Source organism: Microbacterium sp. NPDC090007 (genome assembly GCF_044748345.1).
Lineage (GTDB): Bacteria > Actinomycetota > Actinomycetes > Actinomycetales > Microbacteriaceae > Microbacterium.
This window is the reverse complement of the sequence record NZ_JBIVFV010000003.1, coordinates 172,309-287,004: the sequence shown is the minus strand read 5'-3', so window position 1 is coordinate 287,004 and position 114,696 is coordinate 172,309. Positions and strand designations below refer to the sequence as shown.

At 70.1% G+C, this 114,696-nt stretch carries 104 protein-coding genes, 5 tRNA genes and 1 other RNA gene (2 of these 110 cut by a window edge); 75 read left to right on the top strand and 35 right to left on the bottom strand.

Annotation, left to right across the window (positions count from 1 at the left end; genetic code table 11):
- The 5 genes from ACIPVB_RS12580 to ACIPVB_RS12560 all read right to left on the bottom strand — a co-directional run.
- Nucleotides 1–213: the 5' portion of a beta-ketoacyl-ACP synthase III gene (locus ACIPVB_RS12580; protein ID WP_400369328.1), read on the bottom strand. It extends 792 nt beyond the left edge of the window; the window shows 213 of its 1,005 coding nt (coding positions 1–213); it begins with the start codon at nt 211–213; the stop codon falls past the left edge of the window.
- Nucleotides 210–1,130 (bottom strand): ACP S-malonyltransferase, encoded by a 921-nt coding sequence (locus tag ACIPVB_RS12575; RefSeq protein WP_400369326.1) that lies wholly within the window; start codon nt 1,128–1,130, stop codon nt 210–212. The genes ACIPVB_RS12580 and ACIPVB_RS12575 overlap by 4 nt, the downstream gene beginning before the upstream one ends.
- Before the next feature lie 182 nt (nt 1,131–1,312).
- Entirely contained in the window at nt 1,313–2,605 is a 1,293-nt protein-coding gene (locus tag ACIPVB_RS12570; RefSeq protein ID WP_400369325.1) for a PucR family transcriptional regulator, read from the bottom strand.
- 4 nt (nt 2,606–2,609) lie between these two features.
- Nucleotides 2,610–5,336, bottom strand: coding sequence for a pyruvate dehydrogenase (acetyl-transferring), homodimeric type (aceE, locus tag ACIPVB_RS12565; protein ID WP_400369324.1), 2,727 nt, complete (start codon nt 5,334–5,336; stop codon nt 2,610–2,612).
- 490 nt (nt 5,337–5,826) lie between these two features.
- Nucleotides 5,827–5,899: transfer RNA gene (locus tag ACIPVB_RS12560), tRNA-Val, on the bottom strand.
- A gap of 101 nt (nt 5,900–6,000) precedes the next feature.
- Here ACIPVB_RS12560 and ACIPVB_RS12555 point away from each other — a divergent pair.
- The 7 genes from ACIPVB_RS12555 (at nt 6,001) to ACIPVB_RS12525 (ending at nt 11,210) form a co-directional block, all read left to right on the top strand.
- Nucleotides 6,001–6,729 carry a zinc ribbon domain-containing protein gene (locus tag ACIPVB_RS12555; protein ID WP_400369323.1) on the top strand — a complete coding sequence of 243 codons (729 nt, stop codon included), beginning with the start codon at nt 6,001–6,003 and terminating at the stop codon, nt 6,727–6,729.
- A 15-nt stretch (nt 6,730–6,744) separates the two neighbouring features.
- Nucleotides 6,745–8,451, top strand: coding sequence for a bifunctional 3'-5' exonuclease/DNA polymerase (locus tag ACIPVB_RS12550; protein ID WP_400369322.1), 1,707 nt, complete (start codon nt 6,745–6,747; stop codon nt 8,449–8,451).
- A 46-nt stretch (nt 8,452–8,497) separates the two neighbouring features.
- An RNA gene (gene rnpB, locus ACIPVB_RS12545) (RNase P RNA component class A) lies at nt 8,498–8,863 on the top strand.
- 508 nt (nt 8,864–9,371) lie between these two features.
- Nucleotides 9,372–9,929 carry a hypothetical protein gene (locus tag ACIPVB_RS12540; protein ID WP_400369320.1) on the top strand — a complete coding sequence of 186 codons (558 nt, stop codon included), beginning with the start codon at nt 9,372–9,374 and terminating at the stop codon, nt 9,927–9,929.
- Complete coding sequence (locus tag ACIPVB_RS12535) at nt 9,926–10,255, top strand: hypothetical protein (RefSeq protein WP_400369319.1); 330 nt, start codon at nt 9,926–9,928, stop codon at nt 10,253–10,255. Before ACIPVB_RS12540 ends, ACIPVB_RS12535 begins: the two co-directional genes overlap by 4 nt.
- Nucleotides 10,256–10,330: 75 nt before the next feature.
- The gene (locus ACIPVB_RS12530) at nt 10,331–10,663 is read left to right on the top strand and encodes a hypothetical protein (protein ID WP_400369318.1); all 333 of its coding nucleotides are present in this window, start codon (nt 10,331–10,333) and stop codon (nt 10,661–10,663) included.
- Nucleotides 10,664–10,919: 256 nt separating this feature from the next.
- Complete coding sequence (locus tag ACIPVB_RS12525; protein ID WP_400369317.1) at nt 10,920–11,210, top strand: hypothetical protein; 291 nt, start codon at nt 10,920–10,922, stop codon at nt 11,208–11,210.
- Between the two features lie 12 nt (nt 11,211–11,222).
- Here the strand turns inward: ACIPVB_RS12525 and ppgK are convergent, their stop codons facing one another.
- The gene (ppgK, locus tag ACIPVB_RS12520) at nt 11,223–12,008 is read right to left on the bottom strand and encodes a polyphosphate--glucose phosphotransferase (protein WP_400369316.1); all 786 of its coding nucleotides are present in this window, start codon (nt 12,006–12,008) and stop codon (nt 11,223–11,225) included.
- Nucleotides 12,009–12,104: 96 nt separating this feature from the next.
- On the opposite strand from ppgK, the gene ACIPVB_RS12515 reads away from it, so the two are divergent.
- Genes ACIPVB_RS12515 through ACIPVB_RS12505 form a run of 3 tightly spaced genes read left to right on the top strand, consistent with a single transcriptional unit; the run spans nt 12,105 to nt 16,672 of the window.
- A complete protein-coding gene (locus ACIPVB_RS12515; RefSeq protein WP_400369315.1) occupies nt 12,105–12,308 on the top strand; it encodes an SPOR domain-containing protein in 204 nt (67 codons plus the stop codon).
- Nucleotides 12,309–12,330: 22 nt separating this feature from the next.
- On the top strand, nt 12,331–13,671 hold the full coding sequence (glnA, locus tag ACIPVB_RS12510; protein WP_108320108.1) for a type I glutamate--ammonia ligase: 1,341 nt from the start codon (nt 12,331–12,333) through the stop codon (nt 13,669–13,671).
- A gap of 10 nt (nt 13,672–13,681) precedes the next feature.
- Entirely contained in the window at nt 13,682–16,672 is a 2,991-nt protein-coding gene (locus ACIPVB_RS12505; protein ID WP_400369313.1) for a bifunctional [glutamine synthetase] adenylyltransferase/[glutamine synthetase]-adenylyl-L-tyrosine phosphorylase, read from the top strand.
- Between the two features lie 37 nt (nt 16,673–16,709).
- On the opposite strand, the gene ACIPVB_RS12500 is transcribed toward ACIPVB_RS12505, so the two are convergent.
- Nucleotides 16,710–18,404 (bottom strand): long-chain-fatty-acid--CoA ligase, encoded by a 1,695-nt coding sequence (locus ACIPVB_RS12500; RefSeq protein WP_400369312.1) that lies wholly within the window; start codon nt 18,402–18,404, stop codon nt 16,710–16,712.
- 105 nt (nt 18,405–18,509) lie between these two features.
- Between ACIPVB_RS12500 and ACIPVB_RS12495 the strand changes: the two genes are divergently transcribed.
- Together ACIPVB_RS12495 and ACIPVB_RS12490 are read left to right on the top strand one after the other, a co-directional pair.
- Nucleotides 18,510–19,352 carry a GNAT family N-acetyltransferase gene (locus ACIPVB_RS12495; protein ID WP_400369311.1) on the top strand — a complete coding sequence of 281 codons (843 nt, stop codon included), beginning with the start codon at nt 18,510–18,512 and terminating at the stop codon, nt 19,350–19,352.
- An 83-nt stretch (nt 19,353–19,435) separates the two neighbouring features.
- On the top strand, nt 19,436–19,750 hold the full coding sequence (locus tag ACIPVB_RS12490; protein WP_400369310.1) for a DUF2277 domain-containing protein: 315 nt from the start codon (nt 19,436–19,438) through the stop codon (nt 19,748–19,750).
- Between the two features lie 93 nt (nt 19,751–19,843).
- On the opposite strand, the gene glnA (ACIPVB_RS12485) is transcribed toward ACIPVB_RS12490, so the two are convergent.
- On the bottom strand, nt 19,844–21,268 hold the full coding sequence (gene glnA / locus ACIPVB_RS12485; RefSeq protein ID WP_400369308.1) for a type I glutamate--ammonia ligase: 1,425 nt from the start codon (nt 21,266–21,268) through the stop codon (nt 19,844–19,846).
- Nucleotides 21,269–21,401: 133 nt separating this feature from the next.
- Between glnA (ACIPVB_RS12485) and ACIPVB_RS12480 the strand changes: the two genes are divergently transcribed.
- The gene (locus tag ACIPVB_RS12480) at nt 21,402–21,830 is read left to right on the top strand and encodes an RDD family protein (protein WP_400369307.1); all 429 of its coding nucleotides are present in this window, start codon (nt 21,402–21,404) and stop codon (nt 21,828–21,830) included.
- A gap of 43 nt (nt 21,831–21,873) precedes the next feature.
- Here the strand turns inward: ACIPVB_RS12480 and ACIPVB_RS12475 are convergent, their stop codons facing one another.
- Nucleotides 21,874–22,584 carry a DUF4191 domain-containing protein gene (locus ACIPVB_RS12475; protein ID WP_400369306.1) on the bottom strand — a complete coding sequence of 237 codons (711 nt, stop codon included), beginning with the start codon at nt 22,582–22,584 and terminating at the stop codon, nt 21,874–21,876.
- Between the two features lie 118 nt (nt 22,585–22,702).
- Between ACIPVB_RS12475 and ACIPVB_RS12470 the strand changes: the two genes are divergently transcribed.
- Nucleotides 22,703–23,728 carry a hypothetical protein gene (locus tag ACIPVB_RS12470; protein ID WP_400369305.1) on the top strand — a complete coding sequence of 342 codons (1,026 nt, stop codon included), beginning with the start codon at nt 22,703–22,705 and terminating at the stop codon, nt 23,726–23,728.
- Nucleotides 23,729–23,745: 17 nt separating this feature from the next.
- Here ACIPVB_RS12470 and sucB read toward each other — a convergent pair whose 3' ends face one another.
- Genes sucB through ACIPVB_RS12455 form a run of 3 tightly spaced genes read right to left on the bottom strand, consistent with a single transcriptional unit; the run spans nt 23,746 to nt 28,373 of the window.
- Complete coding sequence (gene sucB / locus ACIPVB_RS12465; protein WP_400369304.1) at nt 23,746–25,482, bottom strand: 2-oxoglutarate dehydrogenase, E2 component, dihydrolipoamide succinyltransferase; 1,737 nt, start codon at nt 25,480–25,482, stop codon at nt 23,746–23,748.
- Nucleotides 25,483–25,536: 54 nt separating this feature from the next.
- Nucleotides 25,537–26,910 carry a dihydrolipoyl dehydrogenase gene (gene lpdA / locus ACIPVB_RS12460; protein ID WP_400369303.1) on the bottom strand — a complete coding sequence of 458 codons (1,374 nt, stop codon included), beginning with the start codon at nt 26,908–26,910 and terminating at the stop codon, nt 25,537–25,539.
- Nucleotides 26,907–28,373, bottom strand: coding sequence for a leucyl aminopeptidase (locus ACIPVB_RS12455; protein WP_400369301.1), 1,467 nt, complete (start codon nt 28,371–28,373; stop codon nt 26,907–26,909). The genes lpdA and ACIPVB_RS12455 overlap by 4 nt, the downstream gene beginning before the upstream one ends.
- Before the next feature lie 84 nt (nt 28,374–28,457).
- On the opposite strand from ACIPVB_RS12455, the gene ACIPVB_RS12450 reads away from it, so the two are divergent.
- From ACIPVB_RS12450 to ACIPVB_RS12440, 3 genes are all read left to right on the top strand, one after another.
- On the top strand, nt 28,458–29,384 hold the full coding sequence (locus ACIPVB_RS12450; RefSeq protein WP_400369300.1) for a proteasome assembly chaperone family protein: 927 nt from the start codon (nt 28,458–28,460) through the stop codon (nt 29,382–29,384).
- Nucleotides 29,385–29,638: 254 nt separating this feature from the next.
- Nucleotides 29,639–30,967: an RNA polymerase sigma factor gene (locus ACIPVB_RS12445; protein ID WP_400369299.1), complete on the top strand. Its 1,329-nt coding sequence runs from the start codon at nt 29,639–29,641 to the stop codon at nt 30,965–30,967.
- Entirely contained in the window at nt 30,964–31,662 is a 699-nt protein-coding gene (locus ACIPVB_RS12440; protein WP_400369298.1) for a coenzyme F420-0:L-glutamate ligase, read from the top strand. The genes ACIPVB_RS12445 and ACIPVB_RS12440 overlap by 4 nt, the downstream gene beginning before the upstream one ends.
- A 274-nt stretch (nt 31,663–31,936) precedes the next feature.
- On the opposite strand, the gene ACIPVB_RS12435 is transcribed toward ACIPVB_RS12440, so the two are convergent.
- A complete protein-coding gene (locus tag ACIPVB_RS12435) occupies nt 31,937–32,959 on the bottom strand; it encodes a sugar-transfer associated ATP-grasp domain-containing protein (RefSeq protein ID WP_400369297.1) in 1,023 nt (340 codons plus the stop codon).
- Nucleotides 32,960–33,003: 44 nt separating this feature from the next.
- On the opposite strand from ACIPVB_RS12435, the gene ACIPVB_RS12430 reads away from it, so the two are divergent.
- Complete coding sequence (locus ACIPVB_RS12430; RefSeq protein ID WP_400369295.1) at nt 33,004–33,654, top strand: alanine racemase C-terminal domain-containing protein; 651 nt, start codon at nt 33,004–33,006, stop codon at nt 33,652–33,654.
- Nucleotides 33,651–34,694, top strand: coding sequence for an alanine racemase (locus tag ACIPVB_RS12425; RefSeq protein ID WP_400369293.1), 1,044 nt, complete (start codon nt 33,651–33,653; stop codon nt 34,692–34,694). The genes ACIPVB_RS12430 and ACIPVB_RS12425 overlap by 4 nt, the downstream gene beginning before the upstream one ends.
- Nucleotides 34,695–34,753: 59 nt before the next feature.
- Here ACIPVB_RS12425 and ACIPVB_RS12420 read toward each other — a convergent pair whose 3' ends face one another.
- Complete coding sequence (locus ACIPVB_RS12420; RefSeq protein ID WP_400369292.1) at nt 34,754–34,972, bottom strand: hypothetical protein; 219 nt, start codon at nt 34,970–34,972, stop codon at nt 34,754–34,756.
- Between the two features lie 135 nt (nt 34,973–35,107).
- On the opposite strand from ACIPVB_RS12420, the gene ACIPVB_RS12415 reads away from it, so the two are divergent.
- Nucleotides 35,108–37,207, top strand: a complete 2,100-nt coding sequence (locus ACIPVB_RS12415; protein WP_400369291.1) for a type IIA DNA topoisomerase subunit B — start codon at nt 35,108–35,110, stop codon at nt 37,205–37,207.
- Between the two features lie 362 nt (nt 37,208–37,569).
- On the opposite strand, the gene ACIPVB_RS12410 is transcribed toward ACIPVB_RS12415, so the two are convergent.
- Nucleotides 37,570–40,038: a DNA topoisomerase (ATP-hydrolyzing) subunit A gene (locus ACIPVB_RS12410; protein WP_400369289.1), complete on the bottom strand. Its 2,469-nt coding sequence runs from the start codon at nt 40,036–40,038 to the stop codon at nt 37,570–37,572.
- 70 nt (nt 40,039–40,108) lie between these two features.
- On the opposite strand from ACIPVB_RS12410, the gene ACIPVB_RS12405 reads away from it, so the two are divergent.
- Complete coding sequence (locus ACIPVB_RS12405) at nt 40,109–41,236, top strand: alkaline phosphatase family protein (protein WP_400369287.1); 1,128 nt, start codon at nt 40,109–40,111, stop codon at nt 41,234–41,236.
- A gap of 25 nt (nt 41,237–41,261) precedes the next feature.
- On the opposite strand, the gene sepH is transcribed toward ACIPVB_RS12405, so the two are convergent.
- Nucleotides 41,262–42,287, bottom strand: coding sequence for a septation protein SepH (gene sepH / locus ACIPVB_RS12400; protein WP_400369286.1), 1,026 nt, complete (start codon nt 42,285–42,287; stop codon nt 41,262–41,264).
- Nucleotides 42,288–42,506: 219 nt separating this feature from the next.
- On the opposite strand from sepH, the gene ACIPVB_RS12395 reads away from it, so the two are divergent.
- Complete coding sequence (locus ACIPVB_RS12395; RefSeq protein ID WP_058233180.1) at nt 42,507–42,800, top strand: DUF4193 domain-containing protein; 294 nt, start codon at nt 42,507–42,509, stop codon at nt 42,798–42,800.
- On the opposite strand, the gene ACIPVB_RS12390 is transcribed toward ACIPVB_RS12395, so the two are convergent.
- The gene (locus tag ACIPVB_RS12390) at nt 42,775–43,266 is read right to left on the bottom strand and encodes a DUF3093 domain-containing protein (protein WP_400369284.1); all 492 of its coding nucleotides are present in this window, start codon (nt 43,264–43,266) and stop codon (nt 42,775–42,777) included. The two genes, ACIPVB_RS12395 and ACIPVB_RS12390, sit on opposite strands and share 26 nt — an antisense overlap.
- 12 nt (nt 43,267–43,278) lie before the next feature.
- Between ACIPVB_RS12390 and dut the strand changes: the two genes are divergently transcribed.
- The 5 genes from dut to dxs all read left to right on the top strand — a co-directional run bounded on the left by dut (nt 43,279) and on the right by dxs (nt 50,332).
- Nucleotides 43,279–43,734 carry a dUTP diphosphatase gene (gene dut / locus ACIPVB_RS12385; protein WP_400369282.1) on the top strand — a complete coding sequence of 152 codons (456 nt, stop codon included), beginning with the start codon at nt 43,279–43,281 and terminating at the stop codon, nt 43,732–43,734.
- Complete coding sequence (locus tag ACIPVB_RS12380) at nt 43,731–44,363, top strand: DUF3710 domain-containing protein (RefSeq protein WP_400369280.1); 633 nt, start codon at nt 43,731–43,733, stop codon at nt 44,361–44,363. The genes dut and ACIPVB_RS12380 overlap by 4 nt, the downstream gene beginning before the upstream one ends.
- Nucleotides 44,360–45,115, top strand: coding sequence for a DUF3159 domain-containing protein (locus tag ACIPVB_RS12375; protein ID WP_400369279.1), 756 nt, complete (start codon nt 44,360–44,362; stop codon nt 45,113–45,115). The genes ACIPVB_RS12380 and ACIPVB_RS12375 overlap by 4 nt, the downstream gene beginning before the upstream one ends.
- 134 nt (nt 45,116–45,249) lie before the next feature.
- Nucleotides 45,250–48,090 (top strand): aconitate hydratase AcnA, encoded by a 2,841-nt coding sequence (acnA, locus tag ACIPVB_RS12370; RefSeq protein WP_400369278.1) that lies wholly within the window; start codon nt 45,250–45,252, stop codon nt 48,088–48,090.
- Between the two features lie 292 nt (nt 48,091–48,382).
- A complete protein-coding gene (gene dxs, locus ACIPVB_RS12365; protein WP_400369277.1) occupies nt 48,383–50,332 on the top strand; it encodes a 1-deoxy-D-xylulose-5-phosphate synthase in 1,950 nt (649 codons plus the stop codon).
- 739 nt (nt 50,333–51,071) lie between these two features.
- On the opposite strand, the gene ACIPVB_RS12360 is transcribed toward dxs, so the two are convergent.
- The 4 genes from ACIPVB_RS12360 to ACIPVB_RS12345 all read right to left on the bottom strand — a co-directional run bounded on the left by ACIPVB_RS12360 (nt 51,072) and on the right by ACIPVB_RS12345 (nt 56,266).
- A complete protein-coding gene (locus ACIPVB_RS12360) occupies nt 51,072–53,210 on the bottom strand; it encodes a 3-hydroxyacyl-CoA dehydrogenase NAD-binding domain-containing protein (RefSeq protein WP_400369276.1) in 2,139 nt (712 codons plus the stop codon).
- Nucleotides 53,207–54,415: a thiolase family protein gene (locus tag ACIPVB_RS12355; protein ID WP_400369275.1), complete on the bottom strand. Its 1,209-nt coding sequence runs from the start codon at nt 54,413–54,415 to the stop codon at nt 53,207–53,209. Before ACIPVB_RS12355 ends, ACIPVB_RS12360 begins: the two co-directional genes overlap by 4 nt.
- A gap of 71 nt (nt 54,416–54,486) precedes the next feature.
- Nucleotides 54,487–55,683, bottom strand: a complete 1,197-nt coding sequence (locus ACIPVB_RS12350) for a ribonuclease D (RefSeq protein ID WP_400369274.1) — start codon at nt 55,681–55,683, stop codon at nt 54,487–54,489.
- Nucleotides 55,676–56,266, bottom strand: a complete 591-nt coding sequence (locus tag ACIPVB_RS12345) for a DUF3000 domain-containing protein (protein WP_400369273.1) — start codon at nt 56,264–56,266, stop codon at nt 55,676–55,678. Before ACIPVB_RS12345 ends, ACIPVB_RS12350 begins: the two co-directional genes overlap by 8 nt.
- Before the next feature lie 25 nt (nt 56,267–56,291).
- On the opposite strand from ACIPVB_RS12345, the gene ACIPVB_RS12340 reads away from it, so the two are divergent.
- The gene (locus ACIPVB_RS12340; protein ID WP_400369272.1) at nt 56,292–57,497 is read left to right on the top strand and encodes an alpha/beta hydrolase family protein; all 1,206 of its coding nucleotides are present in this window, start codon (nt 56,292–56,294) and stop codon (nt 57,495–57,497) included.
- A gap of 31 nt (nt 57,498–57,528) precedes the next feature.
- Here the strand turns inward: ACIPVB_RS12340 and ACIPVB_RS12335 are convergent, their stop codons facing one another.
- Nucleotides 57,529–57,969, bottom strand: coding sequence for a SufE family protein (locus ACIPVB_RS12335; protein ID WP_400369271.1), 441 nt, complete (start codon nt 57,967–57,969; stop codon nt 57,529–57,531).
- Between the two features lie 34 nt (nt 57,970–58,003).
- Nucleotides 58,004–58,906 carry a sulfurtransferase gene (locus ACIPVB_RS12330; RefSeq protein ID WP_400369270.1) on the bottom strand — a complete coding sequence of 301 codons (903 nt, stop codon included), beginning with the start codon at nt 58,904–58,906 and terminating at the stop codon, nt 58,004–58,006.
- A 119-nt stretch (nt 58,907–59,025) separates the two neighbouring features.
- Between ACIPVB_RS12330 and zapE the strand changes: the two genes are divergently transcribed.
- The 7 genes from zapE (at nt 59,026) to ACIPVB_RS12295 (ending at nt 64,691) form a co-directional block, all read left to right on the top strand.
- Nucleotides 59,026–60,063 carry a cell division protein ZapE gene (zapE, locus tag ACIPVB_RS12325; protein ID WP_400369269.1) on the top strand — a complete coding sequence of 346 codons (1,038 nt, stop codon included), beginning with the start codon at nt 59,026–59,028 and terminating at the stop codon, nt 60,061–60,063.
- Between the two features lie 166 nt (nt 60,064–60,229).
- Nucleotides 60,230–61,504 carry an ammonium transporter gene (locus ACIPVB_RS12320; RefSeq protein ID WP_400369268.1) on the top strand — a complete coding sequence of 425 codons (1,275 nt, stop codon included), beginning with the start codon at nt 60,230–60,232 and terminating at the stop codon, nt 61,502–61,504.
- 79 nt (nt 61,505–61,583) lie between these two features.
- Entirely contained in the window at nt 61,584–62,099 is a 516-nt protein-coding gene (locus ACIPVB_RS12315; protein ID WP_400369267.1) for a type II toxin-antitoxin system PemK/MazF family toxin, read from the top strand.
- A 102-nt stretch (nt 62,100–62,201) separates the two neighbouring features.
- Nucleotides 62,202–62,585 carry a YbaB/EbfC family nucleoid-associated protein gene (locus tag ACIPVB_RS12310; protein WP_400369265.1) on the top strand — a complete coding sequence of 128 codons (384 nt, stop codon included), beginning with the start codon at nt 62,202–62,204 and terminating at the stop codon, nt 62,583–62,585.
- Entirely contained in the window at nt 62,575–62,898 is a 324-nt protein-coding gene (locus ACIPVB_RS12305) for a type VII secretion target (RefSeq protein WP_400369263.1), read from the top strand. Before ACIPVB_RS12310 ends, ACIPVB_RS12305 begins: the two co-directional genes overlap by 11 nt.
- The gene (locus tag ACIPVB_RS12300) at nt 62,895–64,145 is read left to right on the top strand and encodes a hypothetical protein (RefSeq protein WP_400369262.1); all 1,251 of its coding nucleotides are present in this window, start codon (nt 62,895–62,897) and stop codon (nt 64,143–64,145) included. Before ACIPVB_RS12305 ends, ACIPVB_RS12300 begins: the two co-directional genes overlap by 4 nt.
- A gap of 30 nt (nt 64,146–64,175) precedes the next feature.
- On the top strand, nt 64,176–64,691 hold the full coding sequence (locus ACIPVB_RS12295; RefSeq protein WP_400369260.1) for an ASCH domain-containing protein: 516 nt from the start codon (nt 64,176–64,178) through the stop codon (nt 64,689–64,691).
- A gap of 34 nt (nt 64,692–64,725) precedes the next feature.
- Here the strand turns inward: ACIPVB_RS12295 and ACIPVB_RS12290 are convergent.
- Nucleotides 64,726–64,801 (bottom strand) — tRNA-Val (locus tag ACIPVB_RS12290).
- Between the two features lie 152 nt (nt 64,802–64,953).
- Between ACIPVB_RS12290 and ACIPVB_RS12285 the strand changes: the two genes are divergently transcribed.
- The 5 genes from ACIPVB_RS12285 (at nt 64,954) to merB (ending at nt 67,287) form a co-directional block, all read left to right on the top strand.
- Nucleotides 64,954–65,026 (top strand) — tRNA-Gly (locus ACIPVB_RS12285).
- Between the two features lie 65 nt (nt 65,027–65,091).
- Nucleotides 65,092–65,162: transfer RNA gene (locus ACIPVB_RS12280), tRNA-Cys, on the top strand.
- A gap of 27 nt (nt 65,163–65,189) precedes the next feature.
- A tRNA-Val gene (locus tag ACIPVB_RS12275) sits at nt 65,190–65,264 on the top strand.
- 377 nt (nt 65,265–65,641) lie between these two features.
- On the top strand, nt 65,642–66,574 hold the full coding sequence (locus tag ACIPVB_RS12270) for a DNA-3-methyladenine glycosylase family protein (protein WP_400369259.1): 933 nt from the start codon (nt 65,642–65,644) through the stop codon (nt 66,572–66,574).
- 38 nt (nt 66,575–66,612) lie between these two features.
- Nucleotides 66,613–67,287 (top strand): organomercurial lyase, encoded by a 675-nt coding sequence (gene merB, locus ACIPVB_RS12265; RefSeq protein ID WP_400369258.1) that lies wholly within the window; start codon nt 66,613–66,615, stop codon nt 67,285–67,287.
- Between the two features lie 234 nt (nt 67,288–67,521).
- Here merB and ACIPVB_RS12260 read toward each other — a convergent pair whose 3' ends face one another.
- Nucleotides 67,522–67,962, bottom strand: a complete 441-nt coding sequence (locus ACIPVB_RS12260) for an SRPBCC family protein (RefSeq protein WP_400369256.1) — start codon at nt 67,960–67,962, stop codon at nt 67,522–67,524.
- A 211-nt stretch (nt 67,963–68,173) separates the two neighbouring features.
- Here ACIPVB_RS12260 and ACIPVB_RS12255 point away from each other — a divergent pair, with 211 nt between their 5' ends.
- The 4 genes from ACIPVB_RS12255 (at nt 68,174) to ACIPVB_RS12240 (ending at nt 70,100) form a co-directional block, all read left to right on the top strand.
- Nucleotides 68,174–68,386 carry a hypothetical protein gene (locus tag ACIPVB_RS12255; protein WP_400369255.1) on the top strand — a complete coding sequence of 71 codons (213 nt, stop codon included), beginning with the start codon at nt 68,174–68,176 and terminating at the stop codon, nt 68,384–68,386.
- A gap of 312 nt (nt 68,387–68,698) precedes the next feature.
- A complete protein-coding gene (locus ACIPVB_RS12250) occupies nt 68,699–69,112 on the top strand; it encodes a PPOX class F420-dependent oxidoreductase (RefSeq protein ID WP_400369254.1) in 414 nt (137 codons plus the stop codon).
- A gap of 171 nt (nt 69,113–69,283) precedes the next feature.
- On the top strand, nt 69,284–69,667 hold the full coding sequence (locus ACIPVB_RS12245) for an ATP-dependent DNA ligase (RefSeq protein ID WP_400369253.1): 384 nt from the start codon (nt 69,284–69,286) through the stop codon (nt 69,665–69,667).
- A gap of 40 nt (nt 69,668–69,707) precedes the next feature.
- On the top strand, nt 69,708–70,100 hold the full coding sequence (locus ACIPVB_RS12240; protein ID WP_400369252.1) for a PPOX class F420-dependent oxidoreductase: 393 nt from the start codon (nt 69,708–69,710) through the stop codon (nt 70,098–70,100).
- A gap of 3 nt (nt 70,101–70,103) precedes the next feature.
- Here the strand turns inward: ACIPVB_RS12240 and ACIPVB_RS12235 are convergent, their stop codons facing one another.
- The gene (locus ACIPVB_RS12235; protein ID WP_400369251.1) at nt 70,104–71,255 is read right to left on the bottom strand and encodes an SLC13 family permease; all 1,152 of its coding nucleotides are present in this window, start codon (nt 71,253–71,255) and stop codon (nt 70,104–70,106) included.
- Nucleotides 71,256–71,337: 82 nt separating this feature from the next.
- Here ACIPVB_RS12235 and thrS point away from each other — a divergent pair, with 82 nt between their 5' ends.
- The 3 genes from thrS to ACIPVB_RS12220 are packed head-to-tail and all read left to right on the top strand — an operon-like array spanning nt 71,338 to nt 74,566.
- Nucleotides 71,338–73,323, top strand: coding sequence for a threonine--tRNA ligase (gene thrS, locus ACIPVB_RS12230; protein ID WP_400369250.1), 1,986 nt, complete (start codon nt 71,338–71,340; stop codon nt 73,321–73,323).
- Entirely contained in the window at nt 73,320–73,907 is a 588-nt protein-coding gene (locus ACIPVB_RS12225) for an HIT family protein (RefSeq protein WP_400369249.1), read from the top strand. The genes thrS and ACIPVB_RS12225 overlap by 4 nt, the downstream gene beginning before the upstream one ends.
- Before the next feature lie 56 nt (nt 73,908–73,963).
- Nucleotides 73,964–74,566 (top strand): hypothetical protein, encoded by a 603-nt coding sequence (locus tag ACIPVB_RS12220; protein WP_400369247.1) that lies wholly within the window; start codon nt 73,964–73,966, stop codon nt 74,564–74,566.
- Nucleotides 74,567–74,612: 46 nt separating this feature from the next.
- Here the strand turns inward: ACIPVB_RS12220 and pdxY are convergent, their stop codons facing one another.
- Nucleotides 74,613–75,467 carry a pyridoxal kinase PdxY gene (gene pdxY, locus ACIPVB_RS12215; protein WP_400369245.1) on the bottom strand — a complete coding sequence of 285 codons (855 nt, stop codon included), beginning with the start codon at nt 75,465–75,467 and terminating at the stop codon, nt 74,613–74,615.
- Nucleotides 75,464–76,804, bottom strand: coding sequence for an aminotransferase class I/II-fold pyridoxal phosphate-dependent enzyme (locus ACIPVB_RS12210; protein ID WP_400369243.1), 1,341 nt, complete (start codon nt 76,802–76,804; stop codon nt 75,464–75,466). Before ACIPVB_RS12210 ends, pdxY begins: the two co-directional genes overlap by 4 nt.
- Before the next feature lie 101 nt (nt 76,805–76,905).
- Between ACIPVB_RS12210 and pdxS the strand changes: the two genes are divergently transcribed.
- From pdxS to ACIPVB_RS12160, 10 genes are all read left to right on the top strand, one after another.
- Nucleotides 76,906–77,790: a pyridoxal 5'-phosphate synthase lyase subunit PdxS gene (gene pdxS / locus ACIPVB_RS12205; protein WP_400369241.1), complete on the top strand. Its 885-nt coding sequence runs from the start codon at nt 76,906–76,908 to the stop codon at nt 77,788–77,790.
- Nucleotides 77,780–78,400: a pyridoxal 5'-phosphate synthase glutaminase subunit PdxT gene (gene pdxT, locus ACIPVB_RS12200; protein WP_400369239.1), complete on the top strand. Its 621-nt coding sequence runs from the start codon at nt 77,780–77,782 to the stop codon at nt 78,398–78,400. Before pdxS ends, pdxT begins: the two co-directional genes overlap by 11 nt.
- A gap of 10 nt (nt 78,401–78,410) precedes the next feature.
- Nucleotides 78,411–79,169: a YebC/PmpR family DNA-binding transcriptional regulator gene (locus tag ACIPVB_RS12195; protein ID WP_400369237.1), complete on the top strand. Its 759-nt coding sequence runs from the start codon at nt 78,411–78,413 to the stop codon at nt 79,167–79,169.
- A gap of 48 nt (nt 79,170–79,217) precedes the next feature.
- Nucleotides 79,218–79,820, top strand: a complete 603-nt coding sequence (gene ruvC, locus ACIPVB_RS12190) for a crossover junction endodeoxyribonuclease RuvC (protein WP_400369235.1) — start codon at nt 79,218–79,220, stop codon at nt 79,818–79,820.
- A 9-nt stretch (nt 79,821–79,829) separates the two neighbouring features.
- Nucleotides 79,830–80,450, top strand: coding sequence for a Holliday junction branch migration protein RuvA (gene ruvA / locus ACIPVB_RS12185; RefSeq protein WP_400369233.1), 621 nt, complete (start codon nt 79,830–79,832; stop codon nt 80,448–80,450).
- Complete coding sequence (ruvB, locus tag ACIPVB_RS12180; protein WP_400369232.1) at nt 80,443–81,486, top strand: Holliday junction branch migration DNA helicase RuvB; 1,044 nt, start codon at nt 80,443–80,445, stop codon at nt 81,484–81,486. The genes ruvA and ruvB overlap by 8 nt, the downstream gene beginning before the upstream one ends.
- Before the next feature lie 84 nt (nt 81,487–81,570).
- Complete coding sequence (yajC, locus tag ACIPVB_RS12175) at nt 81,571–82,026, top strand: preprotein translocase subunit YajC (RefSeq protein WP_400369230.1); 456 nt, start codon at nt 81,571–81,573, stop codon at nt 82,024–82,026.
- 45 nt (nt 82,027–82,071) lie between these two features.
- Nucleotides 82,072–83,778 carry a protein translocase subunit SecD gene (gene secD / locus ACIPVB_RS12170; protein ID WP_400369228.1) on the top strand — a complete coding sequence of 569 codons (1,707 nt, stop codon included), beginning with the start codon at nt 82,072–82,074 and terminating at the stop codon, nt 83,776–83,778.
- The gene (gene secF, locus ACIPVB_RS12165) at nt 83,778–84,764 is read left to right on the top strand and encodes a protein translocase subunit SecF (protein ID WP_400369225.1); all 987 of its coding nucleotides are present in this window, start codon (nt 83,778–83,780) and stop codon (nt 84,762–84,764) included. Before secD ends, secF begins: the two co-directional genes overlap by 1 nt.
- 108 nt (nt 84,765–84,872) lie before the next feature.
- Nucleotides 84,873–87,122: a RelA/SpoT family protein gene (locus ACIPVB_RS12160; protein WP_400369222.1), complete on the top strand. Its 2,250-nt coding sequence runs from the start codon at nt 84,873–84,875 to the stop codon at nt 87,120–87,122.
- Here ACIPVB_RS12160 and ACIPVB_RS12155 read toward each other — a convergent pair.
- From ACIPVB_RS12155 to ACIPVB_RS12145, 3 genes are all read right to left on the bottom strand, one after another.
- Entirely contained in the window at nt 87,109–87,759 is a 651-nt protein-coding gene (locus ACIPVB_RS12155) for a type IV toxin-antitoxin system AbiEi family antitoxin (RefSeq protein WP_400369219.1), read from the bottom strand. The two genes, ACIPVB_RS12160 and ACIPVB_RS12155, sit on opposite strands and share 14 nt — an antisense overlap.
- A gap of 66 nt (nt 87,760–87,825) precedes the next feature.
- Nucleotides 87,826–89,511 carry a DUF349 domain-containing protein gene (locus tag ACIPVB_RS12150; protein WP_400369218.1) on the bottom strand — a complete coding sequence of 562 codons (1,686 nt, stop codon included), beginning with the start codon at nt 89,509–89,511 and terminating at the stop codon, nt 87,826–87,828.
- A gap of 105 nt (nt 89,512–89,616) precedes the next feature.
- Nucleotides 89,617–89,916 carry a dioxygenase gene (locus ACIPVB_RS12145; RefSeq protein ID WP_400369216.1) on the bottom strand — a complete coding sequence of 100 codons (300 nt, stop codon included), beginning with the start codon at nt 89,914–89,916 and terminating at the stop codon, nt 89,617–89,619.
- Between the two features lie 74 nt (nt 89,917–89,990).
- Between ACIPVB_RS12145 and ACIPVB_RS12140 the strand changes: the two genes are divergently transcribed.
- From ACIPVB_RS12140 to ACIPVB_RS12090, 11 genes are all read left to right on the top strand, one after another.
- Complete coding sequence (locus ACIPVB_RS12140) at nt 89,991–91,388, top strand: replication-associated recombination protein A (protein ID WP_400369215.1); 1,398 nt, start codon at nt 89,991–89,993, stop codon at nt 91,386–91,388.
- 187 nt (nt 91,389–91,575) lie between these two features.
- Nucleotides 91,576–92,205: a 30S ribosomal protein S4 gene (rpsD, locus tag ACIPVB_RS12135; RefSeq protein WP_056231683.1), complete on the top strand. Its 630-nt coding sequence runs from the start codon at nt 91,576–91,578 to the stop codon at nt 92,203–92,205.
- A 234-nt stretch (nt 92,206–92,439) separates the two neighbouring features.
- Nucleotides 92,440–92,742 carry an ATPase gene (locus ACIPVB_RS12130; protein ID WP_400369213.1) on the top strand — a complete coding sequence of 101 codons (303 nt, stop codon included), beginning with the start codon at nt 92,440–92,442 and terminating at the stop codon, nt 92,740–92,742.
- A gap of 66 nt (nt 92,743–92,808) precedes the next feature.
- Entirely contained in the window at nt 92,809–95,478 is a 2,670-nt protein-coding gene (alaS, locus tag ACIPVB_RS12125; protein ID WP_400369212.1) for an alanine--tRNA ligase, read from the top strand.
- Nucleotides 95,475–95,948, top strand: a complete 474-nt coding sequence (gene ruvX / locus ACIPVB_RS12120; protein WP_400369211.1) for a Holliday junction resolvase RuvX — start codon at nt 95,475–95,477, stop codon at nt 95,946–95,948. Before alaS ends, ruvX begins: the two co-directional genes overlap by 4 nt.
- Before the next feature lie 502 nt (nt 95,949–96,450).
- On the top strand, nt 96,451–97,821 hold the full coding sequence (mltG, locus tag ACIPVB_RS12115; protein WP_400369210.1) for an endolytic transglycosylase MltG: 1,371 nt from the start codon (nt 96,451–96,453) through the stop codon (nt 97,819–97,821).
- The gene (locus ACIPVB_RS12110; RefSeq protein WP_400369208.1) at nt 97,815–98,651 is read left to right on the top strand and encodes a shikimate dehydrogenase family protein; all 837 of its coding nucleotides are present in this window, start codon (nt 97,815–97,817) and stop codon (nt 98,649–98,651) included. Before mltG ends, ACIPVB_RS12110 begins: the two co-directional genes overlap by 7 nt.
- A 4-nt stretch (nt 98,652–98,655) precedes the next feature.
- Nucleotides 98,656–99,882 carry a chorismate synthase gene (gene aroC / locus ACIPVB_RS12105; RefSeq protein WP_400369207.1) on the top strand — a complete coding sequence of 409 codons (1,227 nt, stop codon included), beginning with the start codon at nt 98,656–98,658 and terminating at the stop codon, nt 99,880–99,882.
- A 94-nt stretch (nt 99,883–99,976) separates the two neighbouring features.
- Nucleotides 99,977–100,465 (top strand): shikimate kinase, encoded by a 489-nt coding sequence (locus ACIPVB_RS12100; protein ID WP_400369452.1) that lies wholly within the window; start codon nt 99,977–99,979, stop codon nt 100,463–100,465.
- Complete coding sequence (gene aroB, locus ACIPVB_RS12095; protein WP_400369206.1) at nt 100,462–101,538, top strand: 3-dehydroquinate synthase; 1,077 nt, start codon at nt 100,462–100,464, stop codon at nt 101,536–101,538. Before ACIPVB_RS12100 ends, aroB begins: the two co-directional genes overlap by 4 nt.
- Nucleotides 101,539–101,551: 13 nt before the next feature.
- A complete protein-coding gene (locus tag ACIPVB_RS12090; protein WP_400369205.1) occupies nt 101,552–102,106 on the top strand; it encodes a GNAT family N-acetyltransferase in 555 nt (184 codons plus the stop codon).
- A gap of 295 nt (nt 102,107–102,401) precedes the next feature.
- On the opposite strand, the gene ACIPVB_RS12085 is transcribed toward ACIPVB_RS12090, so the two are convergent.
- From ACIPVB_RS12085 to ACIPVB_RS12075, 3 genes are all read right to left on the bottom strand, one after another.
- Nucleotides 102,402–103,721 carry an MFS transporter gene (locus tag ACIPVB_RS12085; protein WP_400369204.1) on the bottom strand — a complete coding sequence of 440 codons (1,320 nt, stop codon included), beginning with the start codon at nt 103,719–103,721 and terminating at the stop codon, nt 102,402–102,404.
- A gap of 14 nt (nt 103,722–103,735) precedes the next feature.
- Entirely contained in the window at nt 103,736–104,641 is a 906-nt protein-coding gene (locus ACIPVB_RS12080; RefSeq protein ID WP_400369202.1) for a shikimate dehydrogenase, read from the bottom strand.
- A gap of 348 nt (nt 104,642–104,989) precedes the next feature.
- The gene (locus tag ACIPVB_RS12075; RefSeq protein ID WP_400369201.1) at nt 104,990–105,622 is read right to left on the bottom strand and encodes a TetR/AcrR family transcriptional regulator; all 633 of its coding nucleotides are present in this window, start codon (nt 105,620–105,622) and stop codon (nt 104,990–104,992) included.
- A 62-nt stretch (nt 105,623–105,684) separates the two neighbouring features.
- Between ACIPVB_RS12075 and ACIPVB_RS12070 the strand changes: the two genes are divergently transcribed.
- The 6 genes from ACIPVB_RS12070 (at nt 105,685) to ACIPVB_RS12045 (ending at nt 112,777) form a co-directional block, all read left to right on the top strand.
- Complete coding sequence (locus tag ACIPVB_RS12070) at nt 105,685–107,496, top strand: TIM barrel protein (RefSeq protein ID WP_400369199.1); 1,812 nt, start codon at nt 105,685–105,687, stop codon at nt 107,494–107,496.
- A gap of 13 nt (nt 107,497–107,509) precedes the next feature.
- A complete protein-coding gene (locus tag ACIPVB_RS12065) occupies nt 107,510–107,968 on the top strand; it encodes a type II 3-dehydroquinate dehydratase (RefSeq protein WP_400369197.1) in 459 nt (152 codons plus the stop codon).
- A gap of 73 nt (nt 107,969–108,041) precedes the next feature.
- Nucleotides 108,042–108,602 (top strand): elongation factor P, encoded by a 561-nt coding sequence (gene efp, locus ACIPVB_RS12060; RefSeq protein ID WP_108318841.1) that lies wholly within the window; start codon nt 108,042–108,044, stop codon nt 108,600–108,602.
- A 2-nt stretch (nt 108,603–108,604) separates the two neighbouring features.
- Nucleotides 108,605–109,015 carry a transcription antitermination factor NusB gene (nusB, locus tag ACIPVB_RS12055; protein ID WP_400369196.1) on the top strand — a complete coding sequence of 137 codons (411 nt, stop codon included), beginning with the start codon at nt 108,605–108,607 and terminating at the stop codon, nt 109,013–109,015.
- A 206-nt stretch (nt 109,016–109,221) separates the two neighbouring features.
- Nucleotides 109,222–112,167 carry a DEAD/DEAH box helicase gene (locus tag ACIPVB_RS12050; RefSeq protein ID WP_400369195.1) on the top strand — a complete coding sequence of 982 codons (2,946 nt, stop codon included), beginning with the start codon at nt 109,222–109,224 and terminating at the stop codon, nt 112,165–112,167.
- Between the two features lie 67 nt (nt 112,168–112,234).
- Nucleotides 112,235–112,777, top strand: a complete 543-nt coding sequence (locus ACIPVB_RS12045; RefSeq protein WP_400369193.1) for a hypothetical protein — start codon at nt 112,235–112,237, stop codon at nt 112,775–112,777.
- A 19-nt stretch (nt 112,778–112,796) separates the two neighbouring features.
- Here the strand turns inward: ACIPVB_RS12045 and ACIPVB_RS12040 are convergent, their stop codons facing one another.
- Nucleotides 112,797–113,798, bottom strand: a complete 1,002-nt coding sequence (locus ACIPVB_RS12040; RefSeq protein ID WP_400369192.1) for a DUF2207 family protein — start codon at nt 113,796–113,798, stop codon at nt 112,797–112,799.
- 113 nt (nt 113,799–113,911) lie between these two features.
- Between ACIPVB_RS12040 and ACIPVB_RS12035 the strand changes: the two genes are divergently transcribed.
- Nucleotides 113,912–114,696 carry the start of a Rieske 2Fe-2S domain-containing protein gene (locus ACIPVB_RS12035; RefSeq protein WP_400369190.1) on the top strand. Its footprint extends 826 nt past the window's final position, so the window shows 785 of its 1,611 coding nt (coding positions 1–785); its start codon is at nt 113,912–113,914; its stop codon lies beyond the right edge, outside the window.

Sequence of the window (114,696 nt, the reverse complement as noted above, 5' to 3'; positions counted from 1 at the left end):
CGCGGCTGCGGAGGCCAGATCGATGGCATCCGTTTCTGCGTTCGCGCGGACGCGCGTGACGATCCCCGTCCGCTGACGGATCCACTCGTCGCTGGAATCGATGGGCCCGACGAGGTCGTCGTTCGGGACGAAGTTCTCGCCGCGAGCGGCACCGTACGCGTAGATGCGGGTGTGCGCCGCGCCCTGGGTCTGGCGGAGGGTGGGGGTGCTCATGCCTGGTCTTCTTTCAGGAGTGAGACGGCCGCGTCGAGGTCGTCGGGGGTCTTGACCGCCACGGTGGGGGTACCGCGCAGGGCCCGCTTGGCGAGCCCCGTCAGGGCGCCCGCGGGCGACAGTTCGATGATGCCGGTCACGCCCTGCTCGGCAAACGAGCTCATGCAGCGGTCCCAGCGGACGGGCGAGGCGACCTGAGCGACGACGAGGTCGAGCGCGCGGCGTCCGTCGGCGACGACGGAGCCGTCGGAGTTGGTCCAGAGCGGGAGGGCGGGATCCGAGACCTCCACCTCGGCGGCGGCCGCGCGCAGCGTGGAGACGGCGGGTTCCATGAACCGGGTGTGGAAGGCGCCGGCGACCTGCAGCGCGATCACGCGGGTGCCGCGCGGGGCCTCGGACGCCAGCTCGGACAGCGCCGGCAGTTCGCCGGCGGCGACGATCTGACCGCCGCCGTTGTAGTTGGCGGGAGTGAGCCCGAGTGTCGAAAGGCGCTCGAGCACAGCCTGCTCGTCGCCGCCCACCACGGCGCTCATGCCCGTCTCGACCGCCGCGGCGGCCTCGGCCATGGCCCGACCGCGCAGGCCCACCAGGCTCAGCGCGTCGTCGTCCCGCAGGACACCGGATGCCGCCAATGCGGCGATCTCGCCGACGGAGTGTCCCGCGACGCCGGCGACGGCGCCGTCGGCCCGGTCGCACAGAGCCGCCCACGACAACAGGCTCGCGGCGACGATGAGCGGCTGAGCGACGGCGGTGTCACGGATGCGATCGGCATCCCACTCGGTTCCGGCGGCGACGAGGTCGACACCCGCCCGCTCCGAGAACACCTCGAGACGCTCGCGCGCCCCGTCGATCTCGAGCCAGGGGGAGAGGAAGCCGGGGGTCTGCGAGCCCTGCCCGGGGAAGACGGCGATGATCACCGTTCCATCCTGTCAAGGATTGCGCGACCGCTTCTGGAGATATCGACACAGATATGCGGCGTGTCTTTGTGCGTGCCGTGCATCTGCGCGGCCTCCCTTCCGTCGAGCGTCCAAGACACGCCGCGTAGCGCGAGCCACTGCCGGTGTGTCGTGGACACTCGACCAGGGGAACCGGCCCGGGGTCAGCGAGAAGCGACCGGGCGCCGACCCGCCAGCCCGCGTCGGCGCGTCGCGTCCGTGCCGATCGAGCCGAGGATCAGCGCCGTCTGCAGGATGAGCGCCTCGCGGGGGCCCGTGGCATCCCATCCGATGACCTCGGACACCCGCTTGAGGCGGTACCGGACCGTGTTCGGGTGCACGTAGAGCTCGCGCGCGGTGGCTTCGAGCGAACGCCCGTTGTCGAGGTAGCTCCAGAGGGTCGTGACGAGGTCGGCGCTATGGGCCTGCAGGGGGCGGTACACCCGGTCGACGAGGGTCTGCTTGGCCACGGCGTCTCCGGCGAGGGCGCGCTCGGGCAGCAGGTCGTCGGCCTGGACGGGTCGTGGTGCGTGCCGCCACGCCCGCGCGACGGCGAAGCCCGCGAGCGCCGCGCGCGCGCTCTGCCCCGCGTCGACGAGCGCCGGGACGGCGGGCCCGAGCACGAGGTGCCCGGAGCCGAAGCTCGGCTCGAGGCGTTTGGCGATCTCGGTGAAGGCCAGCTCGGTGACGTCCTCGCCCCCGCGGGACGGGAGGTCGGCGCGGCCGAGGACGAGGACCAGGCGCGAACCCTGCACTCCGATGAGCACGTCGACGCCGAGCTTGCGCGCGGTACGGCGCACCTGGTCGACGTCGAGCTGCGGGGGAGTGGTGCCCACGAGCACCGACACCTCTCCGTGACCGTGCCAACCGAGGGCGGCGATGCGGCTGGGCAGCTCGTCGTCGGCCTCGCCGGTGAGGATCGAGTCGACCACGAGCGCCTCGAGGCGCGCGTCCCACAGGCCTCGCGCCTCGGCGGCGCGCGCGTAGACGTCGGCCGCCGCGAACGCCACTTCGCGCGAGTACGACAGCATCGCCTCGCGCACGCGTTCGCTGCGCCCGGCGACGCGTTCCTCCATGACCTCGACGGTGACGCGCACCAACTGCAGGGTCTGGGTGAGGCTGACGCTGCGCAGCAGTTCGCGGGGAGCGGCGGCGAAGATGTCGGCGGCGATCGCGGGGGTCGACGCGGGCTCTTCGAACCACTTGAGGAACGAAGTGATGCCGGCCTGCGCCACGAGCCCCACAGCCGATCGTCGCGCCGGCGGCATCTCGGCGTACCAGGGGAGCGTGTCTTCGAGGCGCTGGATGGTCGCGGTGGCCAGGTCGCCCGAGATGCGCCGCAGCCAGACCAGCGTCTCGGCCTTCTCTTGGGCGACGTCGGCGGCGGTCGCCGCAGACCGGTCGGGCCCGGCCCCGCCCGTGGGGGCGGAACCGGGCCCGTCGGTGGAGGACCTCACGTGATCAGGCCTCGCCGCCCGCATTGCCGCTGGTGCCGGCGTTGACGTCGTGCAGGCGGTACTTCTCGATGGCCTGGCCGACGACGGCGCGGTCGACCTTGCCCTCTGCGGCGAGTGCCTGCAGGGCGCGCACCGCGAGCGAGGGACCGTCGATCTTGAAGAAACGACGGGCCGCGGCGCGGGTGTCCGAGAAGCCGAAGCCGTCGGCACCGAGCGTCCAGTAGTTCTGCGGGACCCACTGGCGAATCTGGTCCTGCACCGCGTGCATCCAGTCGCTGACGGCCACGACGGGGCCCTCGGCCTCTTTGAGCTTGTCGGTGAGGTAGGCCACGCGGGGCTCCTCGTCCGGGTGCAGGAAGTTGTGCTCGTCGGCGGCGAGGCCGTCGCGACGCAGCTCGGACCACGACGTGACCGACCAGACGTCGGCCTTCACACCCCAGTCGTCCTTGAGCAGACGCTGGGCTTCGAGGGCCCACGGCACCCCGACGCCCGAGGCGAGCAGCTGCGTGCGGGGGCCGTCGCCCTCACCGGTGGAGATGTGGTGGATGCCGCGGACGATGCCGTCCACGTCGACTCCCTCGGGCTCCGCGGGCTGCACGTAGGGCTCGTTGTAGACGGTCATGTAATACATGACGTTGGGGTCGGAGTGCTCTCCGCCGTACATGCGCTCGATGCCGGAGCGGACGATGTGGGCGATCTCGTACCCGTAGGCCGGGTCGTACGACACGGTCGCGGGGTTGGTCGACGCGAGCAGCTGCGAGTGGCCGTCGGCGTGCTGCAGGCCCTCGCCCGTCAGCGTGGTGCGACCGGCCGTGGCGCCGATGATGAAACCGCGCGCCATCTGGTCGCCGGCGGCCCACTGGGCGTCACCGGTGCGCTGGAAGCCGAACATCGAGTAGAAGACGTACACCGGGATCAGCGGCTCGCCGTGCGTGGCGTAGGCCGTGCCCGCCGCGGTGAACGCCGCGAGGGCGCCCGCCTCGTTGATGCCGACGTGGATGATCTGGCCTTCGGGGCTCTCTTTGTAGGCCAGGAGCAGCTCGCGGTCGACCGAGGTGTAGTGCTGTCCCTTGGGGTTGTAGATCTTCGCCGTCGGGAAGTACGCGTCCATGCCGAAGGTGCGCGCCTCGTCGGGGATGATCGGCACGATGCGGTGGCCGAAGCCCTTGACGCGCAGCAGGTCCTTCAACAGGCGGACGAACGCCATGGTCGTGGCGACGTCCTGCGTGCCCGATCCCTTCTTGGGCAGCGCGTAGGCGGCATCCCCGGGGAGTTCGAGACCCACGTGCGTGGTGCGACGCTCGGGCAGGAAGCCGCCCAGCTCGCGGCGACGCTCGAGCATGTACTTGATCGTCTCGTCCTGCTCGCCGGGGTTGTAGTACGGCGGCTGGTACGGGTTGTCCTCGAGCTGCGCGTCGGTGACGGGGATGTCCATCGCGTCGCGGAACGACTTGAGGTCGTCCAGCGTCAGCTTCTTCATCTGGTGCGTGGCGTTGCGGCCCTCGAAGTGGGGACCGAGGCCGTAGCCCTTGATCGTCTTGGCCAGGATGACGGTCGGCTGGCCCTTGTGCTCTTTGGCGGCCTTGAATGCCGCGAACACCTTGCGGTAGTCGTGGCCACCGCGCTTGAGGCCCCAGACCTGCTCGTCCGTGTAGTCCTTGACGAGTTCGAGGGCGCGGGGGTCGCGGCCGAAGAAGTTCTCGCGGACGTACGCGCCGTTCTCGGCCTTGTACGTCTGGTAGTCGCCGTCGGGCGTGGTGTTCATCAGGTTGAGCAGCGCGCCCTCGGTGTCACGGGCGAGCAGGTCGTCCCACTCGCGACCCCAGACGACCTTGATGACGTTCCAGCCGGCACCGCGGAAGAAGCTCTCGAGCTCCTGGATGATCTTGCCGTTGCCGCGAACCGGACCGTCGAGGCGCTGGAGGTTGCAGTTGATGATGAAGTTGAGGTTGTCGAGGCCCTCATTCGCCGCGACCTGCAGCTGACCACGGCTCTCGACCTCGTCCATTTCGCCGTCGCCCAGGTAGGCCCAGACCTGCGAATCGCCGACGTCCTTGATACCGCGGTTCGCGAGGTACTTGTTGGACATCGCCTGGTAGATGGCGTTGATCGGACCGAGACCCATCGACACCGTCGGGAACTGCCAGAACTCCGGCATGAGACGGGGGTGGGGGTACGAAGGGATGCCGTTGGGGGCGGCCGACTTCTCTTGGCGGAAGCCGTCGAGCTGCGCTTCGGTGAGACGACCCTCGAGGAAGGCGCGGGCGTAAGCGCCGGGCGAGGCGTGGCCCTGGATGAAGATCTGGTCTCCGCCGGACGGGTCGTCGAGGCCGCGGAAGAAGTGGTTGAAGCCCACCTCGTACAGTGCCGCCGACGAGGCGTACGTCGAGATGTGGCCGCCGACGCCGATGCCGGGACGCTGGGCGCGGTGCACGGTGACCGCGGCGTTCCAGCGGATCCACTTGCGGTAACGACGCTCGAGCTCCTCGTCACCGGGGAAGTCGGGCTCGTTCTTCTGCGAGATGGTGTTGATGTAGTCGGTGGTCGGAACCATCGGCACGTTGAGGTGCAGTTCCTTCGAGCCCTTGAGCAGGCTCAGCATGATCTCGCGAGCGCGAGCCGGACCCTTCGCCTGAACCAGCTGGCGGAGGGATTCCTGCCACTCGCCGGTCTCTTCCGGGTCGCTGTCCTGCGGCCCCTGCGAATACGGATCCTGGTCGTGAACAGTCACGGAAGACCTTTCGTCGTCTGGCAGGTCATGCCAGAGAATCGCCATACGAGTGCGGCAACCCTTGTTCGCTCCGCACAATCAACCATCGTCCAGCCTAGCGAGTCGCGACGACATCGGATGCGCGCGGATGCCGCGATGTCGATCGCGTCGCCCGGTCGGTTCGACGTCGAGGAGCCGCCTGCCACCTCCGAACACCCGATGAGGGATCCCCGAGCACCGGTGGCCGGTGCTGATCGCCCCCCGCCCGCCGCTAGCCGGCCCAGATCACGTGACGTGGGCGAGATCACCCGCAAGAACAGGTGCGATGGCCGCGATCACGTGATCTCGGCGCGTTCGGGCGAAAGCCGGGTTGCACGACGAGGCGCGCGGCTCGTGCGCGGAGCGCTGGCGCCGCGGGCACGTGTCGAGGTCGATGGGGGCGGGGGTGGGCAGCTCGGTCGTTCCATGGTGGCAACGGACGCGGAATGCATCTCGAGGTCGCGAGGAGAGGTGGGCCCTGCCGGGATCGAACCGACGACATCCACGGTGTAAACGTGGCGCTCTACCAGCTGAGCTAAAGGCCCGGGATGCCGTCAGTCTAGCGCCGTGACTCGTCCCCTTCGTGCGCGTCGATCGACGAGCGCGCGTGCCCGGGATGTCGGGGGCCCGGGGTAGCGTGGGGGACGTGAATGCCGATCCCGCCGACCAGCGCAGACTGCTCGACCTCGCCGACCTCGACGCCCGCATCCGTCGTGACGAGAAGGTCTCGGCGAACCCGCCGCAGGCCGAGCGCGTGCGCGAACTGCTCGCGCAGCGGACGACGCTCTCCCAAGAACTCAGCACCCGCACCAACGCCCGCGACGACATCACCGCCGAGATCGCCCGCCTCGAATCCGACGTGGCCGTCGTCGACGCCCGCATCGCGCGTGACACCGAGCGTCTCGCGGCCTCGTCCAACCCCAAGCAGGCGCAGGGCTTCGAGAGCGAACTCGTGTCTCTCAAGCGCCGCAAGGGCGACCTCGAAGACCTCGAGATCGCGCTCATGGAGCGCCTCGAGGCGGCGGATGCCGCCGTCGCCGAGCAGCAGGCGCTCATCGCCGACACCAACGCGCAGGGCGCACAGCTGAGCGCCGAGGCCAAGACCACCGTCGCCGACGCCGGCACGCGTCTCGAGGGCGCCCGCCGCGACCGCGACGCCGTCGCCGCGGCCGTCCCCGCCGACCTGCTCGGCCTGTACGAGCGCCTTTCCTCTCGCGGCAACGGTGCGGGGCTGCTGCGGGGCGGCGCCTGCGAGGCCTGCCGCATGGTGCTGCCGCCCAGCGACCTGGCGACCGTCCGCCGCGCCCAGACCGACGAGGTCGTGTTCTGCCCCGAGTGCGGCGCGATCCTGGTCCGCACCGAAGAATCTCGATGACCCCCACCGGCGTCCGTGTCGACTGACGCGGTCGTCGTCGGGCGCACGAGCGGCGATCGGTTCTCGCTCGTCGACACAGATGCCGCGGGCGCAGCGACGCATGCCGTCGAGGTCCCGTCCGCGGGGCTGCCGCGGGCCGTCGCCGCGCGCGAGGCGGCCGGCGAGGTCCGCTGGGTCTGGGCCGACACCGCCCCCATCGCCGCACGGCTGTTGGCCGCCGGTGTCCGCGTCGCCCGAGCCTGGGATCTGCGGCTGGTGCACGGCATCCTGCGCGATGCCCTCGCTGTGACCGACGACCACGGCCTGCGCGCCCACGTCGAGTGGGACGCCACCCCGTCCGTCCCCTCGAGCGGCGAGACGCTCTTCGACCTGGGCGAGACGGCATCCGGGATCCCGGACGCGCTCGACGCGGCCACCGCCGAGTACGGCCGCCAGCTCGCGGCGATCCGGGACTCCACGACGCCGGGCGCCCTGCGGCTGCTGTGTGCGGCGGAGTCTGCGGGGGCGCTCATCGCCGCCGAGTTGCACGCGGCCGGCGTCCCGTACAGCCGCGCCGCGCACGAAGCGCTGCTCGAGCGAGAGCTGGGCGCGCGACGCCCGGGTGGTCCGCCCGCGCGGATCGAAACCGCGGCCGAGGCCGTCCGTGCCGCGCTCGGCGATGCGTCCGTGTCGCTCGATTCGCAGCCGAAACTCCTGCGCGCCCTGCACCGCGCGGGATTGCTCGTGCAGTCGACGTCGCGATGGGAGCTGGCCGAGCACGATCACCCCGCCGTCGCACCCCTGATCGCGTACAAGAAGCTGATGCGCCTGTACACCGCGAACGGCTGGGCGTGGCTCGACGAGTGGGTGCACGACGAGCGGTTCCGGCCGGTCTACGTTCCCGCCGGAGTGGTCACCGGACGATGGGCGTCCTCCGGGGGAGGAGCCCTGCAAATTCCCCGGGCGCTGCGCGCCGCCGTCCACGCCGACCCCGGCTGGACGCTCGTGACCGCCGACGTCGCGCAGCTCGAACCGCGAGTGCTCGCGGCGATGGCACGGGACACCGCCCTCGCCGAGGCCGCCTCCGGCCGCGACCTCTACGCCGGCATCGTCGAACGCGGCGCGGTCGGCAGTCGCGCCGAGGCCAAGCTCGCGATGCTGGGCGCGATGTACGGTGCCACGACCGGCGAGAGCGGCCGACTCCTTCCGCGCCTGCGCCGTACCTTCCCCCGCGCGATGACCCTGGTCGACGAGGCCGCGCGCACCGGAGAGGACGGCGGCGTCGTGCACACGTGGCTCGGACGCACGTCTCCGGCGGCGGGCGAGGCCTGGCGCCTGATGCAGTCGCGGGCGAGCGAGTCGGCGGCATCCGGGGTCGACGAGACGCGCGCCAGGCGATCGGCCCGCGACCGCGGGCGCTTCACCCGCAACTTCGTCGTGCAGGGCACGGCCGCGGAGTGGGCACTGGCGTGGCTGGCCGACCTGCGCACCCGCCTGGCGAGTCTCTCGGTTCCGGATGCCGCCCTCCCGGCCGCGGCCTCGGGTCCGGTGTTCGCGCGGCGACCCCACCTGGCGTTCTTCCTGCACGACGAGATCGTCGTGCACACCCCGCTCGAGCTCGCCGATGCCGTCGCTGAGGCGGTCCGCGACGCCGCGACCGCCGCGGGGCGCCTGCTGTTCGGCACGTTCCCCATCGACTTCCCGCTCGACCTGCGCATCGGCGAGACCGCCGAGAAGGCCTGAGCCGTCGGGTCCGCCCCCGCCGCGCCGGTAGACTCGACCTCGCGAATGGGTCGGCTGGACGGTCGCGTCACGGGTTCGCCCGTGCCGAGGAACGTCCGGGCTCCACAGGGCAGGACGGTGGGTAACGCCCACCCGGAGCAATCCGCGAGACAGTGCCACAGAGAGCAGACCGCCCGCGCTTCACGGCGCGGGTAAGGGTGAAAGGGTGGTGTAAGAGACCACCGGGGGTCGTGGTGACACGACCCGCCAGGTAAACCTCGTCCGGAGCAAGGCCAGACAGGGGATGCAGACGCGGCTCGCCGAGTCCCCGGGTAGGCCGCTGGAGCGGCACGGCAACGTGTCGCCGAGAGAGATGACCGTCCACGGGGCTCAGGCCCCCGGACAGAACCCGGCGTACAGGCCGGCCCATTCGCGCCTCATGCAGCAGTTCGCGGCTCCTTGCGACTCACGGCGCGCCGTCTGGCCGGGCGGCATCCGCTGCGCCAGCCAACGTTCGGCCGTTTATCGGACAAGCGCGCTGGCGCGGGCGCGCCCCCTTGGCCTCCTCCGATCACGAGCCCACTGGGCCGACCGCGCCGAAGTCTCGCTCACCTGCCGTCCCGTCCTATCCGATCCATATGCGGCCGCCGCTGATGCCGCGCCGCTCGGTGTCCCCGGGGGCCTGATACCCGTTTCCGGTGCTTGATTCACCCGCTGAGACCACTCAGGAGAGGGGCTCGGGATCGTCGCTAGCTTCTCGCTAATGCGAGCCCCCTCGGGGCTCGCGGAAGGATTGGTTCGGAGTGTTTCCGCGTAATGTATCTGCAGCCCTCGCCCTCGCCGTCGCCGTTGCCACGTCCCCTGTCGCCGCGTCACCGAGTCACGCCGCCGACTTCAATCCCACTGACGTGGTCGTGGAGGACCCCACCACAGTCACAGTCATGGGATTGGCCGATTCCGAGGTAGGAGACACCGTGCCTGTTGTCGACCTCATCGAAAATGCCGAGGAGGTCGGACAGGACATTCAGGACGAGCTGCTCGGCGCCGAGCCGGAAGAACCAGGTGCACAGAGTGGCGGCGAGTTTGCGTTTCCTGCGATAGCCCGCCGAGCCTCGCTGCCAATCAAAACGGCCGCGGATCCCGCGTACTCGATCTACTCGCAGTGGTGGGACAACAAATACATCAAGGTCGCGGTGCGCAACGGCACCGCGACCTGGGGATGGCAGCACCTGCAGAAACACAACGTCAGTCTCGCGATGCTCCCGAAAACGACGAAGTTCCCTCGCAACCGCTATTTAGAGAACGGAAGTCTGATTTACGTCACTCCTGCTAATCAGTACACCTGCTGGCTGGCGTCCTGCAGAATTGATCGAACTATGGATGTGAAAGTCGTCGTGAACCCCACTCGTCTGAACGACGGCGCACCGCGAGGGGTCATCTCGGCCTACTGTGTAGGACCGACCGTCTGCCCGACCTGGGTGAGGCAGGTCGGCGGGTGACCGAACTCGACTTCGCTGGCCCCATCGCACAGGAGTTCGAAAGCGGCATGCTGAGGTCACTCTCGCTCACCCGGCTGACATTCGCGAGCGGCGGAGTGACGATCGAATTCACGGCACATGAGCTCTTTCCGGGACGTTTCCGCCTACATGTTCCGCTGCCCCTACGCCCGCACGACAGACTGTGGGATCTCTATGATGATCTCGCTACTGACGTCGTCGAATGGACCCGATGGGGAATCGCGGTCCCGCTCCGCGAAGCTCACGAGACGCAAGCACTTTCAGGTCGCAGAGGCGAGGATGGCGTGATGACCCTCCAGATGCCCTGAGCTGTTGGGCCAGTGCCCCACCGCGTACTGCGAAGGGCCAACGGTCTGCCCGGCCTGGGTCCGGGAGGTCGCCGGGTGACGCAACTCGATTTCCTCACGCCCCTCCGAGACAGCTTCGGGCCCGGCCAGTATCTGCGAGCCTTTCACCTGACCGGCCTGACACCGGATTCCAACGGGGTGACGGTCGAGTTCACGGCGGCGCATCCGTACGCGGGCTCCTTCCGTCTCTACGTGCCGCTCCCCGAGAAACGCGGCGATCACCGCTGGAATGACTACGACGATCTCGCGCAGACGGAATCGGAATGGATCCTCATCGGAATCTGCATTCCGCTCGAAGAGGCCTATTACACGCAGGCGCTGTCGACCCCCGCAAACGGCGACGGAGTGAAGACGCTGACGATGCCCTGACGGCATAGCCGCGGCCGCCGCGGCACCGAACTCCGGTGTGAAATCGGGCCGCCGCTGGGGTGAAGTCGCCTCCCGATTTCTGGCCGCACAACGCACCCGTCCAACCCGATCGCCACCGCGCGCCGAATACCCTGCAGACCCTCCTGTGCGCCCCCTGCGCCCAGGGGGGTCGCTTTCACGGCGGGGAGTGCATCCCCCCTGCCGGTGTCGGACATATGTTCTACACTCGGACTCGGCCGGGGAAGGGGTCCGGTGCATGGGGTCGACGAGAGTCAGCGACGAAATGGTCGCGCGGGTTCTGGCATCCATCGCCCCCTGCACGTTGCAGCCCGAGACGTGGGGATCGCGCCCGATCGAGTGGTACCCCGACAAGCGCGCGGTGTGGGCGTGGGTCACCTGGCCCAACCGCGCCGCCACGCGCGAGCCCGCGTGGGCGACGGGCGGCAACGACCGCGTCGTCATGCTCGAAGTGCCCTGCGAGGGTGGGCACTGGGCACCCGTGGTCTGGCGCAACGCCGTCAGCGTACGTCAGGTGGATGCCGGGTGACGGCGGCTCGGACTACTTGACCGCCGGCAGGGCCTCGGGAACGGGCACGGCGAGCGAGGCCGCGCCGATGATGCCCGCGTTGTTGCGGTGCGTGGCCGGGACGATCGGCGCACGCAGGTTCAGCAGCGGCAGGAAGTGCTCGGAGTGCTTCGACACGCCACCTCCGACCACGATCAGGTCGGGGCTTAAGAGGAACTCCACATAGTCGTAGTACCACTGCAGGCGCTTGGCCCATTTGTCCCACGACAGCTCCTCGCGCTCGAGGGCGGAGTAGGCGGCGAAGTGCTCGGCATCCTTCTTGTGCCCGGCGCGCTGCAGGTGACCCAGCTCGCTGTTGGGCACGAGCACGCCGTCGTAGATCATGGCCGAGCCGATGCCCGTTCCGAGCGTGGTGAGGATGACGAGACCGTCGACCCCCTTTGCGGCGCCGTAGCGCACCTCGGCGATGCCGGCGACGTCGGCGTCGTTGGCGAAGTGGATGTCGCGCGACAGGCCCTGCTCGAAGAACTTCTCGGCCTCGAACCCGATCCACGCCTTCGACACGTTCGCGGCGGACAGGGTGCGTCCGCCCTTAACGATCGCGGGGAAGGCGACGCCGAGGGGCAGGTCCGTCGGCGCCTCGAGCGTCTCGAGCACCTGCTTCACGGCGGCCAGCACATCGGCGGGCTCGGCCCCCGCGGGGGTCGACACCTTGATGCGGTCGCTGATGAGCTCTCCGGCATCCAGATCGACGATTCCGGCCTTGATGCCGGTTCCACCGATGTCCACTCCGACCGCACGCGACGCATTCGTTGCCATACTCCTCAGCCTATCCAGCCGCGCGGTCGGCATCAGTAGGATCGGGGGAGCACCGGCGTTCTGCGCCGAGACGCACGACCCAGGTGAGGAGCGATCGTGAGCGACGACAAGAAGTACTGGTACAACCTCGAGACCGGCAAGGTCGAGCAGGGCTTCGAATCGCCCGCGATCGACCGGGCCGGCCCCTTCGACACCGCCGAAGAGGCGGCCGCCGCCCCCGAGCTGATGAAGAAGCGCGCACAGCAGTGGGCCGAAGAAGAAGAGGCACAGGACGACTGGGGCTCGAGCTCGGCTCGCTGACCCACCGAAACGAGGGATGACGATGGACAAACAGCGCGATTTCGTCCTGCGCACGATCGAAGAGCGCGGCGTCAAGTTCGTGCGCCTGTGGTTCACCGACGTGGTCGGCACACTGAAGTCGGTGGCGATCGCCCCGGCCGAGGTCGAGGGGGCGTTCACCGAGGGTCTGGGCTTCGACGGATCGGCGATCGAGGGGCTCACTCGGTCCTACGAGTCCGACCTGTTGGCGCACCCCGACCCCACGACTTTCCAGATCCTGCCCTGGCGGGGCGAGATCGATCCGACCGCGCGCATGTTCTGCGACATCACCACGCCTGACGGGCAGCCCGCCGTGGCCGACCCGCGTCACGTCCTCAAGCGCACGCTCGCCAAGGCCGCCGACGCCGGGTTCACGTTCTACACGCACCCCGAGATCGAGTTCTACCTGCTCAAGTCCTCGCAGCTGGGTGCCGACGGCCGTCCGCAGCCCGTCGACTCGGCGGGGTACTTCGACAACGTTCCCGGCGGTACGGCGCACGACTTCCGTCGCCGCTCGGTGCGGATGCTCGAAGACCTCGGCATCTCGGTGGAGTTCAGCCATCACGAGGGCGGTCCGGGTCAGAACGAGATCGACCTGCGCTACGCCGATGCGCTGACGACGGCCGACAACATCATGACCTTCCGCACGGTGGTCAAAGAGGTCGCGATCGAGCAGGGCGTCTACGCCACCTTCATGCCCAAGCCCATCAGCGGCCAGCCCGGCAGCGGCATGCACACGCACCTGTCGCTGTTCGAGGGCGACATGAACGCCTTCTACGAAGAGGGCGCGCAGTACCAGCTGTCGAAGGTGGGCCGTCACTTCATCGCGGGGCTCCTACGCCACGCGAACGAGATCTCGGCGGTGACCAACCAGTTCGTCAACTCGTACAAGCGGCTGTGGGGCGGCGATGAGGCGCCCAGCTTCATCTGCTGGGGGCACAACAATCGCTCCGCGCTGGTGCGCGTGCCGCTGTACAAGCCCAACAAGGGGCAGTCGACCCGCGTCGAGTACCGCGCCCTCGATTCCGCCGCCAACCCCTACCTGTCGTACGCGCTCATGCTGGCGGCCGGCCTCAAGGGGATCGAAGAGGAGTACGAGCTCCCCGCCGAGGCCGAGGACAACGTCTGGTCGCTTAGCGATTCCGAACGTCGCGCGCTCGGCTACGCGCCCCTGCCCGCGAGCCTCGACCACGCCCTCGAGTACCTCGAGGAATCCGAGCTCGTCGCCGAGACCCTGGGCGAGACGGTCTTCAAGTACGTGCTGCTGAACAAGCGTCGCGAGTGGCAGCAGTACCGCGCTCAGGTGACGCCGTTCGAGCTCGCGAGCAACCTCGAAGCACTCTGACGGTCGCCCCATGACCTCGGGCGACCGCTCCACCGCGCTGACCGCCCTCGCCCGCACCGGCTTCTCGCGGCTCACCGAGGCAGACACCCTGCTCGGTGAGCTGGAGGAGTCGGTCGGCGTCGGTCGGGCGGATGCCATGCAGCTCGCGCAGCGCGTGGCCGACCCCGATCGCGCGTTGCTGTCGATCCTCCAGGTGGCGCGTCGCGATCCCGCCGCCGTGCGCACGGCCGCGGCGGACGCGGGCGCGTGGCGGGCCCTGTGGGATGTCGTCGGCGCGTCCGACGGCTTCGCCGAGTTCTACCTGCGGCATCCCGATGAGCTCGCCCACCTCTCCGGTGCCGGGCTGACCCTGCCGGACGAACCGACCATGCGAGCCGAACTGCTCGCTTCCGTCGGCGACGACGCGGGCTTCGCGACGGACTCCTCGGATGCCGCCTGGGTCGCCCTGCGTGTACGCTACCGCCGTCTGCTGGCCCGCATCGCCGCGTACGACCTCGGGCAGGACGACCCGGCGGCGGCGATCGACGTCGTCTCGGCCTCACTCGCAGATCTGGCCGGAGCGGCCCTCGAGGCCTCGTTGAGCGTCGCGCGCTCGCGCGTGAGCGCTCCGGGGCCGGGGACGTTCCCTCGCGAGCAGGTGGAGGCGACGCGTTTCGCCGTCATCGCGATGGGCAAGACCGGCGCACGGGAACTGAACTACGTCAGCGACGTCGACGTCATCTTCGTGGGCGGTTCGGCCGACGAGGACGTCGTGTCCGAAGCCCGCGCCATCGACATCGGCACGCGCCTGGCGGTGCAGACGATGCGCGGCATCTCGGGGGCCGAGATCGAACCGCCCCTCTGGGAGGTCGACCCCAACCTCCGCCCCGAGGGCAAGCAGGGAGCGCTGGTGCGCAGCCTCGCCTCGCACCGGCAGTACTACGACCGGTGGGCGAAGAGCTGGGAGTTCCAGGCGCTGCTCAAGGCGCGCGCTATCGCCGGCGACGCGACGCTCGGGGCGGAGTACATCGCCGCGGTCCAGCCGCTCGTCTGGCACAGCGCCGCGCGCGAGAACTTCGTCGAGGGCGTGCAGCGCATGCGCGAGCGCGTCACCGACCACATCCCCGCGTCCGAGGTGAACCGTCAGCTCAAGCTCGGTCCCGGCGGCATCCGCGATGTCGAGTTCACCGTGCAGCTGCTGCAGCTCGTGCACGGCCTGAGCGATGAGCGCATCCGGCAGCGGGGCACCCTCGAGGCTCTCGACGCGCTGGTCGCCGAGGGGTACATCGGGCGCTCCGAGGCGGAGGCCTTCGGCCGCGACTACCGGCTGCTGCGCCTGCTCGAGCACCGCCTCCAACTGCGGGGGCTGCGCCGTACGGCCCTACTCCCCGAGAAGGACGACGACCTGCGGGTGCTCGCCCGCGCCTCGCGGCTGTCGGACTCGGCATCCGGAGTCCAGGCGGTGTGGGAGGGCATCAAGCGCGAGGTCCGCGACATCCACGTGCGCCTGTTCTACCGTCCGCTGCTGTCGGCGGTGGCCGCTCTCCCCGAGAGCGAGCGCACCCTGTCGACCGCGCAAGCGCGCGATCGTCTGGCGGCGATCGGCTTCCGCGATCCGGCCGGAGCCCTGCGGCACATCGCCGCCCTCACCAGCGGCTTGAGCCGCAAGGCCTCCATCCAGCGGCACCTCATGCCCGTGATGATCCGGTGGTTCGCCGACGGCGTCGATCCGGATTACGGTCTGCTCGTGTTCCGGCGCATCAGCGAGCGACTGGGCAATACGCCGTGGTTCCTGAGGATGCTCCGCGATTCGGCCGGGGCGGCCGAAAGCCTGACGCGGGTGCTGTCCGGGTCGCGCTACATCGGCGAGCTGATGGAGTGGATCCCCGAGTCCGTCGCGTGGCTCGACGACGACGCCCTGCTGCGTCCGCGTTCCGGCAAAGCCCTCGAGGACGAAGCGCGCGCGATCCAGACCCGCTGGCAGAACATCGACGACGCGATGCGCTCGGTGCGGGCCCTACGCCGCCGCGAGATGCTGCGCGTGGCGATGGCGGCCGTGCTCGGCACCGTCTCGCTCGAAGAGCTGTCCGACGCGCTCACCACGATCACCGAGGTCACGATCCAGGCGACCCTCCGGGCCGTGCGCCGTGTCGTCGTGCCGCCGGAGGACGACGACCTCGACTTCGCGGTCATCGCGATGGGCCGCTTCGGCGGTCGCGAGATCGGTTTCGGTTCGGATGCCGACGTGATGTACGTCTACCGAGCCAACGGAATCGACCCGCAACGTGCGAGCCAGCTGGCGCTGAAGCTCGTCGCCGGGCTGCGGGAGCAGTCGGAGGATCATCGCCTGCCCCTCGATCTCGACGCGGAGCTGCGCCCCGAGGGACGCAGCGGACCGCTCGCGCGTTCCCTCGACGCGTACGCCGAGTACTACCGCCGCTGGTCGTTGTCGTGGGAGGCCCAGGCGCTCTTGCGCGCCCGCGGCGTCGCCGGGAGCGTCAAGCTCATCCGCGCCTTCCTCGAGCTCGCCGACGAGGTGCGCTACCCCGTCGCCGCCGATCAGAACGGCCTTCGCGAGATCCGACGCATCAAGGCCCGCGTCGAGAACGAACGCCTGCCGCAGGGCGCCGACCCCGCCCGGCACCTCAAGCTCGGACCCGGCTCGCTGAGCGACGTCGAATGGCTCGTGCAACTGCTGCAACTCCAGCACGCGCGGGCGGTGCCGGGGATGCGCACGACGTCGACGCTCGGAGCTCTGGATGCCGCGGCCGACGCCGGCCTGATCGACAGAGAAGCCGCAGACAAGCTCGCCGCCGCCTGGCACCTCGCGAGCCGCCTGCGTTCGGCCAACACGCTGCTGTCGGGGCAGACCAGCGACGTCCTTCCGGTCGACCGCGCGCGCCTCGACGGGATCGGCCGCATCCTCGAGTATCCGCCGCGCTCGGCGACCCGGGTCGAAGAGGACTACCTGGGCGCCACCCGGCGTTCGCGTCGGGTCTTCGACAAGCTCTTCTACGGCTGAGGACGAGGTGATGCCGTGAGTCCCGGCATCCCTTCGTTCAGGACATCAGACGCTCGCGCACCTCGCGGCGCAGGACCTTGCCGATCAGGGAGCGGGGGAGGTCGTCGACCACGATGACGCGGCGGGGGACCTTGTAGGCCGCGAGACGGGTCTTGCAGAACTCACGCACGGCCTCGGGCTCGATCGAGGTGCCCTCGCGCAGCACGATGGCGGCAGCGACGTCTTCGCCCCCGCGCGGCTTGGGAAGGGCCACGACCGCCGCTCCGATGATGTCGGGGTGCGAGGCCAGGACGTCTTCGACCTCGCTCGGTGAGACGTTGAAGCCGCCCGTGATGATGATCTCTTTCAAACGGTCCGTGATCGTGACGAACCCGTCGGGCGAGACCGACGCGATGTCGCCGGTGCGCAGCCACTTTCCGTCGAGGAGGGTCTCGGCGGTGTCGGCGGGTCGGTTCCAGTACCCCTGGAACACCTGCGGGCCGCGCAGCAGCAGCTCGCCCGCCTCGCCGAGGGCCAGGTCGTGCGTCGGGTTCTCGGGATCGACGACGCGGATGTCGGTGCTGGGGAAGGGGACTCCGACGGTGCCGGGGCGACGCGACGGTCCGATGGGGTTGCCGAGGGCGACGGGGGAGGACTCGGTCATGCCGTACCCCTCGACGAGGAGGCCCCCGGTCGCCGCCTCCCAGCGGTCGACGGTGGCGACGGGCAGACTCATCGCTCCCGAGATGGCGAAGCGCACGCTCGTGAGGTCGATGGTCCCCCGCGCCGCGGCGCGGGCGAGCTGGTCGTAGATCGGCGGCACCGCTGGCAGGAAGGTGGGGGGACTCTTCTTCGCGGCGGCGGCGACCAGGTCGAGGTCGTATTTGGGGAAGAGCACGAGCCGGGCGCCGATGCTCATCGCGAAGGTGAGGCAGAGGGTGAGCCCGTACGCGTGGAACAGGGGGAGGACGCCGTAGAACGTCTCTTCTCCGTCGCGCAGACCGGGCACCCACGCGCGACCCTGCATCGCGTTCGCGCGCAGATTCGCGTGCGTGAGCACCGCTCCCTTGGGCGAGCCGGTCGTGCCGCTGGTGTACTGCAGCAGCGCGATGTCGCCCAGGGCGGGCCCGGGGTGCCTGCGCGAGAGCGAACCGCGGGTCAGCAGCTTGGCCCACGGCAGCGGACGCTTCGACGTGGGCGTCGCGGTGAGCTGCGCACGCGCCTCGCGCGCCTTCGCGATCGGCAGGCGCAGAGCGAGCCGCTTGGCGACGGGCAGGGCGGCGGTGATGTCGACACTGACGACGTGCTGCAGCGCGAGGTCGGACGGGAACTCGGCCACGGTGTCGGCCAGCTTGTCCCACACGATCGCGAACTTCGCGCCGTGGTCTTCGAACTGGTGCCGCAGTTCGCGCGGCGTGTAGAGCGGGTTGTGCTCGATGACGATGGCACCGAGGCGCAGCGCGGCGTAGAACGCGACGACGTGCTGCGGCGAGTTCGGCAGCACCAGCGCCACGCGATCGCCCGCCCGCACCCCCAGGCGACGCAGTCCCTCGGCGGCGCGCGACACCTGCTCGCCCAGCTCGCGATACGACGTGACCGCCCCGAAGAACTCCAGGGCCGTCTTCTTTCCGTAGCTCGCGACACTCGCGGCCAGCATCTCGGGGAGCGTCTGCGAGGGCGTCTCGATCTCGAGCGGCACGCCCTCGGCGTACGACGACGACCAGGGGCGCGAGGCGTAGGGCGATTCGGGCATGGCTCCATCCTCCCGTGCCCCTCCGACATCGCGGGGGAGGTTGACCTGAGGGGATGCCGGGAAGCGGCGACCGCTCGGCGGCGCCCGACCTGATTCGATGGGGGAGTGCACTTCAGGGCTCTCACCGAAGACGATCTGGACGCGGCCCCCGGCTGGTGGGCGGACCGCACGCTCGCGGCCGACCGGTGGCGCGGCGAAGAGACCCGTTCGGCCGTCGTCGAACAGGCGGGCGAGGTGGTCGCGGCCGGCGCGATGTGGACATCCCGCGTCCATGACACGCATGCCTGGCTCGAGATCGTCGTCCACCCCGATCACCGTCGCCGGGGGATCGGCACCGCTCTCGCCCGACACCTCTCGTCACTTCGCGTCCGCGACATCCCGTTCACGGCGCGCGGATACGTCGACGACCCGGCTCTGCAGTTCGCGGACGCGTTGGGAGCGACGACGATGCAGATCGTGCCGCCCGCACGGGTCGAGCTCGCCCGACGAACGGCCCTCCGTTCGCACGTACGCGTGCAGCCCCTCTCCGGAGTGCCTCGAGAGCGCGTCGAGGCGGCGCACGCGGCGCTCTACAGCTGGACGCACGAAACGTGGAGCCCCACGCGAGAGGACTTCGCCGACGCGTTGAACGAAGATCTGTGGGATGAGGTCGACGTCGACGCCTCCGCCGTCGCGGTCGATGACCGGGGCACCGTACTCGCCCTCGCCCTCGCCTACCTCGACAGCGAACCGCCGCTTATCGTCGCCGAGACCACGGCTCGAGACGTGCCCGAGGGTGAGCGTCTGGTCGAAGGATGCATACGGCGTTCGATGGACGTGCTCGCCCGTCGGGGGCTGTCGACCGTGGACTTCGACGGCCACATCAGCGACACGCATTTTCTCCCCGCGCTCGCCCGTCTCCAGCCCTGCGGCCGCTGGTTCCGTCTCGTCGAGATCCCGGGGCTGTGAGCGCCGGTGGTCACCGGCCCCGCTCGTCGTCTGGGCAATTCCTACCCTCGCGCTCCGGGCGGCGCAGGCCTAGCCTGTCGGGCATGTGCCGCAACATCGTCCCGCTCCACAACTTCACCCCGCCGGCGACGGATGCCGAATGCCATGACGCCGCGCTGCAGTTCGTGCGCAAGGTCGTGGGCACGACGAAACCCTCGCGTGCCAACCAAGAGGTGTTCGACCGTGCCGTGGCCGAGATCTCGGCATCCGTTCGAGGTCTGCTCGACGACCTCGTGACGAACGCCCCACCGAAGGTGCGCGAGGACGAAGCCGCCAAGCGTCGGGCACGGTCGGCCGAACGGTACGAGGCGATCCGGGTGTTCCAGGAGCAGAAACGGGCGGCGCGCGCGGCGGGATGACGCGGCGGGGCCGGCATCCGTCGATCCCCGGAGAACGACCAAGCCCGCCCCCGCGAAACGGCGGGGACGGGCTTCGTCGTAGATGATCGGCGGTCAGACCCCGAAGTACAGCTCGTACTCGAAGGGGTGCGGGCGCTGGGCGATCGGCTGGATCTCGTTCTCGATCTTGTACTCGATCCAGGTGTCGATGAGCTCCTGCGTGAAGACGCCACCGGCGAGCAGGAACTCGTGGTCGGCACGCAGGGCCTCGAGCGAGTCGAGCAGCGAGTTCGGAACCTGCGGAATGTTCTTGGCCTCTTCGGCGGGGAGCTCGTAGAGGTCCTTGTCGACGGGCTCGTGCGGCTCGATACGGTTCTTGATGCCGTCGAGGCCCGCCATGAGCTGCGCCGCGAACGCCAGGTACGGGTTGCCCGAGGCGTCGGGCGCACGGAACTCGATGCGCTTGGCCTTGGGGTTGCTGCCCGTGATCGGGATACGGATGGCCGCGGAGCGGTTACCGGCCGAGTAGACCAGGTTGACCGGAGCCTCGAAGCCCTTCACCAGACGGTGGTAGCTGTTGAGGGTCGGGTTGGTGAAGGCGAGGACCGCGGGGGCGTGGGCCAGCAGACCGCCGATGTACCAGCGCGCGATGTCCGAGAGTCCGCCATACCCGGTCTCGTCGTAGAACAGCGGCTTGCCGTCGTTCCACAGCGACTGGTGGGTGTGCATGCCCGAGCCGTTGTCTCCGAAGAGGGGCTTGGGCATGAAGGTCGCGACCTTGCCCCACTCCTCCGCGGTGTTCTTGACGATGTACTTGAACTTTAGGATGTCGTCGGCCGCGTGCACCATGGTGTCGAAGCGGTAGTTGATCTCCTGCTGGCCACCCGTGCCGACCTCGTGGTGCGAGCGCTCGAGGACGAAACCCGCCTCGATCAGCTTCAGGGTGATGTCATCGCGCAGATCGGCGGTCTTGTCGACCGGCGAGACGGGGAAATAGCCACCCTTGTAGGGGGTCTTGTTGGCGAGGTTTCCGCCCTCCTCCGCGCGGCCCGTGTTCCAGGCTCCTTCTTCGGAGTCGACCGAGTAGAAGCTGGAGTTCTGCTTCACCTCGAAGCGGACGTCGTCGAAGATGTAGAACTCGGCCTCGGGGGCGAAGAACGCCGTGTCGGCGATGCCGGTCGAAGCGAGGTACTTCTCAGCCTTCTTCGCAACCTGACGCGGGTCCTTCGAGTAGATCTCACCGTTGCGCGGGTTGTAGATGTCGAAGATCATCACGAGGGTCTTGGCCTCGCGGAACTGGTCGACATACGCGGTGGTCACGTCGGGGATGAGCTGCATGTCCGACTCGTGGATGTTCGCGAACCCGCGGATCGACGAGCCGTCGAAGAGCTGTCCGACGGTGAAGAACTCCTCGTCGACGGTCGAGGCGGGGATGTTGAAGTGCTGCTGCACACCAGGAAGATCCGTGAAACGGATGTCGAGGAACTTGACGTCCTCGTCCTGGATGAACTTCAGCACCTCGGACGAATCTTTGAACATGAAGACTCCAGAGGTAGAACATTCGGGATCGTGCCGGCCTCGGCCAGCCTCCTCGACCCTACTCAGAACCGGTGTCCCCGTCATATCTCGGATGTTTCCGGGATGTTACGTCGGCCGGATTACGCTGGATGCCGTGAGCGCGACCGCCGAGAACGATTATCCGGGCCAGCGGCTCGGCCTTCCCCGCGAGGGTCGCGGCTCCATCGCCCGACCGGGCCGTCGAATCGCGGCGCTGCTGATCGACCTGGTGAGCGCGGGACTGATCGGCTTCGCGTTCTTCTCGACGCCCGATCCGGTCACGGGTGTGCCCTTCGCCAACCCGATCGCGGCGAACGTCATCTTCTTCGCGGTGCAGATCCTCTTCATCCCCCTCATCGGGGGCAGCCCCGGACACCGCATCCTGGGCATGCGTCTGCAGCGGGAATCGGGGGAGTGGGTCGGTCCGTGGCGCCCCATCGTGCGGACCGTCCTGCTGGGCCTGATCATCCCGGCCGTGGTCTTCGACGCCGACCAGCGCGGTCTGCACGACAAGGCCGTCGGGACCGTCCTCGTCCGCGGCTGACAGGAAGAAGGCCCCCGCCACGCGGGGGCCTTCTGAGTCGGGGTCAGCGCGGACGAGGAGCGCGCATCTTCGTGGGGTCGACGCCCTTCGGGATGGGCAGCGACGACAGCCCCTGCGACACCGAGGACACCCGCTTGATGACGGCGGCCATCGTGGCGCGGTCGACCTTCTTCGGCAGGGACTTGATGGTCGAGGCGAGCTTCGCGATCGTCACCTCGTCCTCACCGTGTCCGACGTACAGCACGGTGACGGGCACACCGGCCGCGACACGCTGCACGCGCGATCGTTCCTCGCCGACCAGGCGTGTCAGGCGGCTGCGGTTGCCCTCGCCGATGAGCACGACGCCACCGCGGCCGATGGCGCGGTAGAGCGCCTCCTGGGTCCGCGGGTTGACCCCGATGGGCGCTTCCGATGCCTGCCAATTGCGGCCGAGCGACGAGGAGAGGACGTGGCCGGTCGCACCGGGCATGCCGTCGATCTTCTTGTACATGGCCGTCGTCGACAGACGCGTCATGGTGATCATCGCGGCCAGGATGCCGGCCAGCAGACCCGTCACACCCCACAGGATGATGCTCCACACCGCCAGAGGCGGGATGAGGAAGCCGACGAGTACGCCGAGGGCGATGCCCACCAGCACGATGCCGGCCAACAGGAACGGCAGCCACCGGTACTCCTTCTGGGTGAAGGTGTAGAGGGTTTTCAGCTGCGAGAAGAAGCCCGGACGCTTCTCGGGCGTGGTGGTGCGAGCGGCCATGACGACGATTCTATCTTCGCGGCCGACTGTTCCTCCCCCGCAGGGCGGCGGGATGATCGATCCACGGATGCCGTCCCCGCAACCACGGCACGTCGGCGGCGGCGGCGACCATCGGGGGATGACCCTTCCCGCAGCCGCCGTCCTCGTCGAGCCCTTCGACCTCTACCTGCGTCGTCGCGCCGTCGGCTCCCGCATGCTGAGCCCCGGCGAGGCGGTCACCGCGGCCGTCGCCCTTCTGCGCGGATGCCGCCGCGCGACCCGGGACTTCGTCGCGGCCCGGTGGTGGTTGCGCGCCGACGGGTGCCCGATCGCGGTCGAAGAGGCCGCCGGCGCCGACCCCGTCGCGGCGACGGCGGACGCTCTCACCCGGGCGGCCGACGCCGCCGGCGACCCGGCCACCCGTGACATCCTCATCCGCGCGCGCGAGAGCGTTCTGACCCGTCCGCCCCGCGAGTGGGATGCGCTCGAGCGACGCCTTCTGTCGCACGCCGCCCCGGCACCTCTCGTCCTCGGGCCCCTCTCGCCCCTCGGGGCAGAACGGGTGGACATCGCCGACGATCGACGGGACGGCGCGTCCTCGCCCCTGCTCGCCCTCGTCGATGCCGATCTGGCCGACGGGGTGCGCGCGGCCGTGCGCGACGTCATCGAACGGTGGCGATCATCGCGTGCGCTGCGCCTGGGAGCGGTGATCGTCGGGGTCGTCGCGACTGTGCTCATCGGGGCTGCGCTGCTGCCGGCAGCGGACGAACCCACCGGGCCCGCATCGACGGCGACCGCGCCGAGCGCCGAAGCCACGCCCGATCTCGGAACCGTCATCCCCGAGACGCGTGCTCCCGCCCCCGCCGATGCGCGGGTACCGCTGTCGGATGACGTCGTCGCCGCGGCGCGTGCGCTGTTCGTCGAGATCTCCGCCTGCGGCGACGACTCGACGTGCGTGGACGCCCACATGGAGCGATCGTCGTTCCCGCGGGAGCCGATTCGCGCTCGACCGGGTGACGCCGACGTCGCGCTCCTCGACGATTTCGGAGGAGTGGCGGTGGTGCGTCTGCAGGGGGACGAAGCGACGCAGTACGTCACCCTCATCCGGCAGAAAGACCGATGGCTGGTCCGCGCCGTCAGAACGGTCGCGGACCAGCCATCATGAGCCGGTTCCCGGCGGGGTCAGATCCCGAGGTCGCCCTCGAACTGCGCGGCTTCGAGACGGACCTTGACCGCGCCGAGGAAGCGCGCGGCGTCGGCACCGTCGATGATGCGGTGATCGTAGGACAGCGCCAGGTACACGTAGGAGCGCACCGAGATGGCATCCTTGCCGTCGACCGAGACGACGCCCGGCTTCTTGACCACGGCGCCGAGGCCGAGGATCGCCGACTGCGGCAGGAACACGATCGGGGTGTCGAACAGCGCGCCGCGCGAGCCGGTGTTGGTCAGCGTGAAGGTGCCACCGGCCAGCTCGTCGGGCTTCAGCTTGTTGTCACGCGTACGGGCGGCCAGGTCGGCGATCTCGCGGGCGAGATGGGCGATGTTCTTGCCGCCGGCATCCTTGATGACGGGGGTCAGGAGGCCGCGCTCGGTATCGACCGCGATCGACACGTTCTCGTGGGCGGGGTAGACGATCTCGTCGCCCTCGACCGTGGAGTTGATGATCGGGTACGCCTGGAGCGCCTCGACGGCCGCGATGGCGAAGAAGGGCAGGAAGGACAGCTTGTCGCCGGTCTTCTGCTGGAACTCGCCCTTGACGCGGTCGCGCAGCGCCGAGAGCTTGGTCACGTCGACCTCGACCACCGTGGTGAGCTGAGCGGTGGCCTGCATCGACGCGACCGCGCGCTCGGCGATGACCTTGCGCAGCCGCGACATCTTCTGGGTCGTTCCGCGCAACGGCGACACCTCGACGGGAGCGGGGGCGGCCGGTGCGGACGCGGCGGCCGGAGCCGCGGCGGCGGCCGGTGCGGCCTTGGCGGCCTCTGCCGCCTTCAAGACGTCTTCCTTGCGGATGCGGCCGCCGACACCGCTGCCCTTGACGGACGTGAGATCGACGCCCTGCTGCTGCGCCAGACGACGCACGAGGGGGGTGACGTAAGTCACTTCGTCGTTCGACGACGCGGCGGGAGCCTGCTCGGCGGCCTTCTCGGCCGGCGCGGACTTCTCTTCGGCCGGCACGGCGGGCTGGGCTGCGGGCTGCTCTTCGGCAGGAGCCGGCGCGGGCTGCTCGGGCTCCGGCTCCGCGGCGGGGGCCTGCGGCTCGGCGGCGGGCGCCTCGGGCTCAGCCGCTGCGGGCGCCGCGCCGCTTCCGATACGGGCGAGCGCCGAACCGACGTTGACCGTCTCGTCCTCCTGGACGAGGATCTCCTGCAGCGTGCCGGCGACCGGCGAGGGGATCTCGGTGTCGACCTTGTCGGTCGAGATCTCGAGAAGGGGCTCGTCGACGGCGACGTCGTCGCCGACGGCCTTGAGCCAACGGGTGACCGTGCCCTCGGTGACGCTCTCGCCCAGCTCGGGCAGCTTCACCTCGGTGGAGTCGTCGCTCGCCGCGGCGGGCTGCGCCGCCGGCGCGGGCTGCTCCGCGGGAGCGGCCTCGGCCGGAGCCGTCTGCTCCTCGGCGGGGGCGGCCTCCTGCTCGGCGGGGACGGCCTGCGGGGCGTCGTCCGACGACGCCGAGCCGGATCCGTCGCCGATCTTGGCGAGGACCGCGCCGACCTCGACGGTCTCGTCCTCTTGGACGAGGATCTCCTCGATGACTCCCGAGACGGGGGAGGGGATCTCGGTGTCGACCTTGTCGGTCGAGATCTCCAACAGACCCTCGTCCTCCTGGACGGTGTCACCGACCTGCTTGAGCCAGCGGGTGACCGTTCCCTCGGTGACGCTCTCGCCGAGAGCGGGGAGGACGACGGAAGTGCTCATGAATATGTCTCCTTCGTACCGGATGCGGTACCTAGCTTAGTGACCGGTTTGTGGTCAGAGTGCGTGCAGGGGCTTGCCGGCGAGGGCCAGGAAGGCCTCGCCGAGCGCCTCGCTCTGAGTGGGGTGTGCGTGGACGAACGGGGCGATGTCCTCGGGGTGCGCCTCCCAGCCCACCGCGAGCTGGGCTTCCGAGATCAGCTCGCCCACCCGGTCGCCCACCAGATGAGCACCGACGACGGGCCCGTCGACACGACGGACGATCTTGACGATGCCCGAGGTGCCGATGATCTCGCTGCGGCCGTTGCCGGCCAGGTTGTACTCGTACGCCGTCACGGCCTCGGATCCATAACGATCCTGCGCCTGCGCCTCGGTGAGCCCGACGGACGCGACCTCGGGGTGCGAATACGCCACCCGGGGCACATCCACGTCGGGGACGAGGACCGGCGACAGCCCGGCGATCTGCTCGGCGACGAAGATCCCCTGCTGGAATCCGCGGTGCGCCAGCTGAAGTCCCGGGACGATGTCACCGACCGCCCAGACGTGCGCCGCGTCGGTGCGCAGTCGGTCGTCTGTCCGGACGAATCCACGCTCGAGCACGACGCCCGCCTCTTCATAGCCGAGGCCCGCCGTCGAGGGACCGCGACCGACCGCGACCAGAACGTAGTCGGCGACCAGCTCGGAGCCGTCGTCCAGCGTCACGGTGGCGGACTCCGCGTCCTGCGCCAGCGAAGCGAAGCGGCGCCCCAGTTGAAACGCGATGCCACGCTTTCGGAACGCGCGTTCCAGGGCTTTGCTGGATGCGACGTCCTCGGCCGGCAAGAGATGGGGGAGCGCCTCGACGATGGTCACGTCGACGCCGAACGAGCGCCACACGCTCGCGAACTCGACGCCGATCACACCGCCGCCCAGCACGACGACCCGCTCGGGGACGACGTCCAGGTCGAGCGCCTGCTCGCTCGTGAGGACACGACCGCCGATGTCGAGACCCGGCAGGCTGCGGCTGTACGAACCCGTCGCCAGGATCACATCACCGCCGCGGTAGACGTCGTCTCCGACGCGGACGGCCGGCCCTGCCTCCAGCGATCCGGATCCGCGCACCACGCGGATCCCGCGAGCGGAGATGAGCCCCTCGAGGCCCTTGAACTTCTTCGCGACAATGCCCTCGCGGTACGCCCGGACGCGCGCCGGGTCGATGCCCGAGAACGTCACGTCCACGCCGATGTCGGCCGCCCCGCGCGCCGCGTCGGCGACCTCTCCGGCGTGCAGCAGCGCCTTGGTGGGGATGCACCCGCGGTGCAGACAGGTGCCGCCGAGCTTGTCCTTCTCGACGAGAACGACGTCCTTGCCCAGCTCGGCGAGACGCAACGCCGCAGCGTAGCCGCCACTGCCGCCGCCCAGGACGACGACGTCGGCCGAGAAGTCGGTCATCGCGCGGCGTCCGTCGCCAGGAGCTCGACGAGCGAGCGCACCGTCGCTCCGGTCACACCCTTGTCGGTGTACCCGAACGGGGCGGACTTGTTCATGCCCACACCGGCGATGTCGAGGTGCACCCATGGGATCCGCGCGGCATCGGCGTCATCCGACACGCGGCCGACGAAATGCCGCAGGAACAGACCCGCGAACAGGGAACCGCCGGCCGGGTCGCCGATCTTGGCGTTCTGCAGATCGGCGATGGGGGAGTCGAGGTCGTCGACCATGTGGTCGGGCAGTGGAAGGGGCCACGCGAGCTCGGCCGTGCGCTCGGCCGCGGCCAGGTACGCGGCCACGGCGTCGTCCTCGCCCATGACGCCCGCGTGGCGGTTGCCCAGGGCGACGGTGATCGCCCCGGTAAGGGTCGCGACGTCGACGATCAGGTCGGGGTTCTCGCGGCTGGCCGCGGCCAGACCGTCGGCGAGCACCAGACGGCCCTCGGCGTCGGTGTTGAGCACCTCGACCGTCGTGCCGTCGAGCGTGCGCAGCACGTCTCCGGGTCGCGTCGCACGACCGGACGGCATGTTGTCGGCGATGCACAGCCAGGCGCTCACCTGGATCGGCAGCCCCATCTCGGCGGCGGCCTTGAGCACGGCGAGCACGGTCGCCGCTCCGCACATGTCGTACTTCATGCCGACCATGGATGTCGGCGGCTTCAGCGACAGTCCACCGGTGTCGAAGGTGATGCCCTTGCCGACGAGCGCGACGTGACGCTCGGCTCCGGCGGGGGAGTAGTCGAGGCGCACCATGCGCGGCGGGCGGTCCGACCCCTGACCGACACCGAGGATGCCGCCGTAGCCGCCCTCGCGCAGGGCGTCCTCATCGAGGATCTCGACGTCGACCGGAAGGTCCTTGACCGCGTCCGCGGCGGCGGCGGCGAAGTCGGCCGGCCCGAGCCATTCGGCCGGGGTGGTGACCAGGTCTTTGACGAGGGCGACGGCGCCCGCGATCGCCGCCACGGCCGCCGTGTCGGCCTCGGACGGAGCCGACGAGGTCGAGACGGTTACCGACGTCGCGCGTGCTTTGGCCGACTTCTTCTTGTAGTCGGCGAAGCGGTAGCCACCGAGCGCCGCCCCCTCGGCCAGCGGCCGCCACGGGGACTCGACCAGAGAGGCGACGGCGACGTGGGCGAATCCGGTCAGCTGGCGAATGCCGGTGCCCGCGGCATCCCGGAGCGCCGCCTCGCCCGGATCGGTGCCCGCACCGGCGACGGCGACGGGGGTCTGGATGCCGGGGACGTGGACCCGCTGGAACGATCCCGCCGCACCCGAGAAGCCGACCGACGCGAGAGCGGAGCCGAGGCCGCTCCATCCGTCGGGGTCCGGTGCCCCCTCGGTCAAGGTCGGGACGATCAGCAGGATCGCGTCGGCGTCGGAGTCGAGGACGGGGGCGTCGGTGTACGCCACAGAAGGGAAGGGCATGGCATCCATCCTAGGTTCGTGCGTGTTCGCTAGCAGCGGGACGCACCGGGACCGGCGCGTCCGGACCGCTCGTAAAGTGGAGGTATGCCGATCTCCGCCCCGCTGTACGACCGCGCCTCCGCGGCGCCGCCCGTGCCGTCGGGTCTTCCGCTCGTGATCGCGCTCACCGGCTTCACCGATGCCGGCGGGGCCGTGTCGCGCCTCGTCGAGTACTTCCGCGACGATCTGCAGCCCAACCCCGTGTTCGTCTTCGACAACGACGTGCTGCTGGACTATCGCGCACGTCGGCCCGTGATCACGTTCATCGAGGACCACCTCACCGACTACCGCCCCGCGCGCCTCGAGCTGTCGCTCGCGCACGACTCGCAGGGACAGCCCTTCCTGCTCCTGGCCGGATACGAGCCCGACTTCCTGTGGGAGGCCTTCGCCGAGACGGTCCTCGAGCTGTCGGCGGGCCTGCAGGTGTCGTCGGTCACGTGGGTGCACGCCATCCCCATGCCCGTCCCTCACACGCGCCCGATCGGTACGACGGTCAGCGGTACGCGCCCCGACCTGGCCGAGGCACATTCGGTCTGGCGTCCGCACACGCAGGTGCCGGCCACCGCGGGCCATCTTCTCGAGTACCGTTTCGCCGAGGCCGGGGCCAAGGTCGCCGGCTTCGCCCTGCTCGTCCCCCATTACCTCGGTGACACCGAGTACCCGGCAGCCGCCCTCGCCGCACTCGACAGCCTGACGGTCGCAACCGGGCTGACGTTCTCGGGCGAGGTGCTGCGCGAAGAGAACCGCGAGTTCATCGCCAAGGTCACCGAGCAGGTCGAGGGCAGCGATGAACTCACCCGCATGCTCGAGAACCTCGAGGAGCGCTACGACGCCTACATGGCGGGTTCCACCCAGGCGACGCCGATCATCCACACCGGTGATCTGCCCAGCGCCGATGAATTGGCCGCCGAACTCGAGCGCTTCCTCGCGTCGCGCCCGGGTGACGACGACCGCCGCGGCCGGATCGGCTGAACCCGCGGCGCGGCCGCGGATCGGATGCCGCGACCCGGCATCCGGGAATGCCCGCGCGTCCGTGGACGTTGTCTACGCATAGATCCCCGGTCCGCGTCAAGTCCCGGTCGGGGAATGTGAGACAATGAAGAACCTGACCCGTTGTCATCCGGTCCGGGAGCCACGCTCCTCGGCTCTGGACTTGACAAGGGTCTTACTAGTGTCCGAGAACGACCGGCGGCCGTGCAACATGCGTTCCCGGTGAAAGGCGAAACGTGGCAGGCACGACAACCAAGACTCGCTCCCGGAGTGCGAAAGACACCGAGCTCGAGACCACCGACGAGACCGTGACGGCGTCGACGACGACGACCGCGAAGAAGGCTCCCGCCAAGAAGGCCCCTGCCAAGGCCAAGGCGACGCCCGCCAAGGCGAAGACCAAGGCGAAGAAGGACGACGACCTCGAAGACGAAGACGAGGTCGACGAAGAAGGCGACGTCGAGATCGACGTCGAGGACACCGACGACGCGGACGACTCCGACGACGCGGCCAAGCCCGAGGCGAAGAAGACCGACGACGACGAAGACGAAGAGACCCCGGCGGCGCCCGCCGAGGCCCTGCCGACCGGCGCGATCGTCATCTCGTCGAGCGACGAGGACGACGTCCCCGTCTATTCCGCGCAGATCACCGGCGCCACCGCCGACCCGGTCAAGGACTACCTGAAGCAGATCGGTAAAGTCCCGCTGCTGAACGCGGCCGAAGAGGTCGAGCTCGCCATGCGCATCGAGGCGGGCCTGTTCGCCGAAGAGAAGTTGTCGAACATGTCGGCCGCCGAGAAGACCGGCCAGCTCGGTCTCGACCTGCAGTGGGTCGCCCGCGACGGTCAGCGCGCCAAGAGCCACCTGCTCGGCGCCAACCTGCGTCTGGTCGTCTCTCTCGCCAAGCGCTACACCGGCCGCGGCATGCAGTTCCTCGACCTCATCCAGGAGGGCAACCTGGGCCTGATCCGTGCGGTCGAGAAGTTCGACTACACCAAGGGCTTCAAGTTCTCGACGTACGCCACCTGGTGGATCCGTCAGGCGATCACCCGCGCGATGGCCGACCAGGCGCGCACCATCCGCATCCCGGTGCACATGGTGGAGGTCATCAACAAGCTCGCGCGCGTGCAGCGCCAGATGCTGCAGGACCTCGGTCGCGAACCCACGCCCGAAGAGCTGAGCCGCGAACTCGACATGACCCCCGAGAAGGTCATCGAGGTGCAGAAGTACGGCCGCGAGCCCATCTCGCTGCACACCCCTCTCGGTGAGGACGGCGACAGCGAGTTCGGCGACCTGATCGAGGACACCGAGGCCGTGGTCCCCGCCGACGCGGTGGGCTTCACGATGCTGCAGCGCCAGCTGGAATCGCTGCTCGACTCCCTGAGCGAGCGCGAGGCGGGCGTCATCCGCATGCGCTTCGGTCTGGGCGACGGCCAGCCGAAGACACTCGACCAGATCGGCGACACCTTCGGCGTCACGCGCGAGCGCATCCGCCAGATCGAGTCGAAGACCATGGCGAAGCTGCGTCACCCCAGCCGCTCGCAGTCGCTCCGGGACTACCTCGAATGAGCGGGGCGGCCAACGCCGGCAAGGCGCTCACCGTCACCGTCGAGGGCACCTCGTACGCCCGTATCCCGATCCGCACGCGGGTCGTCATGCCGGGCGACGACCTCGACGCATTCATCCTCGAGTACGCGAAGGATGCCGTTCAGCCGGGCGATCTGCTGTTCGTCACCGAGAAGATCGTCGCGATCACCCAGGGCCGGTCGTACAAGCTCGACAGCATCGAGCCCCGCAAGCTCGCGCTGTTCCTGTCGAAGTACGTCACCCGGACGCCGTACGGCATCGGGCTCGGCATGCCCGAGACGATGGAGATGGCCCTGCGCGAGTGCGGGACGCCCCGCATCCTGTTCGCTGCGGCCGTCTCGGCGGTCACCAAGGCGATGGGTCGCAAGGGCGACTTCTACCGCATCGCCGGCGACAAGGCCCGCGCGATCGACGGCCCTACCAAGGGGACGATCCCGCCCTACAACCAGGCTGTCGTGCTCGGTCCCGAGCGCCCTCGCGAGGTCGCCGCGCGGCTGCGGTCTCTTCTGGGCGGCGACCTGCAGGTGGCCGTGGTCGACATCAACGACCTGGGTGGCAACATCCTCGGATCCACGATGGACAAGGCCGGCGAGAAGCGTCTCGTCGCGATTCTGAAGGACAACCCGCTCGGACAGGGTCACGAGTCGACGCCGCTCGGCATCGTCCGCCACACCTGACACAGCTCGTCAAGAGGCCCGTCCCGTTCTCGGGGCGGGCCTCTTCGGCGTCCGGTCCCCCTCGCCGACTCCGCCCACGGGCCGTGCGAAACTCCTGAACCGGACGCGGGCACCGGGTCGTGCAGACGACGCACCCGCCCGTCGGCCGGATTTCTCCGGATCTTCGACCACTGTCGACGCCGCGACCGACACCGCTGGTGCTCCTCGACCAGCGTCGACGCCGCTCATGCAGAAAGCCCGCCCCACGGGGGGCGGGCCTCTCGGCATCCGGGAGTCAGAAGCCGATGGCCGCCTGATATCGCGGCTTGTGACCGGTGCGGATCCCCGTCACGCTCGGCTTGTTCTCGTACACGCCCGCACCCCAGTTGCCCTCCACGAGTACGGGGCCGTCGGGGCCGACGACGATGTCCCAACCGACGTACTGCACTTGCGGGACCACACGGGCCACGCGATCGACGAACGCCTTCACCTCGTCGATCATCGGCAGACGGAAGTCCGCGATCCGGACACCCGAGTCGGGGTGCAGCTCGTGCACGTGTCCGTGCGAGTCGTAGCCGGCGCCGAGCGCGCGACCGTCCTCGTCGAGCATCGTGTAGAACCCGCCGAAGGTCATCTGATCGCTGACCGCGCCGCGGCCGAACTTCTGCGCCATCGCCAGGATGTGGGTCTTCTCGCCGTCGAAGAACGCGGTGACGCGCGTGGTGTTGACGGTCCCGGGGCAGACCGCCGCGAGGTCGTCGTGCTGACGGATGACCTCTTCGACGAGGATCTCGCCGCGCGCGAGCAGTCCGCGGTGGAACTCCGACCAGTCCTCGACGTCGGACGCGTGGTAGCGGTGCACGCCGGTTCCGGCCTGACCGACCGGCTCCTTGGTGACGATGGTGCCCAGGCGCTCGGTGAAGGCGCGCAGTTCGTCGGCGTTGTCGGCATCCACCACCATCCAGTCCCGGCGCAGGAACTCGCTGAAGGTGCGGTCGAACTCCACCTTGTCCTGGAACAGACCGCGGTAGTCGGGGTGGTCGTACTTCTGCGAGATCTGATTCGACACCGGGTGGGTCATGTACGTCGCGCGCTCGGCGGGGGTGAGGATGGCGAAGTCGTAGTCGATGTAGTCCTGGAACCCGACGTTCTTGACCCCGGCCTGGAACAGCATGTCGGCGACGACCAGGGGCAGCGCCTTACCGTGCTGGGCGGAGGCCTCTTTGGCCCGCTCGACCACCGATCCCACATCGATGCGACGGGCGCGCCCGGCGAGGTAGCGAAGGCGTGTGACGGGGGAGAAACCCTGTTGAGGCATGAGGCTCCGGGGTCGGGGACGAAGGACCCCGATAGTCTAAAGGGGTGACCTCGACGCTCCCTGCCCGCTCGCCCGCGGCCGGGGGAGTGGCCCCCCTGGCTCTCGTCTCCGAGTCGGCTCTGCGTCGCAATGCACCCCTCGCCCTCGCCGCCGGCACCGCGACCGGCGGCGACGACGTGCTGGCGGCCGACGCGTGGGGCCACGGCGCCGAGTGGGTGGCATCCGTGCTGTCCGTCATGGGAATGGAGGCCGCCCCCCTCGACGCCGCCGCGCTGTTCGGGCTGCCCGGATCGCACGCGCAGCCCGTCCTGTCGCTGCGGGGGCGGGCCCTCGGCACCAAGCCGCTGCTGCGCGGAGAGGGCGTGTCGTACGGCTACACCCATCGCGCCCCCCACGACACCACCGTGGCGCTCGTCACCGGCGGCTACGCCCAGGGCGTCGTGCGCGCGCTCGGCAACACCGCCGCGGTCGCGATCGACGGCCGACGGCACCGCATCGTCGGGCGCGTCGCCATGGACGTCTGCGTGGTCGACGTCGGCGGTGCCGCGGTCGCACGGGGGGCCGAGGTCGTCTTCTTCGGCGACCCGGGCGAGGGTCATCCGTCGCTGTCGGAATGGACGGATGCCACCGGCCTCGGCGCCGCCGAGATCGTCGCCGTCGTGGGCGTCCGCGCCGATCGGCGGGTGACCGCGTGAGTGCGGTGTACCGCGTCGATCTCGACGCCTTCGCGCGCAACCTCCGTCGCGTGCGCGAGGCCGTCGCGCCCGCGACCCCCATGCTGGTGGTCAAGGACGACGCCTACGCGCACGGACTGGAGCCCATCGTGTCGCGCGCCGTCGCGGAGGAAGTGCGCTGGTTCGGCGCGTTCGACGTCGCGACCGGAGCCGCGGTCCGCCGCATCGCCGGGCCCGACGTGCGGATCTTCGTGTGGCTGATCGGCGGGCTCGAGGATCTGGCGGCGGGGATCGCGGCCGACCTCGACCTCGGCATCGGCGACGAGGCCCTGTTGGACGACCTCTCCCGGCTCGGGGCCGATCGGCCCGCCCGCGTGCACCTCAAGATCGACACGGGTCTGCATCGCAACGGCATCCGCCCGGAGAGATGGGACGCGGCGCTGGCGCAGACCTCTGCGCTGGTCGCCGCGGGGAGCGCGGCCTTCGAGGGTGTCTGGTCGCACATCTCCGAGGCCTCGTATGCCGATGACGACGACGCCCGGGCGCTGTTCCTCGCGGCGCGCGAGAGCGCACGCTCCGCCGGACTGCACCCGCGGTTCTCGCACCTCGCCGCAAGCGCCGCCGGGTTCGCGCGCGGGGAGTTCCGCGAGGACCTGGTCCGGGTCGGGGCGTTCTCGTACGGCATCCGTCCGGCCGGCGGGCCCGGGGAGCGAGAACTCGGCATCGCGCCGATCGCGACGCTGTGGGCCACGGTGACGGCGGTCGATCCCGCCGGCGTGCACCTCGACCTGGGGAGCCTGCACGGACTGCCCAGCGCGCTGGGAGGGCGGTTCGACGTGATGACTCCCGCGGGGCCGCGCCGCGTCGAGGCGATCGCCCCGACCGAGACGGTGCTCGCTGCGTGGGCGGGTGCCGAGCCCGGTGACGAGATCGCCGTGTTCGGCGCGGACGCCCTGCACAGCGCGACCGACCTGGCGGAGTTCATCGACACGATCGGGGAAGAGATCGCGCTGCGCGTCTCGCCGACAGTGCCGCGGATCCACGTCGACGCCGACGCCTGATACACGGAACGGGCCCCGAGCACTCCGGTGAGTGCGCGGGGCCCGTTCCGAGGACGGTCTCAGTCGGCGGTGGTGAGTCGCGCCGTCTCGTCGTGCCACGACGTGGCGACGCTGCGGAGCTTCTCTTCGTACTTGCGGCCGTGGTGTGCGCAGAACAGCAGCTCGCTGCCGTTCACCTCGGCGGCGATGTAGGCCTGAGCGCCGCAGGAGTCGCAGCGATCCGCCGCCGTCAGGCGGTGGTCGAGAACAGACGCGTCGGGTGCGGTCGTGGTGGTCATCTCGTTTGCCCTCCTCAGGTGGTCGTGGGGCGAGTCTCCATATACAACCACGTGGATGTTTCCCCTATGCCGCGGCTTGATCACATTTCGCTGTGCGCGTACGGTGACCCGACCACGCTGTGTGTCTGGCAGGGGATGTCGGCGGCCCCGATTACGCTGAAAGCCGTGACGTCCGAGTACTCCGCCCATCATCTGCAGGTCCTCGAGGGCCTCGAAGCCGTGCGCAAGCGCCCGGGCATGTACATCGGCTCGACCGACTCGCGCGGTCTCATGCACTGCCTGTGGGAGATCATCGACAACTCCGTCGACGAGGCCCTGGCCGGGCACGGCACCCGCATCGACATCGTGCTGCACGCCGACGGCAGCGTCGAGGTGCGCGACCGCGCCCGCGGCATCCCCGTCGACGTCGAGCCGCGCACGGGGCTGACGGGCGTCGAGGTCGTCTTCACCAAGCTGCACGCCGGCGGCAAGTTCGGCGGCGGGTCGTACGCGGCATCCGGTGGGCTGCACGGCGTCGGCGCCTCGGTCGTGAACGCCCTGTCGGAGCGACTCGACGTCGAGGTCGACCGCGCCGGCAAGACGTACGCGATGTCGTTCCATCGCGGCGAGCCCGGCCTCTTCGCCGGCGACGGACCCGACTCGGCCTTCACGCCGTTCGAGCGCAGCAGCGAGCTGCGGGTCGTCGGCAAGGCCGCCCGCGGGGTGACCGGCACGCGCATCCGCTACTGGGCCGACCGGCAGATCTTCACGAAGGATGCCGCCTTCGGTCACGACGAGCTCGTCCAGCGCGTGCGGCAGACGGCGTTCCTCGTGCCCGGCCTCGAAATCGTCGTCTTGGACGACCGCGGCGAGGAGCGGATCGAGACGAGCTACCGTTTCGACGGCGGCATCTCGGAGTTCGCGGACTTCCTGGCCCCCGATGCCGGGGTCACCGACACCTGGCGTCTGACCGGCACGGGGACCTTCACCGAGACCGTCCCCGTCCTGCAGCCGGGCGGCTCGATGATCCCCACCGAGGTCGAGCGCTCCTGCGAGGTCGACATCGCCGTGCGATGGGGCACCGGGTACGACACCACGTCACGCTCGTTCGTCAACATCATCGCTACCCCCAAGGGCGGCACCCACCAGCAGGGTTTCGAGCAGGGCCTGATGAAAGTGCTCCGCACGCAGGTCGAGCAGAACGCCCGCAAGCTCAAGGTCGGCAACGACAAGATCGAGAAAGACGATCTGCTCGCCGGTCTCACCGCCGTGTTGACCGTCCGGCTGCCCGAGCCGCAGTTCGAGGGGCAGACCAAAGAGGTGCTCGGCACTCCCGCCGTACGGCAGATCGTGGCATCCGTCGTCCAGAAAGAGATGGCTGCGCGCTTCGCCTCACCCAAGCGGGACGACAAGGCGCAGACGGCGCAGCTGCTCGAGAAGATCGTCTCCGAGATGAAGGCGCGCATCTCGGCGCGCACACACAAAGAGACGCAGCGTCGAAAGAACGCGCTCGAGTCCTCGTCGCTGCCGGCCAAGCTCGTCGACTGCCGGTCGAACGACGTTTCGGACTCCGAGCTGTTCATCGTCGAGGGCGATTCGGCACTGGGCACCGCCAAGCTCGCACGTAACAGCGAGTATCAGGCCCTGCTGCCGATCCGCGGCAAGATCCTCAACACGCAGAAGGCCTCGATCAGCGACATGCTGTCGAACGCCGAATGCGCCTCGATCATCCAGGTGATCGGCGCCGGCTCGGGACGCTCGTTCGATCTCGAAGCCGCCCGCTACGGCAAGATCATCCTCATGAGCGATGCCGATGTCGACGGCGCGCACATCCGCACCCTGCTGCTGACGCTCTTCTTCCGCTACATGCGGCCGCTCGTCGAAGAGGGCCGTGTCTTCGCGGCGGTCCCGCCGCTGCACCGCGTGATCGTGATGAACCCCGGCTCCAAGCCCAACGAGACCATCTACACCTACAGCGAGCAAGAGCTGCATCAGCTGATCACCAAGCTCAAGCGCTCGAACAAGCGGTGGCAAGAACCGGTGCAGCGATACAAGGGGCTGGGCGAGATGGATGCCGATCAGCTCGCCACGACCACCATGGACCGCGCGGGTCGCATGCTGCGCCGGGTGCGTGTGCAGGACATGGAGGCCGCGGCATCCGTCTTCGATCTGCTGATGGGCAGCGACGTCGCCCCGCGCCGCGAGTTCATCATCGACTCGAGCGACCGGCTCGCGCGCGAGCGCATCGACGTCTGACGCAGTCGCGAGCCGCAACCCGTCCCGGCCGGTGCGGGCACAACGACGGGCGCGCGCCACCGCCCACCCGAGCACAACGGCGGGCGCGCGCCACGGCCCACCCGAGCACAACGGCGGGCGCGCGCCACGGCCCACCCGAGCACAACGGCGGGCGCGCGCCACCGCCCACCCGAGCACAACGGCGGGCGCGCGCCACCGCCCACCCGAGCACAACGGCGGGCGCTGCGACCGACGCGCCGCGACACGCCCCGCCAGAGCGGTGTGTCGCCGAAAGATCCCGCCAACAGGCCCGCCAAAAGCCCGCCGCGCCGCACCCCCGGCACGACGTCGCGCCCGCACCGGGGCGCGCACGCCCGCGGGCCTCAGCGGACGACGGTGCCGATCGCGCCGACGACGGCGTCGAGGGGCTGACCCGAGGCATCGCGCTTGGCACCGACGTCCGGAAGAGCTCGCACCGAGCCGTCCGACCCGACCGCACGCGGGTCCGTGCCGACCCAGGCGAGCACGAGGGCGTCCTCTCCGCGCAGCAGACGCTGAGCGCGCACACCCCCGGTGGCACGGCCCTTCGCGGGGAACTCCGTGAAAGCGGACACCTTCGCGCTTCCGGCGTCCGTGCCCGGCAGGGCGGCCGACGAACCGGCGACGGTCACCACCACCGCGTCGAAGGCCGAGGCCCCGACCACGGCGAAGGCGATCACCCGTGCGCCGTCGGAGAGGCGGATGCCGGCCATTCCCCCCGCGGATCGTCCCTGGGGACGCACGGACGAGGCCTCGAACCGCAAGAGCTGCGCATCGCTGGCGACGAAGACGAGCTCGGCGTTGTCGCCCGCGAGGGCCGCGCCCACGACCCGGTCGCCATCGCGGAGCGAGATGATCTCGATCTCGTCCTTCGAGCCCAGCTCGGAAGCCGCGACGCGCTTGACGACGCCCTGCTCGGTGCCCAGCGCGATCGTGGGGGAGTCGACCAGCGGCACGAGCGCCACGACCTTCTCGCCCGTGGCGAGAGCGAGGTACTGCTCGACCTTCGTTCCCGCCGCCACCTGCACCGAGTTCGCGGGAACCGACGGCAGATCCACCGGCGAGAAACGGACGAGGCGCCCCGCGGAGGTGACAGCGCCGATGTCGCCGCGCGTGGTCGTGTCGACCGACGAGCGGATGGCGTCGTGCTTGGACCGGCGCGCGGGAGCGACGACCCCGCCGCCCGGCGCGTCGGCGATCAGCTCGGCACGCACCATGCGCCCCGTCGCCGACAGGTACACCCGGCACGGTGCGTCCGCGATCCGCAGGTCGGCAGCGGCGGCCGCCTTGGCCGAGCGGGGCTGCACGGGACCGCCGTTGAGCAGCAGCGTGCGCCGGGGGGTTCCGTAGGCTTCGGCAGCGGCATCCAATTCGTGGGCGACCTGCCGACGCAGCAGCGTCTCACTGCCCAGCAGCTCGACCAACTCGGCGATCTCCGCGTTCAGCTGGTCGCGCTCGGCCTCGAGCTCGATGCGCGAGAACTTCGTCAGCCGGCGCAGACGCAGCTCGAGGATGTACTCGGCCTGCGGGTGCGAGAGATCGAAGACCTCTTGCAGCTTGGTGCGCGCCTGCTCCCCGTCGTCCGAGGAGCGGATCACCTGGATGACCTCGTCGATGTCGAGGATCGCGATGAGCAGACCCTCGACGAGGTGGAGGCGTTCGCGCTTGCGCGCGAGACGGTATTCGCTGCGACGCGTGACGACGCGCAGGCGGTGGTCGACGTAGACGCGGAGCATGTCGCGCAGTCCCAGCGTCTGCGGCTGTCCGTCGACCAGAGCGACGTTGTTGATGCCGAAGGAGTCCTCGAGCGGCGTGAGACGGTACAGCTGCTCCAGGACCGCCTTGGCGTCGAACCCGGTCTTGATGCCGATCACCAGCCGCAATCCGTTGTTGCGGTCGGTGAGGTCGGTGACGTCGGCGATGCCCGTCAGCTTCTTGGCCTGGACGGCGTCCTTGATCTTCTCGATCACCCGCTCGGGGCCCACGAGGTAGGGCAGCTCGGTGATGACGATGCCCGTTCGGCGCGGACCCAGCGACTCGATGGACGCCTTGGCCCGGGTGCGGAAGGAGCCGCGACCGTTCGTGTAGGCGTCCTTGATGCCGTCCAGGCCCACGATGATGCCCCCCGAGGGCAGGTCGGGGCCGGGAACGAACTCCATGAGCTCGTCGACCGTGGCATCCGGGTGCTGCAGCAGGTGCGTGGCCGCGGCGACGACCTCGACGAGGTTGTGCGGCGCCATGTTGGTGGCCATGCCGACGGCGATGCCGGTCGCGCCGTTGACCAGCAGGTTCGGGAAGGCCGCCGGCAGCACCTCGGGCTGCTGGAACTGCCCGTCGTAGTTGGGGATGAAGTCGACGACGTCCTCGTCGAGGTTCTCGGTCAGCGCGAGCGCCGGCGGCGCCAGACGCGCCTCGGTGTAACGGGGAGCGGCGGGACCGTCGTCGAGCGAGCCGAAGTTGCCGTGGCCGTCGATCAGCGGCACGCGCAACGAGAAGTACTGCGCGAGGCGGACCAGTGCGTCGTAGATCGGGGCGTCGCCGTGCGGGTGGAGCTTTCCCATCACCTCGCCCACGACACGGGCGCTCTTCACGTGGCCGCGGTCAGGACGCAGCCCCATCTCGGCCATCTGGTACAGGATGCGCCGCTGCACGGGCTTGAGCCCGTCGCGGGCGTCGGGAAGAGCCCGCGAATAGATGACGGAGTAGGCGTACTCGAGGAAGGACCCCTGCATCTCGGTCGAGACGTCGACGTCTTCGATGCGTTCGGTCACGGTGGCGCCGGTCGCGGGGGAGGAGGAACGGGAATCGGGCATGGGTGCGGCCTCGGGTCGGGCGGGGGTCCGCAACGGACGTGGTCGGGAGCCGTGTGGAAGACTTGCTCCGATGTCACTCAGCCTACCGGCGGACCCGCCGCGCTCCCGGAGCCTCACCGATGTGCTGGCACAGACCATCGCCGCGCTGACGGGCGCATCCGACTGGTTCGCTCCCGCCGAGAGCGCGATCGTGTTCGTCGTCGACGGGCTCGGTGCGCACAACCTCGCCGCCCGCCGGGGCCACGCGCGTTTCCTGGGGTCGGTCGGGGGTCGCCGCGACGTGGCGCGCACGGTCTTCCCCTCGACGACGGCGGCGGCCCTGACGAGCCTGCTCACCGGCACCGATCCGGGCGCCCACGGGATCGCGGGTTACCGCCTGCGCATCCCCGGCACCGACATCGTCTCGAATCAGCTGCACGGGTGGGAGACCGACGGTCTCGACCCCCGCGCCTGGCAGCGGCGGACCCCCCTGCTCGAGACGCACGCGGCGTCCGGCGGCGACGCCTTCGTCGTCTCGCGTCCCGGCTACACGCGGACCGGGTTCACCGAGGCGACCCTCCGCGGCGCGCGCTTCCACCCCTCGGACGATCTCGACGAGCGCATCTCGCTCGCCGCCGACCTCTCCGCGCGGCATCCCGGGTCGATCACCTACCTCTACGCGCCCGAACTCGACACCGCGGGGCACCGTGACGGGTGGGAGTCGGACCGCTGGACCGACGCGCTCGAACGGGTGGATGCCGCGGCCTCGCGCTTGGCGGGCCTCGTCTCGCCCCGCACCGGTGTCGTCCTGACGGCGGACCACGGCATGGTCGACGTCCCCGCGCACAAGCACGTCCTGCTCCGCGACGGCGACGCCCTGCTCGACGACGTCACGCTGGTCGGTGGCGAGCCCCGCCTGCTGCACCTGTACACGGCCGAGGGACGGATGGATGCCGTGGCCCGTCGCTGGGTCGGGAGCGAAGGCGCGCGGGCCTGGGTCCTGACCCGCGACGAAGCCGTCGCCGCCGGACTGTTCGGCGCGGTCGATGCGGACGTCCTGCCTCGGATCGGCGACGTCGTCGTCGCCGCCCGGGGGCGATTCGCCTATTACGACGACCGCGAACCCGACAAGCGCCCGCAACGCATGATCGGGCAGCACGGTTCGCTCACCGACGAGGAACGCACCGTGCCTCTGCTGCGATGGGGCGCCTTCGCCTGAACCGAAGCGACCGGCCGGGGCCGGTTCAGCTCTCGTCGGAGCGGGCGCCGAAGACGATCTCGTCCCACGACGGCATGGAGGGCCGGCTCTTCGTGCGTCGCGCCTGGTCGGACTGCGGCCTCTCGGGCTCGGCCTCGGGTTCGGCGCGTTCCTCGGAACGCGCCGTTTCGGGGACCGGCTCGAAGAGCGAGACCGGCGCGCTCGCGGGCCGCGGTTCCGGCTCGGGCTCCACCCCGGGCAGGGGCTCGCGCTGCCCGCGTCGGCGGCGCAGGGCCTCGAGCAGGTCGGCGGTCTCGGACGAGGTCACCGTCGCCTCGGGGGCGCGCTTGATCGCGGCGGCCTGGACGGCCGCGGCGACGGGCCCGGTGGCTTCGACGCCCGGCTCGTCGTCGATGTCGAGACGGCGGGGACCGAACGCTCCGCTGTCGAATCGCGAGTCGTCTTTCGAGACGTTGTCGAGGGCGCGCAGCCGCGGGATCAGGCCCTCGGGCAGGGAGCCCTGACGCGACAGTTGGATCGCGTCGGCGTTCTGCGGCGAGAGGGTGCTGCGGCGCGGCTCGAAGCTCCACCGCGCATCGTGGTCGATGCCGTTGGCGGTGAACTCGAGCTTGACCATCCAGCCCGCGCTCTCCTTCCAACTCGTCCAGCGCTCGGCGGACGCCCCGGCCTCGGAGAGCTTCGCCCGCACGGCCGCACCGAAGGTGATGGGCGCGTCGTGCTCGAGCGTGCCGCCCAGCAGGACCGGTACCGCCAGCGCCTGACCGACGACGTGCTCGCGCTCGGCCAGGACGGGGGGCTCGAAGCGCTGCACGTCCTCGACGCGCGCGTTCAGCAGCGCCGCCACCTCTCTGGCCGAGAGTCCGGCGCGGATGTGCGCTTGGATCTCGCGGGGGCTCGGGCGCGGGGCGCGGTCGTCGTCTTCGCGGTCCCGACGGGCGCGACGCGCTTCCGCGCGCAACACCTCGTCGAGCGGAAGGGCGAAGCGTTCGCCCGCCTGAGTCGCCACGACGAGGACGTCATCCTCGGTTCCGATGACTTTGAGCTGTTCCATGCGAAACACCCCTCCGATCTGCGGTCAGCGCCCATGCTGACATGCGCGCCGCCCGGTTCCGGGAATATCGCGGGCGCGCCGCGAGTTTCCCGTCTCGCTCGACACGCACGTGGCAGCACGAGCATTTGCTTATCGCCTACGTGTCATGCAAACTATGCCCGCCCGATCGAGACCCGACCGGCACAGCACCACGAAATCCGGAAGTAGAGACCTGCACGCATGGCAACCGATTACGACGCACCGCGCAAGACCGAGGACGACAGCGAGTCGATCGAGGCCCTCAAGGAGCGCGTGCCCGACAAGGCGTCGGGGTCGATCGACAACGAGGATGCCGACAACCCCTCGGGCTTCGAACTGCCCGGCGCCGACCTGTCCGACATCGAGCTCGATGTCGTCGTCCTCCCCGCCCAGGAGGACGAGTTCACCTGCATGAGCTGCTTCCTCGTGAAGCACCGCTCCCAGATCGCCGAAGAGAGCGGCCCCGGCTTCATCTGCCTGGAGTGCGCAGCCTGACCTGAGCGCGCTGGATCGCCGCGATGAGGCGGTCCGGCGTGCGGGTGGACACCACCCAATACGGGGTCGGGTCGTCGGGATCCGTCACGGGCACCGAGACGATGCCGTCGATCCCACCCCGGATGACATGCCAGGCCCGATGGTCGAGACCACTCCCACGGGCCGTCCGTGCCTCTTCCGCCACGACGCCCGCCGGCACACCCAGCAGATCCACGGGGATGTGTGCGCGCCCGGCACGCAGCTCGCCGTCGCTCACCTCGACGACCGGCGACAGGGCCAGCAGCGCGGCCACGATGCCGACGGACACGACGAGCCCGATGAACAGGGCCAGCGTGGTGTCGAGCGGAGAGAAGACGACGGCGGCCATGGGGCCGCACACGGCGGCGGCGACCAGCGCCCACAGCGACGGGCTGAGACGCTCGCGGTACTCGACTGCGGTGCGGATGCCGCACCCCCTCTTCTGCATTACCCTCGTGGGGTGACCGAAACGGTGGACGTCCTCATTGTCGCATCCGAGCCCCCGGTCTTCGCCCACCCCGGCGACGCCGGAGCCGACCTGACGTCGGCGCAGGCGCTGCGGCTCGAACCCGGGCGTCGCGCGCTGGTGTCCACGGGTGTGCGCATCGCGTTGCCCGAGGGGTATGCGGCCTTCGTCGTCCCGCGCAGCGGCCTCGCGGCCAAGCACGGCATCACGATCGTCAACTCCCCGGGGACCATCGACGCCGGATACCGCGGCGAGATCAAGGTGGCGTTGCTGAACACCGACCTCGACGAGGCCTACGACATCGCGGTCGGAGACCGCATCGCCCAGCTCATCGTGATGCCCGTCCCACCCGTGCGCTTCGTCCCCGTGGACGACCTTCCCGACAGCGCGCGCGGTGACGGCGGCTTCGGATCGAGCGGATACCAGACCCTGCAAGGGAGCACCCGATGACCGACGACGCGTCGCAGACCACGCCCGAGGCCGAACAGACAGCCCTCGAACCCGCACTCCCCGCCAAGAGCGCCCCGGCCGATCGCGACAGCGCCGGCCCGTTCGACGAGGCCGAGGCCAACCCGGTCCGCCCCTACATCGATCTGGGCGGCATCAAGATCCTGCCCCGCGAGGGCCTCAACCTGCGTCTCGAGGTCGAAGAACAGACCAAGCGCATCGTCGCGGTCGGCCTGGACTACGCCGAATCGACGCTGCAGGTGCAGCCCTTCGCCGCCCCGCGTTCGAGCGGCCTGTGGGAAGAGACGCGCGAGCAGATCCGCCAGCAGGTCAAGCAGCAGGGCGGGCGCGTCGAGGAGCGCGAGGGACCCCTCGGGCCGGAGTTGCTCGCGGAGGTCCCCGTGATGGCGGGCGCGGACGGCGCCGGCAAACGCCTCGCCCGGTTCGTGGGGGTGGACGGACCCCGGTGGTTCCTGCGCGGAGTCGTCGGCGGGGCCGCGACGTCCGACATCGAGGCGGCTGCCGCCATCGAGGACCTCTTCCGCTCCATCGTGGTCGTGCGCGGCACCTCGCCCATGCCCCCGCGCGATCTGATCCCGCTCCGGATGCCGTCCACCCCCGGAACGGCATGAGCGACGACGCGCCGGACCGCGCTCGCGACGGCGACCGTGTCCCGCTGGATCCGCCCTCGGCGGCCGACAGTCTCGGTGCCGCCCTCGGCGGGGCCGCGCGGCGCGCAGGCCTCGACCCGGCGGCGCACGCGACGACCGGCGCGGCCGTGTGGTCCGCGATGGGCGGGTGGCGCGGCATCCTGGAATCGGTGCTGCCCTCGCTGGCGTTCGTCGTCCTGTTCACCGTCACGGTCGATCCCGAGACCCGCCAGGGCAACCTGTGGCTGAGCCTCGGGGTGTCCGTCGGGCTGGCCGTCGTCTTCACTCTCGCGCGCCTCATCGCCAAGTCGCCGCCCAGCGCGGCGATCGGCGGCCTTCTCGCCACGGCGGGTGCGGCGGTTCTGGCGCTGGTGACCGGCCGGGGCCAGGACAACTTCGTGCTGGGGTTCTTCACCAACGGCGCCTACGGGACCGCGTTCCTGATCAGCGCGCTCGTCGGCTGGCCGCTCATCGGCCTGGCCGCCGGATATCTGCTGGGCGAGGGCACGCGCTGGCGGGCCGATCGTCGCAAGAAGCGCGCGTACACATGGCTGTCGATCGCCTGGGCCGCGTTGTTCGCCGCGCGGCTGGCCGTGCAAGTGCCGCTGTACTTCGCCGGCGATGTGACCGCCCTCGGCACCCTCAAGATCGTCATGGGGCTTCCGTTGTTCGCGCCCATGCTGGCCGTGACCTGGTTGGTCGTGCGTTCACTCTCACCCCGGCGAGAGTCCTGATATTATCTTGACATCAAGATAAATCCGTCCCTCCGGAACGGTTAGGTCGGCCTTGCTGGTGTCGATCCGACAGCCCGGGGAAGATGGGGAAATGCGGGCCGACGCCTGCGCATTCGCCGACGAAGGAGACGATCGTGTCCACGGTTGACAGCTTCGGTGCAAAGAGCACCCTGACGGTCGGCAGCACCGACTACGAGATCTTCCGGATCGACACGGTCGCCGGTCACGAGAAGCTCCCCTTCAGCTTGAAGGTGCTGCTGGAGAACCTGCTGCGCACGGAGGACGGCGCGAACGTCACCAAGGAGCAGATCCAGGCGCTCGGTTCGTGGGTCCCCACGGCCGACCCCGACACCGAGATCCAGTTCACGCCCGCACGCGTGGTCATGCAGGACTTCACGGGCGTTCCCTGCATCGTCGACCTCGCCACCATGCGCGAGGCCGTCACCGCCCTCGGCGGCGACCCGAACAAGATCAACCCGCTCTCGCCCGCCGAGATGGTCATCGACCACTCGGTCATCGCCGACCTCTTCGGCAGCGAGAAGGCCCTCGAGCGCAACGTCGAGATCGAGTACGAGCGAAACGGTGAGCGGTACCAGTTCCTGCGCTGGGGCCAGACGGCGTTCGACGACTTCAAGGTCGTCCCCCCGGGGACCGGCATCGTGCACCAGGTGAACATCGAGCACCTGGCCAAGGTCGTGTACGACCGCTCGGTCGATGGCGTGCTGCGCGCCTACCCCGACACCTGCGTCGGCACCGACTCGCACACCACGATGGTCAACGGCCTGGGCGTGCTCGGCTGGGGCGTCGGCGGCATCGAGGCCGAGGCCGCGATGCTCGGTCAGCCCGTGTCGATGCTCATCCCGCGCGTCGTCGGCTTCAAGCTCTCGGGTGAGATCCCCGCGGGTGTCACCGCGACCGACGTCGTGCTCACGATCACCGACATGCTGCGCAAGCACGGTGTCGTCGGCAAGTTCGTCGAGTTCTACGGCGAGGGCGTCGCGTCGGTGCCCCTGGCCAACCGCGCCACCATCGGCAACATGAGCCCCGAGTTCGGCTCGACCGCCGCGATGTTCCCCATCGACGACGTGACCCTCGACTACCTGCGCCTCACCGGCCGCGACGAGCAGACCGTCGCCCTCGTCGAGGCCTACGCCAAGGAGCAGAAGCTCTGGCACGACCCGGCCCGCGAGCTCGTCTTCAGCGAGTACATGGAGCTCGACCTCTCCACGGTCGTCCCCTCGATCGCCGGACCCAAGCGCCCCCAGGACCGCATCCTGCTGTCCGAGGCCAAGTCGCAGTTCGAGAAGGACATCCTCAACTACGCGTCCGCGTCGACCACCGATTCGGTCGTCGACCTCGAGGTCGACGGCACCTTCCCGGCATCCGACCCGGGTGCCGTCCCGGGCGAAGAGACCGAAGACGTCACCGACAGCGACGTGCTGATCTCGTCCGGGCACCCGGCGAACGCGTCGAAGCCGGTCAAGGTCACCACGCCCGATGGCCAGTCGTATCTGCTCGACAACGGCGCGGTCACCCTCGCGGCCATCACGTCGTGCACGAACACCTCGAACCCCTCGGTCATGATCGCGGCGGGACTGCTCGCCAAGAACGCGGTCGACAAGGGCCTCAAGCGCAAGCCGTGGGTCAAGACGACGCTCGGACCCGGCTCGAAGGTCGTCACGGACTACTACGAGAAGTCCGGTCTCGACAAGGCGCTCGAGGGCCTCGACTTCTACACCGTCGGCTACGGCTGCACGATCTGCATCGGCAACTCCGGTCCCCTCATCGAGGAGGTCTCCGAGGCGATCAACGAGAACGACCTGGCCGTGTCGGCCGTCCTCTCGGGCAACCGCAACTTCGAGGGACGCATCAGCCCCGATGTCAAGATGAACTACCTGGCGTCCCCGCCGCTGGTGGTCGCCTATGCGCTGGCCGGCTCGATGAACTTCGACTTCGAGACCGACGCCCTGGGCAAGGATCAGAACGGCGACGACGTCTTCCTCAAGGACATCTGGCCCGCCCCCGACCAGGTGCAGACCATCATCGACGCGTCGATCTCGCGCGAGCAGTTCATCCAGCAGTACGCCACCGTCTTCGAGGGCGACGAGCGCTGGAAGAACCTGCCCACCCCGACCGGCCCCGTCTTCGAATGGGATGCCGACTCCACCTACGTCCGCAAGGCGCCCTACTTCGACGGCATGTCGATGCAGCCCTCGCCGGTCACCGACATCAGCGGGGCCCGCGTGATGGCGACGCTCGGAGACTCGGTCACCACCGACCACATCAGCCCGGCCGGCAACATCAAGGCGGGCACGCCCGCCGCGCAGTACCTGACCGAGCACGGCGTCGCACAGAAGGACTTCAACTCCTACGGCTCGCGCCGCGGCAACCACGAAGTCATGATTCGGGGCACCTTCGCCAACATCCGTCTGAAGAACGAACTCACCGCGGCGGTCAACGACGGAACGGTCGTCGAGGGCGGCTTCACGCGCGACTTCACCCAGGAGGGTGGTCCGCAGTCGTACATCTTCGACGCGAGCCAGAACTACCAGGCGCAGGGGACCCCGCTGGTCATCTTTGGCGGCAAGGAGTACGGCTCCGGCTCGTCGCGCGACTGGGCGGCCAAGGGGACCAACCTGCTGGGCGTCAAGGCGGTCATCACCGAGAGCTTCGAGCGCATCCACCGCTCCAACCTGATCGGCATGGGCGTCGTCCCGCTGCAGTTCCCGGCCGGCGAGAGCTGGAAGTCACTGGGTCTGGACGGCACAGAGATCGTCTCGATCGAGGGCCTCGAGCAGCTCAACGAGGGCGTCACGCCCAAGACCGTGAAGGTCACCGCCGAGCCGAGCGAGTTCTCGCCCGAGGGCAAGCAGACCGTCACCTTCGACGCCGTGGTCCGCATCGACACCCCCGGTGAGGCCGACTACTACCGCAACGGCGGCATCCTGCAGTACGTGCTGCGTTCGCTGGTCTGACTCACCGTCCGCTTCGAGCGCCCGTCCCGATCCGTCGGGGCGGGCGCTCGTCGCTGCTGCCCGCTGTCGCGGTCGCGGCATCCCTTTCGATAGACGCTCTTCGTGTCGAGACACGCTCTGTGACCGCGTTTCTCGACACGAAGAGCGTTTATCGCAAAGGACCGGCGATGCGACAGGGCATTCGGACCCCCGATCGCGCCGGACCGCAAGCGATTGCCGGGCCCGGAGGACCCCCGGAGACTAGAATCGACCCGTACGCGCGACACCGCGCGCGCCCCACGAGAGGAGTCGTATGGCTCTCCTGCCCGGCATCCACGGACCCCGTGACCTCGATGCCCTCACGCCCGACGAACTGCGTCAACTGGCCGCCGAAGTCCGGTCGTTCCTCGTCGAGAACGTCGCCCGTACGGGCGGACACCTCGGTCCCAACCTCGGCGTCGTCGAGTTGACCATCGCCCTGCACAAGGTGTTCGACTCCCCGGCCGACCCCATCATCTTCGACACCGGACACCAGTCGTACGTCCACAAGATGCTGACCGGGCGCCAGGACTTCTCGGACCTGCGCTCGCGCGGCGGTCTCGCCGGCTACCCGCAGCGGTCCGAGAGCGAGCACGACGTGGTCGAGTCCTCGCACGCGTCGAGTTCTCTGAGCTGGGCGGACGGCGTCTCGCGCGCGTTCAGCCGCACCGGGCGCCGCGACCGTCACGTCGTCGCCGTCGTCGGCGACGGCGCTCTCACCGGCGGCATGACGTGGGAAGCGCTGAACAACATCAGCGACGACAACGATCGCAATCTCGTGATCGTCGTCAATGACAACGGTCGCTCCTACGCGCCCACCATCGGCGGCATGGCTCGCTACCTCAACCGGGTTCGCACGAACGAGGCGTACCGGACGCTCCACCGCGGCTCCGACACCCTCTTCCGCCGCCTCGGTCCGGCGGCACGCGCTGTCTACCGCGGGGTCCGCGGGGGCACCCACGGCTTCCTTTCGCGCTTCACCAACAACGAGGCGCTGTACAGCAACCTCGACATCAAGTACCTCGGACCGATCGACGGGCACGACTTCGAGTCACTCATCGAGACGCTCGAGCTCGCCAAATCGTACGGCGCCCCGGTCATCGTGCACGCCATCACCGACAAGGGCAGCGGCTACGCCCCGGCGATGAGCGACGAGGCCGATCAGTTCCACGCGGTCGGCAAGATCGACCCGATCACCGGCGAGGCTCTCGGCTCCGGCGGCGGCACCCAGTGGACCGACGTCTTCGCCGACGAACTGGTCCAGGTCGGCGCCGAGCGCGACGACATCATCGCGATGACGGCGGCGATGCTGCGGCCCACCGGGCTGCAGAAGTTCTCGGAGCACTTTCCCGAGCGCGTGTACGACGTCGGCATCGCCGAGCAGCACGCGGTCGCCTCCGCTGCCGGCCTCGCCTTCGGCGGTCTGCACCCCGTCGTCGCGATCTACGCCACCTTCATGAACCGCGCGTTCGACCAGGTGATGATGGACGTCGCCCTGCACAAGGCCGGCGTCACCTTCGTCCTCGACCGTGCCGGTGTCACGGGCCCCGATGGCCCCAGCCACCACGGCATCTGGGATCTGGCGATGCTGCAGCTGGTCCCCGGCATCCGCATCGCGGCTCCCCGCGACGCGGCACGCCTGCGCGAGGTCTTCCGCGAGGCGACCGCCGTCGAGGACGCGCCCACGGTGGTCCGCTACCCGAAGGGCAAGGTCAACGACGACGTCGAGGCGGTCGAGCGTCTGCATGACGGCGTCGATGTCCTCGCTCGCGGCGCGACCGAGGACGTGCTGCTGGTGGGCATCGGCCCCATGGTCCACCTGGCGATGGAGGTCGCCGACCGCCTCGAGGCCCAGGGCATCGGCGCCACCGTCATCGACCCGCGCTGGGCGATCCCGGTGCAGCCCTCGATCGTCGACCTCGCCCGCGAGCACCGCCTGGTGATCACGATCGAGGACGGCATCCGCGTCGGGGGCGTGGGGACGCGCGTACGCCAGGTGCTCCGCGAGGCGGGGGTCGACACGGCCGTCGACGAGCTCGGCATCCCGGACGAATTCATCGACCACGCCACGCGCGAGCAGATCCTCGAGGATGCCGGGCTCACGGCATCCAAGATCGCCAACGACGTGGTGGCCCAGGTGCTCGGAACGCGCATCCCCATGGCGCGTCAGACGCCGACGGGCTCGATCCCGACCATCGCCGAGTGGGAGCAGACCCGCCCGTAATCCGCGGACGGACGGCCGGGATGCCCTCATCCCGGCCTGTTCCGCGTCCTCAACCCGCGCGACCCCCGGCACGAGAACAGGCGAGCGCACCGAGAACAGGACAAAACCGCCGCAGACGGCCTGTCCTCGTCGCACCGCCTGTTCTCGTGACCGTCCGCCTGTTCTGGTGACCGTCCGCCTGTTCTCGTGACCGTCCGCAGATAAGCCCCCGCGCGGCACGAGAACAGGCGAGCGCACCGAGAACAGGACAAAACCGCCGCAGACGGCCTGTCCTCGTCGCACCGCCTGTTCTGGTGACCGTCCGCCTGTTCTGGTGACCGTCCGCAGATGAGCTCCCGCCGGTCACGAAAACAGGCAAACGCATCGAGAACAGGACAAAACCGCCGCAGACGGCCTGTCCTCGTCGCACCGCCTGTTCTCGTGACCGTCCGCCTGTTCTGGTGACCGTCCGCAGATGAGCTCCCGCCGGTCACGAGAACAGGCGAGCGCACCGAGAACAGGACGAAACCGCCGCAGACGGCCTGTCCTCGTCGCATCGCCTGTTCTCGTGAACGTCCGCCTGTTCTGGTGACCGTCCGCGGATGAGCTCCCGCCGGTCACGAAAACAGGCAAGCGCACCGAGAACAGGACAGAACCGCCGCAGACGGCCTGTCCTCGTCGCATCGCCTGTTCTCGTGACCCCGCGCGAACGACAGCGGCGCCGCCCCCAAAGGGACGGCGCCGCTGTCGTGTCCCGGGTTCAGGCCCCGATGCCGCGGATCGGCGGGTGGTGGAACGTGTCGCCGAAGGCACGCTCCGACGCCCCCTCGCGGTCAAGGTAGGGCGAGGCGCCACCGTCGATGAAGGGCCAGCCGGCGCCGAGGATCAGGCACAGGTCGATGTCCTGCACCGCGGGGACGACGCCCTCATCGAGCATGATCTTGATCTCCTGCGCGAGACCGTCCTGCACACGGGCGAGGATCGTCTCGGATGCCACGGGCGTCTTGCCCGTCACCAGGACCTTCTGCGCGGCCTTGGTCCAGCCGGTCACGCGGCCGCCCTTGTCCTTCTCGACGACCTCGGGCAGGGCTGCCAGCTCGTGGAAGTTCTCGGACGAGAAGAACCGGTCGGGGAACGCGTGCGCCATCGTGTCCTGCACGTGGGCGGCGACCTTCCAGCCCACGAGGTCGATCAGCTGGAACGGTCCCATCGGCAGACCGAGCGGGGCGAACGCCTTCTCGACGACCGCGATCGGGGTGCCCTCGTACACGGCACGCGCGGCCTCGCCCATGACCTTGGCCAGCAGACGGTTCACGACGAACCCGGGCGCGTCGGCGGTGAGCACCGCGTTCTTGCCCAGGCCCTTCGCCACGACGAACGCCGTCGACAGAGCGGCGTCGGAGGTGGCATCCGTCTTGACGACCTCGATGAGCGGCATGACCGCGACGGGGTTGAAGAAGTGGAAGCCGACGAGACGCTCGGGGTGCTGGAGTGCCGAGCCGATCTCGGCCACCGACAACGACGAGGTGTTGGTGGCGAGGATGGCGTCCTCGGCCACGATCTTCTCGATCGCGGCGAACACCTCCTGCTTGACGCCGACCTCTTCGAACACGGCTTCGATGACGAAGTCGCAGTCCGCGAACTCCGCGCGGTCGGTCGTGCCGTGCACGAGAGCGCGCAGCTGGTTGGCCGTGTCGCCGTCGAGGCGGCCCTTGGCCTCGAGCTTTCCGATCTCTTCGCGGATGGATGCCACGCCCTTGTCGACGCGGCCCTGGTCGAGGTCGGTGATGATCACCGGGACGCGGAGCTTGCGCACGAACAGCAGCGCGAACTGCGACGCCATGAGACCCGCGCCGATGACGCCGACCTTCGTGACCTTTTTGGCGAGCGCCTTGTCGGGAGCCCCGACCGGACGCTTGGCGCGCTTCTGCACGAGGTCGAAGGCGTACATGGATGCCGCGAACTGGTCGCCCGTGATGAGGTCGGCCAGCGCCTCGTCCTCGCGGGCGAAACCCTCGGCCTTCGTGCCGCTCTTGGCCTTGTCGAGCAGGTCCAGCGCGACGTAGGGGGAGCGGGGGACGGTACCGATCTTGGACTCGAGCATGCCGCGGGCCATCTTGATCGCGATCGGCCACTTGGTGAGGCGCTCGAGCTTGCCCGGCTCGTTCTTGCGCTCGACCTTGACGCGGCCGGTGAGCACGCCGTCGGCCCACCGCAGCGAGTCCTCCAGGTAGCTGGCCGCCGGGAAGATGGCATCCATGATCCCCAGGTCGAAGGCCTGCTGGGGCTTGAGCATGCGGTTCTGCTTGAGCGGGTTCGAGATGACGACCTCGAGCGCGTTCTCGATGCCGATGAGGTTCGGCAGCAGGTAGGCGCCGCCCCAGCCGGGGATGATGCCGAGGAACACCTCGGGAAGCGCGATCGCCGCAGCGGACGCGTCGACCGTGCGATAGGTCGAGTTCAGTGCGATCTCGAGGCCGCCGCCGAGGGCGAGGCCGTTGACGAACGCGAACGAGGGAACGCCGAGCTCCGACAGCGAGCCGATCACCTGGTGTCCGCGCTGCGCGATGAGGCGGGCGACGTCCTTCGACGGCAGCTTCGCCACATCGGACAGATCCGCGCCGGCGGCGAGGATGTACTGCTTTCCCGTGATCGCGACGGCGTGGATCTCGCCGGCGGAGGCGCGCTGCTTCAGCGTCTCGAGCGTCCGGCCGAGCTCGGCGAGGGTCGCCGGGCCCAGCGTGTTCGGCCGGGTGTGGTCGCGCCCGTTGTCGAGCGTGATCAGCGCGACGACATTGCCCGAGGGCAGACGTACGTCGCGGACGGGGGAGTGCGTCACCACCTCGTCGCCGGTGAGGGCGTCGAGGGGCGAGAAGTCGATCGAGGTGTAGTCGGTCACTTGCGCTTCTTCTTTCCGTCGAAGAGCGGGTTCTCCCAGATGACCGAGCCGCCCTGGCCCAGGCCCACGCACATCGCCGTGAGGCCGTAGCGAACGTCGGGTCGCTCGGCGAACTGCGCCGCCAGCTGGATCATGAGACGGACTCCGGATGCCGCGAGCGGGTGCCCGAGGGCGATCGCACCGCCCCACGGGTTGACGCGCGGGTCGTCGTCGGCGATGCCGAAGTGATCCAGCAGCGAGATCACCTGGATGGCGAAAGCCTCGTTCAGCTCGAACAGACCGATGTCATCGATCGTGAGGCCGGCCTTCTTCAGGGCCTTCTCGGTCGAGGGGATCGGACCGATGCCCATGATCTCGGGCTCCACGCCCGCGAAGGCGAACGAGACCATGCGCATCTTGGGCGCGAGACCGAACTCCTTCACCGCGCCGGCACCGGCGAGCAGGCTGATCGTGGCTCCGTCGGTCAACGGCGATGAGGTGCCCGCCGTGACCCGGCCGTGGGGGCGGAACGGCGTCTTCAGCGTCGCGAGGCCCTCGAGGGTCGTCTCGGGCCGGCGGCCCTCGTCCTCGGTGGCGAGTCCCCACGCGCCGTCGGCGTCCTTGACCGCGACCGAGACGAGGTCGGGCTGGATCTTGCCGGCGTCGTACGCCGCCTGCACCTTGTGCTGACTGGCGACGCCGAAGCGGTCGGCGCGTTCCTTGGTGAGGTGGGGGAACCGATCGTGGATGCGCTCGGCCGTGACGCCCATGTTGAGCGCGCCCGGGTCGACGAGGCGCTCGGCCACGAAGCGCGGGTTGGGGTCGACGTTGCCGCCGATGGGGTGACGACCCATGTGCTCGACACCGCCCGCGAGGGCGAAGTCGTACATGCCGACGCCGATCGAGGCACCCATCGTCGTCACGCTGGTCATGGCACCGGCGCACATGCGCTCGACCGCGAGGCCGGGCACCGTCATGGGCAGCCCCGCCAGGATCGCCGCGGTGCGCCCGAGGGTGAGCCCCTGGTCGCCGGTCTGCGACGTCGCGGCGATCGCCACGTCGTCGATCCGGTCCTTCGGCACGTCGCCGTTGCGCTCCATCAACCCGATGATCGCCTTGACGACCAGGTCGTCGGCGCGGGTGTTCCAGTACATGCCCTTCTCGCCGGCGCGCCCGAAAGGGGTGCGCATTCCGTCGACGAAGAAGACGTCCGTCATCTCGGCCACTCTGCCTCCATTGTTTGGGATGTCCCCAGCCTAAGAAGAGCGTCGCGGCGGACGGAATCGGTTGTCCGAACCTACGAATCGATTCCGGAAGCGTCGTCCGAGGAGTTGAGGGAAGCTACAAAACTATCCGCGATCACCTGTGCGGTCTGGTCAATCTGCCACGCCCGCGCGCCGAGCTCGCCCAGCGCAGCACCGATCGATTCCGCCGTCATCTCGGCCGGCGGCGCCCACGCCACGCGTCGCAGGGTCTCCGGCGTCAGCAGGTTCTCGGTCGGCATCCGCAGCTCCTCCGCTCTGGCCTCGACGGCCGGGCGCGCGGCCTTGAGCCGACGGTCGGCGTCGGGGTTGCGGTCCGCCCAGGCGCGCGGCGGGGGCAGGGTGTCGCTGGACACGCGGTCGGCCGGCAGATCGGTGGTCTCACGGCCGGCGACGATCGCGTTCCACCAGCGGTCCAGCTGGCTACGGCTGGCACGGCCGTTGAACTCCTTCACACCCGCCAGCGCCTGCTTCGTCGCCGGGTCGGCCAGGACGGCGGCGACGAGTGCGCGGTCGGGGACGAGGCGTCCGGGGGCGATGTCCTGCTCGCGGGCGAAATCCTCGCGAGCCTGCCAGAGCGACCGGGCGACGGCCAGGGAGCGGCGTCCGCGGACGGTGTGCAGACCGCTCAGCCGGCGCCACGGGTCATCCCGGACGGGCTTGGGTCGGCGCTCGAGCACCGCCTGGAACTCCTGACGCGCGAATTCGGTCTTGCCCTGCTCGTCGAGCTCGGCCACCAGCACGTCGCGCACGTCGATGAGGTGCTCCACGTCGAGGGCCGCGTACTCGAGCCACGACGCGGGCAGCGGCCGCGTCGACCAATCGGCGGCGGAGTGGGCCTTGGCGAGCGTGATGCCCAGGGTCTGCTCGACCACGGCGCCGAGACCGACGCGCTCGTGGCCCAGCAGCCGCGAACCGAGCTCGGTGTCGAAGATGCGCGGCGGCTCGAGCCCTCGTTCGCGCAGAGACGGCAGGTCCTGACTCGCGGCGTGGAACACCCACTCGACGTCGCCGATCGCGTCCTGGAGCGGGGCGAAGTCCTCGATGGTCGACGGGTCGAAGAGGAACACCCCGGCCTCGCGACGAAAGACCTGGATGAGGTACGCCCGCTGCGAGTAGCGGAACCCCGAGGCGCGTTCGACGTCGACCGCAACCGGACCGCTCCCCGCGGCCAGGGTCGAACAAGCGGCGAGGAAGCCCGCGGCATCCTCGATGACGATGTACTCAACCACGCGTGGGCCTCCGGGCTCCGAACACAGCGACGCCCTCCGACCCCGGGGGGAGGCCGGCGAGCATGCAGACGAGTTCCGCCCACGCCTCGAGGTGCGGGCGGATGGGACCGCGCGGCGACCACGACGCGCGAAGTTCGATCTGCGACCCCTCGCCCTGAGCCGCGAGGGCACCGAACCCGGTCGACAGGGTCTTGGTGGCCGTGCCGGACTCGGAGTGGCGGTCGGCACCGCGCGAGTCGAGGGCGTCGATGAGCCACGACCAGGCGACCTCGGCCAGGAGGGGATCGATGCCGATCTCGGGCTCGAGGGGAGCCTGCGCGAAGCAGACGATGCGCCACGCCCCGCCCCACGGCTCGGGCTCCTCCGGATCGTGCAGCAGGATGAAGCGACCCGTTCCGAAGGGGGAATCCGTCGCGTGCTCCTCGGGCCGGACGTCACCGGCCAGCGCGAGGGAGAACGGCGCGAGACCGGTCGGCGAGGGGATCTCGCGCACGACCAGATCGTCTCGGAACACCGTGGCGCGCACGTCCTCGGCCGCCCGCGCGAAGGGGCCGGCGGCCTCCGCCGGGCGATGGTCACTCACGGCCACAGACTAGAGTGAGGCCTCGATGAACGCTCCCAGGCGCGCCGCGGGCGCTCGCGCATCTCGACGCGGCCCCACCGGCATCCGCGTCGCCCTTTCCGCTCTGAGCCTCGCCCTGGCCGCCTCGGCCGCAGCCCTCGGAGCCGTGTCCTACCGCGTCGCCCGCACGGTGGTGCGCCCGGCGGGCCGCCTGCCCGACGTGAAGATCACGCGGGTGGATGCCGCCGCCCAGACCATCACGCTGCAGCGGACGCCCGACACCGAGCTGCCGGGGCGGTACGGCCTGTTCACCGTGGGATCGGCGTCCTACCTGCGCCTGGGCGCGGTGGTGGCCGCCGACGAGACGACCGTCACCCGCAAACTCCTCACCCACGTCCCCGGCGACGGCGACCTGGCCGCAGAGGCCGCGTTCAGCGGCTGGTACTACGACGCCCCCGACCAATTGCGGCGGGAGTTCCGCGACGTCGACATCGACACCGGCGTGGGCGCGTGCCCGGCGTGGGAGTTCCCGGCCGCCGCCGACACCGACGTCTGGGTGATCCAGGTGCACGGCCGTGGCACCACGCGCGCCGAGACCCTGCGAGCCGTCCCCGTCTTCCACGACCTGGGCATCACCAGCCTCGTCGTGTCGTACCGCAACGACGGAGAAGCCCCCCACAGCGCTTCGGGCACCTACGCCCTCGGCGCGACCGAGTGGCGGGATCTGGATGCCGCGATCGGCTACGCGCGTCGGCACGGCGCCCGACGCGTCATCGTCATGGGGTGGTCGATGGGCGGGGCGCTCGCGCTGCAGGCCGCCCTCGAATCGCCGCACGCGGACGTGATCGCCGGCCTGGTGCTGGAGTCGCCGGTCGTGGACTGGCGCACGGTGCTGACGTACCAGGGACGCCTGATGCGCCTTCCCGCGCCGGTGGTCGCTCTGGCGCAGAGCACGATCGTGTCGAACTGGGGCGCCGCGGTCCTCCGCAGCGGGGAGCCGATCCCGCTCGACCGACTGGACGCCGTCGCGCGTGCGGCGGAGCTGCGGCATCCCGTCCTCATCCTGCACAGCGACGACGACGGCTTCGTCCCCTCGGACGCCTCGCACGCCCTGGCGGCGGCACGCCCCGACCTGGTGACGATGGAGACCTTCTCGGGCGCGCGTCACACCAAGCTGTGGAACTACGACGAGACGCGGTGGTCCGACGCCATCCGCGACTGGGTGCGCGCCCGCGGACTCGCGCGCCCCTGACGAGGGATGCCGCGCCCCCGGCGGGCACGCGTCAGGCCGCGCGCTTGGCCCGGACCTGGCGCTTCGCGCGCATGAGCATGCCGGTCATCCCGGCGATCCGCAGCGGGCTCACCGCGCGGGTGAGACCGATGCTCTGCGGGAAGTCGTCGGGCACGGCCAGCATCTCGTCGGCGGTCAGCCCGGTCAGCCCCTGCGACAGGATGCTCGCGAACCCCCGGGTCGTAGGAGCCTCGGCCGGAGCGGTCGCGTGCATCGCGACGCGGTCGGCATCGTCGACCGTGACGATGATGAACACGGGCGACTGGCACTCCGCGACGCGCTCGGCCATCTCGGGGTGGTCGGCGTATTCGGCCGGGACGTCGGGCAGTTCCTGCGAGAACTCCAGCAGCAGCTGCAGACGGTCGGGTTCGTCGAGCTCCAGGAACTCGTCGCGGATCTCGGCAAGGCGGGCGGGGAGAGCGGTGTCGGACATCTCCGTCATCCTCCCACGCCCGCGCCCGACCGGATCAGCGAGCCGGGACTTCTCCGGGCTCGGCGCCCGAGACGATGGGCACGCGCACAGCGCTGCCCCACTCGGTCCAGGAGCCGTCGTAGTTGCGCACGTCGTCGAACCCGAGCAGGTGCTTGAGCACGAACCACGTGTGGCTGGAGCGCTCGCCGATCCGGCAGTAGGCGACGATCTTGTCGCCGTCGTTCAGCCCCGCACCGTCGCGGTAGATGGCATCCAGTTCGGCACGCGACTTGAAACCGCCGTCCTCGGCCACGGCCTTGCCCCACGGCACGCTCTGCGCGCTCGGAATGTGGCCGGCGCGGAGCGCCCCCTCTTCGGGGTAGGCGGGAGCGGTCGTGCGCTCGCCGGAGTACTCCTCGGGGGAGCGCACGTCGATGAGGGGGTTGCCGAGGTGGGCCAGCACGTCGTCCTTGTACGCCCGCAGCAGGGAGTCGTCGCGCTCGACGACGGGGTAGTCGGTGGGCGCGACCTCGGTCTTGTCGGTCGTCAGCGGGCGCCCCTCGGCGATCCATTTGTCGCGACCGCCATCGAGCAGGCGCACATCCTGGTGGCCGAAGAGCGAGAACACCCACAGGGCGTAGGCGGCCCACCAGTTGTTCTTGTCGCCGTAGATCACGACGGTGTCGTCGCGCGAGATGCCCTTGCGGCCGAGCAGCGCGGCGAATCCCTCGCCGTCGACGTAGTCGCGCACCACGGGGTCGTTGAGCTCGGTGTGCCAGTCGACCTTGACGGCGCCGGGGATGTGGCCCGTCTCGTACAGCAGCACGTCCTCGTCGGATTCCACCACGACGAGGCCGGGCGTTCCCAACCGTTCCTGCAGCCATTCGCCGGTCACGAGCCGACCGGGCTCGGAGTACTCGGCGAATTTGGGGGAGGTGGTGTCGATCTCGACGGTCACGGAGAACTCCTCGGTCAAGGCGGCGGATACGGCGGCATAGGGTGGACACCGCACCTTCGACCCTAGATCCGCGGCAAGGGGCACGCACCCTCCCCGTAAGACTGCGACACAGGACGGCCATGACCTCTACGCCCGCGACGACCGGCCTCATCCACCTCACCGACCGCGAGCCCGCGGTCACGGGTGCCGAGATGGTCGGTTCCCTCGTGCCGCCGCCGCAGTTCGACGGCGCCACCTTCGCGTCGTACCGGGCGGACGACGCCTACCCCTCGCAGCAGGAGGCGAAGGAGCTGCTCCAGGCGTTCGCGGGCACGCCGTCCACACCGGCGAAGAAGGGCGGCTTCTTCCGCCGCGCCGAGAAGGCGCCCCTGGTCAAGCCCGGCGTCTACCTCGACGGAGGTTTCGGCGTGGGAAAGACCCACCTCCTCGCCGCGATCTACCACGCGATGCCCGCGCGACGGAAGTACTTCGGCTCGTTCATCGAGTACACCGCCCTGGTCGGGGTCCTCGGCTACGCCAAGGCCGTCGAGCTGTTCCGCGGGTCCGATCTGCTCTGCATCGACGAATTCGAGCTCGACGACCCGGGCGACACGATGGTCATGACCCGTCTGTTGGGGGAACTCGTGGCATCCGGGACCCGACTCGCCGCGACGTCGAACACCCCTCCGAACGCCCTGGGAGAGGGGCGCTTCGCCGCGCAGGACTTCCTGCGCGAGATTCAGTCGATGGCCGAAAGCTTCCGCACGATCCGCATCGACGGCACCGACTTCCGTCAGCGCGCCATCGACGGCGCGGCCAAGGTGCTGTCCGACGCCGACTACCGCTCGGCGGTGGAAGCCGCCGCGGGCGGGGGAGTGGCATCCGACGATTCGTTCTCCGACCTGGTCGGGCACCTCGCGCGCGTGCATCCCTCGCGCTTCATCCGGCTGATCGACGGCGTCGACGTCATCGGTCTGCGCGACGTGAACGTGCTGCACGACCAGTCGGCGGCGCTGCGCCTGGTCGCCTTCGTCGACCGCGCGTACGACGCGCAGATCCCGATCCGCGCGACGGGTGCCGCCTTGAGCACCGTCTTCAGCGACGAGATGCTGGCCGGCGGGTATCGCAAGAAGTACCTGCGTGCGGTGTCGCGCCTGGTGGCGCTCACGCACTCCTGACCGGTTCTCATCACCCGCTCTCGGGTACGCGAAACGCGATGTTTACGTCGGCGGCATCTCTGTAACGACCCCGAAACACGAGGCGAACGCCGATGGAAACCGGGGCTGGGAACACTGGGGGGACCCGACGCTACACCTGCGTCCCTGCAGAGAGGTTCCCTCCGAGATGGATCAAGGCAACACCGCATTCATCCTGATAGCAGCGGCACTCGTGCTGCTCATGACGCCAGGACTCGCGTTCTTCTACGGCGGCCTCGTCAAGGCCAAGAGCGTCATCAGCATGATGATGATGAGCTTCGGCGCGATGGGCCTCATGGGCGTCCTCTGGGTGCTCTACGGCTACGCGATCGCGTTCCCCACCACCGCCGAGGGCACCACGCAGATCCCCTGGGCGATCGACTTCACCAACCTCAGCCTGGCCGGTGCGTTGGAGACCCCCGAGGGCGCGGCCTACCCGCCGCTGGCCTTCGTGGCCTTCCAGGCGACATTCGCCATCATCACCGTCGCGCTCGTCTCGGGTGCCATCGCCGACCGCGCCAAGTTCGGCGCGTGGATGATCTTCGCCGCCATCTGGGCGACGGTGGTGTACTTCCCGGTCGCGAGCTGGGTCTTCAACTTCGGTCTCGCCGATGACGACTCCTTCGCCTACGGCGGCTGGATCACCCACGGCCTGCAGGACGTCTTCGGCGTCGGAGCGATCGACTTCGCCGGTGGGACGGCCGTGCACATCAACGCCGGTGCCGCCGCCCTCGCCCTGGCCCTGGTCCTCGGCAAGCGCGTCGGTTTCCAGAAGGGCGCGCACGTCCCTCACAACCCGCCGTTCGTCCTGCTCGGCGCGGGCCTGCTGTGGTTCGGGTGGTTCGGCTTCAACGCGGGCTCCGAGCTCGCCGCAGACGGCACCGCGGCCCTCGCCTTCGTCAACACGATCGCGGCTCCCGCCGCCGCCCTGCTGGCGTGGCTGATCGTCGAGAAGATCAAGGACGGCAAGCCCACGTCGGTCGGCGCGGCCTCCGGTGCGGTCGCCGGTCTCGTCGCGATCACCCCCGCCTGCGCCTCGCTGACGCCGTTCTGGGCCATCATCCTCGGTCTCGTCGCCGGTGCCGTCTGCGCCCTGGCGATCGAGCTGAAGTTCAAGCTCGGCTTCGACGACTCGCTCGACGTGGTCGGCATCCACCTGGTCGGCGGTCTGATCGGAACCCTGTACCTCGGCTTCTTCGCCGATACCACGGGCCTCATCTACAGCGGTTCGATCAACCAGCTGCTGGTTCAGCTGATCGCCGCGGTCGCGGTGCTCGCCTACTCCTTCGTGCTCGCCTTCGTCATCGGCTTCGCGATCGAGAAGACGATCGGCTTCCGCGTCAAGAACGAGGATGAGATCGCCGGCATCGACACCGTCGTGCACGGCGAAGAGGGATACGTCCTCTCCGACACCCGGGGCTGAGTTCTCCACCCCGAACGGGGCGTCGCCGACTCGTCGGCGGCGCCCCGTTCCGTCGTCCCCCCGTGCCTAGAGTGTGTGCATGGGAACCACGTCTCGCCTCGTGTCCGCACTGCTGGGCCTGTTCCGTCCCGCGTCCGCGGGTCCGGCACCGAGACGCACGCCCCCGGGCCGTCCCGCCGGGGCTCCCGCCGCTGCGCAGACCGTCGAGGTCGACCCGCCGCGACGCCTGACGCTGTCGTACGAGCCGCGGCCCGACAACGCCCCCGACGGGGGTGAGATCGTGTGGACCTGGGTGCCGTACGAGGAGCGGGACGGACGCGGAAAGGATCGTCCCGTGCTGGTGATCGGCAGAGCGGATGCCACCCGCTCCTACGCCGTGCGCCTGACCAGCAAGCCGCACGACGGCGATCGCCAGTACCTCTCCCTGGGGACGGGCGACTGGGACCCGCAGCGCCGACCGTCGTGGGTCGACGTGGAGCAGCTCTACCTCGTTCCGGACGCGGCGATGCGCCGTGAGGCGGCCGCCCTCGATCGGGCGCGCTTCGACTCCGTCGCAGCGGCCCTGGGCGCGCGGTACGGCTGGAAACGCGGCTGAGCCATCGCCCGCTCATGAGAGCGGAGTGAGAGTCCTCTCATCCAGGGCGGAATCCGCCCCGCGAGCATGCCGTCGGACGCGCGCAGACATTAGCGTGATCGCGTGTCGCCGGATCCCGACGAGTCTTTCGCCCAGGTCGAAGCCGACGTGCGTCGTGCCGAGAGTCGTGCCGCCCGGATGCCGGCGTTCGAGGCCGCCGTCGCCGCCGCCCGGGGGACGGGCCGTTCGCGCGGCCGGGACATCGTCGTGCAGGTCGACTCGGCGGGTCGCGTCGTGGATCTGCGGCTGAGCGAGTCCGCCCTGGCGCGGGGAGCGTCCCGTCTGGCCGCCGAGCTCGTCACCGCCATCCGCGAAGCCGAGGCCGACGCCCACCGCGCCACGCTGCAGGCCGTGACAGGCCTGCTCGGCGCCGACGATCCCATCGTCGCGCAGCTGCGGGATGCCGCCGCCCCCACCGCTCGAGAGAGGACCGCCCGTGGCCGATGACATCACCGTCGACTTCGAGGCCCTCCGCCATCACGCAGCGTTCGTCGACGCGCTCGTCGGCGACGTCGAGACCGCGTTGTCGGCGCTGCGCGGCGGCGATCTGCTGCCCGACGCCTTCGGCGTGCTGTGCTCTTTTCTGGTGGCGCCGAGCGTCGCCCTGTCGGCGGCGGCGACCGGACTGCTCGGCGAGGATGCCTCGCTGCTCGTGCGCACCGCCGGCGAACTGCGGCGGACGGCCGATCAGTGGGAGCGGTTCGAGGACGACGCCGTCGCGACGATCCGTTCGCTCGAGGCCGCGATGGACGCGCGATGAGCGCGGTGGTGGCGCCCGGTACGACGTTCTCGGGAACGCGGGTCATCGCCTCGGGCCGCGCTCTGGCGGAGGCGGTGCGCAGCGGCGACTGGCTTCAGGGCGGCACCGCGCTGCTCGACACGCTCGGTGACGCGGCCGCCGCGCTCACCGATCCGATCGCCACGCTGACCTCGTGCGGGCTCGGATGGGTCATGGAGCACCTGCAGCCGCTCAGCACGTGGTTGGAGCAGCTGACGGGAAGCGCCGCGAACGTCGCCCAGGTCGCGGCGCAGTGGAGCACCGCAGGCGCGTCGATGAGGCAGGCCGGCGCCGACCTGTCGCGCCGTCTGAGCGACCTCGACGGCATGAGCGGCGCGAGCATCGCGGCGTACGTCCGTTTCGCGGCGGACGCGGCGCAGCACCTCGGCGCATCGGGGGAGTGGGCGCAGGCCGCGGCCGGCGGCCTGAGCTCGGCATCCGCTCTCGTGACCCGCATGCAGGGTGTGGTCAAGTCCGCGATCTCGAAGGTCGTCGCCACCGCCATCGAGGCGATGGCGGTGGTCGCGGCGTCGTTCGGGCTGGGCATGGGATACGCCATCGCCCGGGTCGTGATGAAGGTCAACGAGATGGTGAACAAGGTCGTCCGACCGCTCCGGGCGGTGCTGGGGTCGGTGAAGGCGCTGACGGGGCTCGTGCAGCGGCTGCGCGGCGTGTTCGACGAGACGTCCACCACGACCGCTGCCGCCCTGCGCGGGGGAGGGCAGGCCGTGCGCCTCGACGCCGGCGCCGTCGTCGACGCGACCGCGGCCACACGCTACGCCGGCACCGCGGCCCGCGATCTTCGCGCCGCCGGAGAGCGGGCGGATGCCGTGTCGCACACGCTCGCGCCGGTCACGGCTCCGGGCGTCGGAGCGCGCGTGATGATGCCGGGAGGGGAACCCACCGCGGACGGCCCCCTGGATGGACGGGTCGCGCTGGACGCGTCCCACGGTGCCTCTGCGTCGGCGGTCGGGCACACGAGTCCATCTGTCGGGCTCGGAGCCGCACCCGGAGTCCACACGGGCCTCACGGGCGGGCTGCTGAGTGGAGCCGCCGGCGGTATGGCGGTCGCCGCCGGTCCACGTGCGGCGGCCGGCGGGACGGGGGTCGGCGGACTCCGTCCACCCGTCACCGGAACGGGTTCGGCCTCACCCGCCACCGGGAATCGCGCGCGCCTCGGTCAGCGTCGTCGCGACCTGCGAGTCGTGATCCGGGATGCCGATACCTGACCCGGACGCGGCGTTCGACAGCATGGGGCCGTGACCACGTCCTTCATCGTGATCGATCACGCCGCGGCGTCTCGCCTGTGGCGGGACTACGCCCGCGCTCGGCCGGAGGCAGCGGCATCCGACTCCGCGTTCACCGTCGAGCACTTCGGCGATACGCCCGAACTCGCCGACGAGTTGCTGCACGCGGTCCTCGGCGGGAGAAAGCGGGCTACCTCCGCTCTCGTCCGCGAGTTCACCGTGGACGGAGATCCGCGGCCACGGATCGGCATGCACGTCATCGTGTGCGACGGGCGCGGCACACCCCGGGTCATCCTGCGCACGGTGGAGCTGCGGATCGGCGATTTCGGCAGCGTCGACGACAAGTTCGCCGCCGACGAGGGCGGGCGCGATCGAACGCTCGACGGGTGGCGCGCAGGGCATCGCCGTTACTTCACACGTGTCAGCTCGGCGTGGCAGACCCCGTGGAGCGAGAGTGAGGACATCGTGTTCGAACGCTTCCGCGTCGTCTGGCCGCCGGCTCTGGCGGATGCCGCGAGCACCGACTGAACGACGAAGCCCCCGGCTGACCGGGGGCTAGATCTGGTGGGCGATACCAGACTCGAACTGATGACCTCTTCCGTGTGAAGGAAGCGCGCTACCAACTGCGCCAATCGCCCGCATCCCGTGACGGGACTCATCGATCGTACCCGATGCCGAGAGGTGCTCCGAACCATCCAGCGAGACACGCGCGGGCCGCACTTCGTTTTGCACGCGCGCTCAGATCGGGTAATGTCTTACGAGTGCTCGGGGCAAGCCCCGGGAACAGAATGCGGATGTAGCGCAGTTGGTAGCGCACAACCTTGCCAAGGTTGGGGTCGCGAGTTCGAGTCTCGTCATCCGCTCGAGTGGAGGGATCTCCGTCTGAAAGACCGACGGAGGATCACGACACGTGGGTCGAACCACACACGGTGGCGTGGCCGAGCGGCTAGGCACCGGCCTGCAAAGCCGTTTACACGGGTTCGAATCCCGTCGCCACCTCAACTCACAAATGAACAGCCTGTATAGGCGCGATTGGCGCAGCGGTAGCGCGCTTCCCTGACACGGAAGAGGTCACTGGTTCGATCCCAGTATCGCGCACCACCTGAAACCCCCGGCTCGCCGGGGGTTTTCGTGTTTCCCGGCTTCTGTCCGACCGCTCCCATGGAACCTACGTGGGACGACGGCGCGATCCGAGACGTGTCGGACGTCGCTCGCCCGGCATGTCGGGCGTGAACTATCGCCACCAACGATGTCAACCGGGGGCCTTCCTGTGCCGTGGAGGCGGGAGCGCAATTCGTCGTTCTACCCGTGACCAGACCGTGGGGCCAGGTGGTGGCGTACGTGCGAGACCTCGACATCATCCTGGTCGAACTGAGTTCTCCGTTGGAGAATTGAGCGCCGTCGTGACGCGAGGCGCGTGCCTGGACGCCTCCCGCTCCGACGTCGGCGCTTCGGGTCGCACGAGAGGGATGTCACGGATGACTGATCGGGACCCTGTCGCGCCGTCCGACGCGCACCTCGAGTGGATGCCGCCGCATCCGACGCACCTGCTCGAGACGGTGGGGCGCCTGCAGCACGGCCGGAACGATCCGGTGCACCGGGTCGTCGACGGTGTGCTGTGGCGGACGTCCCGGTCGGCGTCCGGTGAGCCGTCCACGATGCGCGTGCGGCGCCGGCCGAACGGTTCGTTTCGGGCCGACGCGTGGGGCGGAGGGGCGGATGCCGTGGTGGCCGCCGCTCCGGATCTTCTCGGCGCTCGGGACGACCCGACGGGCTTCGTCCCGCGGCATCCCGTGATCGCGAGGGCACACGCCCGGCATCCGGGGCTGAGGATCGCGCGAACGGGTGACGTACTCGGCGCTCTCATCGCCGCGACGCTCGAGCAGCGCGTGACGGGTGAGGAGGCGATGCTCGCCTGGCAGGTGCTGAACCGGGAGCTGGGAACCCCCGCGCCCGGCCCGGCGCCCGCGGGGATGATGGCGCCGCCCTCCCCACAGGCGTGGCGCGCAGCACCCGAGGCGCTGTGGCGTCGCGCCGGCGTAGACAACCGCCGCGCCGGGGCGATCCGGCACGCGGCGGCCCGCGTCGACGCGCTGGTCCGCCTCGCCGACCTCCCCTCCGGGCGGGTCGACGAGGCGCTGCGAAGCCTGCCGGGCGTCGGAGCCTGGACCGCCGCCGAGGTCCGCCAGCGCGCTCTCGGAGACGTCGATGCCGTCTCGGTCGGCGACTTCCACCTCGCGGCCATGATCGGACACACTCTCGAGGGGCGTCGCTTCACCGATGCGGAGATGCTCGCCTACTTGGAGCCGTGGCGCCCGCACCGCTACCGCGTCGCGCGACTCCTGTACGCGTCGGGCTTCGAGACCGCGCCGCGACGGGCCCCGAGGCAGCAACGCGGTCCTACTCGATGAGGTCACCCGTGATCACCCGCCCCCATTGGAGGAACTCCTTGCCCCTTTCTGAAAACGCGGAACGCACTCGCCTCACCCTTTACCGGCACTTCGCCGCCACCGGCCGAGCCCTCGATCCCGCCGAACTCGCGGCCGCCACCGGGCAGTCGGAGGATGAGGTGCGATCCGACCTGGGCGAGCTCGCCGCCGCGCGGCACGTCGTGCTCGAGGGGAAGGAGGTCGTTCTGGCGCACCCCTTCGCATCCCGCTCCTTCCGGTTCTCCGTCATGGGCCCCGACACCCTCTGGTGGGGCGGCTGCGCATGGGACGCGTTCGCCATCCCCCACCTCGTTCCCGATGCACCCTCGGTCCTCGTCGCCACGACGTGCCCCGCGTGCGGGACGCCTCACGCGTGGACCGTCACGAGCGAGCAGCCACCGGCGGGGGAGCAGGTCGCGCACTTCCTCGTGCCCGCGGCCGACATCTGGCCCGACGCCGCGCAGGCGTGCGAGAACCAGCAGATCTTCTGCGACGAGAGGTGTGTCGACGAGTGGCTCCGCGAAACAGGCAATAAGCGTGGCGACGTCCTCTCGCTCACGACCCTGTGGAACCTCGCCTCGCACTGGTACGACGGTCGGCTCGACAGCCCGTACAAGCGCCGTGACCCCGCCAGTGCGGCGGCATACTTCTACGAAGTGGGACTGCGCGGGCCGTTCTGGGGGCTGCCGGACTGAGTGCGAGGGGAAGGCCTGGAGGGCTCGCCGACGTCTCGCGTGCGTCTGCCGGTTCTCGGCGCGTATCGCCACGACGATCAAGAGTGGGCCAGTGACCCTCACCTTCGCCTGCGAGCTCGCCGCACCCGAGACGGAGGTGGACATCCGCACCGATCGCGCGGACGGACAGGCGGCGGGCGTGCAGCTCGCGCTCGCCACCGCCGACGTCGACGGCTGCCGGACCGAGCGTGAGGGTCAGGCCTCGACGGCTTGCTTCAGCTTCGCGAGCGTCCGCCGGTTTTCGCCGCGGATCGCGAAGACGATGAGAGGATGCAGCAGGCGCAGACGCCCCGCCGTCGTGATGCGGCCCGTTCGCGTGATGTGCACGCCGCGGTCGGTGGGGGACAGAACGTAACGGATGCGGATCGCGAGGTCGCCGCGGTCGGTCTGCTGCTCGAAGGTGACGAGGCGGTCTGGCTCGAACTCCGCGACCCGTCCGGTCATCGGGCCGGCGGAGGTGTGCTCGCGGTAGGTCGTCCCTACCGACACGGCAGCGGAAGAGACCTCCTTCGTCCCGCGGTACGAGCCCGAGTGCGGCAGCCACGACTCGAACCCGCGGAGGTCGGTCAGCTCCGCGAACACGGTCGCGGCGGGAGCGGCGATGGCGGTTTTGGTGATGCTGATGCTCGTCGGCATGGCGATCCTTCCGGGCGCGGCCTCAGGGCTCGACGTGAGTGTCTCTGCATGTTGTCAGGTCGCGGAGGCGCCTCACCATTCGTGGAGGGGAAGCCGCAGACGTGTCGTGGGAGCAGCCGCCTCCAGTGGTGCATAGAGGTCGATGGAGTTGCCGTCGGGATCGAGGAGGGTGGCGTAGCGCTGCCTCCAGAACGCGTCCCCACGGTTGCACGTGGGACGCGTGACCGGCGGCGATCATCCGTTCGTACATCGCATCGACCGCCGCCGGGGTGCCCATGTCGAAGGCCAAGGCGATGCGGTGCCCGCCTGTCGCAACGGTGAAAGCGGGATCGAACGTGCGGACGGTGTCGACCGTGTCCCAGGCGAGGGCCGTGCCAGCACCCAGATCAGCAGGGATGACCTGGCGGACTTCCTGATCACCTAAGTGGAGGACCGCACCTTCGTCGGTCGGCTGCCGTTTGTCAGTGCCTGAATCCGTGATGGCTGAGCAGCCGGATCGGGCCACCCCGTGGAAGAGTCGAACGGGGAAGCGGTTGTTCCCGCCGCCAGAAAGGGGGGCTGCGGAGTGCCTGGCGGCGGGAACACTTCGACGTTAGGGCATGTCCTCCGAATGGGGGACATGAATCCGTGATCTTGCGCAAGCGTTGCGCTGATCTTGCGGTCGTGCTGAGGCATGGAACCGGGGGAACCAACCAAGGCCCGTCCCGACGCCGCCCCGACCCCGTAGCGTGGTGCCATGACCGTCCCCGACACCCTCTGGCGCGAGATCGCGGCATCCCCCTTCGTCACCTTCGGCACCTATCGTCGCAACGGCGCGCTCGTGTCGGTACCCGTGTGGATCGCCCGTGACGGCGACGAACTGGTCGTGACGAGCGAGCGCGCCACCGGCAAGGTCAAGCGCCTGCGCAACGATGCCCGTGTCGTCCTGCGGCCGTGCAGCCGCGGGGGCGCCGTCGAGCCCGACGCGATCACCGTCGAAGCCCACGGACGTGTCGCCGGCCCCGCGACCGAGGACGCCCGCGCCGACACCGCCCTGCACCGCAAATACGGGTGGCAGTACAGGGCGATCCTCGGTTTCGAACGCCTGATGCGGCGTGTTCAGCGCAGACCCGGAGACCGCGTCATCCTGCGCATCTCGCGTCCGGACTGAGCTCCGGCCCGTTTGCGACGTCGCCTATCCCCGAACCGCGATACGGGCAAGGGGGTTTGCTGTTTCGGCGGATCCACGAGACGCTGCACAGCAGCAGCCGCGAACCCCCACCATCTCGTCGACTTCTCACCGGGGGACGCGCGCGTCAGGGGGAGCGGTTCGGGGGACACCATGGGCAAGTTCATCTACGACAGCACCATCAAGATCGACTTCGAGGATCGCCTCCTCGCGCACCTGCAGGCCGTGATCATGGCGAAGGTGCGCCGGGGCGAGAGCTTTCCCTTCACCTGGAAAGACGACATGAGCACCGGGGGCGGCCGCACCACGGTCTACATCCACCCGAACGTCTCGCTGGTGTTCAAGTACCACGGCAGCCGCAGCCCGCAGCTGAGCGCCGCCTGGCTGCACGCCCTCACCTACAACGCCAACTCGGGCCGCGGTCTGTATGTCATCCCGGAACCCGACGAGTCCGCCCCGCGCGAGAGCGCCCCGCGCGACGAGATGGTCTTCCGCGAGGTGCCCAACGACCAGCTCCGCGCACCCGCGCACTCCTGAACCGGGAATGCCGGACGCACGAACGACTGTTGCCGACAGCATGACCGACTGGAACGACGCCAAGCCCTTCTTCGAGACGGATGCCGTCGCCCACCTCGCGACGCTCATGTCGGACGGCTCGCCGCACACCATCCCGTTGTGGGTCGGGGTCGACGGCGATCGGCTCATCCTCTTCACGGAGGCGGACACTCTCAAGGACCGCAACCTGCGACGCGACCCCCGCGTCGCGATCTCGGTGACCGGTGCCGACAACCCGTACGCGATGGCGTTCGTGCGGGGTGAGGCCGTCGAGCGTCTCGACGGAGACGCGGCACTGCCCTTCGTCGACCGCATCTCGAGGCTGTACACCGGCGAGCCGTACGGGATGCGTCAGGGGCTGGCCGTCTGGTTCATCGAACCGCGCAAGTCGTGGTCCCGCACCTACGACGACTGACCCTCACCACACCAGCGGCAGCACGCCCAGGAGCAGGATCGGCGGGGCGATCACCGCACCGAGCAGGACGAATCGGCTCCACCGCACCTCGACGCCCGCCGCGACGAGCCGGTCGTGCCACAGCAGCGTCGCCAGCGAGGCCCACGGTGTGACGATCGGCCCCGCGTTGACACCGATCAGCAGTGCGGCCAGACGCACCGGGGAGCCCGCGACCGACTCGAGCGCCAGATAGGCGGGCAGGTTGTTGATGCCGTTCGCCGCCAACGCCCCCACGCCGGCCAGCTGCCACAGCGACACGAGATCGTCCCCCGTACCCGCGAGGACCGAAGTGACGCGCCCGATCCCGAGCGCCTCCAGCGCCCCGACCGCCAGGAAGAGCCCGCCGGCGAAGATCAGCAGCGACCAGGGCACGAGCCGGATGCCGAGCGCCCCGGGCGCGCGCACGGCGAACACGACGACGAGCGCCACGGCTGCGGCGACGGCCGGCATCCACGGCTCGAGACCCACGACCAGCAACGGCAGCAGAGCGAGCGTCACGATGCCCGAGATGCGCAGCAGCACCCGGTCGGAGACGGCGGGCGCGGCGGCATCCGGATAGGTCCGCGGCAGGCGCAGCAGGAAGGCCACGGTCAGCACCAGGACGGACACCGCGATCGCGATGAGGGCGGACGGCCCCAGCAGCGCGAGGAACGCGATCGGATCGTGACCGCCACCGAGGGCCTCGGACGCCAGCAGGTTCGTCAGATTCGACACCGGCAGCACGAGCGAGGCCGTGTTGGCGAGCACCACGGTGACGAACGCGAAGGGAAGGGGGTCGAGTCGACGGGCGACGGCCATCGCGATCACCACCGGCGTCAGCAGCACGGCCGTGGTGTCGAGTGAGAGGAAGGCCGTCGACACCACGGCCAGACCCACGACCAGCACCCACAGCAGGGCGGTGCGACCACGGGCGAGCCCGGCCAGCCGCGCGGCCACGACGTCGAACAGTCCCGCCTTCGACGCCAGCTCGGCGACGATCGTGACCGCCACGACGAACAGCAGGATCGGCCACACGCGATCGGCGACGCCGAGGGCGTCGTCGGCGGGAAGGGCGCCGGTGAGCAGCGCGACGATCCCGAGGATCCACAGCACGCCGCCGATGATGGCCAGAGTCACCGCTCCAGCATGGGGCACGCGGGGTGCGATCCAGGCCACGCCCGCCCGGTAGCCTGGAGCGGACCCCTTCAGGAGATGTTCTGTGACTGATTTCCCCGCCGATGGCTTCGCTCTCTTCCCCGACCGCTCGGTCGTCGCCCTTCGCGTCAACGGGGAGTTGAAAGACCTGGCCACGACCGTGACGGCCGATGACCGGGTCGAGCCGGTCACCATCGACAGCGCCGACGGCCTGTCGATCCTGCGCCACTCCACGGCCCACGTGCTCGCGCAGGCCGTCCAGCGCGTCAAGCCCCAGTCGAACCTCGGCATCGGCCCGCCCGTCACCGACGGCTTCTACTACGACTTCCAGGTCGACGAGCCCTTCACCCCCGAGGACCTCAAGGTCATCAAGAAAGAGATGGAGCGCATCGTCCGCGAGAACCAGCGGTTCGTGCGCCGTGTCGTCAGCGACGACCAGGCGCGCACCGAGCTCGCCGACGAACCGTTCAAGCTCGAACTGATCGGCCTCAAGGGCGGGTCCGCCGAGGCCGCCGAGGGCGCGTCCGTCGAGGTCGGCGCCGGGGAGCTGACCATCTACGACAACGTCACGCGTGACGGCGAGACCGCGTGGAAAGACCTGTGCCGCGGCCCGCACGTGCCCGGCACCCGCCTCATCGGCAACGGCTGGGATCTCACCCGCATCGCCGGCGCCTACTGGCGCGGCAGCGAGAAGAACCCGCAGCTGCAGCGCATCTACGGCACCGCCTGGCCCTCCAAGGACGAACTGCGCGCCTACCAGCACCGTCTCGAAGAGGCGGCCAAGCGCGACCACCGCAAGCTCGGCAAAGAACTCGACCTGTTCTCGTTCCCCGACGAGATCGGCCCGGGCCTGAGCGTCTTCCACCCCAAGGGCGGCATCATCCGCTACGAGATCGAGCGCTACATGCGCGAGCGTCTGCTCGCGAGCGGCTACGAGGTCGTCAACACCCCGCACATCACCAAGGGCGACCTGTTCATGACGAGCGGTCACCTGCAGTGGTACGCCGAGGGCATGTACCCCCCGATGGTGCTCGACGAGGTGGTGGATGCCGACGGCCACGTCTCGCGCGAGGGCCAGGAGTACTACCTCAAGCCGATGAACTGCCCGTTCCACAACCTGATCTTCCGCTCGCGCGGCCGCAGCTACCGCGAACTGCCGCTGCGCCTGAGCGAGTTCGGGTCGGTCTACCGCTACGAGAAGAGCGGCACGCTCGCGGGCCTCACGCGCGTGCGCGGCATGACCCAGGACGACACCCACATCTACGTCACCGCCGACCAGGTCAAGGCAGAGCTGACCCACAGCCTCGACTTCGTGCTGCAGACGCTGCGCGACTACGGCCTGAACGACTTCTACCTCGAGCTGTCGACCAAAGAAGAGGGCAATCCGAAGTTCATCGGCGACGACCGCCTCTGGACCGAGGCGACCGAGACGCTGCGCGAGGTCGCCGAGGCTTCGGGGCTCGAGCTCGTCCCCGACCCGGGCGGGGCGGCGTTCTACGGCCCGAAGATCTCGGTGCAGGCTCGGGATGCCATCGGCCGCACGTGGCAGATGTCGACCATCCAGCTCGACTTCAACCAGCCCGAGCGCTTCGAGCTGGAGTACACCGGTCCCGACGGCGAGAAGCACCGTCCGGTCATGATCCACCGGGCCCTGTTCGGCTCGGTCGAGCGCTTCTTCGCGATCCTGCTCGAGCACTACGCCGGAGCCTTCCCCGTCTGGCTCGCCCCCGTGCAGGTCGTGGCCGTCCCCGTCGCCGCCGAGTACGGCGACTACCTGCAGGGCATCGTCGCCGACCTCAAGAGCAAGGGCGTACGTGCCGAGGCCGACCACAGCGACGACCGCATGCAGAAGAAGATCCGCACGCACACCACGCAGAAGGTGCCGCTGATGCTGATCGCCGGCGAGCAGGACCGCTCGAACGGCACGGTCTCGTTCCGCTTCCGCGACGGAACCCAGCTCAACGGCATCCCCGTCGATGAGGCCGTCGCCCGCATCACCGGGGCCATCGCGCAGCGCACCCTGGTCGACACGGCCGAGGACCTGGCGTGACCGACGCCTCGGGTGCCGCCGCGGCCGACGCATCGTCGCCGGCCGCGGGCGGTCCCGAGCTCGTGGACGCGACGACCCTGGCCGGCGTGCCCGACGAATTCCAGCGACTGTGGACGCCGCATCGGATGGCGTACATCTCGGCGGGCCGCGAGCCGATGGAGAAGAACTGCCCCTTCTGCGCCGCCCCCGACAAGAGCGACGAGGACGGGTTGATCGTGGCGCGGGGGAGGACCGCCTACGTCCTGCTCAACCTGTTCCCTTACAACTCCGGCCACCTGCTGGTGTGTCCGTACCGGCACATCGCCACGTACGACCAGGCCACCGACGACGAGGTCGCCGAGATCGGCGCGCTCACCCAGCGCGGCATGCGTGTGCTGCGGGCGGTGTCGAACTGCGACGGCTTCAACCTGGGCATGAACCAGGGCGCGATCGCCGGGGCCGGGGTCGACGCCCACCTGCACCAGCACATCGTGCCGCGGTGGGCGTCGGACGCGAACTTCTTCCCCATCATCGCCAAGACCAAGGCCCTGCCGCAGCTGCTCGGTGACGTGCGCCGCGCGGTGTCGGACGCCTGGAACGCCTGATCGGGGTTATCCACAACCCCCGTTCGTCACGGCCCGGTCCGCACTAGCGTGTGGCCATGCTCGCCCGCACCCGCCTCGTCCTCATCTCCCTCGTGACGACCGCCGTCCTGGCGGCGACGACGGCATGCCTGCCCCTTCCTCGTCCCGTCGCGGACGCCGCGCCCGTCACGCCGAGCGCCATGCCGACGGCCGACGAGCTGCCCAGCCCCAGCGAAGACGCCGTCGCCGACCCGGATGCATTTGAGGACGTCTTCGCCGAGCGCGACCAGTTCTTCCGCGATCAGCAGCTGCCCATGGACGGCACGCCGCTCGTCGCGGTGACCCCCGCGCAGCAGCAATTCATCGCCGAGCAGCGGACGTACGTCGAGCAGCAGGGGATCTCGTGGACGGCCATGGACGAGAACCTGGCGCTCGCCCTGGCGGGGGACGCGTGCGAAACGGCGATCCTCAGCCGACACGAGGTCGACGCCTCCACGCTGATCGCGCACGTGTCCACCTCGCCCCTCTTCGCGCGACTCGTCCCCGCCGAGGCGACGGGTGACGAACGCGCGGCGGCCGAGGCACCCATCGCGAGTGTCATGGCCTTCGGCGCCACGTTCCTCTGCCCCGAGGACGGCGCGATGTGGGTCGCCGCCTACCGCGAGGTCTACGGCGGCTGAGCTCCAAAGGAGCCGAGGCGTCGCCGACCGGCGCGAACGCGTCGGCTCAGCGCACCTGCCGCACCGCGAACTGCAGGCGCGGGTGCGCGTACGCCTCCTGCGACTCGATCAGGCGCAGCTCGCGCGACCCCGACTCGTAGGTGTTCGTCAGCAGATCGAAGACACTCGACGCCGTGCGCGCGAGCGCGTCGGCCGCATCTCCGCCACTGCGGCGGTAGTGCGCGGTGAACAGGGCCGCCGTCACGTCGCCGGAACCGTTCGCCTTCATCGGGATGAGCGGGGTCTGCACGATCCACGCGCCGCCGTCGTCCACCACCATCATCTCGATGGTGTTGGGCTCACGGTCGGATCGCTCGACGCTGGTGACGAGGATGGTGCGCGGGCCGCGGGCCCGCAGCGCGTCGGCTGAATCCAGGGTGGAGGCGATGCTCCCCGGTTCGGTCCCCGTGAGGAAGCCGAGCTCGAACTGGTTCGGGGTGAGGATGTCGGCCACCGGCACGACGCGCTCCCGGAGCAGTTCCGGGATGGCCGGGGCGACGAAGCACCCCGACTTGGCGTTGCCCATCACCGGATCACAGGCGTAGACGGCATCCGGGTTCGCCCTCTTCACCCGCGCGACGGTGTCGATGATGACGTCCGCGATGCCCGCGCCGCCCTGATAACCCGAGAGCACCACGTCGATCTGGGGGAAGACCCCGCGATCCTCGATCCCCGCGATCACCGCAGCCACGTCGTCGGGCGAGATGAGCGGCCCGCGCCACGCCCCGTATCCGGTGTGGTTCGAGAAGTTGACCGTGTACACGGGCAGGACCTCGACGCCGATGCGCTGGAGGGGGAAGACGGCGGCGGAGTTTCCGACGTGCCCGTACGCGACGGCGGACTGGATCGAGAGAACCTTCATGCCTCGATCCTTCCACCTCGTGCGCCTGCGCGACGCGTTCCGGCCGCGACGGCGATGTCGTCGGCGAGGGTCGCCGCCGATGCCTCGTCGAGGTCGTGCACGGTCAGCCGCAGGAACGCGCCGGCGCGCTCGCGCGCGAGGAAGAACGGGTCGCCCTCCCGCACGAGCCAGCCGCGGCGCATGAGTTCTTCGCGGACGGATGCCGCGGGCACGGGCAGCGGAACCCACAGGTTGAGCCCGTCACCGGCGGTGGTGGGCAGCCCCCGTTTCGTCAGGGCGTGCGCGAAGGCGGCGTTGCGCGCGGCGTAGTGCTCCGCGGCCGCTTCGATGCCGGCGCGCACCGCCTCGTCGGTGACGAGCGCCAGGGTCAGCCGCTGCAGGATGTGGCTCACCCAGGTCGTACCCGGCGTGAGTCGGACGGCGAGCCCGTCGGCGGTGTCGGGGTCGGATGCCGTGACGGCGAGGCAGGTGTCGGGACCGAGGAACTTCGACATCGACCGGATGCGCGCCCATCGCCTCTGCGCGGGGCCGATGATCGAATGCAGCGGCGCCCGGGACAGCAGCGAGAAGTGGTCGTCCTCGATCACGAGCACGTAGGGATGCTCCTCGAGCACATCGCGCAACGCCGCGGCGCGTCCGCCGCTCAGGCTCGCACCCGTGGGATTGTGCGCGCGCGGCGTGCAGATCACGGCGCGCACGCCGGCCTCCAGCGCGGCGCGCAATCCGTCGACGGTCATGCCCTCGGCATCCACCTCGACGGCGACGGCGCGATAGCCGCCGGTGCGCACCGTGTGCAGAGCCGAGAGGAAGCACGGGTCCTCGAGCGCGACGGCGTCATCGCGCTGCAGCGCCTGAGCCAGCAGCCGCTCGATGGCGTCGCTCGCGCCGCTGGTGACCGTGATCCGCACGTCGTCGGGGGCGAGATGATCGGTCATCCAGGCGCGCGCCCACGACTCGAGACCGGGGTCGATGACCGGTTCGCCGTAGAGCACGGGCCGGGCCGAGCGGGCGAGGGCCGCGGTGGGGTCGGGGATGCGGGCGGGATCGGGGTTGCCCGTGCCGACGTCGCGCAGCACGGTGTCGGGGGCGTAGCCCTCTTGAGCCACCGCCGTGCGATCGGCCACCCGCGTGCCCCCGCGGCCCCGCGCCTCGACGAGGCCGGCCTGCGCCAGCTGCCGGTACGCGGCGACGACGGTGTTGCGGTTCACGCCGAGATCGGTCGCGACCGCCCGGACCGGGGGGAGCGGCGTGCCGGGGAGGAGCTCGCCGCGCTCGATACGGGTGCGCAGATCGGCCGCGATGCCCGAGGCCGAACTGCCGGTCAGATCGATGCTCATGGAACCCCCTCGACTTCCATCCAGCCTATGTCCTGAGCCATGCTACGGTTTGGCCTAAGCCAATAGACGCGCTTCCCGAGCGCGCACGGATCGGAGTGGACATGACCGACATCGGAACCCCCCGCGTCAAGCGCGGACTCGCCGAGATGCTCAAGGGCGGCGTCATCATGGACGTCGTCACTGCGGAGCAGGCCCGCATCGCCGAGGACGCCGGCGCCGTCGCCGTCATGGCGCTCGAGCGCGTGCCCGCCGACATCCGCGCCCAGGGCGGCGTGGCCCGCATGAGCGACCCCGACCTGATCGACGACATCATCGCCACGGTCTCGATCCCCGTCATGGCCAAGGCCCGCATCGGCCACTTCGTCGAGGCGCAGATCCTCCAGGAACTGGGCGTCGACTACATCGACGAGTCCGAGGTGCTCTCGCCGGCCGACTACGTCAACCACATCGACAAGTACGACTTCACCGTGCCGTTCGTGTGCGGAGCGACCAATCTGGGCGAGGCCCTGCGTCGCATCACCGAGGGGGCGGCGATGATCCGCTCCAAGGGCGAGGCCGGAACAGGAGACGTATCCGAGGCGACGAAGCACATCCGCACCATCACGGGCGAGATCAACGCGCTGCGAGCCAAGACGAAGGACGAGCTCTACGTCGCCGCGAAGGAGCTGCAGGCCCCCTACGACCTCGTCGCCGAGATCGCCGAGACCGGTACGCTCCCGGTCGTGCTGTTCACCGCCGGCGGAGTGGCGACCCCCGCCGACGCCGCCATGATGATGCAGCTCGGCGCCGACGGGGTGTTCGTCGGCTCGGGCATCTTCAAGTCCGGCAACCCCGCGCAGCGCGCCGCCGCCATCGTCAAGGCCACCACCTTCCACGACGACCCCAAGGTCGTCGCCGAGGCCTCGCGTGGACTGGGCGAGGCGATGGTCGGCATCAACGTCGCCGACCTCCCCGCGCCGCACCGCCTGGCCGAGCGTGGCTGGTAACAGCCCCCGCATCGGGGTGCTCGCGCTGCAGGGCGACGTGCGCGAGCACCTCGCCGTGCTGCGCGGCCTCGGGGCCGACGCTCACCCCGTACGCCGACCATACGAGCTCGCCGCCGTGGAGGGTCTCGTCCTCCCCGGCGGCGAGTCCAGCGTGATCGACAAGCTCGCCCGCGCGTTCGGGCTGTTCGAGCCGATCCGCACCGCCATCGCGGACGGGATGCCGATGTACGGCACCTGCGCGGGCCTGATCCTGCTCGCCGACCGCATCGACGGCGCGATCACCGGCCAGCAGACCTTCGGCGGCATCGACGCGCGCGTCGCGCGCAACGTCTTCGGCAGCCAGACGCAGTCCTTCGAGACCGACCTCGACGTGCCCGTCCTCGGCGATCCGCCCGTCCACGCCGTGTTCATCCGGGCTCCGGCGGTCGTCGAATGGGGGCCGGATGCCGTTCCTCTGGCATCCCTCTCCGATGGACGCGTCGTCGCGATCGAGCAGGGTGCGCTGCTCGGCACCGCGTTCCACCCCGAGTCGAGCGGCGAGGTGCGTTTCCACGAGCGGTTCCTCGACAACGTGCACCTCCGACGCGGCATCACCGCCCCCGCGCTCTAGACTGGAAGCTATGTCCGGACACTCCAAATGGGCCACGACCAAGCACAAGAAGGCGGTCATCGACTCCCGTCGCGCCAAGTCGTGGGCCAAGCTCATCAAGAACATCGAGGTCGCGGCGAAGCTCGGTGGAGCCGACCTCCAGGGCAACCCGACCCTCTTCGACGCCGTGCTCAAGGCCAAGAAGACCTCGGTCCCCAAAGACAACATCGATCGCGCGATCAAGCGCGGCGCCGGCATCGGCGGCGAGGCCGTCGAGTACTCCTCGATCATGTACGAGGGGTACGGGCCCAACGGCGTCGCCTTCCTCATCGAGTGTCTGACCGACAACAAGAACCGCGCGGCCGCCGAGGTGCGCACCGCCCTGAGCCGTAACGGGGGCACGCTCGCCGACCCCGGCAGCGTCGCCTACAACTTCAGCCGCAAGGGCGTCATCGTGGTCCCCGCCGAGGGCACCACCGAGGACGACGTCATGCTCGCGGTCCTCGAGGCCGGTGCCGAAGAGGTCGAGCCCCACGGCGAGGGCTTCGGCGTCATCACCGAGGCCAGTGACCTGGTGTCGGTGCGCTCCGCCCTGCAGGACGCCGGGATCGAGTACGACTCCGCCGACGTCGAGTTCGTCCCCTCGCTCAAGGTCGAGGTCGACGCCGACACCGCGCGCAAGGTCTTTCGCCTCATCGACGCGCTCGAGGACAGTGACGACGTGCAGAACGTCTACACGAACTTCGACCTGACCCCCGAGGTGCAGGCCGAACTCGAGAACGACGAGTAAGGGCGCGCCCTTCCTGCCGACGCGGCCCCTGTGCGTAGCGTGGGGGCCGTGTCCCGTTCTCTGCGCGTCCTCGGCATCGATCCCGGCCTCACCCGCTGCGGAATCGGGGTCGTCGACGTCGCGGCCGACCGCACCGCCACGCTCGTGCACGTCGGCGTGGTCCGATCGGCCACCAGCGACCCGATCGAGAAGAGGCTCGCGGCGATCGCCGCCGGCATCCGCACCGTCCTTTCCGCGCACGATCCGCAGGTCGTCGCGGTCGAGCGGGTGTTCGCGCAGAACAACCGCCACTCCGTGATGGGTACGGCGCAAGCCAGCGGCATCGCGCTCCTGCTCGCGGCGGAGCACGGCATCCCGGCCGCCACACACACCCCCAGCGAGGTCAAGGCCGCCATCACCGGATACGGCTCGGCGGACAAGCTGCAGGTGCAGACGATGGTCGCCCGAGTCCTGCGGCTGACGGAGCTGCCGCAACCCGCGGATGCCGCCGACGCTCTTGCGATCGCGTTGTGCCACGCGTGGCGCGGGGCGGCGGCATCCCCCTCGTCCGAAGCGACGCTCACCCCCGCCCAGCGGGCCTGGCGCGACGCCGAGAAGCGCCGCAGCCCACGGCCCCGTGTCGCTCGAACACATGTACGAAGCGGCGCGTAAACTGTCGGCATGATCTCCTCGCTGCACGGCACGGCGGCCCACGTCGCCGACGATTCGCTCGTGGTGGTGGTCGGGGGCGTCGGTTTCTCAGTCGCCGTCACCGCGCAGACGGCGCGCACGGTGCACGTCGGCGACGACGTCCGCCTGCACACCAACCTCATCGTCCGCGAGGACGCGCTGTCGCTGTACGGCTTCGACACCCGCGAAGAGCTCACCGTCTTCACCCAGCTGATCGGTGTCACGGGCGTGGGCCCCAAGTCCGCACTCGGCGTCCTGTCCTCGCTCACGGTGCCGCAAATCGCGCAGGCGGTGGCCGACGACGACGACGCCCCCTTCCGGCGCGTGTCGGGCATCGGCCCCAAGACCGCCAAGCTCATCGTCGTGCAGCTCGCGGGCAAGCTCGCCGTCGTCCCCGCCGCCGCCCCCGCCGCCGCGTCTGCCCGGGGCCAGGTGCCGCTGCAGGTCACGCAGGCGCTCATCGGCCTGGGCTGGAGCGAGCGCACGGCCGCCGAGGCTGTGGCATCCGTCGCCGAGAACGCCTCCGACGCCGACCGCGCGTCGGTCCCGTCCCTGCTGCGGCTCACGCTCGCTCTGCTCGGACCTGCGCGCAAGGAGAGCGTGAGTGGCTGACGTCCGCGACGCCGGGACGCCGGACGACGAGACGGAGCTCGCGATCGAGGGAGCCCTGCGCCCCGCGTCGCTCGACGAGTTCGTCGGCCAGCACAAGGTCCGCGGCCAGCTGCAGCTGCTGCTGGACGCCGCGCGCATCCAGCAGCGCTCGCCCGACCACATCCTGCTGTCGGGTCCGCCCGGACTCGGCAAGACCACGCTCGCGATGATCGTCGCCCACGAGAGCGGTCGGCCGTTGCGCCTGTCCAGCGGTCCCGCCATCCAGCACGCGGGTGACCTCGCCGCGCTGCTGTCGTCGCTGACGCCCGGCGAGGTCCTCTTCATCGACGAGATCCACCGCATGGCGCGCTCGGCCGAAGAAATGCTGTACCTGGCGATGGAGGACTTCCGCATCGACATCATGGTCGGCAAGGGCGCCGGAGCCACCAGCATCCCCCTCGACCTGGCCCCCTTCACCCTCGTGGGCGCGACCACGCGAGCAGGACTCCTCCCCAACCCCCTGCGCGATCGCTTCGGGTTCACCGCGCATCTCGAGTATTACGAACCCGAAGAACTCGAGCAGGTGGTCCGACGCTCGGCCGCCATGCTCGACGTCGGCCTGCCCCCGACCGCGCGGTCCGAGATCGCCCGCCGTTCCCGCGGCACCCCCCGCATCGCCAACCGCCTTCTGCGGCGCGTCCGCGACTACCTGGTGGTCAACGGCCCCTCGGTCGGGTCCGACGCCGGGCACGCCGACGTCCGCGTCGTCGGCGCGGCGCTCGATCTGTACGACGTCGATGCGATCGGGCTCGACCGTCTCGATCGGGCCGTCCTCGACGCCCTCGTCCGCCGTTTCCGCGGGGGACCCGTGGGGCTCAGCACCCTCGCCGTGTCGGTGGGGGAGGAGCCCGAGACCATCGAGTCGGTCGTCGAGCCGTACCTCGTGCGCATCGGCTTCATGGGGCGCACACCGCGCGGCCGCGTGGCCACGCCAGAGGCCTACGACCACCTCGGCGCTCCCCACCCGGACGGGCTGCTCCGGTTCGGCCAGGGGTGATGACCTATACTCGGCGAGGGATTCCCCGACCCCCGCTAGGCAGTGCCGCACGGCGCGCCTGATTTCGAAAGGTGCACCGCCTCGATGGATATCGCACGGTTCTTCGCTGATTACGGCCTCATCATCCTGCTCATCGGCCTGTTGATCTTCATGTTCTACAGCTCGCGCCGCCGCATGCAGAAGCAGAAGGCCGAGCTCGAGAAGAAGGCCCGCGAGACCGTCCCCGGCGCCGAGGTACTGCTGCAGGGTGGCCTCTACGGCACGATCGTCGACTACGACGGCGAAGACCTCGACAAGCCCGCCCTGGTCGAGATCGCCCCCGGCGTCGTGATCAAGGTCCACAGCCAGGCGGTGCTGCGCATCGTCGACCCGGTCGCCGGCGCCGTCACCGAGGACGAGTTCATCGAGGCCGAAGAGACCGAGTCCGAGTACGTCGCCGGCGTCGCCGACGGCGACATCACCTCGATCAGCGACGACCGCCGCTCGGCCCGCCCGTCCACCGAGACGGAGCCCACGGACAAGGACCGCCCCCAGGCCTGACCGCCCGCTCCGCCGTCCCCGCCCGCCGCACAGAAAGCCGACTCCGTGGCGCCCTCGACCCCTGTCCGCCATGCCTGGCGCGTGCTGACCGGATTGCTCGCCATCACCGGCGTGCTCTTCGGCATCAACGCCCTCGGCGTGTACGTCTACAACGCCAGTTCCTGGAGCCCCGAGCTCGCGCTCGACCTGCAGGGCGGCACACAGATCATCCTGCAGGCCCAGACCACCGACGGTGCCGCACCCGACGCCGAGCAATTGCAGCAGGCCGTGACGATCATCCGCCAGCGCGTCGACGCCTCGGGCGTCGGCGAAGCCGACGTGGCCACCGAGGGCGGGCGCAACATCGTCGTCCAGATCCCCGGCCAGGCCGATGACGCCACGCGGGAGCGAATCCAGAGCTCAGCCCAGCTGCAGCTGCGTCCCGTGCTGTTCACCGGCTCGCCCGCGACCACGTTCGTGGGCGAGGACGGCCAGTCCACGCCGTACCCGACGCCCGACCCGAGTCTGCCGGCCACGCCGACGGCGTCGCCGACCAACGCGAGCGACCCGGCGTACATCACGCCCGCGCTCCAGGCCCAGTTCCTGGCGTACGACTGCGCAAATCCGCCGAGCAACCCGGCGCAGGCGCCCACCGATCAGCCGATGATCACGTGCGGGCTGGAGGACGGCCAGAAGTACATCCTCGGACCGGTCGAACTCGACGGCACGGACATCACCGACGCGACCAACGGCCAGGAGCAGAACACCGGCCGGTGGGCGGTCAACCTGGCATTCAACGACCAGGGCACGCAGACCTTCGGCGAGATCAGCCAGCGCCTGTACGGTGCGCAGCCGCCGCTGAACCAGTTCGCCTTCGTGCTCGACGGCAGCGTGCTGTCGGCGCCGTCGATGAACGGCATCATCCTCGACGGCCGCCCGAGCATCACGGGATCGTTCACGCAGGAGTCCTCGCAGGCCCTCGCCGACCAGCTCAAGTACGGCGCACTGCCGCTGAGCTTCGAGGTCGTCAGCAGCGACACCGTCTCGGCGACCCTGGGTTCCCAGCAGCTCCAGGTCGGTTTCATCGCCGGCCTCATCGGTCTGGGCCTCGTCGCGATCTACTCGTTGATCGTCTACCGCGCACTGGGGACGGTGATCATCGCCTCGCTCGCGGTGATGGCGGTGTTGACGTACGCGGCCCTGTGCATCCTGGCGTGGCGTGCGGGCTTCCGCCTGTCGCTCGCGGGTGTCGCGGGCCTCATCGTGACCATCGGCTTCACGGCGGACTCGTTCATCGTCTACTTCGAACGCATCCGCGACGAGCTGCGCGACGGCAAGTCGATCACGGCGGCCGTGGAGGACGGTTGGTCCCGGGCGAAGCGGACGATCTACATCTCGAAGTCGATCAACGTCCTGGCCGCCGTGGTGCTGTACATCCTCGCGGATGCCACGGTGAAGGGTTTCGCGTTCACGCTCGGCCTCACCACCGCCATCGACGTGCTGATCTTCATCCTGTTCACCCACCCGGTGATGCAGCTGCTCGCCCGCACGCGCTTCTTCGGTTCCGGTCACCCCCTGTCGGGCATGGACCCCAACGCCCTCGGCGCGGTCTACCGGGGCCGCGCGCAGTTCCGGGCCCCCGTGGCGGATGCCGGACGCGTCAAGCGGTCGCGCGGTGAAGCCGCCCGGCGCCAGACGATCGCCGAACGCAAGCAGGCGGAGCTCGCCGCCGCCCGCGGCGATAGCCGCTCCACGAAGGAGGGAGACGCCTGATGCGCTCCATGTCGCAGCTCGGCAACGACCTCTACTCGGGCAAGACCTCCTTCCCGTTCGTGCAGCGTCGTCGCCTGTGGTTCATCATCGCCGCGGTCCTCGTGATCGGTGCGGCACTGGTGCCGCTGTTCCGCCCCGTGCAGTTCTCGATCGAGTTCACGGGCGGTTCGCAGTTCACCGTCTCCAACCCGGCATCCTTCGACCAGGGTCTGGCCACGCAGGCCGTGACCTCCGTGGTGCCCGACGCGACCACCCGCGTCACCACGATCAGCGATCAAGCCATCCGCGTTCAGACCGACCAGCTCGGCCCGGACGAGACGCAGGCCGTGTCGTCGGCGCTGTCCGGTGCGTACGAGGTGCCGCGGTCCGAGGTCACCGACTCGTTCATCGGCCCCACCTGGGGTGCCGACGTCACCCGCCAGTCGCTGTGGGGTCTGTCGATCTTCCTCGCCCTGACGTTCCTGATCCTCGCGCTGTACTTCCGCACGTGGAAGATGTCGGTGGCGGCGATCATCGGCCTGGTCGACGTGCTGGTGATCACGATCGGCGTGTACGCCCTCTTCGGCTTCGAGATCTCGCCGGCGGCCGTGATCGGATTCCTCACGATCCTGTCCTACGCGCTGTACGACACCACCGTCGTGTTCGACAAGGTCAGAGAGAACACCCACGAGGACGGCGAGATCTCGGGTCGCACGTTCGCGGAGTCGGTCAACCTCGCCGCGAACCAGACGCTGATCCGCTCGATCAACACCACCGTCGTCGCGATCCTGCCCGTCGGCGCGATCCTCTTCATCGGTGTTCCCCTCGGTGCGCGCACGCTCAGCGACATCTCGCTGTCGATCTTCGTCGGGACCATCGTGGCGGCCTACTCGACGCTGTTCGTCGCCGTGCCGATGTACGCGCTCCTCCGAGAGAAGGAGAAGCCGGTCGCTCAGCGCGACGCCCGCGTCCGGGCCGCGCGCGAGAAGGCGGGCGTTCCGGCCTGAGGCCGGGGCCCGTCCTCGCTCGCACGCCCGCTCCCGCCCCCGCGCGGCCCGCTCGTCGGGTCGCGCGGGGCATAGACTTGTCCGACTGGCCGTGAGGAAGGTGCGTCGATGACCGAGACGGCTTCCTCTGCGCCCCCGCCGTCCTCATTGCGACGGCTGGTCCCGCGCATCTTCTCGCGCGCGGCCCGCCGTGACGACGTCGACAAGTTGCTGCGCACGGTCCGCACGCATCATCCCAAGGGCGACCTCGCGATCATCGAACGCGCCTACGCCGTCGCCGACAAGGCGCACGACGGCCAGAAGCGTCAGAGCGGCGAGCCCTACATCACCCACCCGCTCGCCGTCGCGCAGATCCTCGCCGAGCTGGGTCTGGGCCCCAAAGCGATCGCCGCGGCGCTGCTGCACGACACCGTCGAGGACACCGGATACCCCCTCGACGAGCTCGCAGCCGACTTCGGCGACGAGGTCGCCATGCTCGTCGACGGCGTCACCAAGCTCGACAAGGTCAAGTACGGCGACAGCGCGCAGGCCGAAACGGTGCGCAAGATGATCGTCGCGATGTCCAAGGACATCCGCGTGCTGCTCATCAAGCTGGCCGACCGCCTGCACAACGCCAGGACGTGGGGATTCGTCCCCCCGCACAAGGCGGCCAAGAAGGCGACCGAGACGCTCGAGATCTACGCGCCCCTCGCGCATCGTCTCGGCATCCAGGCGATCAAGAGCGAACTCGAGGATCTCTCGTTCGCCGTGATGCACCCCAAGCTCTACGCCGAGATCGACAGCCTCGTCAAACAGCGCACTCCGCAGCGCGAGCAGTACGTGCAGAACGTCATCGACGCCGTCGACGCCGACCTGCGCGAGCTCCGGGTGCGCGGGCGCGTGATGGGTCGTCCGAAGCAGCTGTACTCCGTGTATCAGAAGATGGTCGTGCGCGGTCGTGAGTTCGACGACATCTACGACCTCATCGGCATCCGCATCCTCGTCGGCACCGTCCGCGACTGCTACGCCGTCCTCGGCGCGATCCACGCGCGATGGACGCCCCTGCCCGGTCGGTTCAAGGACTACATCGCCACGCCCAAATTCAACCTGTACCAGTCGCTGCACACCACGGTGATCGGTCCGGGTGGTCGCACCGTCGAGATCCAGATCCGTACGAACGAGATGCACCAGCAGGCCGAGTTCGGCGTCGCGGCGCACTGGAAGTACAAGGAGCGCATGGCCGGCGGCAAGACGGATGCCAAGGCCGTCGACGCCGACATGGCGTGGATCGCCCACATCTCGGACTGGCAGGCCGAAACCGCCGATCCGGGGGAGTTCCTCGACTCGCTGCGATTCGAGATCGGCGCGAAAGAGGTCTACGTCTTCACCCCGAAGGGTCGGGTCATCGGCCTGCCGACGGGCGCCACCCCCGTCGACTTCGCCTACGCCGTGCACACCGAGATCGGTCACCGCACGATGGGGGCCAAGGTCAACGGACGCCTCGTCCCCCTTGAGTCGACGCTGCAGAGCGGAGACGTCGTCGAGGTCTTCACGTCGAAGAACCCCGACGCCGGCCCCAGCCAGGACTGGCTCGGCTTCGTCAAGAGCACCCGCGCGCGCAACAAGATCCGCGGATGGTTCACCAAGGAGCGCCGCGAAGAGGCCATCGAGCAGGGCAAGGACTCGATCGCGCGTGCCATGCGGCGACAGAACCTCCCCCTGCAGCGCCTGATGAACCAGGACTCGTTCACCGAGGTCGCGCGGCAGTTCCACTACGAGGATGTCTCCGCGCTGTACGCCGCGGTCGGCGAGGGACACGTCTCGACGCAGTCGGTCATCGAGAAGGTCACGGCGCTCGTCAGCGCCGAAGAGACGAACACCGGTCCGATCGACATCCCCGTCGGCCGCAGTCGCGCCCCCCGCGGCGGCGACTCGGGCGTCCTGGTGCGCGGCGCGCCCGACATCCTCGTCAAGCTCGCCAAGTGCTGCACCCCCGTACCCGGTGACGACATCGTCGGGTTCGTCACGCGGGGCAGCGGCGTCTCGGTGCACCGCGGCGACTGCACCAACGTGCGATCGCTCAAAGAGGACCCCGACCGTCTCATCGACGTCGAGTGGGCTCCGACCACCAAGAGCGTCTTCCTCGTGCAGATCCAGGTCGAGGCGCTCGATCGCTCCGGTCTGCTGAGCGATGTCACCCGCGTCCTGAGCGAGCACCACGTCAACATCCTGTCGGCGACGGTGTCGACGACGAACGATCGACTCGCCCTCAGCAAGTTCGTGTTCGAGATGGGCGACACGGTGCACCTGGACCGGGTCCTCAACGCCGTGCGCCGTATCGACGCGGTGTACGACGTCTACCGCGTCACCTCGTCCTAGAGGGTCCGACCCGCGTGGTCGAGGACGGCCGCGGTGGTGTCTCGGTCGTCGGCCCCGGTTCGAGGTCCGCTCCGTCTGCGCCGCCGCTCCCGCCGCCGACGTCGTCCGGCGCTTCGTCGAGGATCCGCGTCGCGCGGCGGCCGTGCGGGAACTGGGGATGCCGCCTCAGCCACTCCGCGGCGGTGAGGCGCAGAAGGGGTGCACGCTGTGCCCAGGCCCGGGCGAGCCGGCACTCGCCCTCGTCGTCGGAGCGGGCCAGATCCACGAGAGTGCGCGTCGGTGACGTGACGTGGACTCCCGCGACGACCTCGACGTCGGACAACGCCAATCGCACGTCGTGGAACTCGACGCGCCCGCCGCTCACCGTGCGCACCCGCGTCGCGCTCACGCGCTGCAGGTGATGGCGCGACGGCTCGCCCATCGCGGCCCCGTGGATCCACGCGGCTGTGCTCCGGGTCGCGGCCCACCGCGAACCGAGCAGGGGCAGCAGACTGCGCGCCCGCATCCACGGGGTCTCGACGGCGTCCGCGGGGATGAACCCCTCGCCGAGCGCGACCAGGTGACCGTCGAGGCATGCGGCCGTGAGTTCGGCGAGCGAGAGACGTTCGTCGGCGAAGAAGACGAAGGGCGACACCATCCCGCCAGTGTGGCGGGACGGTGTCGCCCGTGACGCGCGCGGCGTCGATCCTGTGGAGAACCCCGGTCAGCCGCCGAGAGCGCGCAGCCAGGTGCGTCGCGCCTCGAGCGCTTCCGCCGCCTGCTTTGCGGCGCGGGCGTCGCCCCGCGCCTCGGCCTCGGCCAACTCGGCCTCGAGCTTGTCGATCGCGTCGGTGAGCTGGCGCGTCATGTCGTTCGCGCGGGCCTTCTGCTCGGGGTCGTTGCGCTTCCAGTCGGCGTCCTCGCGCGTGCGCACGCTCTGCTCGACCTTGCGCAGCTCGTCGTCGAGGGCGCGCTCCTTGTCACGCGGGAAGATCCGACCGATCTCGTCCCACTGGCGCTGGATCGCGGTGAGCTTCTGCCGGGCCGTGGCGAGGTTCTTCTCGTCGACGATCGGCGCAGCCTGCTCGAGCAGGGCGCGCTTGTGCTCGATCTTCTCTTTCGACGCCTCGGTCTCTGCCGACTCGCGCTCGATACGGGCGCCGTAGAGGGCGTCGCCGGCGGCCTTGAAGCGCGCCCACAGCGCGTCGTCGACCTTGCGTCCGGCACGGCCCGACGCCTTCCACGCGTCGAGCAGGTCGCGGTACGCGCCGATGCCGTCCTCTCCGCGCGGGGCGAGGGCCTCGGCGCGCTCGACCAGGCGAGTCTTGGTCTCACGCGCGGCCTTGTGGGTCTCGTCGAGGGACGAGAAGAACTCGCGCCGGTGGCGGTCGACCGTGCCGCGGGCGTCGCGGAAACGACGCCACAGCTGCTGAGCGGTCGACTTGGACAGTCGCGGACCGTTCTGCTGGTGTGCCTGCCAGCGATCGAAGAGGGCCGCCATGTCGGCCGTCATCTGCTTCCACTGCACCGTCTGCGGGTCGCGCGCGGCGAGAGCCTCGGCCTCTTCGACGATCGCGGTGCGCTCGCGCACGGCCTCTTCGGTGGCCTGCTTGGCCGCGGCCGCCTCGGTCTCGCTCGCTTCGGCGAGCTCGGACGTGAGCGCGTCGACACGGGCGATCAGCGCCGCGAGGTCACCCACCGCGGCCGCCCCGTCGAGCTTCGCGCGCAGCGCCTTGGCTGTGGAACGAAGATCGGATGCCGACGCCCCGCCGCGGCGGTGACGGGTCTCGACGAGCGTGACCTCGCCGGCGAGGTCCGAGAACTTGCGCTGGAAGTACGCGAGGGCCTCGGCGGGGGTCCCGTCGGGGTACTGGCCCACCACGCGCCATCCGTCGGCCTCGCGGACCGACACGGTACCGTCGTCGTCGACGCGGCCCCAGGGCTCGGTCGTCGTCGACGACGCGATCTTTCCCGGAGGCGGGCCCGGGATGCGGGCGCCGGGGCGCGGGGACGCGACGGGGGCGGCGGGCTGCTCGGGGGCGGCCTGCTCGGGGGCGGGCTGCTCCGTGCCGGACTCTTCGGTGCCGGCGTGCTCCGTACCGGACTCCTCGGCGCCGGACTCCTCGGTCGAGGCCTCGTCGCCGGCGGTTGCCGCGGCGGACGGCTGCTCTGCGGGAACGTCCTCTGCGGGAGCGGCCGGCGTCTGCTCGTCGGTCGCCGCGACGGCGATCTCGGTGTCGCCGGAGGACACGGCATCCGTCGTCGCATCGCCGTCACCGGCCACGGGCTCGACGGCGACGTCGTCGTCGAAGGCCTGTTCGTCGGCGGCGACCTCGGCAGAGGGATCGACTCCGGCGGCGTGAATGTCGTCGCGCGGGTCGGAGGTCTCGGAAGGGGAAACGGAAGACACGGATAGCACCTCATCGCGGCAGGACCGCCTGGGGGAGAAGGACCCTTCGAGCCTAGTACGAGCGGCCCCGCCGAGACAGGCTCCGGCCCCGCGAGGCCCCCGTGGTCAGGGCGCGGTCGTCTCCGCGGGCAGGGGCGAGGGCAGGGGCACGGGAGGGGCGGTCGTGGGTGCCTCGGGCGTCGACGTCGACGAGGGGGCGGGCTGCGGCATCCCGGGTCCGACCGTGAAATACGCGGTCTGGACGCCGATCGCCGCGAGGACGACGAGCAGTCCGACCCCGAGCCCGGCGACGTTGTCGCGCCGCCGCCGGCGCCCCTGGCGCTCGTGCAGCTCGACACGCGCCTGATAGGCGCGAGCGCGCTCGCGCTGCTCGCGGGTCTGTCGTTCTGTTCCTCGCGTCGCCACTTCGGCCTCCTCCGCCCACCCGGGCGAGACGATCCTACAAAGCCGACGTCGCAGGCCCCGGTTAGCCTGGAGCGGTGACCCCCTCCGCCGCGCTCTTCCAGGGCCAGACGCCGCTCGCCGTGCGCATGCGGCCGGTCAGCCTCGACGAGGTCGCCGGACAGGGGCACCTGCTGCGGCCCGGTTCTCCGCTCGTCACGCTGGCCACGACCGACTCGTCCGCGGCGGGCGCGGCGGTGTCGGTGATCCTGTGGGGTCCCCCCGGCACCGGCAAGACGACCCTCGCCCAGGCCATCGCGCGGTCCTCCGGCCGCCGGTTCGTGGAGTTGTCGGCGATCACCGCGGGGGTCAAGGACGTCCGCGAGGTCATGCAAGAGGCCCTGACGCAGCGCGACCTGTACGGGCAGTCGACCATCCTCTTCCTCGACGAGATCCACCGGTTCACGAAGGCGCAGCAAGACGCCCTGCTGCCCGGGGTCGAGAACGGGTGGGTCGTGCTCATCGCCGCGACCACCGAGAACCCCTCTTTCTCGGTGATCTCGCCACTGCTGTCGCGATCACTGCTGTTGACGCTGCGCCCTCTCGGCGACGACGACCTCGGCGCCCTGGTCGACCGCGCGGTCAGCGATCCCCGCGGTCTCGCCGGCCGCGTGGTGCTGGACGACGATGCCCGCGCCGCCCTCGTCCGCCTGGCTTCGGGCGACGCCCGACGCGCTCTCACGGCGCTCGAGGCCGCCGCCTCGGTCGCCGGAGACGACGGGGGCTCGGCCACCCCCGTCGCGGACGCGGCGCCCGACGAGGACGACGAGGACGAGCTCGCGGCATCCCCCGCCGAACTCCCCGTGATCACGGCCGCGCACATCTCCCAGGCCGTCGACCGCGCGCTGCTGCGCTACGACCGCCAGGGCGACGAGCACTACGACGTCATCAGCGCCTTCATCAAATCCGTGCGGGGATCCGACGCGGATGCCGCGATCCATTACCTCGCGCGAATGATCGAGGCGGGGGAGGACCCCCGCTTCATCGCCCGGCGACTGGTCATCTCCGCCGCCGAGGACATCGGCATGGCGGACCCGCAGGCCCTGCAGATCGCCGTTGCCGCCGCGGACGCGGTCGCCTTCATCGGCATGCCCGAGGGGCGCATCCCGCTCGCCGAGGCGACGATCTACCTCGCGACGACGGCGAAATCCAACGCCGCGTACAACGCCATCAACGCCGCGATCGCCGACGTCCGTGCCGGGGGCTTCGGCCGCGTGCCGATGCACCTGCGCGACGCCCACTACCCGGGCGCCAGACGTCTCGGCCACGGCCGGGGGTACATGTACGCCCACGACAGCGAGATCGGCATCGTCGCGCAGCAATACCTGCCCGACGAACTGGTCGGGCGTCGCTACTACGAGCCCACGTCCCACGGTGCCGAGCGCGACGTCTCGGCGCGTCTGGAAAAGATTCGCCGCATCCTCGACGGGCGTTGACACGGCATCCGGATGCTTGCGGGCGGCTCTGATAGCATGAACCGGCTCGAAACAGGGTTTTCGGGCATCCCCTCCTTCCTGTGATCACCGTTCGGTGCGCCCCGGCGTGCGCTCCGGATCGGGCGGAAGGGGGCGATACGCCCGCGAGCCGCGAAAGGCGCGGCCGCGTCATCGGAAGGAGAACTTCGTGACCACGAAGTCTCAGGACCGCCGCAAGGTGCGTCTGTCGCGCGCCCTCGGCGTCGCGCTCACCCCCAAGGCCGCCCGCTACCTCGAGAAGCGTCCCTACGCTCCCGGCGAGCACGGCCGCACCAAGCGCAAGGCCGACAGCGACTACGCCGTCCGCCTCCGCGAGAAGCAGCGTCTGCGCGAGCAGTACGGCATCCGCGAGAAGCAGCTGCGCATCGCGTTCAACGAGGCTCGCCGCACCGACGGCCTGACCGGTGAGAACCTGGTCGAGCTGCTCGAGATGCGTCTGGACGCCCTCGTCGTGCGTTCGGGCTTCGCCCGCACCACCGCGCAGGCTCGCCAGCTCGTCGTGCACCGCCACATCATGGTCGACGGCCAGCTCGTCGACCGCCCGTCGTTCCGCGTGAAGCCGGGCCAGCTCATCCACGTCAAGACCAAGAGCGAGGGTCTCGAGCCCTTCCAGGTCGCCGCCGCCGGTGGGCACGCCGAAGTGCTGCCCCCCGTCCCGGGCTACCTCGAGGTCGACCTCTCGACGCTGCAGGCGAAGCTCGTTCGTCGCCCCAAGCGCGCCGAGGTGCCCGTCACGTGTGACGTGCAGCTCGTCGTCGAGTACTACGCCGCCCGCTGACCTCAGCGAGCACAGAAGGGCGCCGGGTTCTCCCGGCGCCCTTCGTCTTTGCGCGAGGCGCGAGAACCGTCCACCCACCGTCGGTCTTCCCCTCTGCGACGGGCGGGACGCTGAGCCGGCTCCGGCGCCGGCGGGAGCTCCAGCCGTGTCCCACGCGGCCAACGCGCGCGGTACGGGGGGCCTCGCCTACGATGGGGGATGCCGCGACCGCGGCGTCTCATCGAGGAAGAAGTGGTGACCGTGAAAAGCCTCGTCTGGTTCGCACTGGGGATCGCCGGCGGTTTCATCGCCGCCCACCTCGTCAACAAGGATCCCCGCGGCCAGGAGCTGTTCGCCCAGCTCGATGCGCGAATCGGCGAGTTCACCGACCGCATGAGCGACGCGTACCACGCCCAGGAGACGCGCCTGTCGGACATGATCGACGACGCGAAGGGCCTCGCCGCCTCCACCGCCGACCACACCACCGCCGCCGTTTCGCACGCGGCCGACGCGATGGGCGATGCCGCGGCCGCCGCGAAGAAGACCCTCTCCTCCTGATCGACCTCCCTGCGGCATCCCGCCCCCGCCCGGGGGTGGAGCCGCACGTGCACGGAAAGACCCGCCATGAAAACCGCCGAGATCGCCCAGCGCTTCCTCGACTTCTTCGAGAAGAAGAACCACACGATCGTCCCCTCGGCCTCGCTCGTCACCGACGACCCGGCCCTGCTGTTCACCGTGGCGGGCATGGTGCCCTTCATCCCGTACCTCAGCGGCGTCGTGCCGCCGCCGTACCCGCGTGCCGCGGACGTGCAGAAGTGCATCCGCACCAACGACATCGAAGAGGTCGGCAAGACCCCGCGCCACGGCACCTTCTTCCAGATGCTCGGCAACTGGTCGTTCGGTGACTACTTCAAAGAGGACGCCATCCGTTTCGCGTGGGAGCTGCTCACCGCGCCCGAATCGGACGGTGGACTCGGCTTCGATGCGAAAGACCTGTGGGTCACCGTCTACGAAGAGGACGACGAAGCGCGCGACCTCTGGTTGAGCCTCAGCACGCTGCCCGACGAGCGCATCCAGCGCCTCGGAAAAGACACCAACTACTGGTCCACCGGCCTGCCGGGCCCCGCGGGCCCCTGCTCGGAGATCTTCTTCGACCGTGGACCCGCCTACGGCATCGACGGGGGTCCGGCGACCGACGACGACCGCTATGTCGAGATCTGGAACCTCGTGTTCATGCAGTACGAGATCACGAACGTGCGCTCGAAGTACGACTTCGACATCGTCGGCGAACTGCCCGCGAAGAACATCGACACCGGCATGGGCCTGGAGCGCATCGCGTTCATCAAGCAGGGCGTCGACAACATGTACGAGACCGACCAGGTACGCCCCGTGCTCGACCTGGCGGCGAAGCTGGCGGGCAAGGCGTACGGAGCCGAATCCCACGAAGATGACGTGCGTCTGCGCATCGTCGCCGATCACGTGCGCTCTTCGCTCATGCTGCTCGCCGACGGCGTCACGCCCTCGAACGAAGGCCGCGGCTACATCCTGCGCCGCATCATGCGCCGCGCGATCCGCTCCATGCGCCTGCTCGGCGTCGACGGGGCCACTTTCCCCGAGCTGTTCGCGGCGTCCCGCGATGCCATGAAGGAGTCCTACCCCGAGGTCGAAGCCGACTACGCGCGCCTCTCGGCCTACGCGATCGCCGAGGAGCAGACGTTCCTGCGCACGCTCGCCGCCGGATCGGCGATCCTCGACCAGTCGGTCTCCGTGGCCAAGGACGGCGGCGGCACGACCCTCTCCGGCTCCGAAGCGTTCCTGCTGCACGACACCTACGGCTTCCCGATCGATCTCACGCTCGAGATCGCCGAGGAGGCCGGCCTGAGCGTCGACCGCGCCGCCTTCGACACGCTCATGCAGGAGCAGCGCACCCGCGCCAAGGCCGACGCGCGCGCGCGCAAGGGCGCGATCGCCGACCAGAGCGCGTACCGCGAGTTCCGCGCGCAGGGCGAGACGGTCTTCACCGGCTACACCGAGATGCAGACCGAGTCGCGGGTGCTCGGCATCCTGGTCGACGGACAGGGCGCCGACCGCGCCTCGGCCGGTCAGATCGCCGAGGTGATCCTCGCCGAGACCGCCCTGTACGCCGAGTCGGGTGGCCAGGTCGCCGACAAGGGGGTGATCGTCGGCCCCGGATACGAACTCGAGGTGCTGGACGTCCAGCGCCCCGTGCCGGGACTGGTCAGCCACACGGTCGAGGTCACCACCGGCGAGGTCTCGCTGGGGGCGCCCGCGACCACGGTCGTCGACGCGCTCAACCGCCACGCGGCGCAGCAGGCCCACACCGCCACCCACCTCGTCCACGCCGCGATCCGCGACACGCTGGGCAAGACCGCCACGCAGACCGGCTCTCTCAACCGCGCCGGGTACATGCGCTTCGATTTCAGCTGGGGCGCGGCGCTGTCGCCCGAGACCCGCACCGAGATCGAGGACATCGCCAACAACGCCGTGCGCGACAACCTCGAGGTCACCACGCGCGTGATGTCTCTGGACGAGGCGAAGGCGGCCGGCGCCATGGCGCTGTTCGGTGAGAAGTACGGCGACACGGTGCGCATGGTCGACATCGGCGGCCCGTGGTCGCGGGAACTCTGCGGAGGAACGCACGTCGCCCGCAGCGCCGAGATCGGCCTGGTCAACCTCGTCGGCGAGCAATCGGTCGGCGCGTCCAACCGCCGCGTCGAGGCCCTCGTCGGTCTGGACGCGTTCCGCGACCTGGCCGCGGAGCGCGCGATCGTGTCGCAGCTGTCGACGTCGCTCAAGACGCCGCGCGAGCAGCTGCCCACCCGCATCGCCGAGCTCGCCGCCAGCCTCAAGGCCGCCGAGAAGAAGATCGCCTCTTTCGAGGCGCAAGCCCTCACCGGGCGCCTGCCGCAGCTGGTCGAGTCGGCCGTGTCGGCGGGGACCGTCCGCGTCGTCGCGCAGAACCTCGGCGAGGGCGCGTCGGCCGACGACCTGCGCTCGCTCGCCCTGCAGGTGCGCGATCGACTCGGCAGCGACGCGGCCGTGGTCGCCCTCGCCGCCGTGACCGGGGGGCGTGCGACGGTCGTCGTCGTCACCAACGACGCCGCTCGCGAACGCGGCCTCGCCGCGGGAAGCCTCGCCAAGGCCGCCGCCGGTGTCCTCGGCGGTGGCGGCGGCGGTCGCCCCGACGTCGCCCAGGGCGGGGGGACGGATGCCGCGGCCCTGCCGCAGGCGCTGGACGGCATCGTCGCCGACGTGCGGGCGACCACCGCGTGACGGGGTTCCGGCGCGGGATCCGCCTGGGCGTCGACGTCGGTCGCGCCCGCGTGGGTGTGGCGCGTTCCGATCCCGACGGGTTGTTGGCCGTCCCGGTCGAGACGGTTGCGCGAAAGGGTGAGCCGGTGCGCCGGATCGCCGCGCTGGCGGCCGAGTACGAGGCGTTCGAGGTGCTCGTCGGCCTGCCGTTGAACCTGCGCGGGGAGGACACCGCCTCGACTGTCGATGCGCGCGACTTCGCGACCGCCCTCGCGGCGGCGCTGTCGATGCCGGTACGCCTCGTGGACGAGCGCCTGAGCACCGTGTCGGCGCACGGGGTGCTCCGGCAGGCGGGACGTTCCCAGCGGGATTCTCGTAGCATTGTGGATCAAGTCGCCGCTGTGGTCCTGCTGCAGCAGGCGCTCGACGTGGAGCGACAGTCCGGCGAGCCGGCCGGACCCGCCGTATCACCGGGACGGGAGCCCGCCTGACATGCCCGAGAACCAGCCCCCCGAGAGCGATCCCTTCGCCGACCTCTACGGTCGCCTTCCTGACCCTCGCACCGGTGCACGCGCCGAACGACCGGCAGACGACTCCACGACCGAGGGAGCCGCACCGCTGTCGCGCCGCGCCGCGCGTGAGGCCCGACGGAGCGAGACGGGGCCCGCCGATACGGCCTCGAGCACGTCCGCGCAACAACCCGCGCGCTTCGACGCCGCACGTCGCGAGCCTGACGCCGCCCCGACGGCACCCGCCGCCGCGCGGCCCGGCGCTGTCGAGAATGCGCGCCCCGCCGCGGCCCCGGCACCGCGCCCCGCCGACGCCATCCCCGCCGCAGCCCCGGCACCACGCCCCGCCGACGCCGACGTCGCTCGCACCGCACACGCCCCCGCCGCCCGCGAGGCCGTGCCGCCCACCGATCGTGCATCGCGCGCCGTCGACCAACCGGCTCCGGCTCCGGCCCCGCATGCCGCCGCCCGAAGCGACGGAGGCGTGCCGCCGCGCGACACGACCCGCACCGCCCGCGATGCCCACGCCGGCGACGATCGGCCCGGCCCGCGGCGCGCGGGCGCCGATGCCCGCGGCACGCGCACGGCCCCCGCGCCCCGCGAGCCCGAGCCTTCCCGCGAACGCGAACCCGCCCTTGTCGGCGTCGGTGCGACGGCAGCCGCCGCCTCGTCCGCGCCGCGCGCCGCGGCATCCGGCTCCCTCGAAGACCTCTTCACCGGGCAGACCACGACGCACGAGATCGGTCAGACGGTCACCCCGGCGCCGCGGCGACGCCGCCGGGTCGGCGGGTGGATCGCACTCGTCGTCGTCCTGCTGCTGGTCGGCGGGATCGCGGGAGGCGGTCTGGCCCTGTGGAACACCTACGGCGATCGGATCCAGGCGTTCCTCGGCAACAGCGAGCCCCTCGACTACGAGGCCGGTCAGGCGACGGGCGAGGCGCGCATCACCATCGTCTCGGGGGACACCGGAGCCTCGGTGTCGCCCAAGCTGTTCGAAGCCGGCGTCACCAAGGCCTCCAACTCGCTCTACCAGTACATGGTCGACAACGCCGTGGGCTTCACCTTCCAGCCCGGTGTGTACAAGCTTCAGCAGCAGATGACGTCGGAGGCCGTGCTCGCGGCGCTGCGCGACCCCGCGAACCGGCTCAACTACAGCGTCCAGCTGCGCGAGGGACTGACGCTGAAGCAGTCGCTCGACGTCATCTCGGAGCAGATCGGCATCCCGCGCGCCGATCTCGACGCCGCCACGGCCGACCCGTCGCAGTACGGCGTCCCGGCCTCGACACTCGAAGGCTGGATCTTCCCGGCGACGTACGACTTCGACGAGGGCGTCACGGCGCAGCAGGTGATCGAGCGCATGGTGCAGCGCACCGTCCAGTCGCTCGACGCGGCCGGCGTCCCCGAGGCCGATCGTGAGCGCATCCTCATCATCGCCTCGATCATCGAGCGCGAGGCGCGCAGCTCCGAGGACTTCTACAGGGTCTCGCGCGTGATCGAGAACCGCCTCCAACCCGACAACTCCGAGACGTTCGGCCTGCTGCAGATGGACTCCACCGCGCAGTACGGCGCGGGAGAACTGGATGCCGGATCCTCGTCGTCGTCCGAGAACGCGCTGACCAGCGACAACCCGTGGAACACCTACATCCGCCCCGGCCTTCCCATCGGTCCGATCGCCAACCCCGGCGATCTCGCGATCGATGCGGCGATGAAACCGGTCGAGGGCAGCTGGTACTACTTCACGACGGTCAACCTGGCCACCGGCGAGACGGTGTTCTCGACCACGTACGCGGACCAGCTCAAGGCCGTGGAGCAGTTCCGGGCGTGGTGCCGCGAGAACCCCGACGGCGGATGCTGATCGGCTCCACCCGCCTGGCCGTCTGGGGCGACCCGATCGCGCACTCGCGGTCGCCCCAGCTGCACGCCGCGGCGTACGGCGTCCTGGGCCTGGACTGGGAGTACGACCGGCGCCGGGTTGACGACACGCGGTTCGCCGCCGAGATCCGAGGCCTGGATGCCGCCTGGCGCGGCCTGTCGCTCACGATGCCCCTCAAGCACGTCGCCGCCGCCCGCGCCGCGACCGTGGACGACGACGCCCGACTGACCGGCGCGGTCAACACCTACCTTCTAACGGAGGGCGGTCCGCACGGCTTCAACACTGACGTGGGCGGACTCGCGCGCGCCCTCGACGAGGTCGGCGTGCACCGCCCCGCGCGCGTACGCGTGCTGGGTGCGGGCGCCACGGCGACCTCGGCCGTCGTCTCGGCGGTGCGCGCGGGCGCGGGCGAGATCGAGGTGCGCGCGCGTCGTCCCGAGGCCGCCGCCGCGCTCACCGCTCTCGGACCCGCCCTCGGCGTGGACGTGCGGGTGGCGCCGCTCGACGCCCCCCACCCCGTCACCGTCGACGCGACGATCGCGGCCCTTCCCGGAGGGACCGATCCGGGCGCGACCGCCGGGATGCTGGCATCCGCTTCGGGTCCGCTCGTCGACGTCGTGTACGGCGCATGGCCGACCCCGCTCGCCGTCGCCTGGGCGGACGCGGGCGTGGCCGCCCACGACGGGCTCCGGATGCTGCTGCACCAGGCGCTGCTGCAGGTGCGCGTGTTCGTGAACGAGGAACCCTCGGCGCCGCTCGCACGGGAGGCCGAGGTCCTGGCCGCGATGCGCGCCGCGCTCATGGGAGACTAGGTCCATGCTTCGCGTCCTCACCGCCGGCGAGTCCCACGGCCCCGAACTGATCGCCCTCATGGAGGGGATGCCGGCCGGCGTCCCCGTCTCTTCGGCCCAGATCCGCGCCGAACTCGCGCGCCGTCGACTCGGTTACGGTCGCGGTTCGCGCATGAAGTTCGAAGAGGACGAACTGACCCTGTCGACCGGCATCGTGCACGGCTACACGATCGGCAGCCCCATCGCCCTGCGCATCGGGAACACCGAGTGGCCCAAGTGGACCGAGGTGATGAGCCCCGAGCCCGTGGAGCTGTCCGACCGCTCCCGCGGACGCGGCGCCGCGCTCACCCGGCCCCGCCCCGGACACGCCGACCTGGTCGGCATGCAGAAGTACGGCTTCGACGAGGCCCGCCCGATCCTCGAGCGCGCGTCGGCCCGCGAGACCGCCGCTCGCGTGGCCCTCGGCGCGATCGCGCGTTCGTTCCTGAACGAACTCGGCATCCGTCTGGTCAGCCACACCCTGTCGATCGGTCCGGTCCGCGTGCCCGACGACGCCCAGCTGCCCACGCCCGACGACGTCGAACGCCTCGACGCCGACCCGCTGCGGTGCTTCCACGACGAGACGAGCGGCGCCATGGTCGCCGAGGTCGACGACGCCAAGAGGGCCGGCGACACGCTCGGCGGCATCGTCGAGGTGCTCGCGTACGGTCTGCCGCCGGGGCTCGGCTCGCACGTGCAGTGGGACCGGCGTCTCGACGCCCGCCTCGCGCAGGCGCTCATGAGCATCCAGGCGATCAAGGGCGTCGAGGTCGGCGACGGCTTCCTCACCACCACCCGCCGCGGCTCGCAGGCGCACGACGAGCTCTTCGCCACGGCCGACGGCATCACGCGCTCGTCCGACCGCGCCGGGGGGACCGAGGGCGGGATGTCGACCGGGACGGTGCTGCGCGTGCGCGCGGGTATGAAGCCGATCGCGACGATCCCGAAGGCGCTGCGCACCGTCGACGTCGCGACGGGCGACACCGCCGCCGCGCATCACCAGCGCTCCGACGTGTGCGCGGTTCCGGCATCCGGTGTCGTCGCCGAGGCCATGGTCGCGGTCACCCTCGCGGATGCCGTGCTCGAGAAGTTCGGCGGCGACAACGTCGCCGAGACGCGCCGCAACCTCGAGACCTACCTCGCGAACCTGCCCGCGACGCTGCGGTCGACCGACGCGTCGGACGCCGCGCTCCTCGCGCATGACCTCGCCTGAGCGGGTGCCGAGCGACGCCGCCGCCCCCGACGCTGTTCCCGAGCACCCCGGGGCCGGCGCAGCCGAGCGGGCCGCGATCGTGCTCATCGGGCCGATGGGAGCGGGCAAGACGAGCGTCGGACGCCGTGTGGCGCGCGCGCTGGGCGCGTCGTTCAGCGACACCGACAAGATCGTCGTGCGCGATCACGGTCCGATCCGCGATCTCTTCCTCGCCCACGGCGAAGCGCACTTCCGTGCTCTCGAGAGGGATGCCGTCGTCGAGGCGCTCGCCCGCGGCGGCGTCGTCGCCCTCGGCGGGGGAGCGGTGCTCGACCCGTCGACGCGCGACCGCCTGGCCGCCCACCACGTGGTGCTGTTGACCGTCGCGCCGAACGTCGTGGCATCCCGGATCCACGGCGAGGATCGTCCTCTGCTGGGCGGGGAGGACCCCGCCGAACGCTGGCGGCGTATCTACGAAGAGCGGCGCCCCCTCTACGAGGCGACCGCCGACATCGCCTTCGACACGTCGTCGGGACCCCTGTCCCGCGTCGTCGACGACATCGTGACCTGGGCGCACAGCGTCGAGGTCGAGGAGACACCATGAGCGACACCACCACCATCAGCGTCGCCGGCGACCCCGGCTACGACATCACCGTCGGCCGCAGCCTGCTCGCCACCCTGGGCGAGAAGCTCCCGGCCGCAGCGCAGAAAGTGCTGGTCGTGCACCCGCCGACGCTCGCGAAGCAGGCCGAGGCTGTGCGTGCCCAGCTCATGGGCGACCGACAGGTGCTGCTGGCCGAGATTCCCGACGCCGAGCAGGGTAAGCGCGTCGAGGTCGCGGCCTTCTGCTGGCAGGTCATGGGTCAGGCCGACTTCACCCGCACCGATGTCGTCATCGGCTTCGGTGGGGGAGCGGTCACCGACCTCGCCGGGTTCGTCGCCGCCACGTGGCTGCGCGGGGTCGCCCTCGTGCAGGTGCCCACCACGGTCTTGGGAATGGTGGATGCCGCTGTCGGCGGCAAGACCGGCATCAACACCGCCGAGGGCAAGAACCTCGTCGGGGCCTTCTGGCCGCCGGTCGCCGTGGTGTGCGACCTCGACCTGCTCGACACGCTGTCGAAGAACGAGGCGACCGCGGGCTTCGCCGAGGTGGTCAAGGCCGGCTTCATCTGGCATCCCGAGATCCTCGATCTGATTGAAGCCGACCCGACCGGGATCGTCGATCCGCGCGGCGACGCGTTCCGCCGCTGCGTCGAACTCGCGATCGACATGAAGGCGCGCGTCGTCGGAGAGGACCTGCGCGAGGCGGGTCTTCGCGAGGTGCTCAACTACGGCCACACGCTCGGCCACGCGATCGAGCACGCCGAGCGGTATCGCTGGCGCCACGGCGCGGCGATCTCGGTCGGCATGGTCTTCGCGGCCGAGCTGTCGCGGCTCGCGGGACGACTCTCCGACGACGTCGCCCAGCGGCACCGCACGGTTCTGGAATCGCTCGGATTGCCCACGACCTACCGTGCGGGGGCGTTCCAGACGCTCAAAGCCACGATGCAGCGCGACAAGAAGAGTCGCGGCAGCATGCTGCGCTTCATCGTGCTGGACGACCTCGCGCGTCCCACCGTTCTGCAGGCGCCGGATGAGTCGCTGCTGTTCGCGGCGTACCAGGAGGTCGGTGCGTGATCCGGGGCGCCTCGTGAGCGAGGATCGTGCCTCGGACGTGACCGTGCGCCGCGTGCGCGCGGGGGAGGGCGCCCGGGTCCGCGAGCTGCGGCTTCGCGCGGTGAGCGACCCGGCGGCATCCATCGCCTTCCTCACCTCATTCGAGCAGGAGCGCGATCGCGACCCGGAATTCTGGGACGAACGAGCCGCGGGCGGCGCGACCGGCGACACGGCGGCCATGTTCGTCGCCGAGCACGGCGACGCGTGGGTCGGCACCGTGACCGTGCTCGTCCGCCGCGCGGGCGCCATCGACCACACCGGGCGCCGGCTGAGCGACGCGCGCGCGGACGTCGTGGGTGTGTGGGTGGACCCCGCCGTGCGCGGCACCGGGACCATCGACGCCCTGCTGGACGTCGCCGCCCGCTGGACCCGCGACCGGGGCTTCGAGGTGCTCGCCCTGGACGTCCACGTCGACAACGCGCGAGCCCGAGCTGCGTACCGCCGCGCCGGGTTCGTCCCGACCGGCGAGGAATTCACCGGTCCGATCGGGCCGGAGCTCGCGATGAGCCGTTCGCTGCGCACGCTCTGACGCGGAACGGGGGTTCGTTCCGCACCCGTGCCCGGCACCCCGGCACGGCGCCGAAGCTCGGACCATTGCGCCGGACTCGGACGATCTCCGCGCCGTCATCCGAGTTCTGCGTGCATCGGCGAGTTTCACGACCGCCCCGACACCCCTGCCACCCACCCGCACGCCCGCATCTTCGCCGCCCGCGGCCATCACCGCCCGCAGTCGTGCCCGCGGGCAGAAGCGGGCGCACTCTGATGCCGTGACCCGGCGCACGCGAAAGCCCCGCCTCCGGCGAGAGGCGGGGCTTTCGCCTGGTTCAGACCGCGACGGGCACGCGGCGATCGGCGGCGAGGCCGAGCTGTTCGGTGGGCACGTCCCGGGTCTCGCGAGCGGTCAGCGCGCTCACCGAGGCGATGACGGCGATCACCGCGGTGAAGACGCTGATCACGACCCACCCGCCGGCCGATCCTCCGCCGAGGGCGGCGACGATGCTCGGGGCGAAGCCCGCCATGAGGAAGCCGAGCTGCGTACCGATCGCCATGCCCGAGAAGCGGACCCGTGTGCTGAACATCTCGCCGTAGAACGAGGGCCACACGGCGTTAGCGGCGGCGTAGCCGCACGAGAACGTCAGCACCGCGAGGGCGAAGGTGACGAGGTCGTTGCCGGCCCCCATCGACAACATATAAAAGGGCATGAACACCGCCGACGACAGCGCGCCATAGATGAACACGGGCTTGCGACCGATGCGGTCGGCGAGTCGGCCGAACAGCGGCTGCGTGAACAGAGCGACGACGTTGGCGACGACCACGAGCCACAGAGTCAGGCTCGCGTCGAGGCCCTGCTCTTTGCCGTACGCGATGGCGAGGGTGCCGAAGACCGTCGAGACGGCGGCGATGAAGGCGCAGCAGATGACGCGGAGCACGTCGCGCCAGTGGTTCTTCAGCAGGGGGACGAGCGGCATCCGCGCGATCTGACCGGTCGCCTTCGCCTGCTCGAACTCCGGCGTCTCGTGCAGACTGCGGCGGATGAAGAACGCCACCACGACCACGGCGGCGCTGAGCCAGAAGGGCACGCGCCATCCCCACGAGAACTTGATCTCGTCGGGCAGCGCCACGACGGGGATGAAGATGAGCGCCGCGAGGATCTGACCGCCCTGCGTGCCGGTGAGCGTCCACGACGTGAAGAACGAGCGACGTCCGTCGGGCGCGTGCTCGAGGGTGAGCGACGAGGCGCCGGCCTGCTCTCCCGCCGCGGACAGGCCCTGCGCGAGCCGGCACAGCACGAGCAGGGCCGGGGCGAACCAGCCGATCTGCGCGAAGCCGGGGAGGCAGCCGATGAGGAACGTCGACAGCCCCATCAGAAGAAGCGTGAACATCAGCACCTTCTGACGACCGATGCGGTCGCCGAAGTGGCCGAGGATGACAGCGCCGACCGGGCGGGCGATGTACGCGAAGCCGAAAGTCGCGAACGACATCACGAGGGCGGCCTGATCGCCCGACGGGAAGAAGACCGTCGGGAAGATGAGGGCCGCAGCCGAGCCGAACAGGAAGAAGTCGTAGTACTCCACGGCACTGCCCATGAAGCTGGCGGTGGCCGCCTTCACGGGAGTCTTCCGCGTCGTTGCGGTGGTGGTCATGGGACGGTTGCTCCTTAGCGGGCGAGGGCCGGTCCGACGCGCAGGTCGCCGGCGGTGTCTGACGAGACGAGGTCGAGGAAGTGGACGGTCATGCGATCGGGATCGGGTCGCGTCCCGGTGATCAGCGCGAACGCGTCGACGGCCTGGTGGACCGCCATGCGTCCGCCGCTCAGGGTGCGGCATCCGCGCTCGCGCGCGGCGACGAGGAGTTCGGTGTCGAGGGGCCGGTAGACGATGTCGGAGACCCACAGTTCGGGACGCAGGAGCGCGGCGTCGAGGGGGAGTCCCGGGTGTTCGGCCATGCCGACCGGCGTGCAGTGCACGAGTCCGTCGGCCGTCGCGAGCACCGCGGCGAGATCTGCCGGCCGGGCCGTGTCGACGACGGAGAGCGGATGCCGTGCGCCCAGATCGTCGGCCAGTGTTCCGGCGCGCGCGGGGTCGAGATCGACGATGCTCAACCGCTCGGTGCCCAGGCGCAGCAGGGCGTCGGCCACGGCGGAGCCCGCGCCGCCGGCGCCGAGCTGGACGACGTGGCGGGTTGCGGCATCCGGGAGTCCATCGGTGAAGGCGGCGGCGAAGCCGGTCGTGTCGGTGTTGTAGCCGATGCGCCCGGCGGGGGTGAAGAGCACGGTGTTGACCGCTCGGAGAGCCGCGGCGACCGGATCGATGCGGTCGAGATGGGCGAGCACGCTCTGCTTGCAGGGGTGCGTGACATTCACCGCGTCGTAGCCGAGTCGCTCCGCCCACGTGAGCACCTCGCCGATGCGGGCGGGATCGACGCCGAGTGCGGTGAGGTCGATCGGCCGGTAGACGTAGGTCAGCCCGAGGGCACGCGCCTCGGCCATGTGCAGGGGAGGCGTCAACGAGGGCAGCACACCCGTGCCGATGAGACCCACGAGGTAGGGATGCGAATCGGTCACGGTACTCCTTCGTCTCCGCGGTTCCGGTTTATGTACTAACCGGTACGTTCAGAGGAAACCACGCTCGGGTCGCGCTGTCAACGACGAAATCCGGGATGCCGGGGCAGCAACCGCGACGCCGACGCCCCGCCTTCCATCCGACCCGCATGCCCGCCGACCCCGCCCGGACGGGGACCGGTCGAGTGTCCAAGACGCTCCGCATCCCTCACACCGAGACGGCATGTCGTGGACACTCGACCCCGCGGACCGCGGGGGGAGGGGAGGGGGGAGGGGGGGAGGGGGCGCGGTCGGAATGGCGCTCAATGGGTGAAGCTCGCGCGGCGCCCGACGAAGGCGCCTCACGCGCGATCAGCGCGCGGCGGCCGTCAACCACCCGACGACCACGTCGCCGATCACGGCGCGCAGGTGCGAGCGGCGGTCGGGGGAGGAGAGGTCGACGTCGAACAGGTGCCCGAAGGTGTACCGGTTGGCGACCTGGAACACGCAGTACGAGCTGATGACGAGGTGCACGTCGATGGCATCCACGTCCGCGCGGAACAGGCCCGCCGTGCGACCGCGCTCGAGGATCTCGTCGAGAAGCCCCTTCGCGGGTTGCGACATCGTGCGCAGCCCCTCGATCTGACGGATGAACGCCCCTCGGTGGATGTTCTCGATCGCCACGAGGCGGATGAAGGCGTCGTGACCGACGTGGTGGTCGTAGGTGAGCTCAGCAAGGGCGCGGATGGCATCCACCGGATCGGCGTGGTCGACGTCGATCGCGCGCTCAGCCTCGCGGATGCCGCGATACGCCTCTTCGAGAACGGCCCTGTACAGCCCCTCTTTGCCCCCGAAGTAGTAGTAGATCATCCGCTTCGTCGTGCGGGTGCGCGCGGCGATCTCGTCGACCCGGGCACCCGAGAAGCCGTCTTCGGCGAACACCTCGGTGGCCACGGCCAGCAGCTCGGAGCGCGTGCGTTCGGCGTCTCGACGTGCCTCGGCCATAGGCCCAACCTACTGGACGCCGGGATGGACCCCGTTTGTACTAACTGGTACATTCAGCCGCCATGAGGACCTCGATGGCGACCGTCTGCATCAGCGGCACCCTGGCCGACAAACTCCACGCCTGCGCCGAGGCGGGGTTCGACGGCGTCGAGATCTTCGAGCCCGACCTGCTCGCCGCCCCCGAGAGCCCCGAAGAGATCGCCGCCCTCGCGGCGCGCCTGGGGCTCACTCTCGACCTGTACCAGCCGATGCGCGACGTCGAGGGCGTCGACGAAGAGGCCTTCGCCGCCGTGCTGCGCCGCGCCGAGGCGAAGTTCCGCCTCATGAACCGCCTCGGCATCGACCTCGTGCTGTGCTGCAGCAACGTCGCCACCGCCACGATCGACGACGACGCGGTGTCCGCCGACCAGCTGCGGCGCCTCGGCGACCTGGCCCAGGGGTTCGGCATCCGCATCGCCTTCGAGGCCCTCGCGTGGGGGAAGTACGTCGACGACTACCGCCGCGCGTGGCGCATCGTCGAGCGCGCGGCTCACCCCGCGGTGGGCGTGTGCCTGGACTCGTTCCACATCCTGTCGCGGGGGCACGACCCGGCCGCGATCGCAGACATCCCGGGCGAGAAGATCTTCTTCGTCCAGCTCGCCGACGCGCCCCGCCTGAGCATGGACGTGCTGTCGTGGAGCCGCCATCACCGCCTGTTCCCGGGCGAGGGCGACTTCGACCTGGCGGCCTTCACGGCGCGGATCGTGGATGCCGGGTACACCGGGCCCTGGTCACTGGAGGTCTTCAACGACACCTTCCGTCAGACCGACCCCCGGCGCACCGCGCGACACGCGCGCCGCTCGCTGCGCTGGCTCGAGGACGCCGTATCCCGCGCCCTCGGAACGGCCCCGGACGACCTGCGCATGCTGCCGGATTCCGCCGCGCCCTCGGGTGTGGACTTCGTCGAGATCAAGGCCGAGGACAGCTCGGCGGTCGAGGAGCTGCTCGGCCAGCTCGGCTTCACCCCACGCGGCCGCCATCGCACCAAGCCCGTGACGCTGTGGACGGCGGGCGCCGCGCGCGTCGTGCTCAACGAGCAGCACGCCCGGGGGTGGCACCCTCGCCTGGCCGCCATCGGTCTGGAGGTCGACGACGCCGAGGCCGTCGACCTGCGCATGCAAGAGCTGCGCGTGCCCCGCGCCTACCGCCGCACCTACGCCGCCGAAGAGCGCCTCGACGGGGCGGTCGCACCCGACGGCACCGAGGTCTACTGGGCGCAGGCCGCCGACGAGGGCGAACCGGCCTGGGTCGTGGAGTTCGAGCACGGCGAACCCGAGATCGCGACGAGCGTGCTCGGGGTCGACCACGTCAGCCTCTCGCAGCCCTGGCAGGCGATCGAGGAGGCCACGCTGTTCTACACCGCCGGTTTCGCACTGCGCGTCGACAGCAGCACCGAGGTGCCCGGTCCCCAGGGCCTGGTCGCGAGCCGGGTGCTGGGCTCGCCGGGCGGTGAGGTGCGCCTGCCATTGAACGTCGCACCCCCGATCCTCGCGGGGGAGCGGGCGGGCGCGGCCCTGCCGCAGCACGTCGCCTTCCGCTGCGACGACGTGCGGGCGCTCGCGCGCGACGCCCGCGCGCGCGGCTTCGTGCCCCTGTCGATGCCCGCGAACTACTACGACGACATCGCCGCCCGGTTCGATCTGCCGGCCGACGCCGTCGACGAACTGCGCGAGCTGCACCTCGGATACGACCAGGATGCCGCCGGCACCTACCTGCACTTCTACACGCGCACGATCGGCGAGGTGTTCCTCGAGTTCGTCGAGCGCGTGGGCTCGTACGCCGGGTACGGCGCGGGCACCGCCCCCGTGCGCCTCAGCGCGCAGGGACGGCGCTGATAGCGTGCGGGACATGACCACGCCCCGCCGACTGCTGCTCGTGAACGGCCCCAACCTCAACCTGCTGGGCACCCGCCAGCCCGAGATCTACGGGCGCGACACCCTGGCCGACGTCGAGCGCGTCACGGCCGAGGCCGCCCACCGCCACGGTCTCGAGGTGCGCGCGATCCAGAGCAATCACGAGGGCGTGCTCATCGACGCCATCCACGCCGCCCGTCTCGACTGCGCCGGCATCGTGATCAACGCCGGGGGACTCACGCACACCTCGGTCGCGCTGCGGGACGCCCTGGCATCCGTCGATCTGCCGGTGGCCGAGGTGCACATTTCGAACATCAAGGAACGCGAGGCGTTCCGGCACTTCTCGTACATCGAGGACGTCGCGGTCGTGCACGTCATCGGCGAGGGAGTTCCCGGGTACGCCCGCGCCGTCGACCTGCTCGTCGAGGTCGTCTCGGGCCGCGCCGACGGCTGATGGCGCGGATCGCGTAGACTCAGACGTCGGGCTCTCGCCCCACTTCGACTCACGAAACGGAATATCGGCACTCATGGCATCCACCGCAGACATCAAGAACGGCGTCGTCCTGAACATCGACGGTCAGCTCTGGAGCGTCGTGGAGTTCCAGCACGTCAAGCCCGGCAAGGGCGGCGCGTTCGTCCGCACCAAGCTCAAGAACGTCATGAGCGGCAAGGTCGTCGACAAGACCTTCAACGCCGGCGCCAAGATCGAGACCGAGAACGTCGACCGCCGCGACTTCACGTACCTCTACAACGACGGTGAGGGCTTCGTCTTCATGGACGTCGCCGACTACGACCAGCTCACCGTCGGTGCCGCCACCGTCGGCGACGCCGCCAACTTCCTGCTCGAGAACCAGCAGGTGCAGATCGCGCTGAACAACGGCAACCCCCTCTACATCGAGATGCCGCCGTCCGTCGTGCTCGAGGTCACCTACACCGAGCCCGGCCTGCAGGGCGACCGCTCGTCGGCCGGCACCAAGCCCGCCACCGTCGAGACCGGCTACGAGATGCAGGTTCCCCTGTTCCTCGAGACCGGCACCAAGATCAAGGTCGACACTCGCACCGGCGAGTACCTCGGCCGCATCAGCTGATCTTGAGCGCCCGCACCAAAGCGCGAAAGCGCGCCCTCGACATCCTCTTCCAGGCCGACGTCCGCGGCGAAGAACTCGCGATCATGCTGGCCACCGAGGCCACGCGCGCGGCATCCGAGCCCGACCGCCAGGCCTCGTGGCTGTACGCCCGCGACATCGTCGACGGTGTCATCGACAACCGCGACGCGATCGACGAGCAGATCACCACGTTCGCCAAGGACTGGTCGCTGCAGCGCATGCCCGCGGTCGACCGTGCGCTGCTGCGCATCGGCGCGTGGGAGATCCTCTACAACGACGAGGTCCCCACCGCGGTCGCGATCGACGAGGCCGTCGAGCTGGCGAAGGAGTTCTCGACCGACGACTCCGGCTCGTTCGTCCACGGCGTGCTGGCACGGATCGCGCGCTCGTCCTGATCCTGATCGACATGCCCCGACGCGGTCCCGACTTCTCGTCGGCGGCCGCGTCGTCGCGTGTGCGGGGTGCCTTCGGGGGGATGCCGGAATGCCCGGTCGCGTGGTGAGGCCGCGCGCCTCGTCGACTGGCCGGGGGAGACCGACATGCCCGACCGTGTGACGACGCCCGATCCCGCGGTGTCCGGGGTCTCGGGCAGGATGCAGTCGTGACGTCCTGGCGCGACCTGGTCGCGGGCACCACCGCCCGCGCGTACGACGCGCTCGCCCTCGGCATCGAGCTCCGGCAGCGCGACGCCTACGACCCCGCTCGGTGGGGGACCCGCGCGGTCGTCGCCGTCACCCCCCGCTCGCTCGCCCGGCGGCAGGACGACCTGCAGCTGGTCGCCCGCCCGCTCGTCCAGGGCGCGCGCGAGGCCTGGATCAAGGCCGATGCCACGTGGGACGCCGTCCGCCGCTCGACGGGACGGTTCGACCCGGCGCACGCGCGGTGGTTCGCGGAGCTCCACGCGATCGCGCAGGCGCTGCGCACCACGGGGGCGTTCACGGCGTCGGGCGACACGCTCGCCCTCGACACGATCGACGCGCCCCTGCTCTGGCCGCACCTGGCCGCGGCGCGGGGGCTCGGCATCCCTCTCGTCCCGATGCATCCGCAGCAGAGCGTCCGCCTCGCCCGTGAAGCGAGCGCGCGTCTGGCGGTCGAGCGGGCGCCGGGTGCCGGCCTGCGCCTGTCGGCCGCGGTGCGCGTCGACGGCGACCCCGTGGATGCCGCGCACGCCCGGGCGATCGGGTCGTCGGGGCTGTTCGCCTACGCCCTCGACGTCGACCCCGTCCCGATCGTGCTCGCGCCCGTCGACCTGCCCGACCCCCTGCCGAGCGTGCTCGGAGCCGGGGTCGACATCCCCGCGGCCGACGCCGAGGAGTTCCTCGCCGAGGCGTACCCCGCCCTCGCGCGGCGCCTTCCCCTGGTCGTCGGACCCGGGGTGCCGCCGCCGCCGCCGACGCGGCCGGTGCTGGCGGTCGAGGTGGCGTACGACGGCGATCAGGTGAGCTATAGCCTCGCGTGGGCGTACCCGGGCGGCGAACGCATCGAATGGCCGGGTGCGCAGACCGGCACGCCGGACGAGTCCGCCGCCCGGGCCGAGGTCGCCGCGCGGGTCGAGACGGCCTGGACTGCGGCATCCGATCTTGCGCTCACCCCCGCCGCGACCCTGCGCGACGCCGACGCGGCGGTGTTCGTCACTCGCGTGCTGCCGGCGATCGACGCGCTCGACGAGGTGCGGGTGCGCACGACCGGCACGCCCCCGCCGTTCCGGGAACTGCGGGGCGACCCGTCGCTGCGGATCACCGCGGTCGAATCTGCCGACCGGGATTGGTTCGACCTGGGCATCGTCGTCACGATCGACGGACGCAGGATCCCGTTCAGCACGCTGTTCTCGGCGCTGTCGCGCGGACGGACGCGCATCAAGCTGTCGGACGGCGCGTGGTTCTCTCTCGCCCACCCCGCCCTGCAGCGCCTGCGCGACCTGCTCGACGAAGCGGCCACCCTCGACGAGTGGCAGACCGGACCGCGACTGCCCCGGACGCACCTGGCGCTGTGGGCCGAGTTCGAAGACCTCGCCGACGAGTCCGACGCCGCGGTCGAATGGCGGGGATTGGCCCGAGCCCTGGCCGATGTCACCACTGTCCCCGCGGTGCCGACGCCGGCCGGATTCCTCGCCCAGCTGCGGCCCTACCAGCGCGAGGGTCTGTCGTGGCTCGCGCTGCTGCACGGCCACCGCCTCGGCGGCATCCTCGCCGACGACATGGGCCTCGGCAAGACCCTGCAGCTGCTCGCCCTCATCACGCACACACGGACCCTGCCCGATCCACGACCGTGGCTCGTGGTCGCACCGACCTCGGTGCTGCCCACGTGGCGCGACGAAGCCGCCCGATTCGCCCCCGGGCTCCGCATCGGCGTCGTCGAGGCGACGTCCGTCCGGCGACGGCAGACGATCGACGACATCGCCGCTCAGGTCGACGTCGTCGTCGCCTCGTACGGCGTCGTCCGCACGGACGCCGACGAGTTCGCCGTCCCGCACTGGTCGGGGGTCGTGCTCGACGAGGCGCAGTTCGTGAAGAACCCCGCGACGCGCGCGCACCGCGCCATCGCCGCCCTGCGCACCGACGCCGTGTTCGCCGCGACGGGGACGCCCGTCGAGAACGGCCTCGACGACCTGTGGGCCCTGCTGTCGCTGACGGCTCCAGGGCTCTTCCCGTCGATCCGGCGATTCCGCGAGGACTACACCCGGGCGGTCGAGCAGCTCCCCACCGATCAGCCGACCGCGCTGTCGGCCGCCGCGGCGAGCGCCCACCGCGAGAAGACGCTGGACCGTCTGCGCCGCCGCGTGCGCCCGTTCCTGCTGCGCCGTACGAAGGACGTCGTGGCATCCGATCTTCCGGCCAAGCAGGAGCAGCAGATCACGGTCGCCCTCTCGCCCGCTCATCAGGAGCTCTACGACCGGGTCCTGCAGCGGGAGCGGCAGAAGGTGCTGGGTCTGCTCGACGACCTGGACCGCCAGCGTTTCATCGTGTTCCGCTCCCTCACCCTCCTGCGCATGCTGGCGCTCGCCCCGGGACTGGTCGACGAGCGCGACGCGCACCTGGGTTCAGCCAAGCTCGACGAGCTGCTGGAGCGTCTGGTCGAGGTGGCGGCCGAGGGGCACCGCGCCCTCGTATTCAGCCAGTTCACGTCGTTCCTCGACCTGGCCGCCGAGAGACTGGATGCCGTGGGGCTCGCCTTCTCACACCTCGACGGCAGCACCGCGCGGCGCGGTGAGGTGGTGGAGGAGTTCCGCGAGGGTGAGGCTCCCGTGTTCCTCATCAGTCTGAAGGCCGGCGGTTTCGGTCTGACCCTCGTGGAGGCCGACTACGTCTTCCTGCTCGATCCGTGGTGGAACCCCGCGGCGGAGTCGCAGGCGATCGACCGCACGCATCGCATCGGTCAGACCAAGAGCGTGTTCGTCTACCGCCTCATCGCGGCGGGCACCGTCGAAGAGAAGGTGCGCGCCCTGCAGCAGCGCAAGGCCGCGCTGTTCGACGCGGTCATCGACGACGACGACGCGTTCGCGGCGTCGCTCGAGGCAGACGACATCCGGGCGCTGCTGGGGGAGTGACACCCGGCGGGCGGATAGTCTCGCACTCCCGGTCGACGAACGATCGACCGAGGAGGCGGGAGACGACATGACGAGCACCGAACCCGGTTACCACCGACCCGCTTTTCCGCTCTTCGAGGCGGTGTTCTCCGACGAGGTGTCGGAACCGCGGCGGTGGCTCAGCGGGTGGAACGGTCCGATCACCGCACCCGCCACCGATGTGACGCTGGCGGCGCGAGGCGAGGGGACCGCAGCGCTCGTGACCTCGTCCCCGTGGGCCGGCGTCGACGAGGCCCGGGTGTCCGGGTTCCTGTCGCTGTTCGCGTTCCGCGTCCCGGGGCTCCCGGACTCCACCGCCGAGCTCGTCCGGCTCGCCGAGGATGACGGGCGATGGGATGCCGGCACCCTCGACGTCGACGGTCGCGCGCTTCCGGCCCTGACCACGACCGTCGGAAGGGTGACGATCGCGTGCTGCGTGAATCCGACGGCCGGGGTCGGCGCGGCCGTCGCCGCGATGGGTGCGGTGGCCCTGCGTCGACTGGTCCCGGTTCGGGGCGCCGCCTACCCGGCCGATCCCTTCGTCGCCCATCGTTACGCCGACCTCCCCCCGGTCGACGACATCGTCGGGTGACCGCAAAGGGGCTCGATCTTCAGACGAGGCCGCTGATCGCCTCGCCTGCCGCATCGATCACGTGGTCGGCGGCGTTCACGAGCGTGCGCACGCTCCTCAGCGTGAGTTCCGCATCGAGGACCTGAGCGAAGCCCTCTCCGAGGTGTCCGAATCCGGTCCGCGCCGTCTCGCCGAGTTCGTCGTACCCGATCCGCAGCGTCGCCAACCACTCGCGCTCCAGCCCGAAGATCACGGCGTAGGGCAGCAGCCGCTCGTTGAGGACGAAACGCGTGACGTCGTCTCCCGCCGAGACCGCTGCCCCGGTGGGTGACTGCAGCACCCGGAGGCGGTCAACCTCGGCCAGGCGAAGGTACTGACGAATGCCGTCGAGGTGCTCTCGACGGGACTCCGCCGCCCGTGCGACCCCCGGAGCGCGACCGGCGGGGACGATGACCGCCGCGGCGACGAACAGCGCGAGGGCGAGGACACCGGAGATGACGACGGCCGGAGGCGGGGACGCCAGCAGCGAGAACGCGATGAGCACCGCGGCGGTCCCGGCGATCGCCGTCCCGCGGGAAATGCCTCGGCCGGGGCGACGCGAGGTGAGGATCCCTTCGCGCTGCAACCGTCGGTACCGGGTCGCGAGGAGCTCACGGACGCGCACGGCGGTTCGGCGTCGGTCTGAAGAGAGCCTCCGGGAGAAGCCACTGGGGGTGTCCCCTCCGCACACCACGTGGAGAAGCAGTCTCTCGTCGTCGTCCAGCTCGACACCGTCGCGGATCTGCACCGCATAGTTCTCCCGGCCTTCGTCACCCTCGCGGAGCAGGTGCACGCGGCCGCGGACGACGAGATCGACCAACCCCGCGGTGACCCCGCGCCTCTCGCGTCCGGCGAGGATAGCGTCGTCGATGACGTCCGCTCCGGGTGCCGCCGTGTACTGCACCACGAGCGAGCGGGGGAGTCTTCCCGCCGTCACCCTCTGCACCACGGCGAGTACGCCGAGCACCAGCGCCACGGTGAGCAGGGTGAGCATGGCGACCATGGCGTCATCGTATGGCCGGCGGCATCCATCCCCCCGACACCCCCGCGCTCCCCGAACCCTTCCAGGCGGTCCCGCGTAGACTCGTCAGGTTCCGTCCACGACACAGGAGCGACATGAAGATCACCGGCCTCGGCCACGCGGGCATGTTCATCGAGACGCGGGGCGGCAGCATCCTCTGCGACCCCGTCATCGGTCCGAGCTTCTTCGGCTCGTGGTTCCCGTTCCCCGACAACCGCGCCCTCGACTGGGAGCGCTTCGGCAAGGCGGACTTCCTCTACATCTCGCACCGTCACCGCGACCACTTCGACCTCGCGCTGCTGGAGCGTTTCGTCCCCAAGGACATCGCGGTGCTCCTCCCCGAGTACCCGACCGACGATCTCGAGCAGGACCTCGTGGCGGCCGGTTACACCAACCTCGTGCGCACTGAGGCGGGGGTGCCGTTGCAGTTCGGCGAGCTGAAGCTCATGGTGACGCCGCTGCGCGCCCCGTCGGACGGACCCATCGGCGACTCGTCGCTGTCGCTCGACGACGGCACGGCATCCATCCTCAATCAGAACGACTCGCACCCCCTCGACCTCGAGAAGCTCTTCGACTTCGGCAAGCCCGATGCGTACTTCACCCAGGTCTCGGGAGCGATCTGGTGGCCCATGGTCTACGACCTGCCCCAGGATGCCAAGCAGAACTTCGCCCAGCTCAAGCGCGACGCGCAGAACAAGCGTGCGATGTACTACATCGACAAGGTCGACGCCGAGCACGTGTTCCCGATGGCGGGACCACCGATGTTCCTGCGCGAGGAGCTGTTCCGTTACAACGGCACTGGTCTCGAGAACGATTCGATCTTCACGGATCAGCGCGAGTTCCTTGCCCACATGCGTGAGCAGCGTCCTGACCAGAAGGG

Bases quoted from the DNA above. Each gene is read 5' to 3' on its own strand.
- ACIPVB_RS12270 (WP_400369259.1), top strand. From the start codon at position 65,642: ATGACTGATCGGGACCCTGTCGCGCCGTCCGACGCGCACCTCGAGTGG.
- ACIPVB_RS12390 (WP_400369284.1), bottom strand. From the start codon at position 43,266: ATGCAGAAGAGGGGGTGCGGCATCCGCACCGCAGTCGAGTACCGCGAG.
- glnA (WP_108320108.1), top strand. From the start codon at position 12,331: ATGGACAAACAGCGCGATTTCGTCCTGCGCACGATCGAAGAGCGCGGC.
- ACIPVB_RS12435 (WP_400369297.1), bottom strand. From the start codon at position 32,959: ATGCCTCAACAGGGTTTCTCCCCCGTCACACGCCTTCGCTACCTCGCC.
- ACIPVB_RS12110 (WP_400369208.1), top strand. From the start codon at position 97,815: ATGCTGATCGGCTCCACCCGCCTGGCCGTCTGGGGCGACCCGATCGCG.
- ACIPVB_RS12380 (WP_400369280.1), top strand. From the start codon at position 43,731: ATGACCGACGACGCGTCGCAGACCACGCCCGAGGCCGAACAGACAGCC.
- ACIPVB_RS12505 (WP_400369313.1), top strand. From the start codon at position 13,682: ATGACCTCGGGCGACCGCTCCACCGCGCTGACCGCCCTCGCCCGCACC.
- ACIPVB_RS12475 (WP_400369306.1), bottom strand. From the start codon at position 22,584: ATGGCCGCTCGCACCACCACGCCCGAGAAGCGTCCGGGCTTCTTCTCG.
- ACIPVB_RS12525 (WP_400369317.1), top strand. From the start codon at position 10,920: ATGGGGTCGACGAGAGTCAGCGACGAAATGGTCGCGCGGGTTCTGGCA.
- ACIPVB_RS12065 (WP_400369197.1), top strand. From the start codon at position 107,510: ATGACCACGCCCCGCCGACTGCTGCTCGTGAACGGCCCCAACCTCAAC.
- ACIPVB_RS12440 (WP_400369298.1), top strand. From the start codon at position 30,964: ATGAGCGGGGCGGCCAACGCCGGCAAGGCGCTCACCGTCACCGTCGAG.
- ACIPVB_RS12395 (WP_058233180.1), top strand. From the start codon at position 42,507: ATGGCAACCGATTACGACGCACCGCGCAAGACCGAGGACGACAGCGAG.
- ACIPVB_RS12240 (WP_400369252.1), top strand. From the start codon at position 69,708: ATGACCGACTGGAACGACGCCAAGCCCTTCTTCGAGACGGATGCCGTC.
- ruvA (WP_400369233.1), top strand. From the start codon at position 79,830: ATGATCTCCTCGCTGCACGGCACGGCGGCCCACGTCGCCGACGATTCG.
- glnA (WP_400369308.1), bottom strand. From the start codon at position 21,268: ATGTTCAAAGATTCGTCCGAGGTGCTGAAGTTCATCCAGGACGAGGAC.
- aroB (WP_400369206.1), top strand. From the start codon at position 100,462: ATGAGCGACACCACCACCATCAGCGTCGCCGGCGACCCCGGCTACGAC.
- yajC (WP_400369230.1), top strand. From the start codon at position 81,571: ATGGATATCGCACGGTTCTTCGCTGATTACGGCCTCATCATCCTGCTC.
- ACIPVB_RS12075 (WP_400369201.1), bottom strand. From the start codon at position 105,622: ATGGCCGAGGCACGTCGAGACGCCGAACGCACGCGCTCCGAGCTGCTG.
- ACIPVB_RS12410 (WP_400369289.1), bottom strand. From the start codon at position 40,038: ATGCCCGATTCCCGTTCCTCCTCCCCCGCGACCGGCGCCACCGTGACC.
- ACIPVB_RS12195 (WP_400369237.1), top strand. From the start codon at position 78,411: ATGTCCGGACACTCCAAATGGGCCACGACCAAGCACAAGAAGGCGGTC.
- aroC (WP_400369207.1), top strand. From the start codon at position 98,656: ATGCTTCGCGTCCTCACCGCCGGCGAGTCCCACGGCCCCGAACTGATC.
- sucB (WP_400369304.1), bottom strand. From the start codon at position 25,482: ATGAGCACTTCCGTCGTCCTCCCCGCTCTCGGCGAGAGCGTCACCGAG.
- ACIPVB_RS12405 (WP_400369287.1), top strand. From the start codon at position 40,109: ATGTCACTCAGCCTACCGGCGGACCCGCCGCGCTCCCGGAGCCTCACC.
- ACIPVB_RS12470 (WP_400369305.1), top strand. From the start codon at position 22,703: ATGACCCTTCCCGCAGCCGCCGTCCTCGTCGAGCCCTTCGACCTCTAC.
- secF (WP_400369225.1), top strand. From the start codon at position 83,778: ATGCGCTCCATGTCGCAGCTCGGCAACGACCTCTACTCGGGCAAGACC.
- ACIPVB_RS12450 (WP_400369300.1), top strand. From the start codon at position 28,458: ATGCCGATCTCCGCCCCGCTGTACGACCGCGCCTCCGCGGCGCCGCCC.
- ACIPVB_RS12455 (WP_400369301.1), bottom strand. From the start codon at position 28,373: ATGCCCTTCCCTTCTGTGGCGTACACCGACGCCCCCGTCCTCGACTCC.
- ACIPVB_RS12340 (WP_400369272.1), top strand. From the start codon at position 56,292: ATGAACGCTCCCAGGCGCGCCGCGGGCGCTCGCGCATCTCGACGCGGC.
- dxs (WP_400369277.1), top strand. From the start codon at position 48,383: ATGGCTCTCCTGCCCGGCATCCACGGACCCCGTGACCTCGATGCCCTC.
- ACIPVB_RS12375 (WP_400369279.1), top strand. From the start codon at position 44,360: ATGAGCGACGACGCGCCGGACCGCGCTCGCGACGGCGACCGTGTCCCG.
- ACIPVB_RS12315 (WP_400369267.1), top strand. From the start codon at position 61,584: ATGGGAACCACGTCTCGCCTCGTGTCCGCACTGCTGGGCCTGTTCCGT.
- zapE (WP_400369269.1), top strand. From the start codon at position 59,026: ATGACCTCTACGCCCGCGACGACCGGCCTCATCCACCTCACCGACCGC.
- ACIPVB_RS12210 (WP_400369243.1), bottom strand. From the start codon at position 76,804: ATGAGCATCGATCTGACCGGCAGTTCGGCCTCGGGCATCGCGGCCGAT.
- ACIPVB_RS12490 (WP_400369310.1), top strand. From the start codon at position 19,436: ATGTGCCGCAACATCGTCCCGCTCCACAACTTCACCCCGCCGGCGACG.
- ppgK (WP_400369316.1), bottom strand. From the start codon at position 12,008: ATGGCAACGAATGCGTCGCGTGCGGTCGGAGTGGACATCGGTGGAACC.
- ACIPVB_RS12300 (WP_400369262.1), top strand. From the start codon at position 62,895: ATGAGCGCGGTGGTGGCGCCCGGTACGACGTTCTCGGGAACGCGGGTC.
- ACIPVB_RS12500 (WP_400369312.1), bottom strand. From the start codon at position 18,404: ATGCCCGAATCGCCCTACGCCTCGCGCCCCTGGTCGTCGTCGTACGCC.
- ACIPVB_RS12335 (WP_400369271.1), bottom strand. From the start codon at position 57,969: ATGTCCGACACCGCTCTCCCCGCCCGCCTTGCCGAGATCCGCGACGAG.
- ACIPVB_RS12320 (WP_400369268.1), top strand. From the start codon at position 60,230: ATGGATCAAGGCAACACCGCATTCATCCTGATAGCAGCGGCACTCGTG.
- ACIPVB_RS12070 (WP_400369199.1), top strand. From the start codon at position 105,685: ATGAGGACCTCGATGGCGACCGTCTGCATCAGCGGCACCCTGGCCGAC.
- ACIPVB_RS12260 (WP_400369256.1), bottom strand. From the start codon at position 67,962: ATGCCGACGAGCATCAGCATCACCAAAACCGCCATCGCCGCTCCCGCC.
- sepH (WP_400369286.1), bottom strand. From the start codon at position 42,287: ATGGAACAGCTCAAAGTCATCGGAACCGAGGATGACGTCCTCGTCGTG.
- ACIPVB_RS12415 (WP_400369291.1), top strand. From the start codon at position 35,108: ATGTCGGCGGCCCCGATTACGCTGAAAGCCGTGACGTCCGAGTACTCC.
- ACIPVB_RS12250 (WP_400369254.1), top strand. From the start codon at position 68,699: ATGACCGTCCCCGACACCCTCTGGCGCGAGATCGCGGCATCCCCCTTC.
- ACIPVB_RS12040 (WP_400369192.1), bottom strand. From the start codon at position 113,798: ATGGTCGCCATGCTCACCCTGCTCACCGTGGCGCTGGTGCTCGGCGTA.
- ACIPVB_RS12160 (WP_400369222.1), top strand. From the start codon at position 84,873: ATGACCGAGACGGCTTCCTCTGCGCCCCCGCCGTCCTCATTGCGACGG.
- alaS (WP_400369212.1), top strand. From the start codon at position 92,809: ATGAAAACCGCCGAGATCGCCCAGCGCTTCCTCGACTTCTTCGAGAAG.
- ACIPVB_RS12420 (WP_400369292.1), bottom strand. From the start codon at position 34,972: ATGACCACCACGACCGCACCCGACGCGTCTGTTCTCGACCACCGCCTG.
- pdxY (WP_400369245.1), bottom strand. From the start codon at position 75,467: ATGAAGGTTCTCTCGATCCAGTCCGCCGTCGCGTACGGGCACGTCGGA.
- ACIPVB_RS12085 (WP_400369204.1), bottom strand. From the start codon at position 103,721: ATGACCACCACCGCAACGACGCGGAAGACTCCCGTGAAGGCGGCCACC.
- ACIPVB_RS12045 (WP_400369193.1), top strand. From the start codon at position 112,235: ATGACGAGCACCGAACCCGGTTACCACCGACCCGCTTTTCCGCTCTTC.
- ACIPVB_RS12540 (WP_400369320.1), top strand. From the start codon at position 9,372: ATGGGATTGGCCGATTCCGAGGTAGGAGACACCGTGCCTGTTGTCGAC.
- pdxS (WP_400369241.1), top strand. From the start codon at position 76,906: ATGACCGACATCGGAACCCCCCGCGTCAAGCGCGGACTCGCCGAGATG.
- ACIPVB_RS12155 (WP_400369219.1), bottom strand. From the start codon at position 87,759: ATGGTGTCGCCCTTCGTCTTCTTCGCCGACGAACGTCTCTCGCTCGCC.
- ACIPVB_RS12220 (WP_400369247.1), top strand. From the start codon at position 73,964: ATGCTCGCCCGCACCCGCCTCGTCCTCATCTCCCTCGTGACGACCGCC.
- ACIPVB_RS12100 (WP_400369452.1), top strand. From the start codon at position 99,977: ATGGGAGCGGGCAAGACGAGCGTCGGACGCCGTGTGGCGCGCGCGCTG.
- lpdA (WP_400369303.1), bottom strand. From the start codon at position 26,910: ATGACCGACTTCTCGGCCGACGTCGTCGTCCTGGGCGGCGGCAGTGGC.
- efp (WP_108318841.1), top strand. From the start codon at position 108,042: ATGGCATCCACCGCAGACATCAAGAACGGCGTCGTCCTGAACATCGAC.
- ACIPVB_RS12245 (WP_400369253.1), top strand. From the start codon at position 69,284: ATGGGCAAGTTCATCTACGACAGCACCATCAAGATCGACTTCGAGGAT.